Raw genomic sequence first — 115,343 nt, forward strand, 5'->3', positions numbered from 1 at the left:
ACAGTGAGCGAAATTGATAACCTGCACTTCCCGTTCCTGAACGATACCCAGCGCGACCACTACGGCAAGGCGAATGCCCTCACCTTCTGGCTTTGCGATCAGCTGGCGCGTAAGCTGGGCGGTCATCTGAACATCAAGGCGCGCGAATCCCTCGGCACCCGCTACTCTTTACACGTGAAAATGGCGGCGAATCCCCAGGAAGAGGATGAAGAGCGTCTGCTGGACGATGTGGTGGTGATGGTGGATGTGACCTCCAGTGAGATCCGTAATATCGTCGTTCGTCAGCTGGAAAACTGGGGGGCGTCCTGCATTACCCCGGACGAAAGGCTCGCGAGTCAAGAATTTGATCTATTTTTAACTGATAATCCGTCTAATCTTACTGCCTCAGGCTTGCTTTTAAGCGATGATGAGCCAGGCGTGCGGAAAATCGGCCCTGGGCAGCTGCGCGTCAACTTTAATATGAGCAATGCAATGCAGGAAGCTGTATTACAACTGATTGAAGAGAATCTGGCGCAGGAAGAGATCCTGGAGTCACCGTTAGGCGGCGATGAAAATGCCGAACTCCATGCCAGCGGATATTATTCGCTCTTCGTTGATACAGTACCAGATGATGTTAAGCGGTTGTATACTGAGTCCGCTGCGCAGGATTTTGCAGCGCTGGCACAGACAGCACACCGGCTTAAAGGGGTGTTTGCCATGCTTAATCTGGTTCCCGGCAAGCAGTTATGTGAAACGCTGGAACATCTAATTCGTGAGAAAGATGCCTCTGGCATTGAAAAATACATCAGCGACATTGACGCTTACGTCAAGAGCTTGCTGTAGCAAGGTAGCCTTATACATGAACAATATGAACGTAATTATTGCCGATGACCATCCGATTGTACTGTTCGGTATTCGCAAATCACTTGAACAGATCGAGTGGGTGAATGTAGTCGGTGAATTTGAAGATTCCACAGCCCTCATTAACAACCTGCCTAAACTTGATGCGCACGTGCTCATTACCGATCTCTCCATGCCTGGAGATAAGTACGGTGATGGGATCACGCTCATCAAATACATTAAACGCCACTTCCCGGACATTTCGATCATTGTTCTGACCATGAACAATAACCCGGCGATCCTGAGCGCCGTTCTGGATCTCGATATTGAAGGGATTGTGCTGAAACAAGGCGCACCTACCGATCTGCCAAAAGCGTTGGCGGCGCTACAGAAAGGGAAAAAATTCACTCCTGAGAGCGTCTCACGCCTGCTTGAAAAAATCAGTGCGGGTGGCTATGGCGACAAGCGTCTCTCGCCTAAAGAGAGTGAAGTACTGCGTCTGTTCGCTGAAGGTTTCCTGGTCACTGAAATCGCCAAGAAGCTGAACCGCAGTATTAAAACCATCAGTAGCCAGAAAAAATCCGCGATGATGAAGCTGGGTGTGGATAACGATATCGCCCTGCTGAACTATCTCTCTTCCGTGACGCTGAGCGCAACGGACAAAGATTGATCTTCGCTGTCTACGCCGGGTGGCGCTCGCGCTTACCCGGCCTACAGACCCCGTAGGCCCGCGCAAGCGCCGCGCCGCCGGGTACATAAAAAAGGCCCTTTCGGGCCTTTTTTATTGTCTCGCTTTTCGTACCCGCTCCGCATACACGGACAGTGTCTGCTTCAGTACATCCAGCGTGACCGGCTTCGACAGGCAGCTGTCCATTCCCGATTCCAGACAGCGCTGCTTCTCCTCCGCCAGCGCGTTGGCTGTCACCCCCACCACCGGCAGCGTCAGCCCCAGCTGTCGGATACGCTGCGTCAGACGGTAGCCGTCCATGTTAGGCATATTTACATCGCTGAGCACAATATCAATATGGTTCTTACTTAAGACATTCAGGGCATCCACGCCATCATTGGCCGTTTTACACTGATAGCCCAGAGAGCCAAGCTGATCTGCGAGCAGACGACGGTTAATCGGATGATCGTCGACGACCAGAATCATCATATCGTCGTTCACCGACGCCAGCTCATCAGGGGAAGCCAGCACGGTGGCGCCGTCGCTGTCCTCAAGCTGCACGCTGTAAATACGCGCCAGCAAGCCCAGCAGCTCGTGCGGTGTCGCCACGCTGTGCACCCATACCCCAGGCGAACGCTCAAGCGGAATACCGATATGACGGCGGCAGAACATCACTACGCCGCGCCCCGCCCACGCCTGCTCCGGCTCAACGTCGGTGATCAGCATGTCATCCGCGTCCGGCGTCTGGCCTTCGTAGCGTGAAACCCGCACGCCGCTGCTGGTCAGCATCGAGGTCAGGAAATCATGTAAGGAGGCGTTGTGCACCGCCAGCCAGCAGTGCTTATCGCTCAGCCCGTCGACCGTAGTTTTCGCCGGATAGTGTGCCGAATAGAGCGGAATACGAATGGTGAACTGGCTGCCCATACCCGGCTCAGTATCGACGGAGATATCCCCGTCCATCATGCTGATAAGCTTCTCGCAAATCGCCAGACCTAGCCCGGTCCCCTGGAAATTACGCTGGACGCCGGTTCCCACCTGGAAGAACGGATCGAACAGGCGAACGACCTCTTTCGCCGGAATGCCAACACCCGTGTCGCGCACGCGAATGGTCAGGTACTCCCCTGCCCGACAGACGTGCAGCACAATACAGCCGATATCGGTGAATTTGATGGCGTTGCTCAGCAGGTTTGAGATGACCTGTTGCAGACGCATCGGATCGCCATGCAGCGTCAGCGGCACATCCGGCTCGATAAAGCAGTACAGCCCAAGCTGTTTACGCACCACCAGCGGCAGGTAGTTAGCGCAGATATGGTTCATCACTTCGCGCGGGGAGAACTCGCGCGGCTCTATTTTCAACTGCTCGGATTCAATTTTAGAGAAATCGAGAATATCGCTGATGATTTTCAGCAGCAGGCTGGACGAGTTGTTCATGGCCGTCACCAGCCGGTCGACCCCTTTCGGCAGCTCTTTGGTCTGGAGCAGGTCGAGGTTACCGATAATGCCGTACAGCGGCGTTCGCAGCTCATGGCTGACGGTCGCGAGGAACATCGATTTCGACTGACTGGCCTGCTCCGCCGCCTGCGCCATATCCTGCAATGACTCTTCCATTTTCACGCGCGCAGAGACGTCCACCAGCACGCAAATGGCCACGTTTTCATTGCGGTAGCGAGAATGGACGAAGCTGATTTGCAGGTTGGTGTGGGTGCTGGTCAGCACATCCACAAAGTTAACCTGCTGACCGCAAATGATCTGCGTTAACCGCTGGCGGTCTTCATGCGTGAGCATGTTCAGGTAGTTATGGGCAAGCTCATTACTGAGGATATTTGTCCCGTCCTGAGTACGCAGGATGCAGATCCCCACCGGCGCCGAGGCGACAATTTTACGGTTAAACTGCTCATGCTCTTCCAGACGCTGAGCATCCGCTTCCGCCGGAATAAAGATCCGCCGCTCATACATTCTCGCCAGCATAAACAGCGCGACGCCTACCGCGATGTTCAGCAAAATGGCATTAAGGATCAGGATGCGAATGCGCTCCAGGACCTTGTCCACCGGCAGCGAGTAGACAATGCTCAGCGACGATGGCGGTAAACTTTTCTTCAGCACCAGCTCGCGGAACCCGGAGGTATAGCCAAACCATGACCGCTCCTGCATCCAGCTGGGTTCCACCTTCAGGCGGTTTTCAGGGCCGGTAAGGGAGATGAGCGGATGGCCGTTTTCATCCAGAATGGTCACGCCCATCGGCAGACTGCCCGGCGTGAAGAAGTTTTCCATGCGGATGGTTTGTTCAATCCCCAGCAGCGCTTGCAGGCGGTTTCCGAGGTAAACCGGAGTCAGGGCATAGAAATAGCCGACGCCCATGCGCGGCCCCTGGCTTATCCAGAAGATGTTGTTCCCGCGCTCTTCCTGAGGCGCATTGCGGTATTTCACTATACGCTCATGCAGACTTTTCAGCGCGTCTTCGCGTTCGACGGGCATATCCCGCAGGCCGAAATCCGCCATGCAGAGATTTTCGTTGCCAATCAGGTAGACGCGGTTCAGGTCGTAGGCGGCCGAGAAGTTATCGCGCCAGTAGCGCATAAACCATGACAGGGACTCCAGTGAACCACGCCAGGCTTTGCCCATGGCGGAACAATCGGAGTCCGGGAAGAGCGGTTCGAAATCAGGTACTTCGGTTTTTTCATCCCGACCGCGGATAGCAAGAATGCCGTTCTCCGCCGTGAGTCGATTCTCAGCAATATACTTAAGCTCTTTCATCACGTCAGACGTGCGCTGGATATAGCGCTGAGCCTGATCCGAGCTTAAGTTAAACTCCTGGCGGATCTCCGCTTCTTTCTGGTGTAACGCGTTAACAATGTAAAACACCGAGAGCAGTGCCACCAGCAACCATAGCAGTAGCGCAAGCGCCCGAAACAGATAGCGAGAGACTTTTAACGTGGTACGAAAGGAGACGAGGTATTTCAAAGGGGCGAGGCTCCGCCGTCGGGGTCAAAAAGAATGTGGTTAAGGTAGCGGTAAACGCGGCTTGTCGCAACGTTCACTTGTCTGCTTGCGCAAAACAAAAGGGCCGGAAACCGGCCCTTTATGCGTCAGGAGACGTTACTCGTCAGCGTCATCCGCTACTTCATCATCGGTGTCCGCTTCCGGGGCGATTTCATCATCCCCTTCCGCAACGCTGCCGTCGATAGAGTCGAGCTCTTCGTCATCCACCGGCTCAGCAACGCGTTGCAGACCGACGACGTTTTCATCTTCCGCAGTGCGGATGAGGATTACGCCCTGGGTGTTACGACCCACCACGCTGATCTCAGACACGCGGGTACGCACCAGCGTACCGGCATCGGTGATCATCATGATCTGGTCCGCGTCGTCCACCTGCACCGCGCCAACAACGGAACCGTTGCGCTCGGTCACTTTGATGGAGATAACGCCCTGCGTGCCGCGAGACTTGGTCGGGTATTCGCTTTCCGCCGTACGTTTACCGTAGCCGTTCTGGGTGACGGTCAGGATTGCGCCTTCGCCACGAGGAACGATCAGGGAAACCACGCTGTCTTCACCCGCCAGCTTGATACCACGCACGCCGGTCGCCGTACGACCCATTGCGCGCACGGCGTTCTCTTTAAAGCGCACCACTTTACCGGCGGCAGAGAACAGCATGACTTCATCAGAACCGGAGGTCAGATCCACGCCGATCAGCTCATCGCCTTCGTTCAGGTTCACCGCGATGATCCCGGCAGAACGTGGACGGCTGAACTCGGTCAGCGCGGTTTTCTTCACGGTACCGCTCGCGGTCGCCATAAAGACGTTCACGCCCTCTTCGTACTCGCGTACCGGCAGAATAGCGGTGATACGTTCGTTCGCTTCCAGCGGCAGCAGGTTGACGATAGGACGACCCCGCGCGCCACGGCTCGCTTCCGGCAGCTGATAGACTTTCATCCAGTACAGACGGCCCCGGCTGGAGAAGCAGAGGATCGTGTCGTGGGTGTTGGCCACCAGCAGACGGTCAATGAAGTCTTCTTCTTTAATACGCGCCGCAGATTTGCCTTTACCGCCACGACGCTGTGCTTCGTAGTCGGTCAACGGCTGATACTTCACGTAGCCCTGGTGAGACAGCGTCACTACCACGTCTTCGCGGTTGATCAGATCTTCAATGTTGATATCAGAGCTATTGGCTGTGATTTCGGTGCGACGCTCGTCGCCGAACTGATCGCGAACCAGCTCCAGCTCTTCACGGATCACTTCCATCAGGCGCTCTGCGCTACCCAGGATATGCAGCAGCTCGGCAATCTGCTCCAGCAGCTCTTTGTACTCGTCGAGCAGTTTTTCATGCTCAAGGCCGGTCAGTTTCTGCAAACGCAGATCCAGAATCGCCTGGGCCTGCTGTTCAGTCAGGTAGTACTGACCGTCACGCACGCCGAATTCCGGTTCCAGCCACTCAGGACGCGCAGCGTCATCACCGGCACGTTCCAGCATTGCCGCCACGTTGCCCAGATCCCATGGACGCGCAACCAGCGACGCCTTCGCTTCTGCCGGCGTCGGCGCACGGCGGATCAGCTCGATGATCGGGTCGATGTTCGCCAGCGCAACGGCCAGTGCTTCAAGGATATGGGCACGGTCGCGCGCTTTGCGCAGTTCGAAGATGGTACGACGGGTCACCACTTCACGGCGGTGACGCACGAACGCGCTCAGGATCTCTTTCAGGTTCATGATCTTCGGCTGGCCATGGTGCAGCGCAACCATGTTGATACCGAAGGAGACCTGAAGCTGAGTCTGGGAGTAAAGGTTGTTCAACACAACTTCACCCACCGCGTCGCGCTTGATTTCAATCACGATGCGCATACCGTCTTTATCAGACTCGTCACGCAGCGCGCTGATGCCTTCAACGCGTTTTTCTTTTACCAGCTCGGCGATTTTTTCAATCAGTCGCGCTTTGTTCACCTGATACGGGATCTCGTGAACAATAATGGTTTCACGGCCGGTTTTAGCGTCCGCTTCCACTTCGGCGCGGGCACGGATGTAAATCTTGCCGCGACCGGTGCGGTACGCTTCTTCAATACCGCGACGGCCATTGATGATTGCCGCCGTCGGGAAGTCCGGGCCCGGGATGTGTTCCATCAGCCCTTCAATGCTGATGTCTTCATCGTCAATGTAGGCCAGGCAGCCGTTGATCACTTCCGTGATATTGTGCGGTGGAATGTTGGTTGCCATACCGACGGCGATACCGGACGAACCGTTCACCAGCAGGTTTGGGATCTTCGTTGGCATAACGTCAGGAATTTTTTCCGTGCCGTCGTAGTTATCAACGAAATCAACCGTCTCTTTTTCCAGGTCAGCCATCAGCTCATGGGCAATCTTCGCCAGACGGATTTCCGTATAACGCATTGCCGCGGCGGAGTCGCCGTCGATAGAACCAAAGTTACCCTGACCATCTACCAGCATGTAACGCAGCGAGAAGGGCTGCGCCATACGGACAATGGTGTCGTACACCGCGGAATCACCATGAGGATGGTATTTACCGATTACGTCACCAACGACACGGGCAGATTTTTTGTAGGCTTTATTCCAGTCATTGCCCAATACGTTCATGGCGTATAGTACGCGACGGTGTACCGGCTTCAGGCCATCGCGGACGTCCGGCAGCGCACGGCCAACAATGACCGACATCGCATAGTCCAGATAGGAGCTTTTCAGCTCTTCCTCGATGTTAACCGGTGTAATTTCTCTCGCAAGGTCGCTCATCTAACCGCTATCCCTCTACTGTATCCCGGATTCAAAGGTCGCAAATTATAACACAGCCGCGGTGATACAGGTAAACCTATACGCTTTATTCACAGGGATTGCCTGATATACTCATTTGTCTTGCTAAATAAGGAGTAAAAGCGCCCATGAATGCCGAAAAATCCCCGGTGGCTCACAACGTTGACCACGAAGAGATTGCCAAATTTGAAGCGGTGGCGTCCCGCTGGTGGGATCTCGAAGGTGAGTTCAAACCTCTGCATCGTATTAACCCGCTGCGTCTGGGCTATATCGCGGAGCGTTCCGGCGGTCTGTTCGGTAAGAAAGTGCTCGACGTCGGCTGCGGCGGCGGCATCCTGGCGGAAAGTATGGCGCGTGAAGGGGCCACCGTCACCGGTCTGGACATGGGCTTCGAACCTCTACAGGTTGCGCGTCTTCATGCGCTGGAGTCCGGCGTACAGGTAGAATATGTCCAGGAAACCGTGGAAGAGCACGCGGCAAAACATGCGCACCAGTATGACGTGGTGACCTGCATGGAGATGCTGGAGCACGTTCCCGATCCGCAGTCGGTGGTCAGCGCCTGTGCAAAACTGGTGAAACCGGGTGGACAGGTCTTCTTCTCGACCATCAACCGCAACGGCAAAGCCTGGCTGATGGCCGTGGTAGGCGCGGAATACGTGCTGCGCATGGTGCCGAAAGGGACGCACGACGTGAAGAAGTTCATCAAGCCTGCCGAACTGCTGGGCTGGGTTGACCAGACATGGCTTAAGGAGCAGCACATGACGGGTCTGCACTACAATCCGCTGACGGATAAATTCAAACTTGCCCCAGGTGTGGATGTTAACTATATGTTGCACACAACCGCCAAAAACGACTAACGTCATCCGTTATTCTTATAATGATTGCGCGACATCATGTTGCGCAATTCTGACCTCCCGTTGAAGAAATCAGCACTCGATCAAATTTTGAATTTTTTTTCTTAATTATTGACATCTCTTCCAGGCCTTACGGCACGAGGACTTAGCCTTTTTTACCCTTTCACAACCTCAATTTAACGTCAAAATCAACCCTTGTGCTGAAAAGATTCGATACTAGAATACTCACCATATAGCGTTCTTCTTATCGCAAAACCCCTATATGTAGTATTTATCCACAGAGTTAGTCACAAGACGGTTCTGTGGATAAGCGGGGGATATTTTTTTATTTCACGGACAGGTAAAAACCCACATGAATCAGAGTCTGCTGGTGACAAAGCGCGACGGTACCACCGAGCGTATCAATCTGGACAAAATCCATCGAGTTCTCGACTGGGCAGCAGAAGGACTGAACAACGTATCTATCTCCCAGGTTGAACTGCGTTCTCACATTCAGTTCTACGACGGCATCAAAACGTCTGATATCCACGAAACCATTATCAAAGCCGCGGCAGATCTGATCTCCCGCGACGCACCGGATTATCAGTACCTCGCTGCGCGTCTGGCGATTTTCCACCTGCGTAAAAAAGCCTACGGCCAGTTCGAGCCGCCGAAGCTTTACGATCACGTAGTGAAAATGGTCGAGCTGGGCAAATACGACACGCATCTGCTGGAAGACTATACGGAAGAAGAGTTCGAGCAGATGAACGGGTTTATCGATCACTGGCGCGACATGAACTTCTCCTACGCAGCGGTGAAGCAGCTCGAAGGCAAATACCTGGTTCAGAACCGTGTGACGGGCGAAATCTACGAGAGCGCCCAGTTCCTCTATATTCTGGTGGCCGCCTGCCTGTTCTCTAATTACCCGCGTGAAACCCGTCTGGACTACGTGAAGCGTTTCTACGATGCGGTCTCTACGTTCAAGATTTCTCTGCCTACGCCAATCATGTCTGGCGTGCGTACCCCTACCCGTCAGTTCAGCTCCTGCGTACTGATCGAGTGTGGTGACAGCCTGGATTCTATCAACGCGACCTCCAGCGCCATCGTGAAATACGTCTCCCAGCGTGCCGGTATCGGCATCAACGCCGGCCGTATCCGTGCACTGGGCAGCCCGATCCGCGGCGGTGAAGCGTTCCACACCGGCTGTATTCCGTTCTACAAGCACTTCCAGACGGCAGTAAAATCCTGCTCTCAGGGCGGCGTGCGTGGTGGTGCAGCGACCCTGTTCTACCCGATGTGGCACCTGGAAGTGGAAAGTCTGCTGGTTCTGAAGAACAACCGCGGCGTGGAAGGCAACCGCGTGCGTCACATGGACTACGGCGTGCAGATCAACAAGCTGATGTACACCCGTCTGCTGAAAGGGGAAGACATCACCCTCTTCAGCCCGTCCGACGTCCCGGGTCTGTACGACGCGTTCTTCGCTGATCAGGACGAGTTCGAGCGTCTGTACACCAAATATGAAAAAGACGACAGCATCCGCAAGCAGCGCGTGAAAGCGGTCGATCTGTTCTCCCTGATGATGCAGGAACGTGCCTCTACCGGTCGTATCTACATCCAGAACGTTGACCACTGCAACACCCACAGCCCGTTTGACCCGGTGGTTGCGCCAGTGCGCCAGTCTAACCTGTGCCTGGAGATCGCCCTGCCGACTAAACCGCTGGAAGACGTGAACGACGAAAACGGTGAAATCGCGCTCTGTACGCTGTCCGCGTTCAACCTGGGTGCGATTAAGAGCCTGGACGAGCTGGAAGAGCTGGCGGTGCTGGCGGTTCGTGCGCTCGACGCCCTGCTGGATTACCAGGATTACCCAATCCCGGCGGCAAAACGCGGCGCAATGGGCCGTCGCACTTTAGGTATCGGCGTGATCAACTTCGCCTACTGGCTGGCGAAAAACGGCAAGCGTTACTCCGACGGCAGCGCCAACAATCTGACGCACCAGACGTTCGAAGCGATCCAGTACTACCTGATGAAAGCCTCTAACGAGCTGGCGAAAGAGCAAGGCGCGTGCCCGTGGTTCAACGAAACCACCTACGCGAAAGGCATTCTGCCGATCGACACCTACAAAAAAGACCTGGATGCGATCGTCAGCGAGCCGCTGCACCTCGACTGGGAAGGCCTGCGCGAGTCCATTAAAACTCACGGCCTGCGTAACTCCACGCTCTCTGCCCTGATGCCGTCCGAGACCTCTTCGCAGATCTCCAACGCCACCAACGGTATTGAGCCACCGCGCGGCCACGTCAGCATCAAAGCGTCGAAAGACGGCGTGCTGCGTCAGGTGGTGCCGGATTACGAAACGCTGGGTGACAACTACGAGCTGCTGTGGGAAATGCCAAACAACGACGGCTATCTGCAACTGGTGGGTATCATGCAGAAGTTTATCGACCAGTCGATCTCTGCCAATACCAACTACGACCCAACGCGCTTCCCGTCTGGCAAGGTTCCGATGCAGCAACTGCTGAAAGACCTGCTCACTGCCTACAAATTTGGCGTGAAAACGCTGTACTATCACAACACCCGTGATGGTGCGGAAGACGCCCAGGACGACCTGGTGCCGTCAATTCAGGACGATGGCTGCGAAAGCGGCGCATGTAAGATCTAAGCACTTCGCCGGGTGGCGCTACGCTTACCCGGCCTACGGTTTTGTAGGCCCGGCAAACGCAGTGCCGCCGGGCAATAAAATCTCAACAGGACTCACCGCAATGGCATATACCACCTTTTCACAGACGAAAAACGACCAGCTCAAAGAGCCGATGTTCTTCGGCCAGCCGGTCAACGTGGCACGCTACGATCAGCAAAAATATGACATCTTCGAAAAGCTGATTGAAAAGCAACTCTCCTTCTTCTGGCGTCCGGAAGAAGTTGACGTTTCCCGCGACCGTATCGATTTCCAGGCGCTGCCGGAACACGAAAAGCACATCTTCCTCAGCAACCTGAAGTACCAGACGCTACTGGACTCCATCCAGGGCCGTAGTCCGAACGTGGCGCTGCTGCCGCTGATCTCGATTCCTGAGCTGGAAACCTGGGTGGAAACCTGGGCGTTCTCCGAGACGATCCACTCCCGCTCTTACACCCACATCATCCGCAACATCGTGAACGATCCGGCGGTGGTGTTTGACGATATCGTCACCAACGAGCAGATCCAGAAGCGCGCGGAAGGCATTGCGCACTACTACGATGAGCTGATCGAGATGACCAGCTACTGGCATCTGCTGGGCGAAGGCACGCATAACGTGAACGGCAAAACCATTACCGTAAACCTGCGAGCCCTGAAAAAGCAGCTGTACCTGTGCCTGATGAGCGTTAACGCGCTGGAAGCGATCCGCTTCTACGTGAGCTTCGCCTGCTCCTTCGCCTTTGCCGAGCGCAAGCTGATGGAAGGCAACGCCAAAATCATCCGCCTGATCGCCCGTGACGAAGCCCTGCATCTGACCGGGACTCAGCACATGCTGAACCTGCTGCGCAGCGGCGCGGACGACCCGGAAATGGCTGCGATTGCCGAAGAGTGCAAGCAGGAATGCTACGATCTGTTCGTGCTGGCCGCCCAGCAGGAGAAAGAGTGGGCAGACTACCTGTTCCGCGACGGCTCCATGATTGGCCTGAACAAAGACATTCTGTGCCAGTACGTGGAGTACATCACTAACATCCGCATGCAGGCTGTGGGTCTCGATCTGCCATTCCAGACGCGCTCTAACCCGATTCCGTGGATCAACACCTGGCTGGTGTCCGATAACGTGCAGGTTGCGCCGCAGGAAGTGGAAGTGAGTTCTTATCTGGTCGGTCAGATTGATTCTGAAGTCAACACCGACGACCTGAGCGATTTCCAGCTCTGATGAGCCGCGTAACGCTGAGCCTTTCTGGTACAGAGGTGTTGTGCCAGGAAGAGCACCCTTCTCTGCTGGTGGCGCTTGAAGCGCATCAGGTAGAAGTAGAGTACCAGTGTCGTGAAGGCTACTGCGGCTCCTGCCGCTGCCGTCTGGTCGCAGGCCAGGTAGACTGGCTGACCGAACCGCTGGCCTTTATCAGCGAAGGGGAAATTTTGCCCTGCTGCTGCCGGGCAAAAGGCGATATTGAGATCGAGATGTAATTACCCTTGTTCCCTCTCCCTGTGGGAGAGGGTTAGGGTGAGGGCATCAGGCCGCAGAGCCTGATTGTCGGGTGGCGGCTTCGCCTTACCCGACCTACCAAACCTATTTCCGGTGAATGAATTCGACCGCTTTATCCGGGAAATCCGTAAACAACCCGTCCACATCCGCCTGGTTATACAGTACGTCGTAAAGCTGATTCACGTCCGTCGCATACTCCGGCAGCTGGTCTGCGCGTACGGTATACGGATGCACCTGCATCTTGCTCGCATGCGCCTCTTTCACCATCGCCGTCAGCTTCACGTGACCCGGCGTTGAGCCTTCCGCCACCAGCATGTGGTAATCCGGCCCGATGCCGTCGGCGTACTGCGCAATCTGCTTCATCGCGCCCGGCTTAAACATCCAGTCGTAGCTGTAGTTCACCCACTTCCCGTCCGGCTGTTTTTCCTGGGTTTCATTCCAGTCGGTATACGCAATCAGCTGCACCAGATTGAGATCCATCCCCATTTTCGGCTCCAGCTCGGTTTTGATGCGCTTCAGTTCCGCGGCGTCGAAACATTGCAGGAAAACCTTATCCTGCTTGCTGGTGTAGCCGTACTTTTTCAGTACCTCCAGCGTCTTCGCGGCAATGTCCTTCCCTTCCTGATGGTGGAACCACGGCGCTTTGATTTCCGGGTAGATACCGATATTTTTTCCTGTCGAGTGGTTCAGCCCCTGAACAAACTCGATCTCCTCTTCGAAGGTGTGAATACGGAAGTCAGACTTGCCCATCGGGAAACGTCCCGGATAGACCTGTACCTTCTTACCGTTTTCAATCTCGAAGCCCTCGGTAAACTTCAGCGAGCGGATCTCCGCCAGCGTGAAGTCGATGGCGTAGTAGCGACCATCTTTACGGGCGCGATCCGGGAAACGCTCCGCCACGTCCGTCACGCGGTCAAGATAGTGGTCATGCAGAACGACCAGCTGGTCGTCCTTCGTCATCACCAGATCCTGCTCCAGATAATCCGCGCCCTGGGCATAGGCCATCGCTTTTGCCGGCAGCGTATGCTCCGGCAGATAACCGCTGGCGCCACGGTGGGCGATCACGATTTTATCCGCCGCCAGCGCGGAGCCTGTCATCAGGCCCGCCAGCAGCAGGCCTGTCGCTAACTGAGTTAATTTCATCGCAATGCTCCTTATTGACGACGCGCCAGCACTTCGGCGTGGTGACGTTTTTCACCAATCATCACAACAACCAGCAGCAGAACAGCCAGCACGCTGCCGCCAATCATCACCATAAAGCCGCCGTCCCAGCCGAAGAAGTCGACGGTGTAACCGACGATGGCACTTGCCGCCACTGAACCGCCGAGGTAGCCAAACAGACCGGTAAAGCCTGCCGCCGTGCCTGCCGCTTTCTTCGGCGCCAGCTCCAGGGCATGCAGACCAATCAGCATAACCGGACCATAAATCAGGAAGCCGATGACGATCATACAGGCCATATCCACACCCGGATTCCCCGGCGGGTTAAGCCAGTAAACGACCGTCGCGATGGTGACCAGCGTCATAAAGAACACGCCCGTCGCCCCACGGTTGCCCTTAAACACTTTGTCCGACATCCAGCCACAGATCAGCGTGCCGGGAATGCCAGCGTATTCATACAGGAAATAAGCCCAGGAGGATTTATCCAGCGCGAAGTGCTTCACCTCTTTCAGGTAGGTTGGCGACCAGTCGAGAATGCCGTAACGCAGCAGGTAGACAAATACGTTTGCCACCGCGATGTACCACAGCAGCTTGTTCGGCAGCACGTACTTCATGAAGATCTGCTTTGCCGTCAGCTCTTCTTCGTGCTTCTCGCTGTAATCATCCGGGTAGTCGTTTTTGTACTCTTCAATCGGCGGCAGGCCGCAGGACTGTGGGGTGTCGCGCATCAGAGCGAAAGCGATAATCGCCACCAGAATGGCGCCAAAGGCTGGCATATAGAGCGCGGCATGCCAGTCGTTGAACCAGGCCATCCCCAGCAGGAACAGCAGCGGCGGAAGCCCGCCCCCGACGTTATGTGCGCAGTTCCACACAGATACAATTCCACCACGCTCTTTCTGTGACCACCAGTGAACCATGGTGCGTCCGCATGGCGGCCACCCCATCCCCTGGAACCAGCCGCAGAGGAACAGCAGCACGAACATGATGGCAATGCTGGAGGTCGCCCACGGCACAAAGCCCATGAACAGCATCACCGCTGCCGCGAGGATCAGGCCGGCGGGCAGGAACACGCGCGGATTCGAACGATCCGACACCGACCCCATAATGAACTTCGAAAAACCGTACGCGATGGAGATCCCCGACAGCGCAAATCCCAGATCGCCGCGAGAGAAGCCCTGCTCCACCAGGTACGGCATGGCGAGCGCAAAGTTTTTACGTACCAGATAGTACGCCGCATACCCGAAGAAGATCCCGAGGAAGATTTGCCAACGCAGACGGCGGTAGAGAGGATCAATCTCTGCCTCTGGCAGTCGCGCCCGATGTGGCGCAGGTTTAAAGATACTGAGCATAACAGCCTCCGTGGCCTTTCAAAAAATGACCGGGCATCTCGCGCCCGGCTACAGAGGCGGCGATGTTAAGAAATCACGGTGAATGTTACTGTGAATCAACGCACAGATTGTTACAGAAATATGACAGAATGCGCAAAAAAGCGCATGAAATCACGTTTCACTTTCGAATTTCGCGCGTTTATGTTCGAAATCAAACAAACCACACGATCAATGTGGCTAAATGCTAAAAAACGAACATAGAGGAAAGGCAATGACAATTCACGATCCACGCTTCAGCGATGTGATTATCATTGGCGGTGGCGCGACGGGTGCCGGCATCGCACGCGACTGCGCCCTGCGGGGATTGAGCGTCACGCTTCTGGAACGCCACGATATCGCCACCGGCGCGACGGGACGTAATCACGGTCTGTTGCACAGCGGCGCCCGCTATGCGGTCACTGACGCTGAGTCAGCACGCGAGTGTATCGCTGAAAACCAGATCCTCAGGGGCATCGCTCGCCACTGCGTTGAACCGACCAACGGTCTTTTTATCACCCTTCCAGAAGATGACCTCGGCTTTCAGCAAACCTTTATCACCGCCTGCACGGCGGCAGGCATTCAGGCCGAGGCGATCGATCCTGCGCAGGCGCGCCGTCTTGAACCCTCGGTAAACCCGGCGTTACTGGGCGCGGTAAAAGTACCGGACGGAACCGTTGATCCTTTCCGCCTGACCGCCGCCAATATGCTCGACGCGCGGGAACATGGCGCCCGGATCCTGACCGGGCATCACGTCACCGGGCTTATTCGTGAAGGTAATAGCGTGCGCGGGGTGCGCGTGTTTGATGCGCAGTACAATGAACACCGCGAGCTGTATGCCGCCGTCGTGGTCAACGCGGCGGGGATCTGGGGCCAGCGCATCGCGGAATACGCGGACCTGTCGGTGCGCATGTTCCCGGCGAAAGGCTCGCTGCTGATCCTCGACCACCGCATCAATAACCATGTCATCAACCGCTGCCGTAAACCGTCCGACGCCGATATCCTCGTGCCGGGGGACACCATTTCGTTAATCGGCACGACCTCAATGCATGTGGACTACAGCGAAATTGATTACAACCGCGTCACCGCAGAAGAGGTGGATATCCTGCTGCGCGAAGGGGAAAAGCTGGCCCCGGTGATGGCGCAGACGCGTATTCTGCGTGCCTACGCGGGCGTGCGTCCCCTTGTCGCCAGCGATAACGATCCGAGCGGGCGTAACGTCAGCCGCGGCATCGTGCTGCTCGATCACGCCGAACGCGACGGCATGGACGGGTTTATCACCATTACCGGCGGCAAGCTGATGACCTACCGGCTGATGGCCCAGTGGGCCACCGATGCCGTCTGCCGTAAGCTCGGCAACACCGCACCGTGCGTGACGGCGGAACAGGCTCTGCCCGGCTCGCAGCAATCGACAGAAAAAACGCTGCACAAAATCATTTCACTCCCTGCCCCGCTTCGCGGTTCGGCGATTTACCGTCACGGCGACCGCACCCCAACCTGGCTCGGTGAAGGGCGACTCAGCCGCAGCCTGGTGTGCGAATGCGAAGCCGTGACCGCAGGCGAGGTGCAGTATGCCGTGGAAAACCTGACGGTGAACAACCTGCTCGATTTACGCCGCCGCACGCGCGTCGGGATGGGCACCTGTCAGGGGGAACTGTGCGCCTGCCGTGCCGCCGGGCTGCTGCAACGTTTTCACGCCACCACGTCAACCCAGTCGCTTGCCCAGCTCAGCGATTTTTTAAACGAGCGCTGGAAAGGCATTCAGCCCGTCGCCTGGGGCGATGCCCTGCGCGAAAGCGAGTTTACCCGCTGGGTCTATCAGGGGCTTTGCGGTCTGGAGAAGGAGCACAACCATGAAATTTGATACCGTGATTGTGGGTGGGGGACTGGCGGGCCTGCTGTGCGGCCTCAAACTGACGCAGCGGGGTCTGCGCTGCGCCATTGTCACTCGCGGTCAGAGTGCCCTGCACTTCTCTTCCGGCTCGCTGGATTTACTGGGCGCGCTATCTTTCGCCGATCTGCCGCCTGAACATCCCTACCGCCTGACGGGCGCAGAGAATATGGCCCGCTTTGCCTGCGAAACCGAACACCTGCTCACCACCTGCGGCGCACGCATGCAGGGTGACGCCGAGCAAAATCATCAGCGCGTCACGCCGCTCGGCACCCTGCGCGCCGCCTGGCTTAGCCCGGAAGAGGTGCCTGTCGCCCCCATCGCTGCCGAGCGCGTGCGGGTGGTGGGGATCAGCGGCTTCCTCGATTTCCAGCCGCATCTGGCCGCCGCGTCTCTCAGACAGCAGGGTGTTCAGGTGGATACGGCGGAGATTGATCTCCCCGAACTCGACGTGCTGCGCGAAAACCCCAGCGAGTTTCGTGCGGTGAACATTGCCCGCCTGCTGGATAATGAAAGTTACTGGCCGCAGCTGTACGCGGCGCTTCAACCGCTCGGCGAGACCTGCGACGCCCTGTTTATGCCCGCCTGTTTTGGCTTAACGGACAACCGGCTCTGGCGCTGGCTCTCGGCGCGCCTGCCCTGTACGCTCGGTTTACTGCCGACGCTCCCCCCTTCCGTGCCCGGCATTCGTCTGCACACCCAGCTTCAGCGTCAGTTTGTTGCCCAGGGTGGCGTCTGGATGGCAGGCGACGAGGTGAAAAAAATCACCCTGGCTGAGGGCGCGGTAAGCGAAATCTGGACCCGCAACCACGGCGACATCCCGCTTCGCGCACGCTTTACGGTGCTGGCAAGCGGCAGTTTCTTCAGTAACGGTCTGCTGAGCAGCCGGGATGGCGTGCGTGAGGCGATCCTCGGTCTGGACGTCCGGCAAAGCGCTTCCCGCGCGGACTGGTATCAAAGCGATTTCTTCACCCCGCAGCCCTGGCAGCAGTTCGGCGTGATCGTCGACAGCCAACTGCGCCCGCGGCTGGGCGGGGAACCGTTTGAAAATCTTTACGCCATCGGCTCGGTTCTGGGCGGATACGATCCCGTGGCGCAGGGCTGCGGTGGCGGCGTCTGCGCCGTCACTGCGCTGCATGTCGCGGAGCAGATTATCCAGCGCAGGGAGGGAGCACAATGAACGACACCCGATTTGAAAGCTGTATCAAATGCACGGTCTGCACCACGGTTTGCCCGGTCAGCGGCGTCGATCCGCGCTATCCCGGCCCGAAACAGGCCGGTCCCGACGGGGAGCGTCTGCGCCTGAAGGATGGCGCGCTCTACGACGAGGCGCTGAAATACTGTATCAACTGTAAACGCTGCGAAGTTGCCTGCCCGTCGGACGTGAAAATAGGCGATATCATCCAGCGCGCCCGCGCCCGCTACAGTACGCAAAAACCGACGCTGCGTGACGCGATACTGAGCCACACCGATCTGATGGGTAGCCTCTCGACGCCTTTCGCGCCGGTCGTCAATGCCGCCACCGCCCTGAAGCCGGTGCGCAGGCTGCTGGATGCGACGCTCAAAATCGACCATCACCGCAGTCTGCCGAAATATTCTCACGGCACCTTCCGCCGCTGGTTTAAATCCGTGGCGGCAGAACAGGCGCAGTTCGCTGAGCAGGTCGCCTTCTTCCACGGCTGCTACGTGAACTACAACCATCCGCAGCTGGGGAAAGACCTGCTGAAAGTGCTGAACGCCATGGGAACGGGCGTTCAGCTGCTGAGCAAAGAAAAGTGCTGCGGCGTTCCGCTGATTGCCAACGGCTTCATCGACAAAGCGCGCAAGCAGGCGAGCAGCAACGTCACCTCTTTACGTGAGGCGATCGTCGACAAAGGGATACCGGTACTGGCGACGTCGTCAACCTGTACCTTCACGCTGCGCGATGAATATCCGCATCTGCTGGAGGTGGATAACACCGGCCTGCGCGAGCACATTGAGCTGGCGACCCGTTTTCTCTGGCGCAAACTGGACAGCGGGCAGACGTTACCGCTGGGCAAATTGCCGCTGAAGGTGGTGTATCACACGCCATGTCATATGGAGAAGATGGGCTGGTCGATCTATACGCTTGAGCTTCTGCGGCTGATCCCCGGGCTGGAGCTGACGGTGCTGGACTCACGCTGCTGCGGCATCGCAGGCACGTACGGCTTCAAGCGTGAAAACTACCCAACGTCACAGGCCATTGGCGCACCGCTGTTCCGGCAGATTGAAGAGAGCGGCGCAGATATCGTGGTGACGGACTGCGAAACCTGCAAGTGGCAGATCGAGATGTCCACCAGCAAACGCTGTGAACATCCCATTACCTTGCTGGCAAAAGCGCTGGCGTAACCGTTGCCGGGGACACGGCCCCGGCACACTCTCACTCCACGAACAGCGATTCGACGACGTTGATCCAGCCGTGCTCGCTGGCGACCTCTTTCCCGTTCAGCCAGCGGCGCAGCATGTTCAGTGCCATCATCGCGTACACCTCCTGACGCACGGCCAGGCTGTGGCGGGTAATGCTCATCCTGACCCGCAGGGCGTGCGTCCCTTCCGGCGTTGCAAGGGCAAAGTTGAGATGCTCCTCATCCAGCCCGCCCACAAACAGCGCCAGCCCGGCGAAATGCTTCACTCTGCGCTCGGACGCCCAGCGCGCGGTCTGCGCCAGCGTCTCCTGCTGGAACGGCACCACTTCACTGGCCAGCAGCGGCGCACCCGCCCGGGTAAGCTGAAGCGCCAGAAGCCCACCGGTAAACTGCTCGCTTAACGTCACGCTCAGCTGGCGGGACTGCAAATGCGCTGCGATCTGCGCCGGCAGCCCTTCCGTTCCTTCGAAAATCAGGCTTTCCCCGGCGACGCGCTGCACTTCCGGCCACAGCGCCAGCATGGCGGCTTTCTCTGACGCCGGTCCGGTCAGCTTCAGTTCAATAATCGGCATGGAGGAGCGATAGCCCATCGACACGCCAGGAGGCAGTTGCAGGTGATCGAGGCTCTGGGCCAGATCGCTTTCCGAGCGACCAAAGGTGGTCAGACGCAGGCACAGCGGCGGTTCAGGCAGCGTAAAGCGCGCGCGCAGGCGCGGCAGGATCTGCTGCTCGACCATCACTTTAAATTCCGACGGGACGCCCGGGGTGAAGAACATCAGGCAGCGGTTCAGCTGAACGGCAAACCCGCAGGCGGTGCCGACCGGGTTATCAATCAGTTCCGCGCTGGCGGGAATTTCAGCCTGCTTGCGGTTGCTGGGGGCCATCACGCGGCCACGCCCGGAGAAAAAGCGCTCCATCTGTGCCAGCCACGCCTCGTGCAGAACCAGGCCTTCGCCTTTGGCCGTGGCGGCGGCCAGCGCGCTGAGATCGTCGCTGGTGGGTCCCAGCCCGCCGTTCACAATCAGCACGTCGCAGCGTTCGCTGCGCTCGCGCAGAACGTTGACCAGCGACTCAAGATTGTCACCTACGGTGTTGCGGCGCGTTAACGGTAATCCTTGCTCAAAGAAGAGATCGGCGAGCCAGGCGGCATTGGTATCAATGATTTGCCCATGCAGCACTTCGTCGCCAGTGGATAACATTTCCACATTTATCATTGTGTTCTCCCATTTCAATGGTCAAAACACTATAGCGCAATCGAAGACCGGGGGAAGAGAGAAACTGGCGCGACTGAACGCCGCGCCGAGAGGATTAGAAACCGGCGCTCACGCCGACGTACGGACCGTCTGCCAGGGCGTTGTCGCGGTTGCCGTCTTTACCGGCCAGGTTCAGATAGCGATAGCCCGCTTCGATGGTGATCGGACGCATGATGGTCCAGCGCGCGCCGGCATTAGCTTCCTGATAGCTGTCGATACCGCTGGAGAGGGAATCCGGGGAGTAGTAGTACTCACCGAACAGGCCAAAGCTGTCGCCAATTTTCCACTGCAAGCCGCCACCCACTGCCGCCGCGTAGCCTTCGTCGCCGTCGTTCGGGTTGGTGTAAATGCCTTTACCGCCGACGGTCGCCAGGAAGGGACCCAACGGCACGTTGAAGCCGAGGCCCAGGCTTGCCGCATCCCCATCGTCGTCGTTGTGCGTCCAGCCGCCGGTCATTGCCAGGCCTGCGCTATCCGTGCCAAGACCAAAGCCCAGATGGGTATAATCTTGTCCCGCCGAGCCGTTGAAGGAAATTGCGTTTGCCGCTGCTGAAACAAACATCAGGCCGCTTAAGCCCATTAATGCCACTTTTTTCATTGTCGTGATCCCGCACAATTTATTCAGAGATGTCCAAAAACCGCGAGATTTTAACCTGACTGCCTGTGTGATCAATGGACTCCGCGTGCGGCGGGCAATTAGTTTGTAACGATTTGATAATATCGGCATTTATACCAGCATCAGAAAGCGCATTTTCACGCTCAGCCCACCCAGATTTTCACTGGGCATCAGCTGAAGATGGCTGCGGTGCAGGCGGGCAATATCGTTAGCCAGCGCCAGGCCAATGCCGGACCCGGCGGCATCGCCCACGTTATCCAGCCGATGAAACGGCAGCATGGCCTGGGAGATCTGGTCTTCAGCAATGCCCGGTCCGCTGTCCTCCACGCTCAGCTCAACGGCATCGTTAGCCGTGCGCAGGTACACCGTCACGACGCCCTGCTCCGGCGTGTATTTGATCGCGTTCTCCAGCAGGTTGGCGCAAAGTTCGCCCAGCAGCACGTCATCCCCCTCAATCATTACCGGCTGCTGTACGCCGTCATAACCGAGATCGATACCCTTACTTCGCGCCTGCGCCAGCCGGGAAAAGCAGCAGTTTTGCACCACCTGTACCAGATCGACAGGCGCAAACTGTCGCTCCCCCTGCTCTTTTCGCTTCACCGCCGAAAGCTGCAACAGCCTTTCCGTCAGCACGATGGTGTTATCCAGCGTGACGTTCATCGCCCGTAAGCTCTCCTGCCACAGCGCCGGATCGTCACGCGTCAGGGCAACCGATACCTGGGTTTTCAGCACCGCCAGCGGCGTTTTGAGCTGGTGTGAGGCGTCGGCATTAAAGCGCGCCTGCCGCGAAAGCACGCCGCGCAACCTGTCGATATAGCGGTTAAATGCCACAATCAGCAGCCGCGTTTCCGACCAGGGCAGCAGCTCCGGCAGCGGGGCCAGCAGCCCGGGCTCACGGCGCACCATCAGCGAAGAGAGCTGCCGCATCGGGCGCAGCACGCGACGCAGCAGCCAGGCGGTCAGGACCAGCGTCAGCAGCACCAGCAGCCCCTGCGACACGAGCGAGGAAAACAGCAGCTGAGTGGCCAGATAGCGCCGCGACTGCAACGTTTCGGCGACGTAGATCTCCGCCATCCCGAACACACTGTCCTCGTTAACCGGCTGGAGCAGCTTAGCCACGCGGATCGCCTGCCCGCGATACTCGGTATGATAAAACCACGCCAGCGCCGGATAGTGTGTAGTGCGCGACGTGGAGGGAGGCATATTCGGCAGATCGTCGTAGCCGGAGATCGTCCGCCCGTCAGGGTCCACGACCTTGTAATAGAGGCGATCGTTCATGTTCAGCTCGAAGCTGTCGAGCACGACCCAGGGCACGTTCACCTGGAGCTTGCCGTTGTGCACCACCAGCCGCTCTGACACCGTGCGCGCCGAGGATAACAGCGTGCGGTCATAGGCCTGCGTCGCCGCCTGTAACGCGCTAACGTAGCTGTTAAAGGCTGACAGCCCCCATAACAGCAGCAGCGGCAAACCCAGAAAAAGCAAAAGTTGCAGGTAAAGCGACTGCGGCTTAACCCACCTCATCGCCGCACTCCAGCACGTAGCCCAGCCCCCGGAGGGTAATGATCCGCACCCCGCTGCCGGTCAGCTTCTTACGCAGGCGGTGAATATAGAGATCGATGCTCTCGGGGCTGACGTCGTCGTTCAGGCTGAATACCTGGTCGAAAAGCTGTTGCCGGGAGACGGGACGGGTCCGGCGGTGCATCAGCACCTTCAGCAAAGAGAGTTCGCGCGGCGTGAGGGAAAGGGGTTCATCGCGCAGCAGAAAAAAGCCTTCATCATCGTACTCCAGCTCTCCCAGCCGCTGGCGCTCCTGGGTTCGTCCTTCGCTGCGGCGCAGCAGCGCGCGCAGGCGGGCATCAAGCTCCTCCAGCTCGAACGGTTTCGGCAGGTAGTCATCCGCCCCGGCATTCAGCCCCTTCACCCTGTCTGCCACGTTGCTGCGGGCGGTAAGAAACAGCACCGGCAGCGTCTGCCCGCGCTTTCTCAGGCGATGCACCACCTCCAGCCCGTCGAAGCCGGGCATACCGATATCAAGGATCGCGACGGCATAGTTTTCTCCCTGCAAAAGATGATCGGCCGCCCGTCCATCATTGACGCAATCCACGGCAAATCCGTTTTGTACCAGCGCTTTTTCCAGCCAGTGAGCCAGCTCACGATTATCTTCCGCGAGTAAGAGACGCATATCACATCCTGTAAAGTTGGTGTCGCAGTGAAAGGGAAATGAAAGGTTATTGTTTTAACAATCACGCAACGGAACCGCTACAAGGTGGTTCACATAATCAGAAAAAATACACCCGTACCCGTACTCCCGGTTCTCCGGCGTGAGGATAAACGATGAAAAAACAATTACTTTCTACCCTTGCTGCAAGCGTATTGCTGTTGAGTGCCTCTGTCGTCCAGGCGCAGGACGCGCCATCCCGTACCGAATGTATCGCCCCGGCCAAACCCGGCGGCGGCTTCGACCTGACCTGCAAGCTGATTCAGGTCAGCCTGCTGGAGACGAAGGCCATTGAAAAACCGATGCGCGTCACCTACATGCCCGGCGGCGTGGGCGCGGTAGCCTATAACGCCATCGTCGCGCAGCGCCCTGCCGAAGCGGGCACCGTGGTGGCCTTCTCCGGCGGTTCGCTGCTAAACCTGTCGCAGGGGAAATTTGGTCGTTATGACGTGAATGACGTGCGCTGGCTCGCCACCGTAGGCACCGATTACGGCATGATCGCCGTGCGCGCGGACTCCCCGTGGAAATCCCTGAAAGATCTGCTGACCGCCATGGAAAAAGATCCGAACAGCGTGGTCATTGGCGCGGGCGCCTCTATCGGCAGCCAGGACTGGATGAAAGCCGCGCTGCTGGCGCAGCAGGCCAAAGTGGATCCGCACAAGATGCGTTACGTGGCCTTTGAAGGCGGCGGCGAGCCGGTGACGGCGCTGATGGGCAATCACGTCCAGGCGGTATCGGGCGATCTCAGCGAAATGGTGCCCTACCTGAGCGGGGATAAGATCCGCGTGCTGGCGGTCTTCTCGGAAAACCGTCTGCCGGGCCAGCTGGCAGACGTCCCAACCGCTAAAGAGCAGGGTTATAACCTGGTCTGGCCGATCATCCGCGGCTTCTTCGTCGGGCCAAAAGTGACCGACGCCGAGTACCAGTGGTGGGTGGATACCTTCGCAAAACTTCAGCAAACCGAGGAGTTCAAAAAACAGCGCGATCTGCGCGGGCTGTTTGAGTTCAACCTGAACGGCAAGCAGCTGGACGAGTATGTCAAAAAACAGGTGAATGACTACCGAGAACAGGCGAAAGCCTTTGGTCTGGCGAAATAACCGGAGGCGCTATGAGCGATCGCATTTTTGCCGGGATATGGCTGCTGCTCTGCATTGGCGGCATGTTCGTCGCCTGGCAGATCCACAGCGAATACAGCTATGAACCCGTGGGGCCACGCCCCTTCCCCGTCGGCATTGTCGGCCTGATGCTGCTCTGTTCGGTGGCGCTGCTGCTGCGCCATCCGGATACCGTGGAGTGGCCGCCACGCCGTACGCTGCAACGTCTGCTGGTAATGGTAATTGTCCTGCTGATGTATGCGTGGGGCTTTGAGTGGCTCGGCTTCCCGATTGCCACCGCCCTGCTGACGATGGTGATTGGCATACTGTTTAACGCCTCGCTGCCTGCGGCGGGGATCTCCGGGGTCGTACTGGGCATTTTACTCTGGTACGCCTTCGACCGCCTGCTGGACGTGACCCTGCCGCTCGGCGCATGGTTTAACTAACGGAGCACGCTATGGATACCTGGATCTATCTCTCTCAGGGGTTCGCGGTAGCGATGACCCCGGAAAACCTGGTGATCGCCCTGATCGGCTGTTTCGTCGGGACCATCGTCGGCCTGCTGCCGGGCCTTGGCCCTATCAACGGCGTGGCGATTTTACTGCCGCTGGCCTTTGCGCTGCACCTGCCTGCGGAATCGGCGCTGATCCTGCTGGCGACGGTCTATATCGGCTGCGAATACGGGGGGCGTATTTCCTCGATTCTGCTTAACGTGCCCGGTGATGCCGCCGCCATTATGACCGCGCTGGATGGCTACCCGATGGCGCAGCAGGGGCGCGGCGGCGTGGCGCTCTCTATTTCTGCCGTCAGCTCGTTCTTTGGCTCCATGATCGCCATTGGCGGCATCATCCTCTTCGCCCCGGCGCTGGCCCAGTGGTCGCTGGCGTTTGGTCCGGCCGAGTATTTTGCCCTGATGGTGTTCGCCATCGCCTGTCTCGGCAGCATGATGGCGCAGAATCCGCTGAAGTCGTTTTTGTCTGCGTTGATTGGCCTCAGTCTGGCGACCGTCGGCGTGGATGCCAACACCGGGGTTTATCGTTTTACCTTCGACAGCGTTCATCTCTCCGACGGCGTGCAGTTTATCGTCGTGGTGATTGGTCTGTTCTCTGTCTCAGAAATCTTACTGATGCTGGAGCATACCAGCAGCGGGAAGACGCTGGTGCGTAAAACCGGACGTATGCTCTTTAATGCCAAAGAGGGGGCGCAGTGTATTGGCGCCACCCTGCGTTCGTCGGTGATCGGTTTCTTCGTCGGCATTCTGCCCGGCGCGGGGGCTACTATCGCCAGCGCTATCACCTACATGACCGAGAAAAAGCTGAGCGGTAACAGCGACAGCTTCGGCAAAGGCGATATCCGCGGCGTGGCGGCGCCGGAGGCGGCGAATAACGCCTCGGCCTGCGGCTCGTTTATCCCGATGCTGACCCTCGGCGTGCCGGGCTCCGGCACCACGGCGGTAATGATGGGCGCGCTGACGCTCTATAACATCACCCCGGGTCCGGCGATGTTTACCGAGCAGCCCGATATCGTCTGGGGTTTAATTGCCGCCCTGCTGATCGCCAACGTGATGTTGCTGGTAATGAACATCCCGCTGATCGGCCTGTTCACCCGCATGCTGACCATTCCCCTGTGGTTCCTGGTCCCGGCCATCGCCGCCGTCTCTGCGGTTGGGGTGTACGCGGTGCACAGCACCACCTTCGACCTGGTGTTGATGGTGCTGCTCGGCGTGCTGGGCTACATTCTGCGCAAGATGCACTTCCCGATGTCGCCGCTGATTTTAGGGTTTGTGCTGGGGGAAATGCTGGAGCAGAACCTGCGCCGCGCCCTCTCCATCAGCAATGGCAACATGGGGATCCTGTGGGAGAGCAGCGTGACGAAGATCCTGCTGGCAATGGCGATTATGGTGATTGTCGTGCCGCCGGCGCTGCGCTGGATCCGCCGACGCCAGCACAAACCGCAGCCGGATATCGGTTGATTAGCCCCTCAACAGGGCATTGACCCACTGCTTTAACGCCTGGCGGGAGATTTTAATCCCGCCATTTTTCAGTTCTGACGGCAGCGCCAGCCAGTGTACCGGCTGCTCAAAGCGCGCCAGCCTGCCCTGAACCCACTCCGGCAGCAGCGTGATATCCGTGCCCGGCTCGCATTCCACTACCGCCACCGGACGTTGCCCGTACTCGGCATCATCCAGCGGAACGACAAACGCCTGGCTTACCTGCGGATGCGTGGCGATAACGCGCTCCAGCGCTTCGGGCTGGATCCCTTCTCCACCGCTGAAAAAGAGATTGTCCATTCGGCCCAGAATGGTCAGGCGTCCGTCATGCCACTCGCCGCGATCGCGGGTGGCAAACCAGCCCTGCTCATTGACCAGCGGCAATAATGCGCCGTCTCGCCAGTAGCCCGCCGCCATGCTTTCCGCCCGGAGCCAGACTTCACCGTTCACCACCCGAACGTCTCTGCCCGGCAGCGCGCTGCCCACGTCCGGCGCGCCGTCGGCCTCTTTGGCGCAGACGGTGGAGGCGAACTCGGTCAGACCGTAGCCGCAGAACGTACGGATCCCCTGCTCACGCGCATGTTCGGTCAGCGCAACGGGGATTTCCGCCCCGCCGAGCAGCACGGCTTTCAGCGCGACGGGATGGTGTGAATTAAGCAGCCGCCACAGCTGCGTTGGCACCAGCGAGGCGTGGGTACAGCCCTGTAGCGCCTGCTCCAGCGGCTGTTTTTCACGCACGGTGAGACGGCCTCCGCCCTGCAACCAGCGCCACAAAATCCCCTGACCGGAGACGTGAAACAGCGGCAGAGAGAGCAGCCAGTCGTCGCTACCGCCGTAAGGCATCAGCGCCAGCACGCCCTTTGCGCTGGCAAGGTGGGCGGCACAGGTGTGCACCGCCGCTTTCGGCAAGCCGGTGGAGCCAGAGGTGAGCGTCATTGAGGCCAGCCGTTCTGCCCGCCACGTGACGCCGCCCTGCCCCTCGCCCTCTCTTAATACCAGACCGGGCAGACCGTCATACTCACCGTTAAGCACCAGCGCAAAGCGCAGGGTCATCTGCGGCAGGAGGACGTCCAGCAGCGGACGGGGAAGCTGAGGGTTCACCGGCAAAATGCGGGCACCGCACTGAAGCAGCGCCAGCCAGGCCAGCAGGGTCTGCGGGTGGTTGTGGGCGAGCAGCATGACGCCGTCACCGTCCGTAACGCCCTGAGACTGAAAACCGGCTGCGAGACGATCGATACGCTCGCCCAGCTGAGACCAGCTGAGCGTTACATCGTCTAAACGCAGCGCGGGTTTATTGGCACGCCGGGTGCGCCAGTGCCGCCACGGCCAGTCGGTAAAACTCATCGCAATGGCTCCAGCGCCCCGACGTCGAGGCACTGCAAGGTGCTGCCAGGCCACTGACGAATCAACTGGGCCTGCATCAGGTTTAGCGTATCGAGACCGGGAACGGTGTCCGGCGTTAACCATGCAGCGATGCGCGCCAGCTGCGTCAGGCCGAGGCTGGATTCGATGGATGAACTGATCACCGCCGTCAGCCCTGCGGCATGGGCCGCCGCAACCTGCTCGCGCACCTTGTCGAGGCTGCCGGTCAGCGTTGGCTTAATCACCACGGCCCTGACGCCCGGCTCGGCGGCAAACGCGAAATCGGCTTCGCGCAGGCTCTCATCCCAGGCGATGGCAATGCCGGTTTCCCGGGCAAAGGCGCGCGAGTCGTCGCGCGTTTTGCACGGCTCTTCGAGAAACGCGATGCGGCTGCGGTACGCCGGGTTGACGTACTTCGCAAACTGTTGCGCCCTGAGCGGCGTCCAGGCGCGGTTGGCGTCCAGGCGCAGGTGTAGATCGGGAATGGCTTCCAGTAACAGGTTAACCACCATTCCGTCGCGCACTGCTTCGTACAGGCCAACCTTTATTTTCGCCACCTTCTCGCCAGGCATCGCGGAAAGGAGCGCGAAAAGTTCATCCGGATCGCCGGTACAGAGCGGCGCGGCGCGATAGTTCGCCGCGTCCGGCAAACTGCCGTCCAGCTCTGCCAGCGCACAGCTGATGCCGAATGCGGCGGAAGGCATGTCCGGCAGCGCCGGAGCTGCCCCCTCACGCCATTCGTACGTCCAGGCCATCAGCGCAGCCTGCGCCTCGTCCGGCGTTTCCAGGCTAAAACCCGGAAGCGGGGCGATTTCGCCCCACCCTTCCCGCTCGCCCTGCCGGAGATGCACGCAAAAGCCGTCACGGGTTTTTAACCGCCGTTCACGCAGCACCACGCCCGCGTCCATCGGTATCTGCCAGCGGTAAACCTGCGCGCAACGCATTACGGGTTCCGTTTGTATTTGCTGAAGTCCGGCTGGCGTTTTTCGTTGAACGCGTTGCGCCCTTCCTGACCCTCTTCGGTCATATAGAACAGCATGGTGGCGTTACCTGCCAGCTCCTGAAGGCCCGCCTGACCGTCACAGTCGGCGTTGAGGGCCGCTTTCAGGCAGCGCAGCGCCATTGGGCTGTTTTGCAGCATTTCGCGACACCAGCGCACGGTCTCTTTTTCCAGATCGGCGATCGGCACCACGGTGTTAACCAGCCCCATATCCAGCGCTTCCTGGGCGTTGTACTGACGGCACAGGAACCAGATTTCGCGGGCTTTTTTCTGACCGACAATGCGCGCCATATAGGACGCGCCCCAGCCGCCGTCGAAAGAGCCGACTTTCGGACCGGTCTGACCGAAAATGGCATTTTCCGCCGCGATCGTCAGGTCACACATCATGTGCAGCACGTGACCGCCGCCGATGGAATACCCTGCCACCATCGCGACCACCGGTTTTGGACAGGTGCGGATCTGGCGCTGGAAATCCAGCACGTTCAGGTGGTGCGTGCCCGCATCATCCTGGTATCCGCCGTAGTCACCGCGGACTTTCTGATCGCCGCCGGAGCAGAAGGCTTTCTCCCCTTCCCCGGTGAGGATGATGACGCCGATAGTGTCATCGTAGCGGGCATCCGCCAGCGCCTGGATCATCTCTTTTACGGTCAGCGGACGAAACGCGTTGCGCACCTGTGGACGGTTGATAGTGATTTTGGCGATACCATCGGCGGATTTGTGGTAACGAATGTCGGTGTAGCCTTCGGAGCAGTCCTGCCATTCAACCGGCGCGTAAAGCATGTGTTCATCAGGATAGATCATAGCGTGTCCTTTGTTCGATAACGCAGTATCTGAGCCAGACTCGCGGCAACAGCTTCCGGGTTGTCCCGGTGGGCGTTGTGTCCGGCGTGAGGGATAGCATGACGCGTGACGTTAAGTTCAGCGGCGATAGCTGCAAACTTCCCGTCACGTTCGCCATAGAGATAGTCAAAAGAAAAATTACGCGCGATGAGCGCGGGACGTAAATCAGGCTGAACGGCAAGCGAGGTGGCCTCCAGCATCTCTGCCAGCCTCGGGCCGTTGTTCCGGCTGCGCAGCGCGATCAGCGCCCTGCGCTGATCATCCGTAAGTGAGGCAAAGACCGGCTGTTGATACCAGTCGGCAAAGACGGCCTCCAGCGGCTCACTGCGAAACCGTGACGCCCAGCGGCGGTCAGAGATCAGCCGGGCCTGGCGCGCATCGGCGTCTTGCAGGCCCGGGTGTCCACCTTCCACCATCAGCCCGTCTAACCCCGCAGGATGCTGACAGGCATGGAACATCGCAATGCGGCCGCCGAGGGAGTACCCCACGAGCCAGTATCTTAGTATGTTGTAACTAATAAGGGTATGCGAGAGCAATTCACTTACCTCTGCAAACCCCGTCACGTCCGTATCCGCTGAACCACCGTGCCCGGGCAGGTCAATGTAGAGCCGGGGGTAGTCATGCAGCGACGCCCCGACAGCCTGCCACTCGCGACAGTCGCCGGAAAAACCGTGCAGGAAAACCAGCCAGGGGTAGCCTGGTTTTCCTGGCTGGGAGAGGCCTGCGAGGATCACAGGTGACTCACCTGCGCAAGCAGATGTTGCAGCTTCTGCGCGCCGTCAGCATCGTTTACCACCAGCTCAATCAGCGTCGCGCCAGGCTGCCGCCAGGCGGTGTTCAGCGCCGTCTCCAGCGCGTCCCAGTTTTCCGGGCGATGGTACTTCAGGCTGAACATGGCGGCGGCGTGTTCGAACTGCACGTTTTGCGGCATCAGATAGAAGCGCTCACGCTCGCTTTGCGGCGTCGGCAGCAACGAGAAAATCTGCCCGCCGTTATTGTTCACAACAATCAGCACGAACGGGGCCGACACCTGACGCAGGAGCGCCAGCGCGTTGAGATCGTAGAGGGCTGAGAGATCCCCCACAATCGCCAGCGTGGATTTCGCGCTGGCCCGCTGTACGCCAGCGGCGGTGGAGATCAGGCCGTCAATGCCGCTCGCGCCCCGGTTGCTGTACACCGGATAACCCGCCGGCAGCTGCGAAAAGGCGTCAATCAGGCGCACCACCAGGCTGTTACCGACAAAAAGTTGTCCCTGCTCGGGAAGATATTTGCGGATACGGTGCGCAAGCCCGGCTTCACTGAACGCCTCGCACTGCGTTTTGGTGAGTTCCCACGCCTGACGTGACAGCGCCGGGATCTCCACCGCCCAGGGTTTGCGTTTTTCCGCCGGATGCAATTCCAGCCAGCTGTCAATGTTGCTCACCAGGCGGCGGCCGCGATGGTGCGCCGGGTCAAGGCGTCCTTCTAGCGGATCCACCAGCCAGTACTCTTCTGGGGTACAGGTGGCCTGCCACTGGAGCAGACGCTTCCCCGTCAGGCTCGATCCCAGCTGGACGACAATCTGCGCCTGCGCCAGCTCGGTAACCGCTTTCGCGTTACCCAGCCAGAGGTCGGCGCAGGGCAGCGGCTGGCCCGTCTGGGAAAGCACGTCACCAATCAGCGGCCAGCCAAGCGTTTGTGCCCACTCCGCCGCCAGCTTGCCTTCCGCCGCACTCATCCGCCCGGCAATCACCACGCCGCGCTTCTGGCGCCAGAAGAACCAGTCGCGCTGTTTTGCGCTTTCCATATGCGTCTGCTCGCGCAGCCAGGGTTTTTCGCTCTCCCACCAGTCTCCCAGCTGCTGTTGCCAGACGAGGCCAGTATCGTTCATTTCACCGTACAGCGGCTCGGCAAACGGGCAGTTAATGTGCAGCCCGCCGCTGCGCAGTGCGTTCATGGCGTGGTCGAGGGTTGAGACCAGCCAGCTGGCGGGAATATCCTGGGTGGGGCGCGGCAACGAGACCGTCTGTGAAGGATGCGAGGCAAAAATGCCAGGCTGACGAATCGCCTGATTAGCACCGCAGTCAATAAGTTCCGGGGGACGGTCGGCAGTGAGTAAAATCAGCTTTTCGCCGGTTAATCCCGCTTCTATCAGCGCCGGATAGAGGTTCGCCACCGCCGTGCCGGAGGTGACTATCACCGCCACGGGCGCTTTGCTGACTTTCGCCAGCCCGAGCGCCAGATGGCCCAGACCCCGCTCATCAAAATGGGTGTGGTGAATAAAAGCCCGGTTTTCCGCGGCAGCAAGGGTGAGCGGCGTGGAGCGAGAGCCCGGGGCAATACACACATGCCTGACACCATGACGGGTCAGGGCTTCAAGGATCACCGCCGCCCAGCGTCGGTTAAAAGAACTTACTGACATGAGATTGTCCAGTATCAAGAATGCGACACAGTATAAATAATAGAAAAAGTCAGAATTTTGATATGAATCGGGATTGCACGAATCAGTATTAATCCCTTAGGAGAAGGGAACGCAGCCCGGCGGCCTTGTTTTCGATCTCCTGCCACTCCTGCTCCGGATCGGAGCCGCTGACGATGCCCGCCCCCGCATAAAGACGCAGCGCAGCGTCGTGAACGCGGGCGGAGCGTAATGCCACACAGAATTCGCTTTGATCGCGCGATAAATAGCCCGCCGACCCGGCGTACCACTCCCGGTCAAACGGCTCCACTTTCGCAATAAATTCTCGCGCCGCCTGTCGCGGCAGCCCGGCCACCGCCGCCGTCGGTTGCAGAATATGCAGGCACTGCTCGTCGTCAGGCTGTTTAAGTTCGGTCCAGATACAGCGACGTAAATGCTGCACCTTGCGCAGACGCAGCACCTGCGCAGGCAGGATCTCCAGCGTCCGGGTATGGTGCTGAAGACGCTGGCAGATATCTTCCACCACCAGCATATTTTCCCGCTGATTTTTGTCGTCATTCATCAGCCAGTCGCCCAGACGCTGGGCCTGCTTATCGTCAGAATGGCTGGCGACGGTGCCTGCCAGCGCTTCAGTGCGCAGCAGCGTGCCGCGTCGCCGCCACAGGCGTTCAGGCGTCGAGCCGAGGAACGCGTTGCTGGCGTCAAAGACCATACAAAAATGATAGCAGTTGAGGTTTAGCGCGCGGCTGGCAGCCATCAGCGCGATGGCGTTCACGGGCTGCTGGCAATGCACGTCTGTAGCACGTGCGAGGACCACTTTCTCAAAATCGCCGCGAGCAAGGGTATCCGTCGCCTGACGAATCAACGCCAGCCATTCCGGTTTTTCCGGATGATGGGTTTCCTGCACAATCTGCACGGACAACGGGCGGATCGGCGCGGCGTCGCACAGGTTATCGACAAAATTCAGCGCCTCACGGACATCTTCCCGCAGCGACGTTTCGCTCCACAGTTGCAGACGCAGCGTGGCGACCCCGCCAGACCGTCGCCAGAGAAGGCGCGGTAAAAACAGCTTGCCCTGCGCCGGGTTGAAGGCGTTCAGGCCGCAGATACGGGTGTCATTGGCTACGTCGTGGGTGTGCAAAAACCGCGAGGCCGAGGCCAGAGAATCGAAATGGGCGAGGCTTCCGAGCGCGGCAAGTTCTTCATCACCGCTGCGCTGTTGCCAGTAAAACTGAGGATAGCATCGCTGCACACCGAGCCAGGCCAGCGGATCGAAGGCGTCGTTTAACGGGAAAGAGACATCGAAATGGCGTAAACCGGGTGTAGCTGGCAATGCTTGCGCAAGCTGAGTGCGCAGGCTTTGCAGCGCGAGGAAAATCGAGTGCACGCGAACCTCTCCCTGTTAAAGCCTTATATTATACGGGGTACTGACGATAAATAGCAGTACCCACGTGTAGGGAGTGGTTTACCGGCTTAACGACGGGCTAACAGCAGACCCAGCACCAGCCCTACGGCCGCACCGACCCCAATGCCCTGCCACGGTTTTTCATGCACATAATCGTCGGCACGATAAACCGCCTGTTTGGCGCGGTAGTAGTAATTGTCGGAGGCGTTACTGACGCGGTTTTTCACGTCATGCAGCGCCTGCTCGGCGCGGGCTTTGAGCTCAATGTACTTCTGATCAGCAGGATCGCCGGAAGAACGCAGCACTTCTTCCAGCGTTTCGCTTAGCAGCGTCAGGTCGTCGTCGACTCGGGTATCCCAGGATTGAAATGACATATTTTTCTCCATGTTAGTACACCAGTCCGGTAACTATAGACAACGTATTGCTATTGCGCCTGTTTCGCTTCGCGCGCCATGCCGATGTGTGGGATGCCGTCTTCGTCGTAAATGTCCGTGACCGGGGTAAAACCAAAATGGCCATAGAATGATTGCAAATGCGCCTGCGCGCCCAGGTATAACGCCTTGTCCGGCCACTGTTTCTGGCATGCGTCCAGCGTTTTGTCCATCAGCTGATAGCCCAGCTTTTCACCGCGCGCGCGGCCGCTGATAATGACGCGCCCAATGACGACAGGGTCAAAATCCTCTTCGCTTTTCAGAATCCTCGCATACGCCACCAGCTCGTTATCGCGCCAGCCAAGGATGTGCCGGTTCTCGCCGACCAGGTCATCGCCGTCGATATCCTGATACGGGCAGGTTTGTTCAACCACAAAGACTTCGCAGCGCAGCTTGAGCAGGGCGTAGAGTGAATGCACGGTCAGTTCGCTGTGGTGTAGATCTTGCCACTGGATCATGTGTTTCTCCTTCCTGGGGTTCATCACGTTATACTAAACCCCTTCCCATTCGGCAAAGGGCTGATTGCGTTATGGAACTGATTTTTCTGGGTACGTCCGCCGGGGTGCCAACCCGCTCACGAAACGTGACGGCGATTCTGCTGGATCTTAAGCATCCTACCCGCGGTGGGCTGTGGCTGTTTGACTGCGGCGAGGGTACGCAACATCAGCTGCTGCATACCTCATACCACCCGGGGAAAGTGGATAAAATATTTATCACCCATCTGCACGGCGACCATCTGTTTGGCCTGCCGGGCCTGCTGTGCAGCCGTTCGATGGCCGGTAACGCTAACCCGCTGACCATTTATGGCCCCGCGGGTATTCAGGAATTTGTTGAAACCACGCTGCGCCTGAGCGGCTCGTGGACCGATTATCCGCTGGAGGTGTTAGAGATCGGCGAGGGTCTGGTGTTCGATGACGGAGATTACCTGGTGCGCGCTTACCCGCTTAACCATCCGGTGGAATGCTACGGCTATCGCGTTGAGGAGCATGACAAGCCCGGGGCGCTGAACGCCGCCGCGTTGCAGGCTGATGGGGTGAAACCAGGCCCGCTGTTCCAGCGTCTGAAGCACGGCGAGACCGTCACGCTGGAAGACGGGCGCGTCATCAACGGTCAGGATTACCTCGCCCCACCGCAGCCGGGCAAAAAACTGGCTATTTTTGGGGATACCGCCCCCTGCCCTTCGGCGCTCAGGCTTGCCAGAGGTGTAGATGTGATGGTGCATGAGGCGACGCTGGAAGCGGCGATGGAAGAAAAAGCCAACAGCCGGGGGCACAGCTCAACGCGTCAGGCGGCGCAGCTGGCACGTGAGGCTGGCGTCCGGAAACTAATTGTCACTCACGTCAGCTCACGCTATGACGTCCGCGGCGCTGAAAGCCTGCTGGCAGAGTGCCGGGAAGTATTTCCGGCATGCGAGCTGGCGGAAGATTTTGCTCAGGTCAGCGTTTAGTCCTTCATTTTTCCCTCAGCGTGCCGATAACGATTAAAAGGCCAGCATTTCTCTTGAGGGTAGAATGGATAATTTCCAGAAAGATATTGATGACAGGGCGAACCTGACCCTGTCCAACCGTTTTGAACTGTTGCTGTTCCGTCTTGGCACCTCTCTGAACGAAAATAAATCCGAGCTGTTCGGCATCAACGTATTCAAATTGCGCGAAATTGTGCCGATGCCGACCTTCACCAAACCGGCGGGAATGAAGTCTCCGCTAATGGGGATGGTGAACATTCGCGACCAGGTGATCCCGGTGATCGATCTGGCCGCCGTCGCCGGCTGCAAACCAGCCACCGGGCTGAACATCCTGCTGATCACCGAATATGCCCGCAGCGTGCAGGCGTTTGCCGTAGAATCGGTGGAAAACATCATGCGTCTGGACTGGAAGCAGGTGCACGCCGCGGAAACCGCCGTCAGCGGTCGCTACATCACCAGCATTGCCTGTCTGGACGAGAAGACCGATACCAACGATCTGGCGATGGTGCTGGACGTGGAGCAGATCCTGTACGACATCACCCCGGCGAACCACGATCTGCACGCCACCCATCTGGAAACCACCAAATTCAACATCAAGCCTGGCTCTGTCGCGATTGTTGCAGAAGATTCAAAAGTAGCGCGCTCAATGCTGGAGAAGGGATTGCAGGCGATGGAGATCCCGGCCCAGCTGCATATCACCGGCAAAGACGCGTGGGAGAAAATCACTCAGCTGGCTGCGCAGGCACAGGCCGAGGGCGTTCCCGTTACCGATAAGATTGCCCTGGTATTAACCGACCTCGAAATGCCGGAGATGGACGGATTTACGCTGACGCGAAAAATCAAATCCGACCCGGTACTGAAAGATATTCCGGTGGTGATCCACTCGTCTCTTTCCGGCAACGCGAACGAAGATCATATTCGCAAAGTGAAGGCGGACGGCTATGTGGCGAAGTTTGAGCTGAATGAGCTGTCGTCGGTAATTGAAGAGGTGCTGGACCGCTCGATGAAGAAGATTGACGGGCCGTTGATTAGCCGCAAGCAGCTGGCTTAGTCGGGTGGCGCTACGCTTACCCGACCTACAAAACCCGTAGGCCCTGCAAGCGTAGCGCCGCTGGGCATGTTTTACTCTGTGCGGGCTGGTGCCCTCACCCCGGCCCTCTCCCACGGGGAGAGGGAGAAAACAATAAAAAACCCGCCGAGGCGGGTTTTTTGTTTTTACATCAGCGGCATCGCGCGCTGCACGATATCAATCAGCGGCTGCGGATAGATACCGAAGATCAGCACCAGCAGCGCGGAGATGAGCACCACAATGCCCCCCGCGCTGTACTGCCAGTTAGACGGCGCATCGCGGTTGAGCTGCTGAGGCGCGCTCAGGTACAGGCTCACCGCTACGCGCAGGTAATAGTAGAGACCAATCGCGGAGCCGATAACGACACCCGCCGTCAGCCACCACAGACCCGCCTGCACACCGACGGCCAGCACGTAGAACTTACCGATAAAGCCCAGCGTCATCGGGATACCCGCCAGAGAGAGCATCATCACGGTCATTACCGCAGACAGAATCGGACGGTGCCAGAACAGACCACGGTAGGAGAACAGGGAATCCGCATCCGGGCCACGGTACGGGCTGGACATCAGGCTCACCACGCCGAACGCGCCGAGGCTGCTAAACAGGTAACCGGCCAGATAGACGCCCACAGTTTCCATCGACATCTCACCGCTTTGCAGCGCAATCAGCGCCACCAGCAGGTAACCCAGATGGGAGATAGAGGAGTAGCCCAGCAGACGCTTAATGTTGGTCTGGCTCAGCGCCATCAGGTTACCGAAGATGATGGACACGAACGCGATAATGCCCAGCACCACGCGGACCGCTTCGCTGTCGCCCACCGGGGCGTACAGGAACAGACGCATGACCACACCGAAGATAGCGATTTTGCTCGCCGTCGCCAGGAAGGTCGAGACCGGTGCAGGGGCACCCTGGTATACGTCTGGCGTCCACAGGTGGAACGGAACCAGTGAGAGTTTAAAGCCAAGGCCAACAATCATCATGCCCAGACCCGCCAGCAGCAGCGGCTCATGCATCATGCCGTCGCCGAGGCTCTTACCGAGCGCCATGAAGGAGAGATTACCCGTCTGTGCGTACAGCAGCGCGATACCGAACAGCAGGAACGACGACGCGGCAGCAGACAGGATCGTGTACTTGATTGCCGCTTCCAGAGAGCGCTTCTGGCGGAAAGCGTAACCAATCAGGCCGAACAGCGGGAGTGAGATCAGCTCAATACCGAGGAACAGCGCGGCCAGGTGGTTCGCGTTCGCCAGCAGAATGCCACCCAGTGCGGCAATCAGTACCAGCAGGTAAAACTCTTCTTTGTTGTCGTTGTACCCTTCAAGCCACGGGTACGCAAAGGTACAGGTTGCCAGGCTCGCCAGCAGCACAAGACCGGTGTAGAGCATGGCGTAACCGTCAACGCGCATCAGCGGCGTGACGTCCATCGCTCCCGCCTGGCCAACAAACCAGAGGGAAACTAACGCAGCGTTCAGACCCAGAACGGACAGGGTCGCATTCAGGAAGTGATTGCGTCGCCACGCAATGGAGAGCATCACAACCACCACCGTCAATCCGACGATCAGCAGCGGTAGCAGCGCGATCAGTTGTTGTGGAGTTATTGTCATGGCGAATTACGGCCTTGTAGTAGAAGCAGAATTAACAAACCACTGCTGGATGTTACCCATCGCGGAGTGCGAGGTATCCAGAATCGGCTGCGGATAGAAGCCCAACAGCACCAGCAGTACGACCAGCAGCAGGATGATGAACAGCTCACGCAGCGACATCCCCGGCAGTTCTTGTGCAGCAATTTCACTCTTCGCTTTACCGAAGTAAGCGCGGTGCAGCATCGCCAGCGAGTACACGGAGGCAAATACCAGACCAAAGGTGGAGATGATGGTGATCGTCGGTACCACGTTGAAGCTGCCGAACAGGATCATAAACTCGCCGACGAAGTTACCGGTACCCGGCATACCCAGGGTCGCCACCGCGAAGAACATGGAGAGCGCCGGCAGCCATTTCATTTTGCCCCACAGGCCGCCCATCATACGCATGTCGCGGGTATGCAGACGTTCGTACAGCTGACCACACAGGATGAAGAGACCGGCAGCGGACAGGCCGTGCGCAATCATCTGGATCACCGCCCCCTGGTACGCCAGCTGGCTGCCGGTGTAGATGGCAATCAGCACGAAGCCCATGTGGGAAACGGAGGTGTAAGCAATCAGACGTTTGATGTCGTACTGCGTGAAGGCCATCCATGCACCGTAGAAGATACCGATCACGCCAAGCCACATGGCAATCGGCGCGAACTCTGCGGAGGCGTTCGGGAACAGCGGCAGGGAGAAACGCAGCAGACCGTAGGCCGCCGTTTTCAGCAAGATACCCGCCAGGTCAACGGAACCCGCCGTTGGCGCCTGAGAGTGCGCGTCCGGCAGCCAGCCGTGCAGCGGTACGACCGGCATTTTCACCGCGAAGGCGATGAAGAAGCCGAGCATCAGCAGGTATTCCACACCGTGAGACATCGGGGTCTTCAGCAGATCTTCATAGTTGAAGGTCCACACGCCGGTCGCATTGTAATGCACAAATACCAGCGCCAGGATGGCAATCAACATCACCAGACCACTCGCCTGGGTGTAGATGAAGAACTTGGTGGCCGCCGTGATACGCGTTTTACCGTCGGATGCCTTGTGGCCCCACAGCGCGATCAGGAAGTACATCGGCACCAGCATCATCTCCCAGAAGAAGAAGAACAGGAACATGTCGATGGCCAGGAACACGCCGATCACGCCGCCCAGGATCCACATCAGGTTCAGGTGGAAGAAGCCCTGGTATTTTTCGATTTCTCGCCAGGAGCAGAGTACCGCCAGAACGCCGAGCAGACCGGTCAGCACCACCATCAGCAGCGACAGACCGTCAATCGCGAGGTGGATCGTAATACCGAAACGTGGGATCCACGGCAGAATGAACTCAGACTGCCACTGCGGAAGGCCCGCGGACTGGGTCAGTGAGTAGCCACCCTGCAACCAGAGTTGCAGACCAAGCGCGAGCGTCAATCCCATGGTGATCAGCGCGATCCAGCGCGGCATCTTCACGCCAAAGCGTTCAGTCTGCCAGCACAGGAAGCCGCCGATGAAGGGAATTAATATTAGCCAGGGTAGTAACATGGCGATTTTTATTCCTTGTTAAAGTCCCTCAGGGACCGATTTTCAACGAATTCGACAAAATTCACGTTTGAGTGCGGGGCCTTTTGCCCGGTGGCGCTTCGCTTACCGGGCCTACGGTCCGTAGGTCGGGTAAGCGCTAGCGCCACCCGACAATCCCCGCTAACTCAAAATCAACGCAACACCATCAGCAGCGCCAGTATGACAACCGCACCGATGCTCATGGACGCCACATACCAGCGCAGATAACCGTTCTCGCTGAACAGCAGGCCTTTACCTGCAAAGCGAGAGAGGATCGCCGGGATATTCATCAGGCTGTTCAGTGGATCGCGCTTCAGCAGCCATGCAATGCCCAGGAACGGCTTCACGAAGATCATGTCGTACAGCCAGTCGAAGCCCCATGCGTTGTACCACCAGGTGCCCAGCAGACGGCCCGGCGCGCTGTTGGCAACGGCAGTCACCAGCGTGCGTTTGCCCAGCCACAGCCATGCGGCAATCAGGATGCCCGCGATAGCCACTACGCCGGAGGTGATTTCAAGCGTCAGAACGCGACCGTGCTCAAGCTCGGTTGTCGCCGGCAGTACGCCCTGCAACGGTGGCACAATCATCGCGCCAACGAAGGTGGACAGGACCAGCAGCACAATCAGCGGCAGGTGGTGGGTAATCCCCTTCCCTGCGTGAGCGTGAATTTGTTCTTTACCGTGGAAGACGATGAAAATCATACGGAAGGTGTACAGGGAGGTCATAAACGCACCGACCAGACCCGCAACCATCAGATTGATATGACCATTCGCCATGGCGCCCGCCAGGATTTCGTCCTTACTGAAGAAGCCCGCGGTGATCAGCGGCAGTGCCGCCAGCGCCGCGCCGCCTACCAGGAAGCAGACATAAACCAGCGGGATGGACTTACGCAGTCCGCCCATTTTGAAGATGTTCTGCTCGTGATGGCAGGCCAGGATCACCGAACCGGATGAGAGGAACAGCAGCGCTTTAAAGAACGCGTGCGTCATCAGGTGGAAAATGGCGGCGTCCCACGCCTGAACGCCCAGCGCCAGGAACATGTAACCAATCTGGCTCATGGTGGAGTACGCGAGCACGCGCTTGATGTCGGTCTGCACCAGCGCGGCAAAGCCTGCCAGCACCAGCGTAACCGCACCGACAATACCCACCAGATGCAGAATTTCCGAGGTCATCAGGAACAGGCCATGGGTACGCGCAATCAGGTAGACACCGGCGGTAACCATGGTTGCGGCGTGGATCAGCGCGGAGACAGGGGTTGGACCCGCCATCGCGTCGGCCAGCCATGTCTGCAACGGCAGCTGCGCGGATTTACCCACAGCGCCACCCAGCAGCATCAGCGTTGCCCACCACAGCATGTTGTTGCCTGCTTCGAAGTGCGCCGGCGCCAGTTCCACCATTTCGCGGAAGTTCAGCGTGCCCAGTTCGTTGTAAAGAATGAACAGCGCGAAAGCGAGGAACACGTCACCCACACGGGTCACGACGAACGCTTTCATGGCCGCTGCGCCATTCTTCGGATCGGTGTAGTAGAAACCGATCAGCAGGTAAGAGCACAGACCCACGCCTTCCCAGCCCAGATACATCAGCAGCAGGTTATCGGCCAGCACCAGAACCACCATGCTGGCGATAAACAGGTTGGTGTAGGCGAAGAAGCGGGAGTATCCCTCTTCACCGCGCATGTACCAGGAGGCGAACATGTGGATCAGGAAGCCGACGCCGGTAACTACGGAGAGCATGGTCAGAGACAGACCATCCAGCACCAGGTTGAAACCGATGTTGAAGTTACCGACCGACATCCAGTTCCACAGCGGTACGCTGTAGGCCTGACGTCCATTGTTAAAGAAGTCGATACCCGCATACGCTGTGACCAGCGCAGCCAGGCCGATAGAGCCAATGCCCACGGTGGCAGACAGATTCTCAGACCAGCGGCCGCGAGAAAACGCCAGCAGCACGAAGCCAATCAGCGGAAAAATAATGGTTAAGGCAAGCATGTTCATCCACGCAACTCACTTACTGAATCGATGTTCAGGTTCTGGCGGCGACGATGGAGCTGTAGCAACAGCGCCAGGCCAATACTCGCTTCAGCAGCCGCGAGGCTGATGGCGAGAATGTACATCACCTGACCATCGGTCTGGCCCCAGTAGCTACCGGCGACCACAAAGGCCAGCGCGGAAGCGTTGATCATGATTTCCAGACCGATCAGCATAAACAGCAGATTGCGGCGGATAACCAGACCGGTTAAGCCCAGAACGAATAAAATCGCAGCGAGGATCAGTCCATGTGTTAAGGGGATCATGCGCGTTCCTCCGTTTTTCTTTTCGCGCGGTCGTCAGTGCGGTTGCTCAGCACCTCGCCGACACGCTCTTCGCGGCCAACGTGGAAGGCCACAACCAGACCCGCCAGCAGCAGCATTGAGGCCAGCTCAACCGCCAGAACGTACGGACCAAACAGGGTGATACCCACGGCTTTCGCGCTGATTGGCGTCCCGTCGATACCCTGGTCGTTGACGCCCAGAATGGCGTAAACAATCACCGCCAGCATGATGGCCGACAAAATTGCCGGACCAATCCACACCTGCGGTTTTAACCACTGACGTTCCTGCTCAATTTCAGAGCCGCCCAGGTTGAGCATCATCACCACGAACACAAACAGCACCATGATGGCCCCGGCGTAGACGATGATTTCCAGCGCACCGGCGAAGTGCGCGCCCAGCGCAAAGAACACCCCGGAAATAGCCAGCAGCGAGATGATTAAATACAGCAGCGCATGCACCGGATTGGTATGCGTGATCACTCGCAGCGTAGCCAGGATGGCGATAAGGCCACAGATATAAAAAGCGAATTCCATTGCCCTCTCCTTACGGTAACAGGCTCTTGACGTCGATAGGCTTAGCTTCGTTCTCTGCTTCGCCTTTATCTTTGCCGTCGATTGCCATACCCGCCATCCGGTAGAAGTTATATTCCGGGTATTTGCCCGGACCGGAAATCAGCAGATCCTCTTTCTCGTACACCAGATCCTGACGCTTGTACTCACCCAGCTCGAAGTCTGGAGTAAGCTGAATCGCCGTGGTTGGGCACGCTTCTTCACACAGACCGCAGAAGATGCAGCGTGAGAAGTTGATGCGGAAGAACTCAGGGTACCAGCGGCCGTCCACCGTCTCTGCTTTTTGCAGAGAGATACAGCCCACCGGACACGCTACCGCACACAGGTTACAGGCAACGCAACGCTCGGAACCGTCCGGGTCGCGCGTCAGCACGATACGTCCACGGTAGCGCGGCGGCAGATATACCGGCTCTTCCGGGTACATCCGGGTTTCGCGTTTGGCAAACGCATGCAGGCCGATCATCCAGATACTGCGTACCTGAGTGCCGAAACCTACCAATAATTCTTTTAAGGTCATGATCTCAAAGCCCCTTATGGCTGCTGCCAGAGAATGACAGCCGCCGTTACCAACAAGTTGACGAGCGTCAGCGGCAGGCACACTTTCCAGCCGAAGGACATTACCTGGTCATAACGCGGACGCGGTAACGCTGCGCGAATCAAAATGAACATCATCATGAAGAACGCGGTTTTCAGCGCGAACCAGATGAACGGCGGTAAGAACGGGCCATGCCAGCCACCAAAGAACAGCGTTACCATCAACGCGGAAATGGTGACGATACCGATGTACTCGCCCACGAAGAACAGACCGAACTTCATACCGGAATATTCAATGTGGTAACCGTCGGCCAGTTCCTGTTCGGCTTCTGGCTGGTCAAACGGGTGACGGTGACACACCGCCACGCCCGCGATGGCAAAGGTAATAAACCCAAAGAACTGCGGGATAACGTTCCAGATGTCGGCCTGGTTGTTGACGATGTCGGTCATGTTAAATGAACCGGCCTGCGCCACCACGCCCATCAGGGAGAGACCCAGGAACACTTCGTAGCTCAGCGTCTGCGCGGAAGCACGCATCGCACCCAGCAGCGAGTATTTGTTGTTACTGGACCAGCCTGCGAACAGCACCGCGTAAACCGCGAGGCCTGCCATCATCAGGAAGAACAGAATGCCGATGTTCAGGTCAGCCACCACCCAGGTCGGGCTGACCGGAACGATAGCAAACGCCAGCAGCAGCGAGGTGAAGGCAATCATCGGCGCCAGCGTAAAGATCACGCGGTCCGAGAAGCGCGGAACCCAGTCCTCTTTAAAGAACATCTTGATCATGTCCGCGACCAGCTGGAGTGAACCACCCCAGCCCACGCGGTTCGGTCCGTAACGGTTCTGGAACAGACCGAGCAGACGACGTTCACCAAAGCTCATGAACGCGCCGCAGGTGACGACCACCAGCAGAATCACAACCGCTTTCAGAATGCTCAGCAGGATGTCGATAAGATCCGGCGTTAACCAACTCATGCTTTTGCCTCCTGAAGGTTATCAAGATGCGCACCCGCCAGGACCGGCGCGATGCCAGGCATACCCATCGGCAGACCCACCTGCCCTGCTGACAGGCGTTCAGAAATAATCAGCGGCAGGCTGATTGTCTGGCCGTCGTAGCTAAAGGCAATGTTCGCACCCGCGTTAACGCCAAGCTTCGCGGCATCCGCCGGGTTGAGCTTGATGTACGACTGCGGCATACGCTGCTGGAATACCGGAGAACGCTGGGACATTTCGTCGCTACCGAACAGATGGTAGTACGGTGCAATACGCCAGTGACCTTCCTGCGCCTGGAAGCTCGCCGGAACGGTGGTGAAGAAGTCCAGACCGGTTTCGGAGGCTTCAATCAGACGCACGCCCGGATCGCCGTGGCGCAGGTGACCACCCACTTCAGCCTGGAACTTGTTCCATGCCTGCGGGGAGTTCCAGCCCGGTGCCCATGCAAACGGGATTTGCGAACGCGGCGCAGACGGCTGGTTGTTCCCTTCCATCGAGAAGGCAAACATGGTGTCTTTATCCTGCGGCTGACGCGGTTCGTGCACGCTGATGTTGGCGCGCATCGCGGTACGACCGCTGTAGCGGTGCGGCTCACGCGCCAGTTTCTGGCCGCGAATGCGGAAGCTTGCGTCAGGCGCGGCGTCTTTAATGCCCGCCAGCTGAGGCAGTTTCTCAACAACCGCGTCAATAACGTGGTCGAGCTGCGTCCAGTCCACTTCACGGCTCTGCACGGTGCTGTGCAGAGAGTGCAGCCAGCGCCAGCTTTCCAGCATCACGGTGTTGCTGTCGTAGTAGGCCGGGTCATAAACCTGGAAGAAACGCTGGGCGCGGCCTTCGTTGTTGATCACCGTCCCGTCGCTTTCTGCGAAGCTTGCCGCAGAGAGCACGAGGTGCGCTTTGTCCATGATCGCGGTGCGCTGATGGTCGATAACCATCACCAGCGGCGCTCTGGAGAGCGCGGCGTCAACGCGAGCGGCAGAAGCATGGCGATGCAGGTCGTTTTCCAGCACCACAACGGCGTCAGCGGCACCGGATTCCAGTTCGCTTAACGCGTCTTCCAGCGAGCCGCCGCCAATCATACCCAGACCGATGCTGTTCACCGCACGGGCAATCATAGTCACACCGACGTCAGCGCCGCGGCCCTTCAGGGCTTTGGCAACGTTCGCTGCGGCCTGAATGATTTCAGCGCTACCGGCGTTGGTACCGGAAATAATCAGCGGTTTCTTCGCCCCCGCCAGTGCCTGAACAATCACATCGACCTTGTTTTGCAGGTCGCGATCCAGTTCAACGGCCGGCGAGTTGCTGTCCAGCGCGTGGGCAATGGCAAAGCCGAGACGCGCCTGATCTTCAACCGGCGCGCAGTAGGTCCACGCGGCGATATCGTCCAGACGAGTGTTGTCAACGTTAGTCACAAACAGAGGATGCTTCGCGCGCTGACCGATGTTGAGAATGGCCGCAATTTGCCAGTCAGCCACTTTTTGCGCCGCTGCCATTTCACGTGCTTTACCTTTCACCGCCTGACGAACCGCCAGAGCCGCGCGTGCGCCGGTCTGCGTCAGGTCTTCACCCAGCACCAGAACCGCATCATAGGATTCGATTTCGCGCAGCGCAGGCGTATGAATGCCGCCTTCACGCAGCACTTTCAGCACCAGCTGGAGACGTTCCTGCTCGCCCTGGGCGATACCGGTGTAGAAGTTTTCCGCCCCAACCAGCTCGCGCAGCGCGAAGTTGCTTTCGATGCTGGCGCGCGGGGAGCCGATGCCGATCACTTTCTTCGACTGACGCAGAATATCTGCCGCGCCCTGCATCGCCTGCTCGGCGTTGAGGGTAATGAAGTCGTCGCCACGGCGCTGAACCGGCTGACGCGGACGGTCTTTCAGGTTCACATAGCCATAGCCGAAACGACCGCGGTCGCAGAGGAAGTAGTGGTTAACGGTACCGTTGTAACGGTTTTCGATACGACGCAGTTCGCCGTAACGTTCACCCGGGCTGGTGTTACAGCCGAGGGAGCACTGCTGGCAGATGCTTGGCGCAAACTGCATGTCCCATTTACGGTTGTAACGTTCAGAGTGGGTTTTATCCGTGAATACACCGGTCGGACAGATTTCTACCAGGTTACCGGAGAATTCGCTTTCCAGCGTACCGTCTTCCGGACGACCGAAGTAGACGTTGTCATGCGCGCCATATACGCCCAGATCCTGACCGTCTGCATAATCTTTGTAGTAACGCACGCAGCGGTAGCAGGCGATGCAGCGGTTCATTTCGTGAGAGATGAACGGCCCCAGATCCTGGTTACGGTGGGTACGCTTGGTAAAGCGATAGCGACGGAAGCTGTGACCGGTCATGACGGTCATATCCTGAAGGTGGCAGTTACCGCCCTCCTCACACACCGGACAGTCGTGCGGGTGGTTGGTCATCAACCACTCCACCACGCTTTCACGGAACTGTTTGGCTTCTTCGTCATCAATCGAAATAAAGGTGCCTTCGGCGGCTGGCGTCATACAGGACATCACCAGGCGACCACGCGTGTCTTCCGCGTTTTGATATTGCTTCACCGCACACTGGCGGCAAGCACCGACGCTGCCCAGCGCCGGATGCCAGCAAAAGTACGGAATATCGAGGCCAAGAGACAGACAAGCTTCCAGCAGGTTGTCCGCCCCGTTGACTTCGTATTCTTTGCCGTCTACATGAATCGTAGCCATTAGCATGCTTCCAGTTGGCTCGGCCGAAACCGAGCGTTAATCAAAATTCTGTTTTTACCAGCGCGCTTTCAGCAGGTTCGGCTGAATACCATTGATCGAATGGGTATTGCTGAACGGCTGCTTGATGCCTGCTTCGAATTCGTCGCGGAAATATTTAATCGCGCTTTGCAGCGGCTCGACGGCGCCCGGTGCGTGGGCACAGAAGGTTTTACCCGGCCCTAAGAATCGACACAGTTGCTCAAGTGTCTCGATATCGCCAGGCTGGCCTTCGCCACGTTCGATAGCACGCAGGATCTTCACGCTCCACGGCAGACCATCACGGCACGGTGTACACCAGCCGCAGGACTCGCGGGCGAAGAACTCTTCCAGGTTACGCACCAGGGATACCATGCCGATCTCATGGTCGACGGCCATCGCCAGCGCCGTACCCAGACGGCTGCCTGCTTTACCAATGCTTTCGAACTCCATTGGCAGGTCAAGGTGGGCTTCGGTCAGGAAGTCCGTCCCTGCCCCACCCGGCTGCCAGGCTTTGAATTTCAGGCCATCGCGCATGCCGCCGGCGTAGTCTTCAAGAATTTCGCGTGCGGTGGTGCCGAACGGCAGCTCCCAGACGCCAGGGTTCTTCACGCGACCGGAGAAGCCCATCAGCTTGGTACCGGCATCTTTGCTTGAGGAGATGCCCTGATACCACTCCACGCCGTTCGCGAGGATCGCCGGGACGTTGCACAGGGTTTCGACGTTGTTGACGCAGGTCGGTTTACCCCACACGCCGGAGCTTGCCGGGAACGGTGGCTTGGAGCGTGGGTTCGCGCGGCGGCCTTCCAGGGAGTTAATCAGCGCGGTTTCTTCACCGCAGATATAACGCCCGGCACCGGTGTGCACGAACAGCTCGAAGTCAAACCCGGTGCCCAGGATGTTTTTACCCAGCAGACCGGCTTCAGTGGCTTCGGCAATCGCGCGACGCAGGTTTTCAGCCGCTTCGATGTATTCACCGCGCAGGAAGATATAGCCACGGTACGCTTTCAGCGCGAACGCGGAGATCAGCATGCCTTCCACCAGCAGGTGCGGCAGCTGTTCCATCAGCAGGCGGTCTTTATAGGTACCCGGCTCCATTTCATCGGCGTTACACAGCAGGTAACGGATGTTCATGGATTCATCTTTCGGCATCAGGCTCCACTTCAGACCGGTGGAGAAGCCCGCGCCGCCGCGGCCTTTCAGGCCACACTCTTTCACCGCGTTAACGATGTCGTCCGGCGCCATGCCGCCGAGGGCTTTACGCGCGCCGGCATAGCCGTTTTTGCTCTGATATTCGTCGAGCCAGACCGGCTGTTTGTCATCACGCAGACGCCAGGTCAGCGGATGCGTCTCAGCAGTACGAATTACAGTTTTCATTTGTACTGCTCCAGCAGGTCAGGAATTGCTTCCGGCGTCAGATGGCTGTGAGTGTCCTCATCAATCATCATGGTCGGCCCCTTGTCGCAGTTACCCAGGCAGCAGGTTGGCAGCAGAGTAAAGCGTCCGTCGAAGGTGGTCTGGCCCGGCTTGATATTGAGTTTCTTCTCAATCGCAGCCTGAATGCCCTGATAACCGGTGATGTGGCAGACCACGCTGTCACAGTAGCGGATCACATGGCGGCCTACCGGCTGACGGAAGATCTGGCTGTAGAACGTGGCTACGCCTTCTACGTCACTCGCCGGAATACCCAGCACTTTTGCGATCTCGTAGATCGCCCCATCCGGCACCCAACCACGCTGTTTCTGTACGATTTTCAGCGCTTCAATGGACGCCGCACGTGGGTCTTCGTAGTGGTGCATCTCGTGCTCAATGGCGGCACGCTCTGCTTCACTCAGCTCAAAAGCCTCGGTTTGTGGTTGTTGATTCTCGTGCATAATTAGCGGTCCACATCTGACATAACAAAATCGATACTACCCAGATACACAATCAGGTCGGAGACCAGACTGCCGCGAATGGCGGCCGGGATCTGCTGCAAGTGCGCGAAGCTTGGCGTACGCACGCGGGTGCGGTAGCTCATGGTGCTGCCGTCACTGGTGAGGTAGTAGCTGTTGATACCCTTGGTCGCTTCAATCATCTGGAAGGATTCCTGTGCCGGCATGACCGGGCCCCAGGAAACTTGCAGGAAGTGGGTGATCAGGGTTTCGATATGTTGCAGCGTGCGCTCTTTCGGTGGCGGCGTCGTCAGCGGGTGATCCGCCTTGAACGGGCCTTCCGGCATGTTGTTGAGGCACTGCTCAAGGATGCGCAGGCTCTGGCGCAGCTCTTCCACTTTCAGCATCACGCGGGTATAGCAGTCGGATACGCCGCCGCCAACCGGGACTTCAAAGTCGAAGTTCTCGTAACCAGAGTAAGGACGGGCTTTACGCACGTCGAAATCAATCCCGGTCGCACGCAGACCTGCACCTGTGGTTCCCCACTCCAGCGCTTCTTTCGCGCCGTAGGCAGCAACGCCCTGAGAACGGCCTTTCAGGATGGAGTTACGCAGCGCGGCTTTCTCGTAAGACGCCAGACGTTTCGGCATCCAGTCGAGGAATTCACGCAGCAGACGGTTCCAGCCGCGCGGCAGATCGTGCGCCACACCGCCGATGCGGAACCAGGCCGGGTGCATACGGAAACCGGTAATCGCTTCCACCAGATCGTAGATTTTCTGACGGTCGGTAAAGGCGAAGAAGACCGGCGTCATCGCGCCGACGTCCTGAATGAACGTGGAGATGTACAGCAGGTGGCTGTTAATACGGAACAGTTCAGACAGCATCACGCGAATCACGTTAACGCGATCCGGGACGGTGATGCCTGCCAGCTTCTCAACGGCCAGCACGTATGGCATTTCGTTCACGCAGCCGCCGAGGTATTCGATACGGTCGGTGTACGGAATGTAGCTGTGCCAGGACTGACGCTCGCCCATCTTCTCGGCACCACGGTGGTGGTAGCCGATGTCAGGGACGCAGTCGACAATTTCTTCGCCGTCAAGCTGAAGGATAATACGGAATGCACCGTGCGCAGAGGGGTGGTTTGGACCGAGGTTGAGGAACATGAAGTCCTCGTTTTCGGTGCCGCGCTTCATGCCCCAGTCTTCCGGCTTGAAGGTCAGCGCTTCCATCTCCAGATCCTGCTTGGCTTTGGTCAGCTCAAACGGGTCAAATTCAGTGGCGCGTGCCGGGTAGTCTTTACGCAGCGGGTGGCCGGTCCAGGTCTGCGGCATCATGATGCGCGTCAGATGCGGGTGACCGTCAAAGGTCATGCCGAACATTTCCCAGGTTTCGCGCTCGTACCAGTTGGCGTTCGGGAAAAGTTTGGTGATCGTCGGCAGATGCATGTCGTTTTCAGACAATGCCACCTTGAGCATGATATCCGTGTTGCGGTCTATTGAGATCAGGTGGTAGAAAACGGAAAAATCCGCAGCAGGGAGACCCTGGCGGTGCGTTCTCAGACGTTCGTCCATGCCGTGTAAGTCAAACAGCATGACGTAAGGTTTTGGCAATTTCTTGAGGAAATCGACAACTTCCAGTAATTGCTCACGCTTCACCCAAACAACGGGTACCCCGGTGCGGGTGGCCTGAACAGTAAAGGCATCCGGCCCAAAACGGTTGCGCAGTTCGCCAATGACGGGGTCATCGAGATGATCCCGGGTCTGCCAGGCGGCTTCTTGCGCGGTTAAGTCGGTCATATTGTTCACCATTGCAAATGGTCCGTGGTGACTGTTAAGCCTGGCTTCGCGCTATTTGAGTAGTGATATGCGAAGGTGTTCTCCAGGCCCACAGGCGCAAATTAAATTTCGTCAGGCGTACGCAGGTTGGTGACGGCAATACGTTCACCACGTTTACGCTCGCGCTCAGACTGCATGTTCGCGCGATAGACACCCTGATCGCCAACAACCCATGAAAGCGGGCGGCGTTCTTTACCAATTGACTCCTGGAGCAGCATCAGCGCCTGCATATAGGCCTCTGGACGCGGCGGGCAGCCCGGGATGTACACATCCACCGGAATGAACTTATCAACGCCCTGCACAACGGAATAAATGTCGTACATACCGCCGGAGTTTGCACATGCGCCCATGGAGATAACCCATTTTGGCTCCAGCATCTGGTCATAAAGACGCTGAATAACTGGTGCCATCTTGGTAAAGCAGGTCCCGGCCACCACCATCAGGTCAGCCTGACGTGGAGAAGCACGCAGTACCTCGGCCCCAAAACGCGCAACGTCATGCACCGCAGTGAATGACGTCACCATTTCAACGTAGCAGCAAGAAAGGCCAAAGTTGTATGGCCAGATGGAGTTCTTACGACCCCAGTTGACCATGTCGTGCATGGCATGTTCGAGCTTGCCCATGTACACGCTTTTGTTGACTTCTTGCTCCAGGGGGTCGGTTACGATCTCCTGTTTTTGCAGGGGGTAACGGTCATTCTCACCGTTAGGATCTATGCGGGTGAGCGTATAATCCATCTTATTGCCTCGCTGTTACTGCTGACGATTAGAGATACTGTTTTCCGGGTTGATGTGTTCACGGCGTGAACGCACAGGTGTCCAGTCCAGCGCGCCAATACGCACCAGATAAACCAGACCGGCCAGTAACACTAAAATGAAAATTGCGGCCTCGACAAAGCCCACCCAACCACTTTCGCGAATGGAGGTAGACCACGCGAAGAGGTAAAGCGCTTCCACGTCAAAAATGACGAAGAACATGGCTACCAGGTAGAACTTGGCAGACAGGCGTAAGCGAGCGGTACCTACTGAATCAATACCTGATTCGAAAGGTGTGTTTTTGTGCCTTGCGCGGGCGCGACCGCCCAGGAACCAGCCGCCGACTAACATCAGGCAGCACAGGCCAATGGCTACAATAAGAAAGATTGCGAATGCCCAGTGATGAGCGATGACTTCTGTGGATGTTGACATACTCATTGCTTACTCATCAAAAGTGATACCGACGACACTGCTCTTGCTGGCAGATGGGCATCACATCGATTCATGGGGAGGAACAAAATAACCTTACACTAACTGTCAGAAATGAGACATAGACAGCAAAATGATGGGGTTTTTTACTCCTTTCTATAACCTTTTGTCAACTTTAACAAAGGTTTCTTCACATTAAATTACAACGTGCGATTCTCATTAACATTTGGTGCCCTTTAACCCTGGTGGGTACATGACTTTCCGTCAAATGCATCTTGTTGAATCGTGTCCGTTTTGGAAGTAAAAAAAATAACCCTCCTATTTTGACAGGATTTGCCAACGATTCCTCCCCCCAAATGGGAGTATTTTCTTGATCTGAGACACGCTTTTGTTAATTCAATCAAAAAAACAGCAACATATTTCCTGTTTTTTTAACATCGGCGGGGTATGAGGTAAGTTAGAACAGGTATTGTTTACATCTTAACCAAAAACATTTACTGCATTGATAAATAAGCGGTATTTGCTTTATCCCTGCTCCGTTCACGGTTATGAATAGCAAAAAAAACCACTCGCAGGAAAAAATCATGCGAGTGGCTCTTTTTTGCACTTACATTTTGTTACGAGAATTTTGAGGGAATGATCACTCAAAATCCCCTTCCACGATCAGGGAGTCGTCCCCTCCTTCGGGAGTAACAGGCGCGTACTGCCATGGATTGTGGTAGTTTTCCATTGCCTCGAACACCACTTTTGCCAGCTCGTTGTTGCTGGCGGCGTTATGGCACAGCAGGTACTCCGTATCCGGCAACGACGGGAGTCCCTCGGATTGACCCAGCACACGCAGATCGGGGCTCATCATCTCCACCGGACGGGCCGTTACGCCAAGCCCGGCCTTCACCGCCGCTCGCACTGCGGGCAAGGTTGACGCCACGTACGCCAGGCGCCATGGAATACCGGCTTCGTTGAGCGCAGCCAGCACCATATCGCGGAACGGACTGGGATCGTCCAGCAGGACCAGGGGTATCGGCTCACCTTTCTGCAATACATACTCTGCGGCACAGTACCAGTGCGTTGGAGAAGTACGCAGCGTCAGGCTGTCAAACTGGCCAGGTCGATGCGTGGTGACCACCAGGTCAACCTCGTTTTCTTTCAGCATCTCAACCATGAAGGCATTGCGTTTAACGCTAACGTCCAGGGCAAGCTTCGGATAAACCGAGCTAATTCGGTTGAGAAGGAAGGGTAAAATGGTATCTGCTGATTCATCTGACGCCCCTAATGTTAACACTCCCTGAAGGTTGCTAAACATTAATGACATACAGGCTTCATCATTAAAGCGCAGTATCTTTCTGGCATAACCCAGAAGCTGAATACCATGTTCTGTTAAAAGCTTATTACGTCCATGACGCGCAAAAAGCTCTTTACCAACCAGTTGTTCCAGCCGCTGCATTTGCTGACTCACGGCGGACTGGGTACGGCAAACGGCGGCAGCAGCTGCTGCAAAAGTGTTGAGATCGGCGACCGCAACAAACGTTCTCAGCAGATCGAGGTCGAGATTCATTATCGGACGATTTGCATTTATCATATCTTTTCACTTTCAGGTTGCTCGTGCGGAGCTGCCCGGGTTGAAGCTGTGTGTAACAGTTAAGCAATTCCTTCTGAAGAGTTTCCCTCGCATCCCGGCCCGGCAGACTGCCTGACAGATAGTTATTGTACTGCGGTATATCACCAGTCAGAAATCACGTTTCATGACGTTATTTTTATTCTCTTGCGTCCAGGATATTTCGTTGTTTGCAGGTCGATGTTAATACCATAAAGAGTAAGACATGTTTTCTGCCATCTATATCGCAGCGTTGGCAACGTAGCAAGATGTGACTTACCCAATCAGCCAGAGATAATTTTAACAATAACAATCGATTAATACAGGAAAGCAGTATCCGATATACGTAACAGGCCTATCGCTATGCTGCATTCCCGAAACACATCTTAACCCAAATCCACTATATTTATAAGTCTTATTGCAATATTAAGGATTTACCGCCAATGATAAGCAACTACACTCTTTTTATTAAAATTAACGAAAGTTGCATTTTCGTCGTTAATAATAAATAAAGTTTAATTTAGATTCAGGCCATTCATTAATAACCCTTAACATTAATTTCACATGAGTAACTTTTAACCTGGCTTTGCTAATATGGCAATCGGTATCTCAGCATTCAGGTTTTACGAATGGTCACTCAGCGGGACTAATGCATCAGCCCGAATCGTCTTTTTATTTATTCCAGAATAATATTCATCCTTATATGAAATTTTTAGCATAAACCACCCAGCACCCCTCTTTATCACGATAAATTCAGGCACAAAATCACTCCGTCGTTAGAGTAAGCGATCACCGCGGCATTGCCCGGTTGGACGAAATCTTCTTCTGTGCGCCCTTCAAAACGAAGCGCGGTGGGAGTACATTGTTCCGTGCTCACTTCCACGGCAGGAAGTTGCAATAATAGCGAAAAGGTTAAAGGTTCATGTCCCCTATCGAAAAATCCAGCAAGCTCGACAACGTCTGTTACGACATCCGTGGCCCGGTACTCAAAGAGGCAAAACGCCTTGAAGAGGAAGGCAATAAGGTTCTGAAACTCAACATCGGCAACCCCGCGCCATTTGGTTTTGAAGCGCCGGATGAGATCCTGGTGGATGTGATCCGTAACCTGCCCACTGCACAAGGCTACTGCGATTCAAAAGGGCTTTATTCCGCCCGTAAAGCCATCATGCAGCACTATCAGGCTCGCGGTATGCGCGACGTCACCGTTGAAGATATCTACATTGGCAACGGTGTCTCGGAGCTGATCGTTCAGGCGATGCAGGCGCTCCTGAACAGCGGCGATGAAATGCTGGTTCCTGCCCCGGATTATCCGCTGTGGACGGCTGCGGTGTCCCTGTCCAGCGGTAAAGCGGTGCACTACCTGTGCGACGAATCCTCTGACTGGTTCCCGGATCTGGATGATATTCGCGCCAAAATTACCCCGCGCACCCGGGGTATCGTGATCATTAACCCGAATAACCCGACGGGTGCGGTCTATTCAAAAGAGCTGCTGATGGAGATCGTCGAGATCGCCCGCCAGCACAACCTGATCATCTTTGCCGACGAGATTTACGACAAGATCCTGTACGACGCGGCGCAGCACCACTCTATCGCCGCGCTGGCGCCCGATCTGCTGACGGTCACCTTTAACGGACTGTCTAAAACTTACCGCGTTGCCGGTTTCCGTCAGGGCTGGATGGTACTGAACGGTCCGAAAAAACATGCGAAAGGCTACATTGAAGGGCTGGAGATGCTGGCATCCATGCGTCTGTGCGCCAACGTACCGGCGCAACATGCGATCCAGACAGCTCTCGGCGGCTATCAAAGCATCAGCGAGTTTATCGTTCCAGGCGGCCGCCTGTATGAACAGCGCAACCGCGCATGGGAATTGATTAATGATATTCCGGGCGTCTCCTGCGTGAAGCCTAACGGCGCGCTGTACATGTTCCCGAAAATCGACGCGAAGCGCTTCAATATTCACGACGACCAGAAAATGGTGCTCGACTTCCTGTTGCAGGAAAAAGTGCTGCTGGTTCAGGGGACGGCGTTTAACTGGCCGTGGCCGGATCACGTGCGTATCGTCACCTTGCCGCGCGAAGACGATCTCGAGATGGCCATCAGCCGCTTCGGGCGCTTCCTCTCCGGGTACCATCAGTAACGCTGACTTTTCGCCGGGTAGCGCTGCGCTTACCCGGCCTGCAACATCCGCAAATTTGCATCTTCCCTCCCCTCCCCGCACAATGAAGTCTGTCGCAGTGAAGACATAAGGTAACCTATGAGTCAGAGTCATTTCTTTGCCCACCTCTCCCGCCTGAAACTCATCAACCGCTGGCCGCTGATGCGCAATGTGCGTACTGAAAATGTGTCTGAGCACAGTTTGCAGGTTGCCATGGTCGCGCACGCGCTGGCCGTGATTAAAAACCGCAAATTCAACGGGCAGGTGAATGCCGAACGTATCGCCCTGCTGGCGATGTATCACGATGCATCGGAAGTGCTGACCGGGGATCTGCCTACGCCGGTGAAATATTTCAACTCGCAGATTGCCCAGGAATATAAGGCCATTGAGAAGATTGCCCAGCAGAAGCTGATCGACATGGTGCCTGAAGAGCTGCGCGATATCTTCGGGCCGCTGATCGATGAGCATCAGTATACGGAAGAGGATAAATCCCTGGTTAAGCAGGCCGATGCGCTGTGCGCCTACCTGAAGTGTCTGGAAGAGTTATCCGCCGGGAATAACGAATTTTTACTGGCAAAAACGCGTCTGGAAAAAACGCTGGAATCCCGTCGCAGCGAAGAGATGGACTACTTTATGCGCGTGTTTGTGCCGAGCTTCCATTTGTCGCTGGATGAGATTAGCCAGGATTCGCCACTCTGATTTTCGCCCAGCGGCGCGGCGCTGCGCTTGCAGGGCCTACGGGGTTGTAGGCCGGGTAAGGCGTAGCCGCCACCCGGCAAAATGCTCAGAACGGAAACAGGACCGGTATCAATACCACGCACACCACCATCACCAGCACGGTGAACGGCACACCCAGCTTCACGAAATCACTGAACCTATAATTCCCGGGCCCCAGCACCAGCGTATTGACCGGGGAAGAGACCGGCGTCATAAATGCCGCGGACGCCGCCATCGCAACCATCATCGCAAACGGATACGGCGAAACGCCCATCGATTTTGCCATCGCCAGCGCAATGGGCGCCATCAGCACCGCCGTTGCGGTATTGGAGATGAACAAACCGATGGTGGCACACATGACGAACAGGCAAACCATCATCAGGTACGGACCATATCCCCCGCCCGCGTCCATTAAGCCTTTCACGATCAAATCCACCCCGCCGGTTTTCTGTAGCGCCAGGGCGAAGGGCATCATCCCGACGATGAGAATGATGCTCGGCCAGTGAATCGCTTTGTAAGCGCTTTCGGCGTCAATACAGCGGAATTTGCCCATTAACAGACAGGCGATTATCGCCGCCACCGGGTTAGGGATCTCGTCCGTCAGCATCAGCGCGACCATCAATACCAGGCAAAAAATCGCATGGGGCGCCTGGCTGTGCGCCGGTGACGCATCGTTCTCTTCAATCGGCATATTCAGCACCACAAAATCGCGGCCTTTCTGCCCGAGCTGGCTAATCAGTTTCCAGTTGCCGACCACGAGGAAGATATCCCCCAGCAGGATCGGCTCATCCACCACCGCCCCTTCAAGGGCTACGCCATCGCGCTTCAGGCCCACCACGTTGAGGCCATAGCGGGTACGAAAGCCGATTTCACGCACGGTTTTGCCCAATAACTCCGATTCCGGGATCAGCGACACCTCGGCCATTCCCACATCCAGCGCCTGGTCAGAGAAATACTCGCCGCGCAGGACCATCGGCTCCAGCAGTTGCTCGCTACAAAACTCCCGCAGATCCACGTCTGCGGTGGACATATCAATCAGCAGGACGTCACGCGCGCGAAACTCTGACACCCCGTTCACGTTAACGATCACCCGACGAAAACGACGCCAGCGCTCAACCCCGATGACGTTCGCGCCATAGCGTTCGCGTAGCTTAAGGTCATCCAGCCGCTGCCCCACCATAGGCGATCCCGGGCGGATAGCCAGACGTCGGGCACGCCCGGTCAGACGATACTCTTTAATCAGATCGCGGAAAGAGCGCCGCTTCCAGCCCTCTTTGGCTTTATCCTGCTTCTCCCCTTTCAGCGCGAAACGGGTCAATAGCATATAGATAATGCCCATCACCAGTACCACCAGCCCGATCGGCGTAACGCTGAAAAAGCTAAACCCCTCAAGCCCCTCACGGATCAGTTCGCTGTTCACGACGAGGTTCGGCGGCGTCGCGACCAGCGTCATCATGCCGCTGATGAGCCCGGCGAAGCTCAACGGCATCATCAGCCGCGACGGGGAGATCTGCATCCTCATGCAGACGCTCAGCACGACCGGAATAAAGATGGCCACGACGCCCGTAGAGCTCATAAACGCGCCCAGCCCGGCGACCGTCAGCATCAGGTAAATCAGCATTTTGGTTTCGCTGCTGCCCGCCACCTTAACCAACCACGACCCCATCATCGTCGCCACGCCGGTGCGTACCAGCCCGTCGCCAATAATAAACAGGGCGGCAATCAAAATAACGTTGGGATCGCTAAACCCGGAAAAGGCTTCCGGCAGGGAAAGGGTACCGCTCAGAACGAATGCGACAATCACAAACAGGGCGACGGCATCCATGCGCACCTTGCCCGTGGCAAAAAGAATGATGGCGATTAACAGCAGGCTCAGGACCCAAATCAGTTCACCGTTCACAACATGTCCTTGTCAGTGGAGGAGAAGCAATTCTGCCATAAAAAAGCCCCGGTAATGCGGGGCTATATCATGGGATTACATTTTTAGCGAGACGGTTACAACTCCGTCTGACGCCTTCGAGACGTCGATGGCGGTCAGGGTGTTAAGCACGAAATCCGCCTCTTCCAGCCGGGGGGAACCCGCCGGGACGTTAACGGCAATGACGTGGCTTCCGGCGTTCAGCCCGGCCAGCACGCCTGCCGCCGCGTCTTCCACCACCACGCACTCCGCTGGCGCAAGGCCAAGCAGTTCTGCGCCGAGCAGAAACGCATCCGGTTCAGGCTTGCCGCGCTTCACGCGCTCAGCGGTAATGAAGACGTCCGGCGTCGGTAAACCTGCCGCCTTATGACGGGCATGCGCGACGGGAACCGAGCCGGAGGTGACGATAGCCCACGGGATCTGCGCTTCATTCAGGTGCTCAAGCAGTTCACGCGCACCGGGCAGCGCGGTGATGCCTTCGGTATCGGTAGCTTCAATCTGCTCAAGATAGCGGAACTCCGCCTGAATCTCTTCCTCAGAACGTCCCGCAAGGAAGTGCCGCAATGAGGTAATGGCCTGTTTGCCATGGATGAAATTCAGTACGTCCTGATGGTCGATGCCGTGCCGGTCGGCCCAGTGGCACCACGAGCGCTCCACCACCGGTAGCGAATCCACCAGCGTACCGTCCAGATCAAACAGAAAACCTTTACACTGCACACACACCTCCGTCAGGCATTAATGATTTGTTGAATTTCGTTGCTGCTTAAATGGTACTGACGCGGACAGGCGTGCCACGCGCTCAGCATACGTTGATACTTATCCCACATCGGGGTCTGGGCGTTGAAGCCGTGCGTACCCGCATCAAAATGGGTGTAACGCCCTTCGGTATTCACCATAAAGCGTACATAGCTCAGATAGCGCGCTTCCGTCGCAGCATCAAAGCCCAGGAACGTCACGCGGCGCTCGTCAATGGTCTGCTGGTCCTTCAGATTGGTCCAGGACACATGCAGCGCATGGTACATCTCCATGATGTCGATAACGATACGGCAGGTTTCCTCTTTCAGTTCGCCAAATTCGCGATCCAGTTCGCGCATCTGCAAGCCAAAACCACGTTCAACAATGGTTTGCAGGCGGCTGTAGCGCGCAGCGTTATCGGGATCAAGCATAGTCATCATCTTGTACTGGTTAGACAAAATCAGACGTTGAGCATGGGTCATTTCCATCTTTCGACTCCTGTAGCGCATTGCACTGTAAAAAAAAGACACGGTAACTGATTGTTACTGTGCCTTCTTTTGGTCGTCGTTTCGATGATCAATCACAAGTCATCGAGGAATGTTTTATCAAGCTGTTTAAACGCACGCTTGAGGGTATCCGCCAGCGCCTGATAGTCTGGCTTGCCTTCAACCGGTGCCAGCGCCTGGCCCGCCTCCTCCAGTTTTCCACGCACTTCATAAAACCAGTGTAAAACAGAAGGCGGAAGTGGCGTGACGGAACGTTTGCCTAACCACCATAGCCCCTGCATCGGCAGGCTTAACGCAAAAAGCGCCGTCGCGACGGCAGGGCCAAGCTGTCCACCTAACGCTATCTGCCAGCACAGGGTAAAAACGGCAATCGGGGGCATAAAGCGAATCGCATAGCGCGTGGCGCGAATAGTGCGATTTTCAATAAACATGGGCGCGAGGCGCTTTTCCATCGGCCATGTCTTTGCGTAATGCTGTCCCCGACGAAACAGACTAAAAAAGTTCACAGACGGGATTTCGGGTGTCGACATGGCTGTACCTCAACTTCACATATAAAAATTAAAATTTTCGTGCAAAACCACAACAGGCTATGACAACGTTCAAAATATTTTGTCATCGCTACCCCGTATCGGGTATCCTGTGCCAGCCTGATAGGGCCGTAGACGATAAGCGTTAACTCGTCAAATTATCGCATATTATGCCATTGTCTGAAAAATGTTCAAAATGGCTTAAAATCATAGGTATTTCTTCCATCCTGCCAGAATGTTTGTTTGGCATGATGTTAATCATAAATGTCTGGGTCAGCATGCGTTACGCTTTTAGACTCACTGACGTTTTTTTAGCCACGTATCAATAATAGGTACTTCCATGTCGAGTAAGTTAGTACTGGTTCTGAACTGCGGTAGCTCCTCACTGAAATTCGCCATCATCGATGCGCTCAACGGTGACGAGTACCTCTCTGGTTTGGCCGAATGTTTCCATCTGCCTGAAGCACGTATCAAGTGGAAGATGGACGGCAGCAAACAAGAAGCGGCTTTAGGTGCAGGCGCCGCTCACAGTGAAGCGCTGAACTTTATCGTTAACACTATTCTGGCACAAAAACCAGAACTGTCTGCTCAGCTGACCGCAATTGGTCACCGTATCGTCCACGGCGGCGAAAAATACACCAGTTCCGTGGTAATCGACGACTCCGTGATCCAGGGTATCAAAGACTCTGCGTCTTTCGCACCGCTGCATAACCCGGCTCACCTGATCGGTATCGCTGAAGCACTGAAATCCTTCCCGAGTCTGAAAGACAAAAACGTGGCCGTGTTCGATACCGCGTTCCATCAGACCATGCCGGAAGAGTCTTACCTCTATGCCCTGCCATACAGCCTGTACAAAGAGCACGGCGTCCGTCGTTACGGCGCACACGGCACCAGCCACTTCTATGTGACTCAGGAAGCCGCAAAAGTGCTGAACAAGCCGGTTGAAGAAGTCAACATTATCACCTGCCACCTGGGCAACGGTGGTTCTGTTTCCGCTATCCGCAACGGTAAGTGTGTTGACACCTCTATGGGTCTGACCCCGCTGGAAGGTCTGGTGATGGGTACCCGTTCCGGTGATATCGACCCGGCGATCATCTTCCACCTGCACGACACTCTGGGCATGAGCGTTGACGACATCAACAAAATGCTGACCAAAGAGTCTGGCCTGCTGGGCCTGACCGAGGTCACCAGCGACTGCCGTTACGTTGAAGACAACTACGCAGAAAAAGCTGACGCTAAACGTGCAATGGACGTTTATTGCCACCGTCTGGCGAAGTACATCGGTTCTTACACCGCGCTGATGGAAGGCCGTCTGGATGCTGTTATCTTCACCGGCGGTATCGGTGAGAACGCGGCAATGGTACGTGAACTGTCCCTGGGCAAACTGGGCGTTCTGGGCTTCGAAGTTGATCATGAGCGTAACCTGGCTGCCCGCTTCGGCAAGTCTGGCTTCATCAACAAAGAAGGCACCCGCCCTGCTATCGTTATCCCAACTAACGAAGAGCTGGTCATCGCGCAAGACGCGCACCGCCTGACTGCCTGATTCCACACCGCCAGCAATGCTGGCGGTGCTGTTTTGTAACCCGCCCAACGCGGCGGTAACGAAAGAGGATAAACCGTGTCCCGTACTATTATGCTGATCCCTACCGGAACCAGCGTCGGCCTGACCAGCGTCAGCCTCGGCGTGATCCGCGCTATGGAACGCAAAGGCGTTCGTCTGAGCGTCTTTAAGCCTATCGCCCAGCCACGTGCCGGTGGCGATGCGCCAGACCAGACCACCACCATCGTTCGCAAGAACTCCAATCTGCCAGCGGCTGAACCGCTGAAGATGAGCCACGTTGAATCTCTGCTCTCCAGCAACCAGAAAGACGTGCTGATGGAAGAGATCATTGCCAACTACCACGCAAACGCGCAGGACGCGGAAGTGGTGCTGGTTGAAGGCCTGGTCCCAACCCGTAAACACCAGTTTGCCCAGTCTCTGAACTTTGAAATCGCGAAAACCCTGAACGCAGAGATCGTTTTCGTGATGTCTCAGGGCACGGATACCCCAGAGCAGCTGAAAGAGCGTATCGAACTGACGCGCAGCAGCTTCGGCGGTGCGAAAAACACCAGCATCACCGGCGTGATTGTTAACAAGCTGAACGCGCCAGTAGATGAGCAGGGCCGTACGCGTCCTGACCTGTCCGAAATTTTTGACGACTCTTCCAAAGCGAAAGTCATCAAAGTTGACCCGGCTAAGTTGCAGGATTCCAGCCCGCTGCCTGTTCTGGGCGCGGTGCCATGGAGCTTCGATCTGATTGCCACCCGTGCAATCGATATGGCGCGTCACCTGAACGCCACCGTGATCAACGAAGGCGATATCAACACCCGCCGCGTGAAGTCCGTAACTTTCTGCGCACGTAGCATTCCACACATGCTGGAGCACTTCCGTGCAGGTTCCCTGCTGGTAACCTCCGCAGACCGTCCGGACGTGCTGGTTGCAGCCTGTCTGGCCGCGATGAACGGCGTGGAGATCGGCGCGATCCTGCTGACCGGCGCCTACGAGATGGACCCACGCGTAAGCAAGCTGTGCGAACGTGCGTTCGCCACTGGCCTGCCAGTCTTCATGGTGAACACCAACACCTGGCAGACCTCCCTGAGCCTGCAAAGCTTCAACCTCGAAGTGCCGGTTGATGACCACGAGCGTATCGAGAAAGTTCAGGAATACGTTGCAGGCTACATCAACGCAGACTGGATCGAATCCCTGACCGCGACCTCCGAGCGCAGCCGTCGTCTGTCTCCTCCAGCCTTCCGTTACCAGCTGACCGAGCTGGCGCGTAAAGCGGGCAAACGCGTGGTTCTGCCAGAAGGCGACGAACCACGTACCGTTAAAGCGGCAGCCATCTGTGCAGAGCGCGGTATCGCGACCTGTGTGCTGCTGGGTAACCCGGATGAGATCAACCGCGTTGCGGCGTCTCAGGGCGTTGAGCTCGGCGCGGGCATCGAAATCGTTGATCCTGACGTGGTCCGCGAAAGCTACGTTGCCCGTCTGGTTGAGCTGCGTAAGAACAAAGGCATGACCGAAGCCGTTGCGCGCGAGCAGCTGGAAGACAACGTGGTGCTGGGTACGCTGATGCTGGAGCAGGACGAAGTTGACGGTCTGGTTTCCGGTGCGGTTCACACCACCGCAAATACCATCCGTCCACCGTTGCAGCTGATCAAAACTGCACCGGGCAGCTCTCTGGTCTCCTCCGTGTTCTTCATGCTGCTGCCTGAACAGGTTTACGTTTACGGCGACTGCGCGATCAACCCGGACCCAACCGCAGAGCAGCTGGCAGAAATCGCTATCCAGTCTGCGGACTCCGCGATTGCCTTCGGTATCGAACCACGCGTCGCGATGCTCTCCTACTCCACCGGCACCTCTGGTGCAGGTAGTGACGTAGAGAAAGTCCGTGAAGCGACCCGCATTGCACAGGAAAAACGTCCGGATCTGATGATCGACGGCCCGCTCCAGTACGATGCCGCGGTAATGGCTGACGTGGCGAAATCCAAAGCGCCGAACTCGCCGGTTGCAGGTCGCGCTACCGTGTTCATCTTCCCGGATCTGAACACCGGTAACACCACCTATAAAGCGGTACAGCGTTCAGCAGACCTGATCTCCATCGGGCCAATGCTGCAAGGCATGCGCAAACCTGTGAACGACCTGTCCCGTGGTGCGCTGGTTGACGATATCGTCTACACCATCGCGCTGACGGCGATCCAGTCTTCGCAGCAGCAGTAATTGTAAGGTCTTGCCGGATGGCGCTTCGCTTATCCGGCCTACAGGACCGTAGGCCCGGTAAGCGCGAGCGCCACCGGGCAACAAAAAGGCGACCACAAATGGTCGCCTTTTTTATTACAGCAGCTCCCGCGCCGCCGACACAATGTCATGTGCCGTCAGGCCATACTCCTTCTGCAAGAAGTCCTGCGTACCCACCTGACCATACCGTTCCTTCACCCCCACCCGCCGCATAGGCACCGGACAGGTTTCCACCAGCACTTCCGCCACCGCCGACCCCAGCCCGTTGTGAATGCTGTGATTTTCGCAGGTCACAATACGCCCGGTTTTCTCGGCATAGTTTTTCACCAGCATCCGATCGATGGGCTTCAGGGTAAACATGTCGATGACCGCTGCGCTTACCCCCTCCTGCTCCAGCTGGCGCGCCGCCTCCAGCGCTTCCGCCACCATAATGCCGTTAGCAATCAGGGTAATATCGGTTCCCTCGCGCAGCACGTTGCCCTTGCCGATGGTGAAGGTTGACCCCGGGGCATACACGCTCGGCGCCTGTTTACGGATGGTCCTTACCCAGTAAAAGCCTTCCAGGTCGATAAGCTGACGCAGCACATCTTCGAACATCACCGCATCGGTCACCTCCAGCACCACTGAATGCGCCAGACCGCGCACGATGCCCATATCCTCAAAAGACATATGCGTCCCGCCGTTGTGGCAGGCCGTCACGCCCGCATCCGAGGCAATCACCTTCACGTTATTGCGCTGGTAGTCCAGGGACATAAACAGCTGGTCGAAGCAGCGACGGCTGGCAAAGGCGGTAAAGGTATGGACGAACGGCTTACGTCCGGTGAGCGACAGCCCGGCGGCCGTCCCAATCACGTTGGCCTCCATAATGCCGCAGTTGATAACGTGCTGTGGATAATCACGCGCTACGCCGTCCATCGCCATCGAACTCATCAGATCCGCTTCGAGCGCAATGATCTCGCTCCCGGCCTCAATCTGTTTTGCCACAAAACCCGCGTAGACCTTACGCATCTCAACGGCATCTTTCTGTCCTGTCGGTGCAACCTTAATCATGTGAAGCCTCCAGTTGGCGAATCGTCTCGTTAAGCACCGCTTTGCTCTCCTCGGTTAATCGCAGGTGATGCGAGTTGCTGAGCTGTTCCAGGTATGGCACCCCCTGCCCTTTGATGCTGTCGAGGATCACCACCCGCGGACGCGCATCAGCCTCAGGGATCGGCGCGGTCACCTCCAGCAGCGCCGGAATGTCATCCCCTTTCACCGTCACGACGTCAAAACCAAAGGCGCGGAATTTGCCTTCCAGGTCGAAGGCGCTGATGATTTCGTCCAGCTCGCCGTCGAGCTGCTGTTTGTTCCAGTCCACGAATACCGTCAGGTTGTTCAGTCGATGGTGAGCGATAAACTGGAAGGCTTCCCAGCACTGCCCTTCATTCAGTTCTCCGTCGCCAACGATGCAAAACACCCGGTTTGGCCTTCCTGCCAGCTTGTGCGACAGCGCCATGCCGCCAGCGATGGAGATCCCCTGCCCCAGTGAACCGGTGGTGGCATCCACGCCGCGTGTTTTCAGGCGATCCGGGTGACTTGGCAGACGCGTCCCGTTCTGGTTCAGCGTGCTCAGCTCTTCAATCGGGAAGTAGCCCTTAATCGCCAGCGTGCTGTACAGCGCCGGCCCCGCATGGCCTTTCGACAGCACAAAGTAATCGCGCTCTGGCCAGTCCGGATCGGCCGGGTCGATCTTCATCACCGCGCCGTACAGAACGGCCAGCGTTTCAACGACTGACATGCTGCCGCCGTAGTGCCCAAAACCCAGCTGCGTAAGGGATTTCAGCGTCTCAAGGCGGATCTGACGCGCCAGGTCGGTTATTTCATTCTCATTCATGATTTGGCTCCGGGGTTTTCCTGCGCGTTACCGCTGGCAGGTTTGTTTTTAGCGAAGACGTTGTAGGCCACCAGCAGCGCGAACAACACAACAACCAGTCCGGTGATGGCAAGCGGCGACAGGAAGCGTGCCAGGTTGCCCAGCACAATCCCGACCGCACCAAAATCAGCGTCCGAGAAGGTCGTATTCGCAAAGCCAATTGCGCCCAGAACAGGCAGCAGCAGGACCGGGAGGAAGGTGATCAGCAGGCCGTTAGCAAAGGCGCCAATCATTGCCCCGCGGCGTCCACCGGTGGCGTTACCGAACACGCCCGCCGTTGCGCCGGTGAAGAAGTGCGGCACGACGCCCGGGAGGATCAGCACCCAGCTAAACTGACCGCAGATGAACAAGCCCACAATCCCGCCGAGGAAGCTAAACAGGAAGCCAATCAGCACCGCGTTTGGCGCATACGGATAGACCACCGGGCAGTCCAGCGCAGGCCGCGCATTGGGCACCAGTTTTTCCGAGAAGCCAGTAAAGGCCGGGACGATTTCCGCCAGAATCAGGCGCACGCCCTGCAAGATGATGAACACGCCTGCCGCGAAGGTGATGGCCATAATGATGGCGTATACCAGGTAGTTTTGGCCGCCGCTGAAGGTGGCCTCCACGAACTCACGTCCGGCGCTCACCGCCATGATCAGGTAGATAATCATCATGGTCAGGGAGATGGAGATTGAACTGTCACGCAGGAAGCTAAGGTTCTTCGGCAGGTTCATCTCTTCGGTGGAGCGCGAGCCTTTCCCGACCTTGCTGCCAATCCAGCCGGACAGCACGTAGCCCAGCGTGCCGAAATGACCGAAGGCGATCTCATCGTTGCCGGTAATACGCTTCATATAGCGCTGCGCAATCGCCGGGAAGAAGGCCATAATCAGGCCGAGGATCAACGAACCGGTAAAGACCAGCCCGACCCCCTCGAAGCCTGCAACCGTCAGGATCACGCCGATCATGCATGCCATGTAGAAGGTGTGATGCCCGGTGAGGAAGATGTATTTCAGGCGGGTAAAGCGCGCAACAATAATATTCGCCACCATCCCGAAGGCCATAATGAGCGCGGTGGAAGCGCCATATTTCTCCAGGGCAATCGATACAATAGCTTCATTGTTTGGAATAATGCCCTGAATATTAAAGGCGTGCTCAAACATACCGCCGAGCGGATTTAAAGAGCCCACCAGCACAGTTGCGCCGCCGCCCAGTACAATAAAACCGAGAATGGTTTTAATTGTGCCTTTTACCACATCCGAAAAGGCTTTTTTCTGCGCCACAAGACCAATCAGAGCAATTAACCCGACCAGCACTGAAGGGACTTTTAAAATATCAACAACGAAATTCAGCGTTTCAAGGATAAACATATCCACCTCGCCTTATCAGGATTATTGTCTTTCGAACCAGGCGCGCAGCTGCGCTTCGAGTTCGTTGATATCGATGATATTGTTGATTACCACCAGCTGGCTTTCCGGCACGCTGGCGCTGGCGGCAATGTCTTTCGCCATTACAAACAGGTCCGCCGCGCCCGGCGTGGCCGAGGAGAGATCGGAGTGTTCAACCTCGGCCTCAATTTCCAGTTTTTTGAGCACCTTTTTAATATTCATTTCGACCATAAAACTGCTGCCCAGGCCGGAGCCGCAAATAGCCATGATTTTCATTGTTATCCCCTTTTTTAAGTAGAGTACGTCCCATCACGCTGACGCGTAATGTTGAGATGAATCGGATTAAATAATTAAATCAGAAGCGATCGATAACGGTTTTTATCTCCTCCAGCGTATTCGCCCGATGTAATTCAGCCATATCTTCGTCGCTGGAAAATAATTCCGCTAAGGCTGAGAGCATTTCGATATGGCTATGCTTGTCCGGTGCCGCCAGCATCACAATCACATCGACGGGGTCAAACTCACCGGCACCAAAAGAGACGCCCTGTTTTAGTTTTAATAATGACAGGCCAAGTCCTTTCGCCCCTTCTTCCGGTCGCGCATGTGGCATTGCCAGCCCTGGAGCCAGCACATAGTAGGGACCTAACGCCTGGTGCTGCTCGATGATAGCCGTGACATATTCCGGCGCAATGACCTGCAAATCCAGCAGCGGTTTCGCGCACAGTTCCAGCGCCTGGGGCCAGCTTTCAACGCTATCCTGTAGGATGATGGTTGTATCATATATCCACTTTTTGAGCATTTTTCACTCCCGCTAAAGACCAGACATGGGCAAACTCTATTCAACCCATCAATCAATGACTGCGATCGCGATCACAAAGATAGCGCTACCAACGACTAACATGCAGAACTGTGATAGCGCTATCAAATTGCTATCATGGTGCGAAATCACAGCAAAAAAAGGGATTTAAGGCGTATACTGCCTGTCACGTAAAATGAAGGATGAAACTGAATCGCGTCCTGTCAGCAGGAAGATGTATGTCTTTAACCCGAAAACGGCGCAGTACCGGAAAAGTAACGCTCGCGGATGTCGCACAGCTTGCCGGCGTAGGCACGATGACTGTTTCCCGTGCCCTCCGCACGCCCGAACAGGTTTCCGATAAACTGCGTGAAAAAATTGAAGCCGCGGTGCAGGAGCTGGGTTATATGCCCAATCTTGCCGCCAGCGCACTGGCATCGGCGTCGTCATGGACGATTGCGATGGTTGTTCCCAACCTTTCCGAAGCTGGCTGTTCCGAGATGTTCGCCGGACTACAGCAGGTGCTCCAGCCAGCCGGATATCAGATCATGCTGGCGGAATCTCAGCATCGTCTTGAACAGGAAGAGAAACTGCTTGAAACGCTGCTGGCCTCGAATATCGCCGCGGCGATACTGCTCAGCGTCGAGCACTCCGATACCGTACGCCACTGGCTGAAAAACGCCTCTATCCCGGTGATGGAAATGGGTGCAATGCGTGCCGATCCGATTGATATGAATATCGGGATTGATAACGTCGCCGCCATGTATGAGCTTACCGAAATGGTGATTCAGCGCGGTTACCAGAATATCGGCCTGCTGTGCGCTAACCAGGAGCAGTGGATTTTTCAGCAGCATTTGCAGGGCTGGTACAAGGCGATGCTGCGCCACCACCTGTCGCCGAACAGAGTGATTAATGCCGCCATGCCGCCGAACTTCTCCACCGGTGCGGCACAATTGCCAGAGTTCCTGCTGGCGTGGCCGGAACTGGATGCGCTGGTGTGCGTATCAGATGAACTGGCCTGCGGCGCGCTGTATGAGTGCCAGCGTCGACGCATCAAAGTGCCGGACGATTTAGCGGTCGTGGGCTTTGGTGACAGCGACGTCAGCCGCGTCTGTCAGCCGCCGCTGACAACGATGGCAGTACCGCATCGCAAGATTGGGATTGAAGCCGGGAAAGCGTTACTGGAACGTCTGAATGACGGAGACTGGCGCGATCATAAACCCATCGCGTCCAGCCTGTGTATGCGGGAAAGCTGTTAAGGCTTACTCAGCCTCTTCCTCTTTTTCCGCCTTATTTTCCGGTTTAGCGGATTCGTTTTTGGCGTTGCGGGTCATCCACAGCGCCAGTGCTTTAAGGGAATCCGGCGTGAACTCGTCGCAACGCGCGGTGATCTCTTCCGGCGTCATCCAGCACACTTCGCTCACTTCCTCTTCCTGCAAGGCGAAAGGTCCGTGGGAAACGCAGCTGAACAGCCCGCCCCAGACGCGACAATGTTCATCTTCGAAATAAAATTGCCCGTGCTCGGCAAACGGCACGCCAGCGATACCTAACTCTTCTTCCGCTTCACGACGCGCGGAATCCAGCAATACTTCATCGGCCTGCACAACGCCACCTGCTGTGGCATCCAGCATACCAGGAAGAAAATCTTTGGTGTCGGTGCGACGCTGGACCAGAATCTTGCCCATGCCGTCATGAACAACGATGTACGTCGCGCGGTGACGCAGACGCTCCGCACGCATTTGTTCGCGGCTGGCCTGCGCGATCACTTCATTCTCTTCGCTGACAATGTCAACCCACTCAGTACTTGCCAAATGATTCTGCTCCACCATCGGGAAACCTTCTCGTCTAAGCGCTCTTTTGGCGCGTTTGCAGTTGTGGTGTAACTTACGGATTAATCGCTATCTGCGCAATAACTTGCTGATCATTAAGTGCGATAACGCTTAATGTCCCGTCTTCATACATGCCGTAGCTTGCCGGATTGCCGCCTTTAGGAATGCTGACAGACCCGGGATTAAAGTGATAAAACGCCCCGCGTTTTTCCGCCACCGGAATATGAGTATGACCATAAACCAGGACATCGCCAGCGGCGAGTGACGGCAGGTTATCCGGGCCGAACAGGTGCCCGTGGGTCAGGAACAAACGGCTGTTTTCCATCAACACCTGTTGCCAGGGAGCGGTGATGGGAAAATGCAGCAGCATCTGGTCAACTTCGCTGTCGCAGTTGCCGCGAACGGCGATAATGCGCGAGGCAAAATGATTAAGTTTTTCCGCCACCTGCGCGGGAGCATAGCCTTCCGGCAACGCATTGCGTGGGCCGTGGTTTAACACATCGCCCAGGATCACCAGCCATTGCGCCCCGCTTTGGGCGAACAGAGAAAGCACGCGTTCGGTCGCGGGCAGCGATCCATGAATATCCGACGCAAACATCAGTTTCATCAGTTACTCCTCGGGAATTCAGACTGCCCCTATCATACCTCAAGCGCCCCGCCTTATCAGCCCGCGCGCTTAGCAGAGAGTGCCAGATAGCGCTGTACCGATGCGCGTTGCCACTGGAATGTGGCGTAATCCACCAGCCGCTGTGGGACGTCATCGCCGTTGAGGATCAGGCGATTGAGCATCAGCGCCAGATCGGTGTCGGCAATACACCACTCGCCAAACAGGTTGGGGTTACCCTGCGCCAGCAGCGATGACGCAGTTTCGATCAGCTTCCGGGCGCTGGATAAGCCCTCCTCGCTGAGGGCAGGCTTTTTAACGCCAGCGAACACCACATCCGTGGAGCGTTCTGTGCGAATCGGCACCAGGTCGCTACGCAGCCACGCCTGGATCTGGCGGGCGCGGGCGCGCTTTTGCAGATCGTGAGGATAGATGCGTTCCCACTCAGGCGGGGCAAAGCGGTCCTCAAGGTACTCGTCAATCGCCGAGGATTCACTCAACTCAAAACCGTCAATCTCCAGCACAGGGACACGGCGGGTGAGCGCGTAGCCCTGCCACTGGGGCTTCAGATGTTCGCCGCTGTCCAGGTCGACGGTTTTCAGACTAAAAGTAAGCCCCTTTTCTGCCAGCGCCACATAAACGCTCATGACATAAGGAGAAAAAAAGTTCGCATCGGACCACAACGTTATTACAGGCTGGCTCATAACATCCTCATCGGCTGATCGGTTTTCACTCAACATATAATCTCTTTGCCTCGCTGTCACTTGATGAAAACTCACGATTTACAACAAGCACCTATACTGATTTTTTATGGCAACACTATTCGCACTGACAGGAGTTGAGAATGATAGATCTCTATTATGCCCCCACCCCTAATGGCCATAAGATCGCCCTCTTTCTCGAAGAAGCCGAAGTGGACTACCGGATCATTCGCGTGGATATCAGTAAAGGCGACCAGTTCCGCCCCGTTTTTCTGGCCATATCGCCCAACAATAAAATTCCGGCCATCATTGATAACCTGCCTTCTGACGGCGGCAAACCGTTAAGCCTGTTTGAGTCTGGAGAGATTTTGCTCTATCTGGCAGAGAAAACCGGCAAGCTCCTGAGCGGTGAATTGCGCGAGCGTCATCACACGCTGCAATGGTTATTCTGGCAGTCGAGCGGCCTGGGGCCAATGCTGGGGCAGAATCACCACTTTACCGCCTATGCGCCGCAGACGATCCCTTACGCCATTGAGCGATATCAGGTCGAAACCCAGCGCCTGTACGGGGTCCTGAACCGTCGGCTGGAAAAATCACCGTGGCTGGGAGGTGAGCATTACAGCATTGCAGATATCGCCTGCTGGCCGTGGATTAACACCCATGAACGCCACCGGATCGATCTGGCCACTTATCCGGCAGTGAACAACTGGTTTGAGCGCATCCGGACGCGCCCGGCCACCGAACGCGCCATGCAAAAAATCCATCAGATTTGAGCCTGCGCCCCGTTGGGTGCAGGTGTTTTCCTCATGTATGATGAGGTGAAAATACTGACACGGAGAAGACCTGCAATGTCCCAGCATGACGCTATTATTCGTATAAAAAACTTACGCTTACGCACGTTCATTGGTATCAAAGAGGAGGAGATCGCGAATCGCCAGGATATCGTGGTGAATGTAGTGATCCACTACCCGGCAGACAAGGCGCGTGCCAGCGAGGACATCAATGACGCGCTGAACTATCGCACGATCACCAAAAGCATCATCCAGTACGTTGAGAACAACCGTTTTGCGCTACTGGAAAAATTAACTCAGGATGTGCTCGACATCGCACGCGAACACCACTGGGTCACTTATGCTGAAGTGGAGATCGATAAACTTCACGCCCTGCGCTACGCCGACTCCGTCTCCATGACGTTAAGCTGGCAGCGCCAGGCGTAAACCTGGAGGTTGTATGAAGATCCTGCTCACCGGCGGTACGGGCCTGATTGGTCGCCATCTCATTCCACGTTTGCAGGCGTTGCATCACGACATTACCGTGGTCACGCGCAGCCCGGAGAAAGCGCGCCAGGTGCTGGGAGTCGGCGTTGAGATCTGGAAAGGCCTGGCGGAAAGGCAGGATCTGAACGGCTTTGACGCCGTCATCAACCTTGCTGGCGAACCTATCGCCGATAAACGCTGGACCGAAGAGCAAAAACAGCGTTTATGCAGCAGCCGCTGGAACATGACCGAAAGGCTGGTTGAGCTGATTCGCAACAGTGAGACGCCGCCTTCGGTGCTGATTTCCGGCTCTGCTACAGGCTACTATGGCGATCTCGGTGAAGTGGTGGTGACCGAAGAGGAGCCGCCGCACAACGAGTTTACCCATAAACTCTGCGCCCAGTGGGAGCGCATCGCCTGCGCGGCGCAAAGCGATCGTACCCGCGTCTGCCTGCTGCGCACCGGCGTGGTACTTGCGCCGAAGGGCGGTATTCTCGGTAAAATGCTGCCGCCGTTTAAAATGGGGCTTGGCGGGCCCATCGGCAATGGTCGTCAGTATCTGGCGTGGATCCATATCGAGGATATGGTCAACGGCATTCTCTGGCTGCTGGATAACGATCTGCGCGGGCCATTTAACATGGTATCCCCTTACCCCGTACGTAATGAACAGTTTGCTCACGCCCTGGGCCATGCCCTGCATCGCCCGGCGGTGCTGCGCGTGCCTGCGACGGCGATTCGTCTGTTGATGGGTGAGTCTTCGGTGCTGGTGCTGGGCGGGCAGCGCGCGCTGCCAAAACGGCTGGAAGCGGCCGGGTTTACGTTCCGCTGGTATGACCTGGAAGAAGCGCTGGGGGATGTGGTAAGATAAAATAAATAATGAGACATCTGACAGCATTTTAACTAGTGACTTATAGTAATTTTGTTAGGCTATAAAACAAATAAATCTATAAGGAAATTTAAATGCGTTTGGATAATTTAAGTATAAAAAATTTTAGAAAATTAAAAGACTGCACAATAAACTTTAGAGATGCAACGTTCTTAATTGGTTCCAATAATGCTGGAAAGTCTAGTGTTTTTAGGGCATTGCAATTACTCCATCAAAACATCAACCCTTCATCAGATGATTATTCTAAATGCTTTAATCAAGAACGTGATGATTACATAAAACAAGAAACGATAGAAATAATAGGAGAATACCATAATATTCCTGACGAAGCGGAAGCATGGATAGGTTTTAAGGGTAGAATCATTAGGAATGAACACCCTTTACCAGGAGAAACAACTAATAAAATTGTTTACAGGAAAGTGTGGAGTATTACAAGCACAAAACCTGAAATTTTCATAATGGAGAAAAATAAAAACAGAAGTGACAAGTATGTTGCAGCGCAAACCCCTTCAGAACTTGAAGGCGAGGATTTTACCATTGAATTTCTAATAGAGCATTTCGGGGTTGATAATTTAACGTCATCGTTGAATACAAAAGCAAATAAAGAAAAAGCAAACGAACTACCGCAACTATGGGATGTTGTTGCAGATTCTGAAGCAACTTGGGTAAAAAACCCAGGAGGCATTCCAGGAAATATAATATCTAAACTGCCGAAGGTAATTATCATCCCAGCCGAATCTTGCATGTCTGAATTAACCAACCAAAATGGTGCTCTATTAAATCTCCTAGGCGACCTATTCAAAAGTGTTAGAAACAAATCTGATAACTACACCCAAGCTCAGCAACATCTTTCCTTACTAGCCAGAGAAATGAATCCACAGGACAGGGAAACAGATTTCGGACGCTTAATACAAGATCTCAATAAGATGGCACATTCTTTATTCCCTAATGCATCTATACATGTTACCGCAAATTTAGATGATGCAGATAAAGTAATTAAACCATTATTTAATGTTGAGATGGAAAGTAATGTCAGAACTTCAGTAAGTTATCAAGGCCATGGGATTATTAGATGCACTGCTTTTCAGTTGATTAGATTTATACAAGATTATTTGAATGCGCATGAGGAATCCCAAAGATCAACAATTTTATGCTTTGAAGAACCAGAAATATATTTGCATCCTGCTGCTACAAGCCAGATGAGAGATACGATTTATCAATTCGCATCGGGCATAAGTCAAATTGTAGCGACAACACATTCTCCTTATATGATAAATTTAGGATCTGATACTAGTTTAAGCCTCACTAAATTCTCTGTAAGCGAAAATGATTTCACTTCCACACATTCTTTTAATCTTGAAAAAGCATTCACAAGTTTAACAGGGAATGAAAAATTAAATCTTAAAATGCTTCTGAAGATAGATGATTATATTGCTAGAATATTTTTTACAAATAAATGTATATTTGTCGAAGGTGATACAGAAGAAGTTGTGGTAAGAGAAACTATTAAAAGATTATCTCCGGAGCAAAAATCTATTGCTATAGGTAATTGCGAGGTTTTGCGCGTCAGAGGAAAGTCAGTTATGATTTCCATGGCTAAATATCTTAATGCATTAGGAATTGACTACATCTTTTTACACGATTCTGATATAGGCACACCTAAAGCGGAATTAATTAATCCATTGATTTTAGCCGAAACAGGTGAGGCACGTAGAATAATGATTAATAATTGTATAGAAGATCTTCTCGGCTATGATGCGCCTTCAAAGGATAAACCATATAAAGCATATAATTTTATACAGGACGAATGGGGAGCTGATTTTAGTACCCTTCCCCAAAACTGGCGAGATATATTTTTAAATCTACACTCACCTTATCTCGATCATCTCCGTTAAATAATTATCAAAGCCAACTATTTACGAGTTGGCTTTTTTATAATTTTCAATATATTCAGCCAAGTCATCCTCAACCGTATAAAAATAACAAGCCGGGATATTCAGCACATCCGCCAACTTGCATGCCAGTGCAAAGTCAGGCGTGTGGATCCCCTTCTCATACTGGTTCATACGTGCGCTAGCCGTCGCTTCATCAATCCCCGCAAGGATCCCAAGTTTTTGCTGCGATAGTCCGGCTTTCAGTCGCGCCGCTTTAAGTCGATGGGGAAGCATGATGACTCTTCAAAATCTGGAAATAGAGTCATGATTCTGGTATCCCGTTATTGAAATTGTACTAAGTATTACTTAGTATTTGTATCTGCAATTTTAACAAAATCATATATAAAGGAAAATGTATGAATAGAAATCAGGACATGCACCCAGCAGATATCATCGCCATGCTCCACAAGCGTAAGCTGTCACTTGCAGCTCTTTCACGCCAGGCGGGTTTAAGTTCTTCTACGCTTGCAAACGCGCTCTCCAGGCCGTGGCCCAAGGGGGAAAAGATCATCGCGGATGCTCTTGAAAGAGATGCGGCATCGATCTGGCCCAGTCGCTATTACGATCAATATGGCAACTATGTCGATCGTTCGAAGCTCATGAGAACCAAACGCTAGTCCCTCATCACAAAAATCCATTCTGTTTGCCAGTTCCATTCCGGTGTTAAGGTAATAAGCCTGATCCATCGGAATGGCGTAACTATGGCAACCATCACTACAACCCGGCTTCACCTCACCCCTTTCGAACCTTCTGACTGGGCGTTCTTCCGCTCTCTGCGTGAAGACCCCGCCATCATGCGCTATATGGCCGCTATCACGCCGGAAAAAGAGACGCGCCGCGTATTTGCCGCGCGCCTGATGGCGGAGCATGTCTTTGTGATCCGCCTGCATAACGACGTTACGCCGCTCGGGGATATCGGCCTGCAAATCAGTGCGGCGAACCGTGAAGAGGCGGATATTGGCTACACGGTTGTGCCTGCCGCGCAGGGAAAAGGCATTGCCAGCGAGGCGCTGCACGCGGTGTGCGAGTATGCATTTAACCAGACGGGCGTGAAGGCGATAAACGCGTACGTGCTGGCAGATAACGTTGGGTCGGTGCGGGTCCTTGAGAAAGCGGGTTTTGTGCGCACGCAGGTGCTGGAGAAGGCGTACGAGATTAACGGCGTACGGTATGACGACTGGGTGTATCGGCTGGAGTGTTGAATGCCGGGCGGCACTGCGTTTGCCCGGCCTACGGGTTTTGTAGGCCCGGTAAGCGAAGCGCCACCGGGCAATTGGGCGGCTCTGCGGCCTGATGCCCTCACCCCGGCCCTCTCCCACAGGGAGAGGGAGAAAGGCCAAACCTACTTCAACGAGCCTTTCAGGAACTGCTGCAACCGCGGGCTTTGCGGGTTCGCCAGCACCTCATCCGGATGACCCTGCTCTTCAATTTTCCCCTGATGCAGGAAGATAACGTGGTTAGAAACGTTACGGGCGAAGCCCATCTCGTGCGTCACCACCACCATCGTTTTGCCCTCTTCCGCCAGCTTTTGCATGATGCGCAGCACTTCGCCAACGAGTTCAGGATCCAGCGCGGAAGTCGGTTCGTCAAACAGCAACACTTCCGGCTCCATCGCCAGCGCACGGGCGATGGAAACACGCTGCTGCTGCCCCCCTGACAGGTGCACCGGATATTTGATCTGCTGCCGCTCGTCGATACCCACTTTCGCCAGGTATTTGACCGCACGCTCGCGGGCTTCCTGCTTGCTTAAGCCGAGCACCTGAACCGGCGCTTCCATCACGTTCTCCAGCACCGTCATGTGGCTCCAGAGGTTGAAGTGCTGGAACACCATCGTCAGGCGTGTACGCAGCAGGCGCAGCTGGTTTTTATCCGCCACTTTAAGCTGGCCGTCTTTATCACGGACCATATTAATGTTCTGTCCGCTCACCACAATCGATCCTTCGCTCGGCTTTTCGAGGAAGTTGATGCAGCGCAGGAAGGTACTTTTACCCGAACCTGATGAGCCGATAATACTGATCACGTCGCCCGCGTTAGCCTCCAGCGACACCCCTTTCAGCACTTCATGTTCGCCGTAGCGCTTGTGCAAATCAATTACGTTTAATTTGTTCTCAGCCATCATAAATTCTCAGTGCGTCGACGGTTTTATATGCTGCAACCAGCGTTTTTCAGCCTTACGAAACAGACTGATCAGGACGTAAGAAATGATCAAATAGAGCACTGCCGCAATGCCAAACGCCGTAAACGGCTGGTAGGTGGCAGAGTTAATATCGCGGGCAATCTTTAACAGATCCGGTACCGTGGCGGTAAACGCCAGTGCCGTCGAATGCAGCATTAAAATCACTTCGTTGCTGTAGGCCGGCAGCGCAATACGCAGCGCCGAAGGCAGAATAATACAGCGGTAGAGCTTCACGGACGAGAAGCCGTACGCGCGCGCCGCCTCGATCTCACCGTGCGGCACAGAACGGATGGCCCCGGCGAAGATCTCGGTGGTATAGGCGCAGGTATTGAGGGTCAGCGCCAGCACCGTACAGTTCAGACCGCTGCGGAAGAACGCGTTCAGCATCTCGGTGCCTTTCACGATCTCCAGCGTGTACATCCCGGAATAGAACACCAGCAGTTGCACGTACAGCGGAGTACCGCGAAACACGTAGGTGAATAGCCAGATAGGGAACTGGATAAATTTATTGTTCGACACGCGGCCAATGGCAAGAAACACCGCCAGAATGCCGCCCATTACCACCGAGGAGATCAGCAGCCACAGCGTGATGGCCACGCCAGTAAAGCGGTAGCCATCCGTCCACAGCAGGGATTTCCAGTACTCCTGAATAATCTCAATCACAGGTCAGCCCTCTTCACACCCACGGAGTAGCGACGTTCGAGCAGAAGCAGCACACCATTGGAGACGGTCGTAAAGACCAGATAAATTACGCCGCAGACCACCGCAAAATAGAACGGTTCCCAGGTGCTTTTACCCGCCAGCTGCGTGGCCTTCACCACATCTTCCAGACCCAGCAGGGAGACCAGCGCCGTAGCCTTGAGAATAACCTGCCAGTTGTTACCGATGCCCGGCAGCGCGTAGCGCATCATGGCCGGGAACATGATCCGGCGAAACGTTTGTGAGGAGGTAAAACCGTAGGCGGTCGCCGCTTCAATATGCCCTTTCGGCACGGCCATGTAAGCGCCGCGGAAAGTCTCAGTGAAATAGGCACCGTAGATAAAACCAAGGGTAATAATACCGGCCACCATCGGGTCGATATCGATCTGCTCCATGCCGATGGCATCCGTCACGCCGTTAAGTGCGATTTGCAGGCCGTAAAAGATCAGCAGCATCAGCACCAGGTCAGGCACGCCGCGAATCAGCGTGGTATAGCCTTCAAATATCAGCGCCAGCGGTCTGTTGGCGGATAATTTTGCCCCCGCGCCCGCCAGGCCTATCAGCACCGCCAGCACCACGGAGCTGATAGCCAGCTCAAGGGTGACAAGCGCGCCCTGTAAAATAACGCCAGAAAATCCGTACAGCATACCGCGTGCCCTGTCGTCTCGTGAGTGGTGGAACCGTGTCTTTTCCCCTCCCGCAACGGGAGGGGCCGCACGTTATCAGACGGGGCGATTAGCCGCCGTAAACGTTAAAATCGAAGTACTTTTTAGCCAGCTTGTCATAGGTGCCGTCCGCGCGCATCTCGGCGAACGCTTTGTTCAGGGCTTCACGCAGTTCGTTGTCTTCTTTACGCAGGCCCATACCGGTACCGACGCCAAAGAGTTTTTCGTCCTTAATGGACGGACCGCCGAACTTGTAATCTTTACCCACAGGCTGTTTCAGGAAGCCTTCGCTTGCCGCCACTTCATCCTGGAATGCCGCGTCAATACGGCCTGCCGTGAGGTCTGCGTAGATGTTTTCCTGGCCCTGGTAAGAGACAATTTCAATCCCCTTTGGCGCCCAGTGCTCGTTGCCGTAGGTTTCCTGCGTCGTACCCTGCAACACGCCCACGCGTTTGCCTTTCAGAGATTCAAGGGTTGGCTGAATGTCAGAGGATTTCGCCACCACCAGACGTGAGTCCGCCGCATAGAGTTTGTCCGTGAAGGCAATCTCCTGCTGACGTTTTTCTGTGATGGACAGGGAGGACATGATCACGTCAATTTTCTTCGCTTTCAGGGACGGGATCAGCGCATCCAGCGGGTTTTCAACGTAGGTACATTGCACTTTAATGCGTTTGCACAGCTCGTTAGCCAGATCAATGTCAAAACCGACCAGTTCCCCCTTCGCATTCTTCGATTCGAAAGGCGCATAGGTTGGGTCAGTTCCAATACGAATTTTCTGCGGAATTGCTGCGAATGCCGCGGTGGCGCTGGAAAAAGCCAGTACCAGAGAAAGTGACAACACCAGTTTTTTCATATCTGTCCTCAACAAACTGTCTTAATACGAGATTTTTACGACGACGGGGTGTTGTTAATGTGCCATTAATCCCCTCATTCAGGCAAAGATTAATGCCTTTGAACGGGAATTTTTGCATTTTAAATGCTTAACTATGCACACAGCGATCCAGTATGGTGCATGTGTTGCACCATACTGGAACATAACCCCGTTAAGATGCACCACTTCAGTGCATCTTATTCAGGCATTAATCACCGTAGACGTTGAAATCGAAGTATTTCTTCGCCAGTTTGTCGTAGGTACCGTCTTTACGCAGCTCATTAAACGCTTTGTCGAAGGCGGCTTTCAGCTCGGTATCATCCTTACGCAGGCCAATACCGGTACCGTCGCCAAAGTATTTTTTGTCTTTTACCGACGGGCCGGCAAAGGCGTACTCTTTACCCGCAGGCTGTTTCAGGAAGCCTTCGCTCGCGGCGACTTCATCCTGAAACGCGGCATCCAGACGGCCTGCCGCCAGGTCAGAGTAGATTAGATCCTGGTTCTGGTAAGCCACAACATCGACGCCCTTCTCGCGCCAGTTAGCATTGGCGTAACCTTCCTGGGTCGAGCCCTGAAGCACGCCAACATGTTTGCCTTTCAGCGAGTCGATGGTCGGCTGGATTGGCGAGCCTTTCGCGGCAATCAGACGTGAGTCGGCAGCGTAGAGCTTCTCAGAGAAGGCGATCTCCTGCTGACGTTTTTCCGTGATGGAGAGAGAAGAGATAATGGCATCAATTTTCTTGGCTTTCAGCGACGGGATCAGCGCGTCAAAGTCACTGCCCACCCATGTGCATTTCACTTCCATGCGTTTGCACATCTCATTTCCCAGATCGATATCAAACCCCACGAAGTCGCCTTTCGCATCCTTGGAGGAGAATGGCGCGTAGGTTGCGTCTGTACCGATACGAACTGTCTGTGGAAGCGCTGCATAGCTACTTGCTGCTGCACTCAAGCCCACGAGCAAAGACAGAGCCAGAACCGTCTTCTTCATACATTTACCCTCAAGAACCGTGATTTTATTATGGTTTATGTTGTGTGTTGTGTTGCAGGCTGTTCTTGCAGGTCTTATGCCACATTGTCGTCGGGTTAAAATTTCGACGTTAAATATGTTAATAAAACGTTGCGATACTGCCTTAATGGTGAAAGATAGCAGGTCTGCCGAACGAACCGGAAAGAGAAAAAGGGAAAAAGCGAATTAAATGTCGAGGATATGATCGCGGTTGCAGTTTTGCCCTGAAACAGGGCAAATTGTCTTTTCATGCACCTTGTTTGTGCACAGCTTCACGCCCCCTGCCAGCGGGTAAAGAGATCTTCCGGCAGGTCGATATCGAACTGATCCAGTACGCGGTTAACGGTCTGGTTGATGACATCGTCCAGCGTTTGCGGACGATGATAGAACGCGGGGACCGGCGGCATAATCACGGCCCCCAGTTCGGCTGCCTGCGTCATTAAACGCAGATGTCCCAGGTGCAGCGGCGTTTCCCGCACGCAAAGCACCAGAGGACGACGCTCTTTCAGCACCACATCCGCTGCACGCGTCACCAGCGTGTCGGTATAGCTGTTTACAATGCCGGAAAGAGTTTTAATCGAACAGGGCAAAATAACCATGCCGGCCGTTTTAAACGAGCCCGAAGAGATGCTGGCGGCGATATCGCGGGCATCGTGGACAACGTCAGCCAGGGCCTGAACGTCGCGCAGTGAGAGATCGGTTTCAAGAGAGAGGGTCTGACGCGCCGCCTGGCTCATCACCAGATGGGTTTCTACGCCTGCAACGTCACGCAGCACCTGTAAAAGCCGGACGCCATAAATCGCGCCGCTGGCACCGCTGATCCCTACAATGAGTCGTTTCATGATTTTCGCCCTTGCTGATTTCAGGGCAGACTGTGCAGGATTTTACGGGGAGTTGCAAGTGAGGGCGAGCGCCCTCACCTGCATACGCATCAACCTTCGTTGTGCATCTCTAAGCTTTCGAGATCGTTTTGCAGCTGGACGGCTTTCGCATCGTCGTTACGCAGCGAATCCAGATAGTCGAGATACTGCTGGTCAACGTCTTTCGTTACGTAGATCCCATTGAATACCGAGCATTCGAACTGCTGAATATCCGGGTTCTCGGCGCGCACCGCGTCGATCAGATCGTTCAGATCCTGGAAAATCAGGCCGTCGGCACCGATGATCTGCCGAATTTCGTCTACTTCACGACCGTGAGCAATCAGCTCGTTAGCGGTTGGCATATCAATGCCATACACGTTCGGGAAGCGAATTTCCGGCGCTGCGGAGGCGAGATACACTTTCTTCGCCCCGGCCTCACGCGCCATCTCGATGATCTGCTCAGACGTCGTGCCGCGCACAATGGAGTCGTCCACCAGCAGCACGTTCTTGTCGCGGAACTCGGCACGGTTAGCGTTCAGCTTACGACGTACGGACTTACGACGCAGCTGCTGGCCCGGCATGATAAAAGTGCGGCCCACGTAGCGGTTTTTTACGAAGCCCTGACGGTACGGCTTGTCCAGAATACGGGCAATTTCCAGCGCGATATCACAGGAGGTTTCAGGGATTGGGATCACGACATCAATGTCGAGATCGTCCCACTCGCGGGCAATCTTCTCGCCCAGCTTCGTCCCCATGTTGACGCGCGCGCTGTAAACGGAAATCTTGTCGATGAACGAGTCCGGACGCGCGAAGTAAACGTATTCGAACAGGCACGGGTTGCTCACCGGGTTGTCGGCGCACTGACGGGTAAACAGCTGGCCCTTCTCAGTGATGTAGACCGCTTCGCCTGGCGCGACATCACGCAGGAATTCGAAGCCCAGAGTGTCCAGCGCCACGCTTTCGGAGGCAACCATGTACTCGGAACGGCCATCGCCGAGGTCACGTTTGCCGAGCACCAGCGGGCGAATGCCATTTGGATCGCGGAAGGCCACCATGCCGTGACCGATGATCATCGCCACGCAAGCATACGCGCCACGGATCAGGCGGTTAGTCGCGGCAACGGCGGCAAAAATGTTGTCTGCTTCCAGCGGATAATGGCGGAAGTTATCCAGTTCGCTGGCAAAGATATTGAGCAGGATTTCAGAATCAGAGGTGGTGTTAATGTGGCGACGTTTCTCTTCGAACAGCTTTTTACGCAGCTCGTGGGCATTGGTCAGATTGCCATTGTGGGCAAGCGTGATGCCATACGGGGAGTTAACGTAAAAAGGCTGAGCCTCAGAGGCGCTGGAACTGCCAGCAGTAGGATAACGAACGTGACCGATCCCCATATTACCTTGCAGACGCTGCATATGGCGGGCTTCAAACACATCGTTTACCAGGCCATTCGCCTTGCGTAAACGGAAGCAGTTGTTTGCGTCAATGGTGATGATACCCGCAGCATCCTGCCCACGGTGCTGAAGCACCGTTAACGCGTCATAAATCGACTGGTTTACCGGCATGAAACCGGCGATACCGACAATACCGCACATTCGTCTTTTCCTCGTTAAGCCACATCTCAGGGTTTATGCCCTGGGCAAGAAACTCGACGAGCTTTGCAGATAGTCAAAGAACCATCTGATGATGAAGCTGAACTCCGGAATGAGCTGCGATTTTTGCCAGTCTTCACTTTTGGAGAACCCGGTAAAGGTATCCAGGAAGAACAGGATCGCGGCCACAATGAGCACGCCTCGCAACGCGCCGAAACAGATGCCGAGTACCCTGTCCGTTCCTGACAGACCGGTTTTCTCGACCAGCTGACCTATCACGTAATTGACGATAGCGCCGACAATCAGCGTCGCGATAAACAGCACCGCGATGGCGATTCCATTTCGGACCAGTTCATCTTCAAAGCCCGTGAACCAGACAGACAGGTAAGTGTAGTAATGACTGGCAACAAAGAAAGCACAACCCCAGGTTACCAGCGATAACGCTTCACGAACAAAGCCACGGATCAGGCTAACCAGACAGGAAAAACCAATCACCGCAATGATGGCGTAATCAATCCAGACCATATGTGTCCCACGATTAAACGCCCTGTCATCCAGTTCGGGGCGAATTCTAACAGAAAAAGAAAACGTTTGCGTAGGGATTTCCTTCCCACGCGTAAATAAAAAAGGCGCTGAAAAAATGCTCAACGCCACCGCACCTTTGACGTTTCTGTGAACGTCTGTCTCCCCCTCACCCCGGCCCTCGCCCCTTTGGGGAGAGGTTTAGGGTGAGGGGGTAATTTCTATCAGTTTGCGGTGTAGTTCATCACCACACCGCTCAGGCCGGAGATTTGCTTCAGCTCGCCAAGCGAACCTTTGAGCTTATCTTTAGACGCATCCGGCCCCACGAGGATACGGGTAATTTTACCCTGTACTGGCGTGGTGGGTGAAGTATAAACACGGTATCCCGCGCCGCGCAGTTTACTCACGATCTCATTGACCTTATCTGCATTTTTCAACGCACCGAGCTGAACGACATAGGCTTTACCCGTAGGGGCGGCCTCCTGCTGGGTCTGTTTGGCCGGTGGCGGCGTTTCCGTTGCCGCAGCCAGCTGCTCGTCGGCTTTGTCACGCTGCGGTTTAGGCTGCGTTTTCTCTACCGGCTTCGGTTTTTCAACCGGTTTGGGTTGCTCTACCGGTACAGGATCGATTTCAACGTTGTTATTCGCGGCCAGACGCGACGGATCAAGAGACGGCGCGGCTGCATCACCTGCGCGCACCTCTTCCGCTGCACCTTCTGGCGGCTGGGCAGGCAGCGCCTGCGTTGCCGCTGGCAGCATATCGGGCTCGTCGCGATCGCCCGGTTTGGGTACCAGCGGAATGGCCGCAAATTCATCCTGGTAATGCTTTTTTTGCCCGTCGAGCAGTCCCGGGAGAATAATCACCCCGAGCGCGACCAGCACAATGGTTCCTGTTAAACGGTTCTGAAACTTACTCGCCACCGGTTCTCCCCGCGTCCATCACTTCCATGACATGTGCCACCGTGTGGAATGACCCACACACCAGCACGGTATCTTCTGGTTTAGCCTCCGCCATCGCGGCACGCCAGGCCGAAACCACACTGCTGTAGATTTCGCCTTTGCCGAGATGTTCCATCAACTGCTCAGCAGTCGCGCCGCGCGGCCCTTCCAGAGGAGCACAATACCAGCTATCGACCACACTCTCCATGCAGGCCAGCGTGCCGCCGATATCTTTATCATGAAGCATACCGATAACCGCCAGCACGCGCCCGGTTTTTGGTAACGATTTGAGACGTCCTGCGAGGTACGCCGCCGCATGCGGGTTATGTGCAACATCCAGAATCAGACGCGGTGACTCACTCACAATCTGAAAACGTCCCGGTAACAGTGCGTTCTGAATGCCGTCGCGGATTGCCTGCTCGCTTACCGCTAATCCGCTGGCGCGCAGGGCTGCCAGCGCAGTCGCCGCGTTAGGCTGTGGCACCTGCGGCAGGGGCAGATTCTCCAGCACGCCCTGCGCATCGCTGAAGCGCCAGCCTTTGTCCTGCACCTCATACTGCCAGTCCACGCCGCGACGCAGCAGACGAGCGCCCTTCTCTTTCGCTACCTCAGCAATGGTATGCGGCATGTCCGGTTCGCCTACCACGGCAGGCTTATTGGCCCGGAAAATACCGGCCTTCTCACGGCCAATGCTCTCGCGGTCCGGGCCCAGCCAGTCGGTGTGATCCAGCGCGATGCTGGTGACGACGGCGACATCCGCATCCACCATATTGGTGGCATCCAGACGCCCGCCCAACCCCACTTCCAGGATCACCACGTCCAGCTGCGCCTGCTTAAACAGCCACAGCGCCGACAGGGTGCCGTATTCGAAATAGGTTAATGAGGTTTCGCCGCGCGCAGCTTCGATAGCGGCAAACGACGCCGTATGGGCGGATTCCGCCAGCTCGGTGTTTTGCACGCGCACGCGCTCGGTATAGCGCACCAGATGCGGCGAGCTGTAAACGCCAACCTTGTACCCCGCCGCCATCAGGACAGATTCCAGCGTGCGGCAGGTGGTGCCTTTACCGTTAGTGCCGGCCACGGTAAATACGAAAGGCGCGGGTTTCAACACGTCAAGACGCGCGGCAACCTGGCTTACGCGCTCAAGGCCCATGTCGATAGTTTTACTGTGCAGGTTTTCCAGATAAGAAAGCCACGCGGCCAGGGGCGACGTGGCTTGAGGAATGCTTTTATTTTCCATGATGCCCGGTTGTCATTAACGGTTTAGAAAGCAAAAGGGCAGCGCCATTCGGCCCTGCCCTTTTCAGTTATCAGGCCTCGGGTTCCTGATCCGGTACCACCACGCCTTCGCGCGGCTCGTCCGGGTTCGGCGCCGGCAGATTCATCAGCTTCGCCAGGACGCTTGCCAGTTTCAGGCGCATTTCCGGACGGCGGACGATCATGTCGATGGCGCCCTTCTCAATGAGGAACTCACTGCGCTGGAAGCCCGGCGGCAGTTTCTCACGTACGGTCTGCTCGATAACGCGAGGACCCGCAAAGCCGATCAGCGCTTTTGGCTCAGCGATGTTCAGGTCGCCCAGCATCGCGAAGCTTGCAGAAACGCCGCCCATGGTTGGATCGGTCAGTACCGAGATGTACGGCAGACCGCGCTCCTGCATTTTCGCCAGCGCCGCAGAGGTTTTCGCCATCTGCATCAGGGACATCAGCGCTTCCTGCATACGTGCGCCACCGGAGGCGGAGAAGCAGATCAGCGGGCAGTTGTCTTCCAGCGCCTGCTCAACGGCACGCACGAAGCGCGCGCCAACCACAGAGCCCATTGAGCCGCCCATAAAGGAGAACTCAAACGCGGCGGCAACCACCGGCATCTCGTGCAGGGTGCCTTTCATGACGATCAGCGCGTCTTTCTCGCCGGTCTCTTTCTGCGCAGAGGCCAGACGATCTTTGTATTTTTTGGAGTCGCGGAACTTAAGCACATCTTTTGGCTCCAGTTCGCTGCCCAGTTCTACCAGAGAACCTTCGTCCAGCAGGCTATGCAGGCGGTTGCGCGCCGACATACGCATATGGTGGTCACACTTCGGACACACCTCAAGATTGCGTTCCAGCTCTGCGCGATACAGAACCTGGCCGCAGCTATCACACTTCGTCCATACCCCTTCAGGAATGCTCGCTTTACGCGTTGGGGTAATGTTGCTTTTAATTCGTTCAATCCAGCTCATTGATAACCTTTCTGCCTGAACCTGGTCGTATGCCAGTTTTGCTGTAAGAGGCGAATAATGCCATTTTTGCCTCCAACAGACCATGAATGTTGCACATTAAAACATAACAGCCCGAAACTTTGGATAAAAAAGTGGTCGAACCGCCAGCATGCATTTACTTCGCTTGCTTTGCCGCCGCGCGTTTGTGACGGATAATTTCGATGACGCCAGGCAGTACGGAAAGCACAATAATCGCTACAATCAGTAACTTAAGGTTTTCCTGAACCACCGGCAGATCGCCAAACAGGTAGCCTGCATAGGTGAACAGCAGCACCCACAGCAGCGCGCCCACCACGTTGTACATGGCAAAATGACGATAGGACATGTGACCCATTCCCGCCACAAACGGTGCAAATGTACGCACAATAGGCACAAAACGGGCAAGGATAATGGTCTTACCGCCATGGCGCTCATAGAACGCATGGGTCTTATCTAAATAACTGCGGCGGAAAATCTTCGAGTCCGGATTACTGAACAACCGCTCGCCAAACACCCGCCCGATGGTGTAGTTGACCGCATCACCAACAATCGCGGCGATGATCATCAGGACCACCATCAGATGGACATTCAGGTCATTCGTTGGCAGTGCGGATAACGCGCCCGCCACGAACAGCAGTGAATCTCCCGGCAGGAACGGCGTAACCACAAGGCCGGTTTCACAGAACAGAATGAGGAACAGAATGGCGTACACCCAGACGCCGTACTGCGCGACCAGCTCCGCCAGGTGAACATCAATATGCAGGATGAAATCAATCAGAAAACGTATTACGTCCATATTGTCTAAGCCCTAATTGCACCTTTGTTTAGTCCGCTAAAAACAGCGGGCCCATTGGCGGTTTTGGCAGGTCGAACCGGTCCGGATAATCCACCGAAACCAGATACAGACCTTCCGCTTTCGCCGTTGCTGCCGCAAGCGTTCTGTCCTTCGCTGCCAGCAGTTCTGCAATCCAGCTCTCCGGCTGGTGTCCGGCGCCCACATCCATCAGGCTGCCTACAATATTCCGCACCATATGATGTACAAAGGCATTGGCTTTGATATCCACCACCACATACGCGCCATAACGACTGACGTTAATGTGCATGACGTTACGCCACGGCGTACGGGACTGACACTGCACCGCACGAAACGACGTAAAATCATTCTCTCCAATCAGACACTGCGCCGCACGCTGCATACGTTCTGCATCCAGCGGTTCATAAAAATGCGTCACGCCCTGGCTTAACACCGCCGGGCGCAGGCGCTGGTTATAGATGACATAACGGTAGCGCCGCGCCGTCGCGCTGAAACGCGCGTGAAAATCATCCGGCACAGCTTTCACCCAACGCACGGCAATGTCACCAGGCAAATTCGCATTTACACCCAGCGTCCAGGCCGCGTCTTTGCGCACGGCGGTGGTGTCAAAATGCACCACCTGCCCCGTGCCGTGAACGCCGGCATCGGTGCGGCCCGCACAGAAGACGCTTATCGGTTCGTTCGCCACCTGAGAGAGCGCTTTCTCCAGCTTCTCCTGGACGCTGCGCACCTCATTCTGCCGCTGCCAGCCATAGTATTTACTGCCATCGTATTCAATGCCGAGGGCAATTCTGTGGACCGGCTTTTGTTCCACATCTGACATCAGTACAGATACTCCTGCACCAGTTTTTCCGCGATTTTGACCGCCATCAGCGCGCCGCCAAAACGCACGTTGTCGGCAACGGACCAGAACTGCACCTGCTCCGGCATACCGTAATCGTTACGCACGCAGCCCACAGAGAGATGCGCGCTGCCGGTGGCGTCGCCCACCTGCGTCGGGAATTCGCTCTCTTCGGACAGGACAATGTCCTCACCGCGGCCAAACGCGTCGCGGGCTTCTTCAGCCGCCAGCGGACGCAGGGCTTCAAACCCGACCATCTGCGCGTGGCCGTAAAAGACCGGAGACTGCACGACATTCGCGGAGATCATCAGCCCGTCATCCTGCAAAATTTTGCGTGCTTCATCGACGATACGACGCTCTTCCCGCACCGAACCTTCACGATCCGGCAGCAGCGGCAGCATGTTGAACGCCAGCTGGCGGCCAAAGAAATCATCTTCGTCGATCGGGATACCGTTCAGCAGCTTCGCGCTCTGCCCTGCCAGTGCGTCTACGGCTTTTTTACCGTTAGCGGAGGCTGAAAGCAGGCTGGTCACGGAAATACGCGACAGGCCACCGTCGTCGATCAGCGGCTTCAGCGCGGTCAGCAACTGGCTGGTGAGACTGTTCGGTACTGCAATGATGTTGCGGTTGCGGTAGTCAGCCAGCACAAACGGGTTGACGTCCGGCACCACCAGCGGCACATCCGGCTCCAGGGAGAACAGGCCGCTCAGGTCGATCACCAGACAGCCTGAATTTGTCGCTTCTTCAATGTAAGACGCCGTGGCTTCCGCACCTGCGGCAAAAAACGCCAGCTGAGCCTGCGTCCAGTCAAACGCGGCGGCGTCCTGCACCATCACGGATTTGCCGCCGAAACGCAGATGTTCTCCTGCGCTGTCGGTACGCGCCAGTGCGTAAATCTCACCCACCGGGAACTGACGCTCAGCAAGGGTTTCAAGCAGGGCTTCGCCCACGGCGCCAGTGGCACCCAAAATGGCAATGTTCCAGCCTTCAGACATGGTGGTTTACTCCAGAAATAAAAAGCGTCCCTGCCGGAATATCCGACAGGGAGCATTAAGAAGACATTAACGTGCCGGGTGGTGAACGGCGTTAAATCCCAGTTTATGCAGCAGCCCCGCCGCTGACGCGTCATCGCACATGACATACAGGGAAGACCACTCGCGGCGCTCAAGGTAATTTTTGCGCAGCTTGTCAAACTCACCCGGAATACCCGCCACTTTACGCAGCAGCGCGTCATCGCGGCGCACATCATACACCAAATGCACCAGTCTTTTCAGCGTTGCCTCATCCAGCGGGCCATGAAGGGTAATGCGGCCAAATTCCGGGGCGGGCAGCAGCGTATCCAGCGCCACCTGCTGCGGATGGCCGATAAAGGCGCTGTAAGCCTCAAACACCTGGGTTGTGCCACGCGCTTTGCCTTCAAGGGTATAACCCGCGATATGCGCGGTACCCACGTCCACCTTATTCAGCAAGGCGACGTTGAGATCCGGCTCTGGTTCCCAGACGTCCAGCACGACGCTAAGCTCTTGTCCTTCGTCGAGACATGCCAGCAGCGCCGCGTTATCCACCACCGGTCCCCGGCAGGCATTTATCAGAATAGTGCCAGCCTTCAGACGGCGGATCAGCTTTTCGTCGGCCAGGTGCAGAGTCTTGTACGGCCCCTCTTTAAAGAGCGGCGTATGGAAGGTGATGACGTCGCACTCGTCGACCAGCTCATCCAGCGTGCGGAAGTCGCCTTCATCGCCGTTATCCTTACGCGGCGGATCGCACAGCAGGGTGCGGATACCCCAGGCTTCCAGACGCTTTTGCAGACGTCCGCCCACGTTGCCCACACCCACAATCCCGACGGTGCGGTCTTTCAGCGCAAAACCATCGCGCTCGGCCAGCATCAATAGCGAGGAGAAAACATATTCCACGACGGCAATGGCGTTACAGCCTGGCGCCGCGGAAAAACCAATCCCCGCCTGCTTAAGCCACTGGTCATCCACATGATCGGTCCCGGCCGTTGCCGTCCCGACAAATTTAACCCCTTTGCCGGTGAGCAGTGCCTCATTTACTTTGGTCACCGAGCGCACCATCAGGGCGTCTGCATCGTCCAGTTCGCTGACCGGAATCGGGCGACCAGGGACAGCCTTAACCTCACCCAGGCGGCTGAACAGCTCACGGGCGTAAGGCATATTTTCATCAACGAGGATTTTCACGTCTGAGTACCTGTTTGAGAGGAAGTAAACCTGCCAAGTGTGCCATAATCTCGCCGCCGGGCATATATCTCCGCCCGGTTACGCAGAGTTTGACTTTAAGGATTTTTGACGATGCAGCCCATTTCAGGTACGCCTCCGCGCCCTCCGGGTGAAGGCCCCGTAACGCCCAACACGCCAGGCGAACAACCGCTCTCCACGCAGCAACGCACCGTACTGGAGCGTCTGATCACGCGTCTTATTGCGTTAACCTCACAGCAAAACGCAGAGGTATGGGCCGGCGTTAAGCACGATTTGGGCGTAAGAAACGATGCGCCGCTACAGTCGCGCCATTTCCCTGCCGCCGAACAAAACCTGAACCAGCGTCTTACAAGCGCACAGCAGCAACATACTACCCGCCAGATTATCTCGCAGCTGACCGAGCTATTGGGCCAGGGGAATAATCGCCAGGCGGTGAGTGATTTTATCCGTCAACAGTACGGTCATACCGCCCTGAGCCAGCTTTCGCAAGAACAGCTGAAAACCGTGTTGACCCTGCTGCAAAGCAATCAGCTTTCTATCCCGCAGCCGCAACAGCGCCCGTCTACAGAGCGGCCATTGCAGCCTGCGGAGCATAATACGCTCAAGCAGATGGTCACTAAGCTGGCTGCCGCTACCGGCGAACCCACAAAGCTTATCTGGCAATCCATGCTGGAACTTTCCGGTGTGAAAGCGGGCGAGATGATCCCGGCAAAACAGTTTACCCATCTGGTCACCTGGCTCCAGGCGCGTCAGACGCTCAGCACCCAGAGCGCCCCGACCCTGCACAGCGTACAGGCGGCGCTGAAACAACCGCTGGAACCGCACGAGTTCGATATGATTCGGGATTACGCTCAGCAGAGCTGGCAGGCTACGCCGCAAACGGTGCTGACCACCGCGCAGGTGCAGGATGTGCTCAATCAGATCTTCGTTCGCCGCGCCGAGCGGGAAGGCGGCGTGCTGGAGGTAAGAAACATTCAGCCGATCTACAACCCGCTGTTTGCCCCCGTAGTTGATACGTTCAAAACGCTTTCTGCCCGTCCGGGATTGATGTTGATCGCGTTGGTGATTGCGCTGGCGATTTTCTGGCTGGTTGCTTGAGGATTTGCCCGGTGGCGCTTCGCTTACCGGGCCTACAACGGCTCGAACAGTAGGCCGGGTAAGGCGAAGCCGCCACCCGGCAACATACTACCGCTTGCGAAACGCCACCAGCGTCACCACAATTCCCACCACCGCTGACACCGCACCGGCCAGGAAGACGGAAGGATAGCCAAACGACGTTGCAAGCAGCCCCGCCAGCGGCCCGGTGACCCCATATGAGATATCCTGAAACGCCGCATAGCCGCCCAGCGCCGTGCCGCGCACCTGCGGAGCCACGCGCTTCACCACTTCAACGCCCAGCGCCGGGAAGATCAGCGAGCAGCCGCAGCCGGTTAACGCCGCACCCAGCAGCGCAACGGATGCAGAGGGAGCCTGCCAGAGCAGTACCAGACCCACGGTCTCAATGACAAGTGACGCCACGGCCACCTTCACGCCGCCAAAGCGATCCGGCATCCAGCCAAACAGCACGCGCATCAATACAAACGCGCCGCCAAAGGCCGTCAGCGTAAAGCCCGCCATCGCCCAGCCGCGGCTCATGAAATAGAGGGAGACAAAGGTACCAATAACCGCGAAGCCCACCCCCTGAAGCGCCAGCCCAAGCCCCGGCAGCCAGATTTGCCCCACCACGCTCCACAGCGAAGGACGCTCGCCTTTATGGGCGGGCACCTTACGCACCGAACCGTTAAACGCCCACGCCAGCAGCGGCAATACCATGGTGGTGCCTGCCAGCGCCGCAAAACCAAACTGGCTGTGGATCAGCAGCCCCAGCGGTGCGCCTGCCGCCAGCGCGCCGTAAATCGCCATCCCGTTCCAGGACATCACTTTTCCGGAACGCGCAGACCCCACCAGCCCCATTCCCCAGGTAAGGGTGCCGGTCAGCAGCTGGCTTTCGCCAAAGCCGAGGATCAGGCGCCCTGCCACCAGCAGCGCGAATTTATACGCTGCATCTATTGGCAACAGCGCCGCCAGCAGCCAGGCTCCCCCCGCCAGCCCGCAGGCAAACATGCCCTGCAACGCCGAGCGTTTTGCGCCGTGCTGATCCGCCAGGCGACCGGCGTAGCCCCGGGTTAATACCGTCGCTAAAAACTGAATGCCCACCGCAATGCCGACCATGGTGTTGCCATAGCCCAGCTCCTGGTGAACGAACAAGGGGATCACCGGCAGCGGCAGGCCAACGGTCATATAGGTCAGAAACACCGCAAAGGCGATGCGGAAAAGGGAAAGGTTCCCGGAAGGAGCGCTCTTCTCAGGGGTAACAGCCTTCATGCATAACTCCGTGTTCAGGCATAAAAAAAGGGAGCCGCGCGGCTCCCTTCTACTATACCTTCAAACGCTTACGCTTTCAGCTTACGCATCACCAGCGTGGCGTTGGTGCCGCCGAAACCGAAGCTGTTGGACATAACGGTCGTCAGCTCACGTTCGGTGGTTTCGGTCACGATGTTCAGGCCAGCCGCCTGCCCGTCCATCTCTTCGATGTTGATGCTTGGCGCGATAAAGCCGTTTTCCAGCATCAGCAGAGAGTAGATCGCTTCCTGCACGCCCGCCGCTCCCAGAGAGTGACCGGTCATGGCTTTGGTTGCAGAGATAGCCGGGCTATTGTCGCCGAACACTTCACGGATCGCACCCAGCTCTTTCACGTCGCCTACCGGCGTTGAGGTGCCATGGGAGTTCAGGTAGTCGATTGGAGTATCAACACCGTGCATCGCCATCTTCATGCAGCGCACCGCGCCTTCACCAGATGGAGCAACCATGTCAGCGCCGTCAGACGTTGCGCCGTAGCCCACGATCTCAGCATAGATGTGCGCGCCACGCGCCAGCGCGTGTTCCAGCTCTTCAACCACAACCATACCGCCGCCGCCAGCGATAACAAAACCGTCGCGGTGTGCGTCATAAGTACGGGACGCTTTGTCTGGCGTTTCGTTGTATTTGGTGGACAGTGCGCCCATCGCGTCGAACTCACAGGCCATTTCCCAGCCCAGCTCTTCGCCGCCGCCAGCAAATACGATGTCCTGTTTGCCCAGCTGGATCTGCTCAACCGCATTACCGATACAGTGTGCGGAGGTCGCACATGCAGAGCTGATGGAGTAGTTCACACCGTGGATTTTGAACGGCGTTGCCAGGCACGCGGAAACCGCTGACCCCATGGCTTTGGTCACAACATATGGACCGACCGCTTTCAGGCCGCGCGGGCTGCGCATGGCGTCAGCACCGAACACCTGAGCTTTAGAGGAACCGCCGGAGCCTGCAATCAGGCCCACGCGTGGGTTGTTCTGGTAAGCGTCTTCGCTCAGACCAGAATCCTTGATCGCTTCCTGCATGGAAAGATAGGCGTAGATAGAGGCATCGTTCATGAAACGAACCACTTTACGGTCAATTAAACCGGTGGTGTCCAGTTTAACGTTACCCCATACGTGGCTACGCATTCCAGAATCTTTAAACTCTTCAGAGAAAGTGATCCCGGAGCGTCCTTCACGCAGAGATGCCAGGACTTCCTGCTGGTTATTACCGATGCTGGAAACGATGCCCAGGCCAGTAATCACTGCACGTTTCATTCAATACCTCTGTAAGTCGCACTATAAAAAGTTTCGAGTCGCACAATAGCGTACACTTGTACGCCGAACAAGTCCGATCAGCCATTTTCTGTGGAAATTTGCACCGATGGGCTCACATCGCTAAGATCGTGCCACTGCCTGTCGGACGAGTAACTTACGTGAAACAAAACGCCATACAACCTGCCAACCTCGAATTCAACGCTGAGGGTACACCTGTTTCCCGAGATTTTGATGACGTCTACTTTTCTAATGATAACGGACTGGAAGAGACGCGCTATGTCTTCCTCGAAGGAAATCATCTCAGCACCCGCTTCCCTGAGCATCCGCGCAGCCTGTTTGTCGTAGCGGAGAGCGGTTTCGGCACCGGGCTGAATTTTCTGACCCTCTGGCAGGCGTTCGACCAGTTTCGCGCTGCACACCCCGAGGCTACCTTACAAAGATTACATTTCATCAGTTTCGAAAAATTTCCGCTTACCGCGCACGATCTGCGGCTTGCCCATCAGCGCTGGCCGGAGCTTACCCACTGGGCGGAACAGCTTCAGGCCCAGTGGCCTCCGGCTATCGGTGGCTGTCATCGTCTGATTCTGGACGACGGACACGTCACGCTCGACCTGTGGCTTGGCGACATTAACGACCTGACCGATAAGCTCGATGACTCAATGAATCAGAAGGTGGACGCCTGGTTCCTGGATGGTTTTGCGCCCGCCAAAAACCCGGACATGTGGAGCCCGCACCTGTTCAGCGCCATGGCACGTCTGGCGCGCCCGGGCGCGACGCTTGCTACCTTCACCTCGGCGGGATTTGTTCGCCGTGGGTTGCAGGAGGCGGGGTTTACCATGCGGAAAACCAAAGGCTTTGGCCGCAAACGCGACATGCTGGTCGGGGTGATGGAACAGGATCTGGCGATCCCGGCGCAGGCCCCCTGGTTTGCCCGTCGCGCCAGCACCTCGCGTGAGGTCGCCATTTTGGGCGGGGGTATCGCCAGCGCCCTGCTCTCGCTGGCGCTGCTGCACCGTGGCTGGCAGGTGACGCTCTACTGCGCTGACGAGGCGCCGGCGACGGGCGCATCAGGCAACCGTCAGGGCGCGCTTTATCCCTTATTAAGTTCACACGATCCGGCACTGTTCCAGTTCTTCCCGGCGGCGTTTACGTTTGCTCGCCGCCTTTACGATAGCCTGCCGGTTGCGTTCGACCACAACTGGTGCGGCGTGACGCAGCTCGGCTGGGACGAGAAGAGCCAGCAGAAAATCACACAAATGCTGTCGCTGGGCCTGCCGGAAACCATCGCCCATGCCGTGACGGCACAGCAGGTTGCTGAGACCGCTGGCGTCGACACCGGCTGCGGGGGCATTCAGTATCCACTCGGCGGCTGGCTGTGTCCGGCTGAACTGACTTCTGCGGCGGTAGCCCTCGGGCAGTCGCGTGGGTTGACAGTGCATTATGCCCATAAGGTTCAATCGCTACGCCGCACTGCGCACTGGAAACTGCGTTTCGCTGACGGCAAAGAGGCGCAGCATGCCAGCGTTGTGCTGGCCAACGGGCATCATATCAGCCAGTTTACCCAGACAGCGTCATTGCCGGTTTATCCGGTCGGCGGCCAGGTGAGCCATATCCCGACCGCGCCCGAGCTGAACAAGCTACGCCAGGTGCTGTGTTACGACGGCTACCTGACGCCGCAAAATCCGTCCAACGGCCATCACTGCATCGGCGCCAGCTACCATCGCGGTGAAACAGATATGCAGTACAGCGAAGCGGATCAGCAGCAAAACCGCCAGCGCCTGCTCGACTGTTTCCCGGATGCGTCGTGGGCAAAAGAGGTGAATGTCGGTGAGGGTCAGGCTCGCTGCGGCGTACGCTGCGCGACCCGCGATCACCTGCCGATGGCGGGAAACGTGCCGGACTATGACGCCACGCTTGAAGTCTATCAGGATCTTGCTGACAACAAAGAAACGGCGGTAAGCGCGCCCGTTCACCCCGAGCTGTTTATGCTGGGTGGCTTAGGCTCGCGGGGATTATGCTCCGCGCCGCTGCTGGCTGAAGCGTTAGCCGCGCAAATGAGCGACGAGCCGGTTCCGCTGGACAGGGTTACGCTCGCGGGGCTGAATCCAAACCGACTGTGGGTGCGGAAATTGCTGAAGGGGAAAATGGTCAAGTAGGGTGCGGTCTGGTGCCCTCACCCCGGCCCTCTCCCTGTGGGAGAGGGCGGTGATACACTTACTTCGCTTTCGCCTGCTGGAACAAATTGTCCCACATGCCCAGCACTAAAGACTGGTCGCGCGGAGAGAGTTCCCCGGCCAGAATGGCTTTTTCCAGGCTGCGAGTGACTTCCGCGTGAACGGCGTCGGCAGAGTGATCGTCCCCGGCTTCCAGCGCGGCTACCGCCAGCGTCAGGTGACCACGCAGATAACCGCTGGCGAACAGCTCATCATCACTGGCGTGTTCCACCATGTCATCAATTAACGCCAGAATGCGTGATTCAAATTCTGCGATCATCTTCTTTCCTCTGTTAAAGATCTTCCGGCCAAGGGAAGCATTCCGCCGTGATCTCCGGCGTGTGGTAATAATTCTGTAAAGCCTCGATCAAGCGTGCCGGACGTGCCGGGATGCCTTTCTCAAGATATTCCATCACCTGCGCATGAACGCGGCGCTGGAAGACGATACGGTCTGGCTCGAAGTCGCCTTCGAGGTTGTCACAACTTACGTTGAACGGGAAACCCGCCGCTACGCAGAACAGCCATTCGAGCGCCTGAGGTTTCACCTCCACATCTTCGAACTGCCCTTGGGTGGCGGCGTCGCGCCCGTCCGGGCAGTACCAGTAACCAAAGTCCACCAGCTCGCGACGCGCTTTCCCGGCGATACACCAGTGCGAAATTTCGTGCAAACCGCTGGCGTAAAAGCCGTGGGCAAAGGTGATGCGGTTATACGGAACCTCGTCATCAGCAGGAAGATAGATCGGTTCGTCGTCGCCTTTAATCAGACGGGTATTAAAATCATCAGCAAAACAGCTATCGAAGATCTCAATCAGCTGTTCGTAGTTATGCGTACTGTTCATTAGTTCATCCCCAACCAGGTGAGGATCTCCTGTCCATGGCTGTCATAAAGAAGTTTGGCGCTCATCACCGCCGAGACGACAACAATCATCGGGCGGATCAGCTTTTGTCCTTTGCTTAATACCAGACGCGAGCCTGCGCGCGCGCCCAAAAACTGCCCTGCCATCATCACAAACCCGGTTGCCCAGATAACCTTGCCGCCAATGATAAACAGCAGCAGACCGCCAACGTTGGAGGTCGCGTTGAGGACTTTGGCGTGGGCGGTGGATTTGGCGAGGTTGAATCCGGCCAGCGTCACGAATGCCAGCGCATAAAACGAACCTGCCCCCGGGCCAAAGAAGCCATCGTAAAAACCGACGCAGCCACCGGCAATCAGCGCAAACGGCAGGCCGTGAAGACGACGCTGTCGATCTTCTTCCCCGAGCTTTGGCATCAGCAGGAAATAGAGGCCGATAAAGATAACCAGCAGCGGCAGGATCTGGCGCAGAATGTCGGACTGTACGTGCTGGACCAGCAGCGCACCCGCCGTTGAGCCAATAAACGTCATCAGGATATTGAGCTTCTGATCGGCGAGATTCACCACTTTGCGCCGGATGAAATAGAGCGACGAGGAGAGCGAACCGCCGCATGCCTGGAGTTTGTTGGTGGCAAGCGCCTGGGCAGGGCTCATGCCTGCCGCCAGCAGCGCCGGAACGGTGAGCAACCCGCCGCCGCCCGCCAGGGCATCGATAAATCCGGCTAACATCGCAACAAAAAAGAGCACCGCCAGCAGCAGCGGTGACACCATGAACAGATCGACGAAATTATCCATTAAAGTACATGCTCATCCAGTAGCGCCTGGCAGGAAGGCGGCAACGGAGGCGGTGTCTTCTTCTCAGGCTTAGAGGTTCCAGGCTTGGCCGGTTCAAACCAGCTTTGCAGTTCGTAACCACAACCATCGCCAGGCGGTGGCAGCGGCTGATCTTCACATTCCAGGCTGTTCGCCGGACAGCGCAGGCGAACATGCATATGCGCCCGGTGCTGGAACCACGGGCGCACTTTACGCAACCAGTCGCGATCCGTTCCCGCATCCAGGCAAAGCTGCTGCTTGATGGCCGGATTAACAAAGATCCGCGTGACGTCGTTATCCTCTGCCGCCAGCTTAATCATGCTGGAAATTTCCGGCGACCATCGCGAGGCGACGACCCGTTTACCGTCGGCCGAGACCAGATCCAGCGCCTGCGGTTTCAGCAGCTGCGCTGAGCTCCAGCGCGTTTTCGGCAATTGCAGGAAGATATCCACATCCAGTCCGGTCTGGTGGCTGGCGTGACCGCCGTTGAAGCGACCACCGGCAGGCATCCCCATATCGCCAATCAGCATCGTCCCCAGCCCCAGGTTATGCACCTGGTTGCCAAGACGCTGAATAAACAGCAGCAGGTCAGGATGGCCGAAATAACGGCGCTGGTCGGTGCGCATCACCTGATAGGTATCCGATTGCAGCGGAAGTTCCTGCGCGCCGACGATACACCCGTTGGAGAAAGCGCCAATGGACTGCGCGCTCCCCGCTACCGGGTGGGTGATTTTCTGCCACGGCGTAGCGGCCAGGCTTGCTCCACTGGCCAGCAGCGCCAGCAGAGCGATTGCGGTTTTTTTCATAGTTACCAGCGTGGAATGGTGGTCGTCACATCCGCATTCTGCGCGCGCTGGCGCAGGAAGTGATCCATCAGCACGATCGCCAGCATCGCTTCTGCGATCGGCACCGCGCGGATCCCCACGCACGGATCGTGACGCCCTTTGGTGATCATCTCAACTTCATCGCCAGCGCGGTTAATCGTGTGGCCCGGGACGGTAATGCTGGACGTTGGCTTCAGCGCAATATTGGCAATAATTTGCTGCCCGCTGCTGATGCCACCCAGAATGCCGCCCGCATGGTTGCTCTGGAAGCCCGCTTTCGTGATTTCGTCGCGGTTCTGGCTACCGCGAAGCTTGACCACGTCAAAACCGTCGCCAATCTCGACGCCCTTCACCGCGTTGATGCTCATCAGCGCGTGGGCGATGTCAGCGTCGAGACGGTCAAATACCGGCTCGCCCCAGCCAGCCGGAACGCCGTCAGCCACCACGGTGACTTTCGCACCGATGGAGTCGCCCTCTTTTTTCAGGCCGCGCATCAGTTCGTCGAGCGCCTCCAGCTTGTCGGCATCGGCGCAAAAGAACGGGTTTTGCTCGACCTGATCCCAGTCTTTGATCGCCAGTGGAATGTCGCCCATCTGGGTCAGACAGCCGCGGATAACGATGCCAAATTTCTGCTGGAGATATTTTTTGGCAATTGCCCCTGCCGCCACGCGCATCGCGGTTTCACGCGCGGAAGAACGCCCGCCGCCGCGATAGTCGCGAAAGCCATATTTTTGTTCGTAGGTATAGTCGGCGTGACCAGGACGGAAAACGTCCTTAATCGCGCCGTAGTCCTGAGAACGCTGATCGGTGTTTTCAATCAGCAGGCCAATGCTGGTTCCTGTGGTACGGCCTTCAAATACGCCGGAGAGAATTTTGACCTGGTCCGGCTCGCGACGCTGCGTGGTGTAGCGAGAGGTACCCGGACGACGACGGTCAAGGTCATGCTGTAAATCGGCTTCGGTCAGTTCGATGCCTGGCGGGACGCCATCAACGATACAACCCAGTGCCAGACCGTGCGACTCGCCAAAGGTGGTCACACGGAATACCTGTCCAATACTGTTTCCTGCCATCACGGCTCCGATGTTGTTGTTTGTGTTTGAGCGTTGTGAAACGGGCCGAAGCCCGCTGGATTAATCTTTGTAAATGCTGAAGTATTCGCGTGCATCAAGCAGTTGCGCCTTGGTCAGCATAAAGACGCCGTCACCGCCGTTGTCGAACTCAAGCCAGGTGAACGGCACATCCGGGTACTGCTCTATCAGATGTACCATGCTGTTGCCTACTTCACAAATCAGAACGCCGTCGTCGGTCAGATAATCCGGCGCGCAGGCCAGGATGCGGCGGGTCAGCTTCAGCCCGTCAGAGCCTGACGCCAGGCCCAGCTCCGGCTCGTGACGGTACTCGTTCGGCAGGTCGGACATATCTTCTGCATCCACGTACGGCGGATTGGTGACGATCAGGTCGTATTGCAGCGTCGGCAGGTCGCGGAACAGGTCAGAGCGGATAGGCGTGACGTGATGAATCAGCCCGTGCTCTTCAATGTTGTGTTCGGTGACGGCCAGCGCGTCGGTGGAGATATCGACGGCGTCCACTTCCGCTTCCGGGAAGGCGTACGCGCAGGCAATGGCGATGCAGCCGCTGCCGGTGCACATATCAAGAATGTGCTGCGGCTGATGGTTAATCAGGCCGTCAAAATGGTTGTTGATCAGCTCGCCAATCGGCGAACGCGGCACCAGCACGCGCTCATCAACATAGAATTCGTGGCCGCAGAACCAGGCTTTGTTGGTCAGGTAAGCCACCGGAATGCGCTCGTTTACGCGACGGATCACGCGCTCAACGATGCGGTGTTTTTCACTGGAGGTCAGGCGCGCGGTGCGCATGTCTTCCGGAATATCCAGCGGCAGGTAGAGAGACGGCAGCACCAGCTGCACGGCCTCATCCCACGGGTTGTCGGTACCGTGACCGTACCAGATATTGGCGGCGCTGAAGCGGCTAACCGACCAGCGCAACATGTCCTGTATGGTATGCAGCTCGTTTACTGCTTCATCGACAAAAATTTTATCCACTCTTTCCTCCAGGGCATGCTCGCATAATTTTCGGCGGCTAGTTTGCCATGAAGACGGCGATAAATCAGCAATGACGCGTACCGCTTGAGGTTAAAAAATGCGTTTAGTCGGGTACACTATCGGAAATACGAGATGAGAATGACGAATGAAAAAGAAAACATCGCTCAGCGAGGAGGATCAGGCTCTATTCCGCCAGCTGATGACCGGGACGCGTCAAATCACGCACGACACCATTGTCCATCGCCCGCAGCGTAAAAAAGTCAGCGAGGTACCGGTCAAACGGTTGCTCCAGGAGCAGGCCGATAACAGCCACTATTTTTCAGATGAGTTTCAGCCGCTGCTAAATACCCAGGGTGCGGTGAAATACGTGCGCGAAGACGTCAGCCATTTTGAACTGAAAAAATTACGCCGGGGAGATTACTCGCCGGAGCTGTTCCTCGATCTGCATGGGTTGACCCAGATGCAGGCGAAACAGGAGCTGGGGGCGTTGATCGCGGCATGTCGTCGCGAGCATGTTTTTTGCGCCTGCGTGATGCACGGCCACGGCAAACATATTCTTAAGCAACAGACACCGCTGTGGCTGGCTCAGCATCCACACGTGATGGCTTTTCATCAGGCGCCAAAAGAGTACGGCGGAGATGCCGCATTGCTGGTATTGATTGAGGTGGAGGAGTGGCAGCCGCCAGAATTGCCCTGACAGGAAGGCGGGAGGCACGCTGCACCCCGCCATATCGCACGTCACGTCAGATGGCTTTTGCCATCTTCAGGTTGCACGGACTCATTTGCCAGTTAAAGACCCCTTTGCCGGTTTCGTCGAGGGTGACGTTGGCAATGGCGGACGTTGTGAACATCGGTGGCGTTTCGCCCGGGCACAGCTCAGATACCAGATAGCCGACCAGCGGCAGGTGGGAAATGACCAGTGCGGAAGCGACACCTTCATTGCACAGCGCCTGAAGGTAAGCACTGACAAGGCCAACATCGCCACACGGCGTGAGTTCAGGGAGAACATCCACACTGGATGGCAGGTTCATACACTCCCCTACCACATCCAGCGTCTGTTCTGCCCGCAGGAACGGACTCACCAGAACGCGTTCAATGTCCACTTTTTGACCTTTAAGCCATGTCGCCATCTGACGGGATTCGTCGCAGCCACAGACGGTTAAAGGACGTACTGAGTCACTGGCGGCATCGAGTGCCGCGTCGCCGTGACGCATGATAAAAACTTGCATATTGCACCGCTTTTGTTAACCAGAATCACCGGCGTTAACTACCCGCGATTAATGCTCTGAGGTAGAAAACCCGATGGCCGGGCATTGTGCCTGATCCATTCGGTGAATGAAACGCTGTTTTTTACCTCAATGGCGTAAGTATAGTCAATCTCTGTTTACAATTTCGCCAGAACAGGTTCCATCACCTCAGGATTTACCCTTCTTTGACTTCAGTTTACGCAATCAGTTTCCCTTGCGGGCCAGAATGTCTGACCCCGTTCCGCCATCTGCAATAATTCGTCACAAGGTGTAAACCGTGGACCGTATTGCGAGGCCAGACGTTGCAGGATCGCAACCACTTCACCCGCCCCGAGGGTATCCATATACCGGAACGGGCCGCCAAGGAATGGCGGAAAACCGATACCAAACACGGCGCCGATGTCGCCGTCGCGCGCGCTTTTGATCACCTGCTCACCAAAGCAGCGCGCCGCTTCATTGAGCATCATCATCACGCAGCGCTCAGCACACTGAACCGCCGACAGTTTTCCCTGACCCGTGACAGGAATAAGCGCATAAACTGAAGGGTCGACCTGTTTCTTGCTTTTACGCCCTTTCGCGGCGTAAAGATAGAAACCGCGTTCATTTTTTCTGCCTTTGCGATCGTCCTTCAAAATTGCAGAAACAACGTTTGCAGGCGGCGAAAAACGATCGCCATAAGCCGCTTCCAGCACAGGGATAATTTTAGTCCCCGTATCAATTCCTACCTCATCCAAAAGTTGGATTGGGCCGACGGGGAAACCAAACTTCACGAGGGCGTCATCGACGTGCTCAATTTTCTCCCCTTCCGTCAGCAACCGCATCGCTTCGTTAATGTACGGCGCCAGAATGCGGTTAACGTAGAAGCCGGCTTTGTCCGCGACCACAATGGGGGTTTTGCCCTGTTTTTTCGCCAGCTTCACCACGGTGGCAATAGTCTGCGGGCTGGTTGTGGCATGCGGGATAACCTCCACCAGCGGCATTTTTTCGACAGGGCTGAAATAGTGCAGCCCTATCACCTGCTCCGGGCGCACGGCTTTCGCCGCGATGTCGCCGATCGGCAAAGACGAGGTGTTTGACGCGAAAATGGTGTGCGGCGCGCAATGCTGTTCAACGTCCGCCACCATCTGCTGCTTAAGGGCGAGATCTTCGAACACGGCTTCAATCACCAGATCGCGGTGTGCAAACCCACTGTAGTCGGTGGCGCCAGTGATCATCGCGAGGGTTTTATCACGCTCACTGGCCTTGATATGGCGGCGTTTCACTTTGCGATCAAGGTTCTGCCAGCTGTACTGCAACGCGTGGTTGATACCCTTAGGGTTGATATCTTTGATACGTACGGGCAATTTGCCTTTGCTGGCGGTGACAAATGCGATGCCGCCGCCCATCAGCCCACCACCCAGAACGCCAACGGCGCGCAGCGGAGCCGGTTCAGCTTCACTGCCCGGATCTTTTTTAACCTCCGTGCTGGCAAAGAAAATGCCGCGCAGCGCCTGCGACTGCGGCGTCATCGCCAGCTCGCCAAAGGCTTTCGCTTCCGCAGCATAACCGCTGCTGCTGCCCTGCGATAAACCGGTTTCAATCACCTTCAGAATGCGCGTCGCTGCCGGATAGTTCCCTTTGGTTTTTTGCTCGGTTTTTTTACCCACCATATTGAACAGCAGCGTGCGCCCCAGCGGCCCGGCGAGGATACGCTCGCGCACCGGCAGAGGGCGTTTCGCCTGACGACCTTTCAGCGCCCGCTCAACAGCGGCTTCAAGCAAGATGGCGTGCGGAACGACCTCATCAACCAGACCCGCCTTTAACGCCTGACGGGCGCGCAGCTGTTTACCGGTTAAAATCATCTCCAGCGCCGTACTGACGCCCACCAGACGCGGCAGGCGCTGCGTGCCCCCTGAACCGGGCAGCAATCCAAGCTGAACCTCCGGCAGTCCGAGTACCGTTTTCGCATCGTCGGTACAAATGCGGCTGTGACAGGCCAGCGCCAGCTCAAGCCCACCGCCCAGGCAGGCCCCGTGGATCGCAGCGACAACGGGTATCGACAGCGCATGGATCTCCGCCATTACCTGCTGCCCCTGACGCGCCAGGTCTTCTGCTTCCTGAGCGCTTTTCGCCCGGGCAATCATGTTGATATCGGCCCCGGCAATAAAGTTATCCGGCTTTGCCGAGATAAATACCAGGCCACGTATCGCTTTGTTTTCGCGGATCTGTCTGAGCATCGCACGCACCTGAACGCCGAACTCGGCCTTCAGGGTGTTCATCTTTTCGTCGGGTACATCAATGGTGATAACAGCCACGTTATCAAGGCGAACAGCCAGATTAAATGCAGATGTCGTTTCCATTATTCAGCCTCCAGAACCATTGCTGCACCCAGGCCGCCCGCCGCACAGGCGGTAACGAGACCAAAACCGCCGCCGCGGCGACGCAGTTCATGCAAAGTCTGAGTTATCATTCTCGCGCCGGTCGCCGCAAATGGATGGCCGTAGGCGATGGATCCGCCAAGCACGTTAAACTTACTCTGATCCACTTCGCCGGTCGCGTGGGCGCGGCCCAGTACATCGCGCGCGAAGCGCTCGCTTGCCAGCAGCTGAATGTTTGCCAGGGTTTGTGCGGCAAAGGCTTCGTGCATATCAATCAGCGTGAGATCGGAGAGCGTCAGCCCCGCACGCTCCAGCGCCAGCGGCGTGGACCAGGCCGGGCCGAGCAGCATGTCCTGCCAGACATCAATGGCGGTAAAGGCGTAGCTACGCAAATAGCCCAGCGGTGTGATGCCAAGCTCTTTCGCCCGGGATTCCGTCATCAGGATCACGGCGGCGGCACCGTCCGTCAGTGGCGTACTGTTGGCCGCCGTAACGGTGCCATGTTTACGATCAAACGCCGGGCGCAGTTTTGCGTAATCCTCCAGCGTCGAGGTGCCACGGATATTGTTATCTTCCACCAGCGGTTCGCGGAAAGGCGGGATGTAAGCCGTCATCACCTCGTCGGCAAGTTTGCCTTCCGACCACGCCTTCGCAGCGAGCTGATGCGAGCGATGCGCCAGTGCATCCTGCTGTTCGCGGGTAATACCGTAGGTTTTTGCCATCTGCTCGGCAGTGTCGCCCATACGCAGGCCGGTGGAGTATTCAGCAACGGCAGGTGGCACGGGCATGAGGTCGCGCAGACGTAAACGCGAGAAGAGTTTGAGCTTCGCACCGGTGGTCCGGGCTTTGTTGGCGTCCACGAGGATGCGGGCCAGCTGTTTGCTAACACCGATGGGCAGCACGGAGGAGGAATCCGCGCCGCCGGCGATCCCCGCGCGAATGGTCCCCGCCATCAGGCTTTCCGCCACGTTCGCCACCGCCTGGAAACTGGTGGCGCAGGCGCGGCTGACGCTGTATGCGTCGGTGTGAACATTCATGCCGGTGCCCAGCACGATTTCACGTGCGATATTGGGCGCTTCCGGCATTTGCACCACCTGGCCGAAAACCAGTTGCTCAATAACCTCTGGCGGGATCTCGCTGCGAGCCAGCATCTCCCCCACCACCATTTTTCCCAGATCGACAGCCGGTATACCGTGAAACGCGGTTGCCTGACGCGCAAACGGCGTACGTAACCCGCTGACAATGGCAATGCGGTCACCGTGTCGGGTGATAAGCGGTAATGCCTGACTCATAACACTCCCCTGTAAAAAAATTTTGCGCACACATTAAGTGGTCTGACCTGATAATAGTCTTAACTATTTTTTTACATTGAGCCAATCGGGGAAGCGAAAAATTGCGAGCTAAGGCACAGAGAAGAAAAAGAAAATGCCCCTGCATGGCAGAGGCATTTGTGCGGTTTGTTGCCGGGTTGCGGCGTTGCCTTACCCGGCCTACACGATCATAGGCCCGTGCAAAAAGTATTAACGCAGGCCCAGCTGGAAGATCAGCGTTTCTGCTTCGCAGGCGAACACAAAGTCGATATCCAGCCGCACGCCGCCTTCCACTTCCGTGAAGGTGGATTTGATTTCACACGGATCGGATTCGACTTCACGCGCGCGCTGGCTCAGCGCGGCCAGCGTCTCTTCCGCTTCAGCGCGGTTAGGGAATACGCGGCTGTAAGAGGCGGTGCAATCGGTGTTGTCCATAATGGTGCCAACATCCATACAGCAGCAAACCGGGGTTTCATCAGCACTGCATTTACTCATAGCTCAATTTCCTCTGTATTCGCGCAGGGCGCGAGATAAACACGATGCGTCTATTTTACGCCCCCGGACGAGCCCCCTCCAGCCGTTAATGGCGCAAAATCGGATAAGTGAGCAATATCACACTAAAAAATGATCTAAAACAAAATTCCCCTTTTCAGAGGAATCGCACTGGTCACAATTTTGCCAACCAGATCTCGTTTCAAGAAACATATCTGAAAATATTAATAAACAAACTTGCAACATCCCAGCTGGTCAGACCTATACTCTCGCCACTGGTCTGATTTGTAAGTCATACCTCAGACCCTACACTTCGCGCTCCTGTTACGGTATGTAACAATTATTGAATAAAAATAACTCAATGAGGTTATGGTCATGAGCCAGAAAACCCTGTTCAAACAAACTGCTTTAGCAGTTGCAGTGGCAATCGTCTCAACGTCCGCCTGGTCAGCGGGCTTCCAGTTAAACGAATTTTCTTCCTCTGGCCTTGGCCGTGCGTATTCCGGGGAAGGTGCGATTGCCGATGACGCAGGCAACGCGAGTCGTAACCCGGCACTGATCATGATGTTTGATCGCCCTACCTTCTCTGCCGGTGCGGTTTACATCGATCCTGATGTCAATATTTCTGGCAAATCTCAGTTCACCGGCGCAGATCTGAAGGCGGATAACATTGCGCCGACCGCGTGGGTGCCTAACCTGCACTTTGTTGCGCCAATCAATGAACAGTTTGGTTGGGGTGCCTCTGTCACCTCTAACTATGGCCTGGCAACGGAGTTCAATAACAACTATCCGGCCGGGGAATACGGCGGTAAAACCGACCTGACGACCCTGAACCTCAACCTGAGCGGCGCATATCGTCTGAACGATAACTGGAGCTTTGGTCTGGGCTTTGATGCTGTCTACGCCGATGCAAAAATCGAGCGTTACTCCGGGGAGCAAACTGCTGCACTGCCGAAAAACAGCAATAAAATTGCCAGCCTGAAAGGTGATGAATGGGGTTACGGCTGGAACGCCGGTATCCTGTATGAACTGGATAAAAACAACCGCTGGGGTCTGACCTATCGCTCAGAAGTGAAAATTGATTTCGATGGCGATTACAAAAGCGGCATCCTGAGCCCAGTCAACGGTATGGTCCCAGGCGCGGGCACCACCATTCCATGGGGTACCTCGAATCAAACCGTACCGGGTTCACTGTCGCTGCATCTGCCAGAAATGTGGGAAGTGTCAGGTTATAACCGCGTTGCGCCGCAGTGGGCAATTCACTACAGCCTCGCGTATACCAGCTGGAGCCAGTTCGAGGAGCTTAAAGCCACCGGCAGCAACGGCCAGACGCTGTTCTATAAAGACGAAAGCTTCCACGATGCATACCGTATCGCGCTTGGTACGACCTATTATATGGATGACAACTGGACGTTCCGTACCGGCGTGGCATTTGATGACAGCCCGGTACCGGCCGATAAACGTTCTATCTCCATTCCGGATCAGGACCGTTTCTGGGTGAGTGCGGGGGCAACCTACGCGTTCAACGAGAATGCCTCTATCGACGCGGGCGTGTCGTACATGCATGGCCAGAAGGTGACCTTCCAGGAAGGCCCGTACGAGTTTTCCTCTGAAGGTAAAGCCTGGCTGTTTGGTACCAACTTCAACTACGCGTTCTAATCCCAACACGATTAAAAAAGGTGAGCATTGCTCACCTTTTTTATTTATTCCGAATCGATATCTTTTAATTCGTTCTCGATGGCTTTCGCGTTCGGATTATCTTCCGGCTTCAGCTTACCGCCGTTGGCAATAAAGTCATGGTTCTGGAAGTAGGCCTCGCGGACCATGATGTACGGATCGGAAGACTGACGCAGCAGACCATCAGAATCCAGCAGTTGCGCACGCGTTTCAATTCCTTCCACGGTCCATTTACCAATCGACAGCGGCCAGGTGAGCCATGACAGTACAGGATACAGCGTATCCACCATGTCGCCGCCATCATCACGCACGGTAAAGCTGCCGTAGAATGGCAGGTGCACATACGGACCATAACCTACGCCATAGTGACCCAGCGTGCTGCCGAAACGGTGCGGCTGTTCACGCTGTAATTTCGGGTTCGCCATGCCCGCGACATCAATTAAGCCGCCCATACCCAGCAGGGAGTTCAGGAAGAAGCGGGTGAAATGCACCATCCCCTGATACGGGTCGCCCTGGAGGAAGTAGTTCACCATAACCGCTGGCTCTTCCAGGTTACTGGTAAAGTTGCTCAGCCCGTTACGCGCCGGCTGCGGAACATAGTCACGCCATGCCACGGCAACCGGACGAACCAGATATGGATCCAGCACATTATAGTTAAAGCTGTACATTGAACGGTTAAATCCTTCGAGAGGATCGGAGCGTCCCGTTTGCTCGCCAGAGCTGGCGCAGCCCACAAGCATTGTTACGCCCAGCGCAAGCGCCGACAGCCGAAGCTTCATAAATTTCTCCCTGTTCAATATGGCTATCGTTGAATGCCATCTGTGACGGAGCCTGAGATGCTCCGCCTGAAACGTGCAAGTGATTGTAACAGCACGCTTACCGATGTCTACGAGGACAATGACGACCCGCTCGCGTCATCACGCTAATTTCAGCATAGCCTGTCTTTCGGAATTCGTTTCGCTGGCAATTTTATATTGGCTTTGAAAGAGATGTCTCACCTTTATTGCCATTTTCAGCAATTTAAGAGCATCCCCACGGGGAAAGCGCTAAAAGCCGCTACGCTTAAATGAGCAATTACCCCGAAGGAGCTGTTATGAAAGACATTAGCGAAGAGAAAATTGGTGAAAGCAAAGAGGAACATGAGATTGAAAGCGAGGAGAAAGACCGGGGAGAAGAGATAGAAGTCGATGAAGATCGCCTGCCGTCGCGCGCCATGGCTATTCATGAGCATATTCGCCAGGACGGGGAAAAAGAGATGGAGCGCGACGCGATGGCCCTGCTGTGGTCAGCCATTGCAGCCGGTCTGTCGATGGGTGCCTCTCTGCTCGCCAAAGGGATATTTCACGTTCAGCTGGAAGGCGTACCGGGCGGGTTTTTGCTGGAAAATTTAGGCTACACGTTCGGCTTTATTATCGTCATTATGGCGCGACAGCAGCTTTTTACGGAGAATACCGTCACTGCCGTACTGCCCGTCATGCAAAATCCGACCCTCGGTAATTTCGGTTTACTGATGCGCCTGTGGAGCGTCGTGCTGCTGGGGAACCTGATCGGTACGGGCATAGCCGCCTGGGCATTCGAGTATATGCCAATATTTGATGAACCGACCCGCGACGCATTTGTGAAAATTGGCATGGATGTGATGAAAAACACGCCGGTTGAAATGTTCTCTAATGCCATAATTTCCGGCTGGATCATCGCCACTATGGTCTGGATGTTCCCGTCAGCGGGTAGCGCGAAAATCGTGGTAATTATCCTGATGACCTGGCTTATCGCACTCGCCGATACCACACACATTGTTGTCGGAACTGTTGAAATCCTTTATCTGGTATTTAACGGCACACTCCACTGGAGCGACTTTTTCTGGCCGTTCGCCCTGCCTACCCTCGCAGGCAACATTTGTGGCGGGACCTTTATCTTTGCGCTGCTGAGCCATGCGCAAATCCGTAACGACATGTCCAACAAGCGTAAGGCCGAGCTTAAGGCTCAGGAAAAAAAGGATAAAACTGCCGAAAAATCGGCGTGAACGGTGACTCTTTGACCAGTCAGGCGGCAATGCGCTTAACGAAAAGTGTAAATAACGCTATACTCTTGCCGCTTCGTCCCCTTAGTTAAATGGATATAACGAGCCCCTCCTAAGGGCTAGTTGCAGGTTCGATTCCTGCAGGGGACACTTCTGTCTTTCCTTACGCCCCCTTCCAAAGCTCCACGCAGTTTCGGCCACGCCGTTTCGCGCCGTATAAGGCTTCATCCGCCGCCTGAATCAATCGCTCGTAATCGGGATGCCCGTTGAACATCGCAACGCCTATCGAGAGGGAGAGCGGGATAATATCGCCGGTTGGGGAGTTAACCTTGATTTTTTCCACCCGCCTGCGGATACGCTCGGCAATTCGCAGCGCGTCCACCTCTGAGATTTCCGTTAGCACAATCAGAAATTCATCGCCGCCGTAGCGAAAAACGTAATCACAGGTTCGCACGTTGTCGTAGAACGCGCCGGAGACTTTTCGCAGGATCTCGTCCCCGGTATTGTGCCCCCAGGTATCGTTGATTTGTTTAAATTTGTCGACGTCAATCAGCAGCGTCGAGAGCTTTGTTCCCGCCCGGGTGGCGTGCAGGATTTCGCGTTTGAAGATGGTTGGCAGGAAACGGCGATTCAACAGGCGGGTCAGGACATCAACCCCCACCTCGTGTCGCGACACTTCGTCAAACAGTTCGCGCAAAAGCGTGATGATTTGCGAGAGCGTATTACGCATTCGCTGCAAGAATTTATCCCGCTGCGCTTTATCACTCAGACCCTGCCCTGCAAGACGGACCTCGTTAAAAAGGTCATCGAATTCCTGAATCAGACGAGAGATATGACCGGCCTCAGCGATGCCGCTGAAGTAGTGCCGACCTTTATGGCTAAACCACAGTCCAAATTCAGACTGCCCCAGCGGCAGACTGTTGCCGATACTGGAATTAAGCGTGATCTTATACAGAAGCACCATTTCCCATGACAGCAGCGCCGCGGTCTGTCTCTCCTTCTCCTCTTCTGCATTCTCCATTAAGGAAAAGATGCGATAATTTTCGTCCTCTTTCGCCGCATTGTTCTCGCTAAATACATAGGCCCGCGACATCACTTCCATGGCCAGATCGATACTGTTTATCGCGTAGTGATAAATATGCAGCTTCACCTCAGGCGAATGGGCGCTGGTAGTAATGACAGGCAACAGCAGCTTTTTCAGAACGCGGAAGCCCATTTCGACTAAATCAACCGAAATACCAATACGGGCATGAACATCCGCCGCGCGCTGCTGCGCCCGCATCTGCTCTTCAACCTGCTCCACACGGCATGAGAGCACATCAATAAGCCAGCGACGAAGCGCCTCCTGAAGCTGCCTCTCCACCTGTTCGGTGGTCAGGAATTCAGCTGCCGATGGATCTGCCAGCACAACACGATAGAATTCAGCGACCAGTGGCATTGCATTATCCCTGGCAAGCTCAGTCGCAAGCCGATGCACATCGGGATCGGTTTCATTAATCAGCTTCACCCACTCTTCTTTCACCGTTTGCAGGTAGGTTTCCATGGTCTGCACCTTCAGGAGACATGCGGGAACGCAGATTTAACAATAGCAAAATCAAACCACTCCGCAATTGCCGCTTTTTTAAACAAAAACGAGTGATAGCTCATAATGTATAACGGTGCTACATTATGCCGCCCACCCAAGTCAGCAATGGCCAGGCAACGTCGTAAAGAACGGTAAAGCCTGCAACCATGACCTCGTCCTACGGTCTCAATGGCACGTGGTATCGCGAAGTCTGCGCTACCTTCACAGGCTTCACATAGGTTCCACTATTTTGTCTCAATCCAAATTTCAGCGGGCGTTTCTGCACCCGCGCTACTGGTTTACATGGTTCGGCCTTGGCGTGCTTTGGCTGCTGGTTCAACTTCCATATCCCGTGATCCGTTTCCTGGGTTCTAAGCTCGGCAGCGCATCGCGTTACTTTCTTAAGCGTCGTGAATCCATTGCCCGAAAAAATCTCGAACTGTGCTTTCCGCATTACAATGCCCAGCAGCGCGAAACGCTGATTGCGGAAAACTTTAAATCTATCGGTATGGCGCTGCTTGAAACCGGTATGGCCTGGTTCTGGCCAGACGAGCGTGTCCGTAAATGGTTTGACGTGGAAGGCCTGGATAACCTGAAACGTGCCCAGATGCAAAACCGCGGCGTGATGGTTGTGGGTGTGCATTTTATGTCGCTTGAGCTGGGCGGCCGCGTTATGGGTCTTTGTCAGCCGATGATGGCAACCTATCGCCCGCATAACAGCGCGCTGATGGAATGGGTACAAACGCGGGGCCGCATGCGTTCAAATAAGGCGATGATCAGCCGTAACAATCTGCGCGGTATGGTTGGCGCCCTGAAAAAAGGGGAAGCCGTCTGGTTTGCCCCGGACCAGGACTACGGTCCTAAAGGCAGCAGCTTTGCCCCTTTCTTTGCGGTTAAAGATGTCGCTACGACGAACGGTACCTTTGTGATTTCACGTCTCTCAGGCGCCGCGATGTTGACGGTGACCATGGTCAGAAAAGCGGATAAGTCAGGCTATCGTCTGCATATCTCCCCAGAGATGGCGAACTATCCAGAAGATGAGAGTGAAGCCGCGACCTTTATCAATAAGGTGATTGAGTTTGAGATTATGCGTGCGCCTGAGCAGTATCTGTGGATGCACCGCCGCTTTAAAACCCGCCCCCTGGGCGAAGCCTCGCTCTATATCTGACCCCTGTCGAAGGTTAGTTTCGCTAAGAAACTAGCCTTTTCAAACACCTGTAATCGCAGTGCGTAACGGCTTTTTCGACCGTCGCTCAACAGGTATTTATTGCGTACCGAAATCAAACTGTCGCCGTTCCACGACACTCGTAAGTGTCGGAAATTATTTAAAAAAATGCCTCTTGTCACTCCTGAAATTTAGGCGTACATTAGCGCCGTCTGGCGACAGGAAAGCACAGAATTCAGAGCTGAAGTTAGCGACGTCACGGGATAATTCCGATTTCCCCTTTCGCATGATTTCAACTCTCTATACTCAGTTGGACTCTGTTTTTTTAATGCGTACCGGAAGATACGCGGAGCGATGAAACGTGAAATATTTCTTTATGGGCATTTCGGTTATTGTTTTAGTTTGGGCCGGAACGTTTGCTCTGATGATCTAGTTAAGAAAATGCAGTCAAAAAAACAGGCGCCGTTGGCGCCTGTTTTTTTTGTTGTCCGTTACGACTCGGGTTGTTCCGCAACGCTCTTCGCTGCAAGCAGGCCATCCGCGCGGAACATGCTTTTAATGCCCCGCACTGCCTGACGGATACGGTCGCTGTTTTCAATCAGCGCGAAACGCACGTGCGTGTCACCGTAGTCACCAAAGCCAATGCCTGGAGAGACGCAAACCTTCGCGTCCTGAAGCAGTTTTTTGGCAAATTCCAGAGAACCCATCGCCGCATACGGCTCAGGAATTTTCGCCCAGACGTACATAGAGGCTTTAGGCATTTCCACCATCCAGCCTGCTTCATGAAGCCCTTTTACCAGCACATCACGGCGGCGTTTATACTGAGCGGCAATATCGAGCACGCATTGCTGATCCCCTTCCAGCGCCGCGATGGCCGCGACCTGTAACGGCGTAAAGGTGCCATAGTCATGGTAGCTTTTAATACGCGCCAGGGCGCTCACCAGCGTTTTGTTTCCCACCATAAAACCAATTCGCCAGCCCGCCATGTTGTAGCTTTTCGACAGGGTGAAAAACTCAACCGCCACATCACGGGCACCCGGTACCTGCATAATTGACGGCGCTTTCCAGCCATCATAAACGATATCGGCGTAGGCGAGATCGTGTACCACCAGCACGTCGTAACGCTTAGCCAGCGCGACCACTTTCTCGAAGAATTCAAGTTCAACGCATTGTGCTGTTGGGTTTGACGGGAAACCGAGGATCATCATTTTCGGCTTCGGATAGCTTTCACGAATCGCCCGTTCCAGCTCGTTAAAGAAGTCGACGCCTTCCACCAGCGGGACAGAACGCACCTGCGCGCCGGCAATCACCGCCCCATAGATGTGAATCGGGTAGCTCGGATTCGGCACCAGTACGGTATCGCCGTGATCCAGCGTCGCCAGCATCAGGTGGGCCAGCCCCTCTTTGGAGCCAATGGTCACAATCGCTTCACTTTCAGGATCGATATCGACCTGATAACGATCCTGATACCAGCGGGAGATCGCCCGACGTAAGCGTGGAATGCCGCGTGAGGTGGAATACCCATGGGTATCAGGACGCTGCGCAACCGTGCAGAGTTTCTCAACGATATGCGGCGGCGTTGGGCCGTCAGGGTTACCCATACTGAAATCGATAATGTCTTCGCCGCGCCGACGCGCAGCCATTTTCAGTTCAGCAGTGATATTAAAAACATAAGGGGGGAGACGATCGATACGCGTAAAACGGCGTTCAGGACTGAATTCAGCCATAGATTCCTCAGAGTCACGTTAGCGCCCGGACCGTCCGAGCGACGCTGCCACCCGTGTGGCGTGCTTAGAAAATAACCTGAAGAAAAAGACGCTGTCGAGAGGATAACGGCAAAACAATATTTTGCGCTAAAACGGGAATGTGATTGCAGTGAAAAGCGGAACTCTTATCGCGAACAGGCAGTTTTAAGCGCTACGATTTAACACAATATTTTCAGTATCGTTACCTGACGTTTCTCCCCAAACGGAAAAGCACCGGCTTTCAGTCAAAAGCCAGCAATCCCCTTTGAGAATTATGGTTTTTCCCCATTTGATAAATCTGATGGATAGCTGGTCATCAGGCCCTATGTTTTCTATCATAGATTTTTCCCGTTTTCCCAGGCCTGACCGTGCACGAAATCTTCAATATGCTCCTGGCGGTGTTCGACCGCGCGGCATTAATGCTGATCTGTCTCTTTTTCCTTATCCGCATCCGCTTGTTCCGCGAACTGTTGCATAAATCTGCCCATTCGCCAAAAGAGCTGCTGGCCGTCACGTTTATCTTTTCGATGTTTGCCCTGTTCAGCACCTGGTCCGGGGTGCCGGTAGAAGGCTCGCTGGTGAACGTGCGCATCATCGCCGTCATGTCGGGCGGGATCCTCTTTGGTCCCTGGGTAGGGATTATCACAGGCATCATCGCCGGCACCCATCGATACCTGATTGATATTGGCGGCGTGACGGCAGTCCCCTGCTTTATCACCAGCATTATTGCCGGGCTGCTCTCGGGCTGGATTAACCGCAAAATCCCGAAAAAGCAGCACTGGCGTGCAGGGATTATCGCGGGGATGGTCTGCGAAACGCTGACCATGATCCTGGTCATCGTCTGGGCGCCAACCGTTGCGCTGGGGCTGGATATCGTCTCGAAGATCGGTATTCCGATGATCCTCGGGAGCGTCTGTATCGGTTTTATCGTGCTGCTGGTGCAAAGCGTGGAGGGCGAAAAAGAGGCCAGCGCCGCGCGTCAGGCCAAACTGGCGCTGGACATCGCCAACAAGACGCTGCCCCTTTTCCGGCACGTTAACGCCGAATCTTTACGTCAGGTTTGCGACATCATCCGCCGTGATATTCACGCCGATGCGGTCGCCATCACCAATATTGACCACGTGCTGGCTTACGTTGGCGTCGGTGAGCACAATTATCGCGACAGCGACGATACCATCAGTCCGACCACCAGACAGGCGATTAACTACGGAAAAATCATCATTAAAAACAATGATGAAGCCCACCGGACGCCAGAGATCCACTCAATGCTGGTGATCCCGCTGTGGGAAAAAGGCGTGGTCACGGGGACGCTGAAAATTTACTACTGCCATGCGCACCAAATCACCTCCTCGCTCCAGGAG

General features: G+C 56.1%; 106 protein-coding genes and 1 tRNA gene (2 of these 107 cut by a window edge). 34 read left to right on the forward strand and 73 right to left on the reverse strand.

Features of this window, described 5'->3' with window-relative positions:
* Positions 1–822, forward strand: the end of a protein-coding gene (gene rcsD, locus LOC22_RS03270; RefSeq protein ID WP_017383411.1) for a phosphotransferase RcsD. The gene continues 1,851 nt to the left of window position 1, outside the view; the window shows 822 of its 2,673 coding nt (coding positions 1,852–2,673); the start codon falls outside the window, past its left edge; its stop codon occupies positions 820–822.
* A 16-nt stretch (positions 823–838) separates the two neighbouring features.
* Positions 839–1,489, forward strand: a complete 651-nt coding sequence (gene rcsB / locus LOC22_RS03275) for a response regulator transcription factor RcsB (RefSeq protein WP_003859405.1) — start codon at positions 839–841, stop codon at positions 1,487–1,489.
* A gap of 111 nt (positions 1,490–1,600) precedes the next feature.
* Here the strand turns inward: rcsB and rcsC are convergent, their stop codons facing one another.
* A complete protein-coding gene (gene rcsC / locus LOC22_RS03280; RefSeq protein ID WP_017383412.1) occupies positions 1,601–4,447 on the reverse strand; it encodes a two-component system sensor histidine kinase RcsC in 2,847 nt (948 codons plus the stop codon).
* Between the two features lie 135 nt (positions 4,448–4,582).
* Positions 4,583–7,219, reverse strand: a complete 2,637-nt coding sequence (gene gyrA / locus LOC22_RS03285; RefSeq protein WP_017693022.1) for a DNA topoisomerase (ATP-hydrolyzing) subunit A — start codon at positions 7,217–7,219, stop codon at positions 4,583–4,585.
* 146 nt (positions 7,220–7,365) lie between these two features.
* Between gyrA and ubiG the strand changes: the two genes are divergently transcribed.
* The 4 genes from ubiG (at position 7,366) to yfaE (ending at position 12,214) form a co-directional block, all read left to right on the forward strand.
* Positions 7,366–8,094 carry a bifunctional 2-polyprenyl-6-hydroxyphenol methylase/3-demethylubiquinol 3-O-methyltransferase UbiG gene (ubiG, locus tag LOC22_RS03290; protein ID WP_006811346.1) on the forward strand — a complete coding sequence of 243 codons (729 nt, stop codon included), beginning with the start codon at positions 7,366–7,368 and terminating at the stop codon, positions 8,092–8,094.
* A 349-nt stretch (positions 8,095–8,443) separates the two neighbouring features.
* Positions 8,444–10,729, forward strand: coding sequence for a class 1a ribonucleoside-diphosphate reductase subunit alpha (gene nrdA / locus LOC22_RS03295; RefSeq protein ID WP_023295072.1), 2,286 nt, complete (start codon positions 8,444–8,446; stop codon positions 10,727–10,729).
* A 100-nt stretch (positions 10,730–10,829) separates the two neighbouring features.
* On the forward strand, positions 10,830–11,960 hold the full coding sequence (gene nrdB / locus LOC22_RS03300; protein WP_026080618.1) for a class Ia ribonucleoside-diphosphate reductase subunit beta: 1,131 nt from the start codon (positions 10,830–10,832) through the stop codon (positions 11,958–11,960).
* Positions 11,960–12,214: a class I ribonucleotide reductase maintenance protein YfaE gene (yfaE, locus tag LOC22_RS03305; RefSeq protein ID WP_003859419.1), complete on the forward strand. Its 255-nt coding sequence runs from the start codon at positions 11,960–11,962 to the stop codon at positions 12,212–12,214. The genes nrdB and yfaE overlap by 1 nt, the downstream gene beginning before the upstream one ends.
* Positions 12,215–12,317: 103 nt before the next feature.
* Here the strand turns inward: yfaE and glpQ are convergent, their stop codons facing one another.
* Both glpQ and glpT read right to left on the reverse strand, forming a co-directional pair.
* Positions 12,318–13,376, reverse strand: coding sequence for a glycerophosphodiester phosphodiesterase (gene glpQ, locus LOC22_RS03310; protein WP_032654313.1), 1,059 nt, complete (start codon positions 13,374–13,376; stop codon positions 12,318–12,320).
* 11 nt (positions 13,377–13,387) lie between these two features.
* Positions 13,388–14,740 (reverse strand): glycerol-3-phosphate transporter, encoded by a 1,353-nt coding sequence (glpT, locus tag LOC22_RS03315; RefSeq protein WP_003859423.1) that lies wholly within the window; start codon positions 14,738–14,740, stop codon positions 13,388–13,390.
* A 250-nt stretch (positions 14,741–14,990) separates the two neighbouring features.
* On the opposite strand from glpT, the gene glpA reads away from it, so the two are divergent.
* The 3 genes from glpA to glpC are packed head-to-tail and all read left to right on the forward strand — an operon-like array spanning position 14,991 to position 19,013.
* Entirely contained in the window at positions 14,991–16,619 is a 1,629-nt protein-coding gene (gene glpA / locus LOC22_RS03320; RefSeq protein ID WP_230239354.1) for an anaerobic glycerol-3-phosphate dehydrogenase subunit A, read from the forward strand.
* Positions 16,609–17,826, forward strand: a complete 1,218-nt coding sequence (gene glpB, locus LOC22_RS03325) for a glycerol-3-phosphate dehydrogenase subunit GlpB (protein WP_193547886.1) — start codon at positions 16,609–16,611, stop codon at positions 17,824–17,826. The genes glpA and glpB overlap by 11 nt, the downstream gene beginning before the upstream one ends.
* Positions 17,823–19,013 (forward strand): anaerobic glycerol-3-phosphate dehydrogenase subunit GlpC, encoded by a 1,191-nt coding sequence (gene glpC, locus LOC22_RS03330; RefSeq protein WP_063404177.1) that lies wholly within the window; start codon positions 17,823–17,825, stop codon positions 19,011–19,013. The genes glpB and glpC overlap by 4 nt, the downstream gene beginning before the upstream one ends.
* A 31-nt stretch (positions 19,014–19,044) precedes the next feature.
* Here the strand turns inward: glpC and LOC22_RS03335 are convergent, their stop codons facing one another.
* The 4 genes from LOC22_RS03335 to tctD all read right to left on the reverse strand — a co-directional run bounded on the left by LOC22_RS03335 (position 19,045) and on the right by tctD (position 23,081).
* Positions 19,045–20,244, reverse strand: coding sequence for a nicotinamide mononucleotide deamidase-related protein YfaY (locus LOC22_RS03335; RefSeq protein WP_047737441.1), 1,200 nt, complete (start codon positions 20,242–20,244; stop codon positions 19,045–19,047).
* Positions 20,245–20,338: 94 nt separating this feature from the next.
* Positions 20,339–20,881, reverse strand: coding sequence for a YfaZ family outer membrane protein (locus LOC22_RS03340; protein ID WP_003859436.1), 543 nt, complete (start codon positions 20,879–20,881; stop codon positions 20,339–20,341).
* Between the two features lie 129 nt (positions 20,882–21,010).
* Positions 21,011–22,420: a sensor histidine kinase gene (locus tag LOC22_RS03345; protein ID WP_047737444.1), complete on the reverse strand. Its 1,410-nt coding sequence runs from the start codon at positions 22,418–22,420 to the stop codon at positions 21,011–21,013.
* On the reverse strand, positions 22,407–23,081 hold the full coding sequence (gene tctD, locus LOC22_RS03350) for a transcriptional regulator TctD (protein WP_006811361.1): 675 nt from the start codon (positions 23,079–23,081) through the stop codon (positions 22,407–22,409). Before tctD ends, LOC22_RS03345 begins: the two co-directional genes overlap by 14 nt.
* A 152-nt stretch (positions 23,082–23,233) precedes the next feature.
* Between tctD and LOC22_RS03355 the strand changes: the two genes are divergently transcribed.
* Genes LOC22_RS03355 through LOC22_RS03365 form a run of 3 tightly spaced genes read left to right on the forward strand, consistent with a single transcriptional unit; the run spans position 23,234 to position 26,183 of the window.
* Positions 23,234–24,214: a Bug family tripartite tricarboxylate transporter substrate binding protein gene (locus LOC22_RS03355; protein WP_006811363.1), complete on the forward strand. Its 981-nt coding sequence runs from the start codon at positions 23,234–23,236 to the stop codon at positions 24,212–24,214.
* Positions 24,215–24,225: 11 nt separating this feature from the next.
* On the forward strand, positions 24,226–24,657 hold the full coding sequence (locus LOC22_RS03360) for a tripartite tricarboxylate transporter TctB family protein (protein ID WP_003859443.1): 432 nt from the start codon (positions 24,226–24,228) through the stop codon (positions 24,655–24,657).
* Between the two features lie 11 nt (positions 24,658–24,668).
* On the forward strand, positions 24,669–26,183 hold the full coding sequence (locus LOC22_RS03365; RefSeq protein WP_230239355.1) for a tripartite tricarboxylate transporter permease: 1,515 nt from the start codon (positions 24,669–24,671) through the stop codon (positions 26,181–26,183).
* On the opposite strand, the gene menE is transcribed toward LOC22_RS03365, so the two are convergent.
* The 8 genes from menE to LOC22_RS03405 form a co-directional block, all read right to left on the reverse strand.
* Complete coding sequence (gene menE, locus LOC22_RS03370) at positions 26,184–27,545, reverse strand: o-succinylbenzoate--CoA ligase (protein ID WP_047737450.1); 1,362 nt, start codon at positions 27,543–27,545, stop codon at positions 26,184–26,186.
* Positions 27,542–28,507: an o-succinylbenzoate synthase gene (menC, locus tag LOC22_RS03375; protein ID WP_230239356.1), complete on the reverse strand. Its 966-nt coding sequence runs from the start codon at positions 28,505–28,507 to the stop codon at positions 27,542–27,544. The genes menE and menC overlap by 4 nt, the downstream gene beginning before the upstream one ends.
* Positions 28,507–29,364, reverse strand: coding sequence for a 1,4-dihydroxy-2-naphthoyl-CoA synthase (menB, locus tag LOC22_RS03380; RefSeq protein ID WP_003859452.1), 858 nt, complete (start codon positions 29,362–29,364; stop codon positions 28,507–28,509). The genes menC and menB overlap by 1 nt, the downstream gene beginning before the upstream one ends.
* On the reverse strand, positions 29,361–30,137 hold the full coding sequence (gene menH, locus LOC22_RS03385) for a 2-succinyl-6-hydroxy-2,4-cyclohexadiene-1-carboxylate synthase (RefSeq protein WP_064489643.1): 777 nt from the start codon (positions 30,135–30,137) through the stop codon (positions 29,361–29,363). Before menH ends, menB begins: the two co-directional genes overlap by 4 nt.
* The gene (gene menD / locus LOC22_RS03390) at positions 30,134–31,804 is read right to left on the reverse strand and encodes a 2-succinyl-5-enolpyruvyl-6-hydroxy-3-cyclohexene-1-carboxylic-acid synthase (protein ID WP_040117897.1); all 1,671 of its coding nucleotides are present in this window, start codon (positions 31,802–31,804) and stop codon (positions 30,134–30,136) included. The genes menH and menD overlap by 4 nt, the downstream gene beginning before the upstream one ends.
* A gap of 88 nt (positions 31,805–31,892) precedes the next feature.
* Complete coding sequence (menF, locus tag LOC22_RS03395) at positions 31,893–33,188, reverse strand: isochorismate synthase MenF (protein WP_032102729.1); 1,296 nt, start codon at positions 33,186–33,188, stop codon at positions 31,893–31,895.
* 86 nt (positions 33,189–33,274) lie between these two features.
* Positions 33,275–33,580 carry a stress response protein ElaB gene (gene elaB, locus LOC22_RS03400; RefSeq protein ID WP_017693006.1) on the reverse strand — a complete coding sequence of 102 codons (306 nt, stop codon included), beginning with the start codon at positions 33,578–33,580 and terminating at the stop codon, positions 33,275–33,277.
* Positions 33,581–33,630: 50 nt separating this feature from the next.
* The gene (locus tag LOC22_RS03405) at positions 33,631–34,095 is read right to left on the reverse strand and encodes a GNAT family N-acetyltransferase (RefSeq protein ID WP_063136618.1); all 465 of its coding nucleotides are present in this window, start codon (positions 34,093–34,095) and stop codon (positions 33,631–33,633) included.
* 71 nt (positions 34,096–34,166) lie between these two features.
* Between LOC22_RS03405 and rbn the strand changes: the two genes are divergently transcribed.
* Both rbn and LOC22_RS03415 read left to right on the forward strand, forming a co-directional pair.
* The gene (rbn, locus tag LOC22_RS03410) at positions 34,167–35,084 is read left to right on the forward strand and encodes a ribonuclease BN (RefSeq protein WP_015572275.1); all 918 of its coding nucleotides are present in this window, start codon (positions 34,167–34,169) and stop codon (positions 35,082–35,084) included.
* 64 nt (positions 35,085–35,148) lie between these two features.
* On the forward strand, positions 35,149–36,153 hold the full coding sequence (locus LOC22_RS03415) for a chemotaxis protein (RefSeq protein WP_023304150.1): 1,005 nt from the start codon (positions 35,149–35,151) through the stop codon (positions 36,151–36,153).
* Between the two features lie 164 nt (positions 36,154–36,317).
* On the opposite strand, the gene nuoN is transcribed toward LOC22_RS03415, so the two are convergent.
* The 14 genes from nuoN to lrhA all read right to left on the reverse strand — a co-directional run bounded on the left by nuoN (position 36,318) and on the right by lrhA (position 52,922).
* Positions 36,318–37,775, reverse strand: coding sequence for an NADH-quinone oxidoreductase subunit NuoN (gene nuoN / locus LOC22_RS03420; RefSeq protein WP_015572273.1), 1,458 nt, complete (start codon positions 37,773–37,775; stop codon positions 36,318–36,320).
* Positions 37,776–37,781: 6 nt separating this feature from the next.
* Entirely contained in the window at positions 37,782–39,311 is a 1,530-nt protein-coding gene (gene nuoM, locus LOC22_RS03425; RefSeq protein ID WP_017383429.1) for an NADH-quinone oxidoreductase subunit M, read from the reverse strand.
* 170 nt (positions 39,312–39,481) lie between these two features.
* A complete protein-coding gene (gene nuoL, locus LOC22_RS03430; protein WP_203435887.1) occupies positions 39,482–41,323 on the reverse strand; it encodes an NADH-quinone oxidoreductase subunit L in 1,842 nt (613 codons plus the stop codon).
* Positions 41,320–41,622, reverse strand: coding sequence for an NADH-quinone oxidoreductase subunit NuoK (gene nuoK / locus LOC22_RS03435; RefSeq protein ID WP_003861496.1), 303 nt, complete (start codon positions 41,620–41,622; stop codon positions 41,320–41,322). The genes nuoL and nuoK overlap by 4 nt, the downstream gene beginning before the upstream one ends.
* Positions 41,619–42,173 carry an NADH-quinone oxidoreductase subunit J gene (gene nuoJ, locus LOC22_RS03440; RefSeq protein ID WP_003861493.1) on the reverse strand — a complete coding sequence of 185 codons (555 nt, stop codon included), beginning with the start codon at positions 42,171–42,173 and terminating at the stop codon, positions 41,619–41,621. Before nuoJ ends, nuoK begins: the two co-directional genes overlap by 4 nt.
* 10 nt (positions 42,174–42,183) lie before the next feature.
* Positions 42,184–42,726 carry an NADH-quinone oxidoreductase subunit NuoI gene (nuoI, locus tag LOC22_RS03445; RefSeq protein ID WP_003861491.1) on the reverse strand — a complete coding sequence of 181 codons (543 nt, stop codon included), beginning with the start codon at positions 42,724–42,726 and terminating at the stop codon, positions 42,184–42,186.
* A 14-nt stretch (positions 42,727–42,740) separates the two neighbouring features.
* Positions 42,741–43,718, reverse strand: coding sequence for an NADH-quinone oxidoreductase subunit NuoH (gene nuoH, locus LOC22_RS03450; RefSeq protein WP_003861490.1), 978 nt, complete (start codon positions 43,716–43,718; stop codon positions 42,741–42,743).
* Positions 43,715–46,438 carry an NADH-quinone oxidoreductase subunit NuoG gene (gene nuoG, locus LOC22_RS03455; protein WP_230239357.1) on the reverse strand — a complete coding sequence of 908 codons (2,724 nt, stop codon included), beginning with the start codon at positions 46,436–46,438 and terminating at the stop codon, positions 43,715–43,717. The genes nuoH and nuoG overlap by 4 nt, the downstream gene beginning before the upstream one ends.
* 54 nt (positions 46,439–46,492) lie before the next feature.
* Positions 46,493–47,830, reverse strand: coding sequence for an NADH-quinone oxidoreductase subunit NuoF (gene nuoF, locus LOC22_RS03460; protein ID WP_230239358.1), 1,338 nt, complete (start codon positions 47,828–47,830; stop codon positions 46,493–46,495).
* The gene (gene nuoE / locus LOC22_RS03465) at positions 47,827–48,327 is read right to left on the reverse strand and encodes an NADH-quinone oxidoreductase subunit NuoE (RefSeq protein WP_006176513.1); all 501 of its coding nucleotides are present in this window, start codon (positions 48,325–48,327) and stop codon (positions 47,827–47,829) included. The genes nuoF and nuoE overlap by 4 nt, the downstream gene beginning before the upstream one ends.
* Positions 48,328–48,329: 2 nt before the next feature.
* Positions 48,330–50,132 carry an NADH-quinone oxidoreductase subunit C/D gene (gene nuoC, locus LOC22_RS03470; protein WP_230239359.1) on the reverse strand — a complete coding sequence of 601 codons (1,803 nt, stop codon included), beginning with the start codon at positions 50,130–50,132 and terminating at the stop codon, positions 48,330–48,332.
* A gap of 89 nt (positions 50,133–50,221) precedes the next feature.
* The gene (gene nuoB / locus LOC22_RS03475) at positions 50,222–50,896 is read right to left on the reverse strand and encodes an NADH-quinone oxidoreductase subunit NuoB (protein WP_003861482.1); all 675 of its coding nucleotides are present in this window, start codon (positions 50,894–50,896) and stop codon (positions 50,222–50,224) included.
* A 15-nt stretch (positions 50,897–50,911) separates the two neighbouring features.
* Entirely contained in the window at positions 50,912–51,352 is a 441-nt protein-coding gene (gene nuoA, locus LOC22_RS03480) for an NADH-quinone oxidoreductase subunit NuoA (RefSeq protein ID WP_003861475.1), read from the reverse strand.
* 631 nt (positions 51,353–51,983) lie between these two features.
* Positions 51,984–52,922 (reverse strand): transcriptional regulator LrhA, encoded by a 939-nt coding sequence (lrhA, locus tag LOC22_RS03485; protein WP_017693002.1) that lies wholly within the window; start codon positions 52,920–52,922, stop codon positions 51,984–51,986.
* 937 nt (positions 52,923–53,859) lie between these two features.
* On the opposite strand from lrhA, the gene alaA reads away from it, so the two are divergent.
* Both alaA and yfbR read left to right on the forward strand, forming a co-directional pair.
* Complete coding sequence (gene alaA / locus LOC22_RS03490) at positions 53,860–55,074, forward strand: alanine transaminase AlaA (RefSeq protein WP_003861471.1); 1,215 nt, start codon at positions 53,860–53,862, stop codon at positions 55,072–55,074.
* 117 nt (positions 55,075–55,191) lie between these two features.
* The gene (gene yfbR, locus LOC22_RS03495) at positions 55,192–55,791 is read left to right on the forward strand and encodes a 5'-deoxynucleotidase (protein ID WP_230239360.1); all 600 of its coding nucleotides are present in this window, start codon (positions 55,192–55,194) and stop codon (positions 55,789–55,791) included.
* Positions 55,792–55,876: 85 nt separating this feature from the next.
* Here yfbR and LOC22_RS03500 read toward each other — a convergent pair whose 3' ends face one another.
* From LOC22_RS03500 to yfbV, 4 genes are all read right to left on the reverse strand, one after another.
* Positions 55,877–57,709 carry an SLC13 family permease gene (locus LOC22_RS03500; RefSeq protein ID WP_017693001.1) on the reverse strand — a complete coding sequence of 611 codons (1,833 nt, stop codon included), beginning with the start codon at positions 57,707–57,709 and terminating at the stop codon, positions 55,877–55,879.
* A gap of 75 nt (positions 57,710–57,784) precedes the next feature.
* Entirely contained in the window at positions 57,785–58,444 is a 660-nt protein-coding gene (locus tag LOC22_RS03505; protein WP_003861463.1) for a sugar phosphatase, read from the reverse strand.
* Positions 58,445–58,455: 11 nt separating this feature from the next.
* Entirely contained in the window at positions 58,456–58,950 is a 495-nt protein-coding gene (locus LOC22_RS03510) for a YfbU family protein (RefSeq protein WP_003861461.1), read from the reverse strand.
* Positions 58,951–59,042: 92 nt separating this feature from the next.
* Positions 59,043–59,498 (reverse strand): terminus macrodomain insulation protein YfbV, encoded by a 456-nt coding sequence (gene yfbV, locus LOC22_RS03515; protein WP_017383434.1) that lies wholly within the window; start codon positions 59,496–59,498, stop codon positions 59,043–59,045.
* Between the two features lie 337 nt (positions 59,499–59,835).
* Between yfbV and ackA the strand changes: the two genes are divergently transcribed.
* Positions 59,836–61,038, forward strand: a complete 1,203-nt coding sequence (gene ackA, locus LOC22_RS03520) for an acetate kinase (RefSeq protein WP_015572267.1) — start codon at positions 59,836–59,838, stop codon at positions 61,036–61,038.
* Between the two features lie 75 nt (positions 61,039–61,113).
* On the forward strand, positions 61,114–63,255 hold the full coding sequence (gene pta, locus LOC22_RS03525; RefSeq protein WP_017383435.1) for a phosphate acetyltransferase: 2,142 nt from the start codon (positions 61,114–61,116) through the stop codon (positions 63,253–63,255).
* A 114-nt stretch (positions 63,256–63,369) separates the two neighbouring features.
* Here the strand turns inward: pta and LOC22_RS03530 are convergent, their stop codons facing one another.
* The 5 genes from LOC22_RS03530 to LOC22_RS03550 all read right to left on the reverse strand — a co-directional run bounded on the left by LOC22_RS03530 (position 63,370) and on the right by LOC22_RS03550 (position 67,351).
* A complete protein-coding gene (locus tag LOC22_RS03530; RefSeq protein ID WP_015572265.1) occupies positions 63,370–64,323 on the reverse strand; it encodes a transketolase family protein in 954 nt (317 codons plus the stop codon).
* Positions 64,316–65,146, reverse strand: coding sequence for a transketolase (locus LOC22_RS03535; protein ID WP_230239361.1), 831 nt, complete (start codon positions 65,144–65,146; stop codon positions 64,316–64,318). The genes LOC22_RS03530 and LOC22_RS03535 overlap by 8 nt, the downstream gene beginning before the upstream one ends.
* Positions 65,143–66,534 (reverse strand): PTS ascorbate transporter subunit IIC, encoded by a 1,392-nt coding sequence (locus LOC22_RS03540; RefSeq protein WP_230239362.1) that lies wholly within the window; start codon positions 66,532–66,534, stop codon positions 65,143–65,145. The genes LOC22_RS03535 and LOC22_RS03540 overlap by 4 nt, the downstream gene beginning before the upstream one ends.
* Positions 66,535–66,555: 21 nt before the next feature.
* Positions 66,556–66,828 carry a PTS sugar transporter subunit IIB gene (locus tag LOC22_RS03545; protein WP_003861447.1) on the reverse strand — a complete coding sequence of 91 codons (273 nt, stop codon included), beginning with the start codon at positions 66,826–66,828 and terminating at the stop codon, positions 66,556–66,558.
* 79 nt (positions 66,829–66,907) lie between these two features.
* Positions 66,908–67,351, reverse strand: a complete 444-nt coding sequence (locus tag LOC22_RS03550; RefSeq protein WP_230239363.1) for a PTS sugar transporter subunit IIA — start codon at positions 67,349–67,351, stop codon at positions 66,908–66,910.
* Positions 67,352–67,587: 236 nt separating this feature from the next.
* Between LOC22_RS03550 and LOC22_RS03555 the strand changes: the two genes are divergently transcribed.
* Positions 67,588–68,607, forward strand: coding sequence for a LacI family DNA-binding transcriptional regulator (locus tag LOC22_RS03555; RefSeq protein WP_017692998.1), 1,020 nt, complete (start codon positions 67,588–67,590; stop codon positions 68,605–68,607).
* A gap of 3 nt (positions 68,608–68,610) precedes the next feature.
* Here LOC22_RS03555 and yfcD read toward each other — a convergent pair whose 3' ends face one another.
* The 3 genes from yfcD to yfcF are packed head-to-tail and all read right to left on the reverse strand — an operon-like array spanning position 68,611 to position 70,485.
* On the reverse strand, positions 68,611–69,177 hold the full coding sequence (yfcD, locus tag LOC22_RS03560; protein ID WP_006811396.1) for an NUDIX hydrolase YfcD: 567 nt from the start codon (positions 69,175–69,177) through the stop codon (positions 68,611–68,613).
* Between the two features lie 55 nt (positions 69,178–69,232).
* Complete coding sequence (gene yfcE, locus LOC22_RS03565) at positions 69,233–69,784, reverse strand: phosphodiesterase (protein WP_017692997.1); 552 nt, start codon at positions 69,782–69,784, stop codon at positions 69,233–69,235.
* A gap of 56 nt (positions 69,785–69,840) precedes the next feature.
* Complete coding sequence (gene yfcF, locus LOC22_RS03570) at positions 69,841–70,485, reverse strand: glutathione transferase (protein WP_047053276.1); 645 nt, start codon at positions 70,483–70,485, stop codon at positions 69,841–69,843.
* A gap of 140 nt (positions 70,486–70,625) precedes the next feature.
* On the opposite strand from yfcF, the gene yfcG reads away from it, so the two are divergent.
* From yfcG to LOC22_RS03590, 4 genes are all read left to right on the forward strand, one after another.
* Positions 70,626–71,255, forward strand: coding sequence for a GSH-dependent disulfide bond oxidoreductase (gene yfcG, locus LOC22_RS03575; RefSeq protein ID WP_230239364.1), 630 nt, complete (start codon positions 70,626–70,628; stop codon positions 71,253–71,255).
* 75 nt (positions 71,256–71,330) lie between these two features.
* Positions 71,331–71,699, forward strand: a complete 369-nt coding sequence (gene folX, locus LOC22_RS03580; RefSeq protein ID WP_003861432.1) for a dihydroneopterin triphosphate 2'-epimerase — start codon at positions 71,331–71,333, stop codon at positions 71,697–71,699.
* 13 nt (positions 71,700–71,712) lie between these two features.
* On the forward strand, positions 71,713–72,606 hold the full coding sequence (locus LOC22_RS03585; protein ID WP_045343816.1) for a TIGR01777 family oxidoreductase: 894 nt from the start codon (positions 71,713–71,715) through the stop codon (positions 72,604–72,606).
* Positions 72,607–72,698: 92 nt separating this feature from the next.
* Entirely contained in the window at positions 72,699–74,519 is a 1,821-nt protein-coding gene (locus LOC22_RS03590; protein WP_230239365.1) for an ATP-dependent nuclease, read from the forward strand.
* 21 nt (positions 74,520–74,540) lie between these two features.
* Here the strand turns inward: LOC22_RS03590 and LOC22_RS03595 are convergent, their stop codons facing one another.
* A complete protein-coding gene (locus tag LOC22_RS03595) occupies positions 74,541–74,792 on the reverse strand; it encodes a helix-turn-helix transcriptional regulator (RefSeq protein WP_045343822.1) in 252 nt (83 codons plus the stop codon).
* A gap of 122 nt (positions 74,793–74,914) precedes the next feature.
* Here LOC22_RS03595 and LOC22_RS03600 point away from each other — a divergent pair, with 122 nt between their 5' ends.
* Entirely contained in the window at positions 74,915–75,175 is a 261-nt protein-coding gene (locus tag LOC22_RS03600; RefSeq protein WP_045343824.1) for a helix-turn-helix domain-containing protein, read from the forward strand.
* Between the two features lie 84 nt (positions 75,176–75,259).
* Complete coding sequence (locus LOC22_RS03605) at positions 75,260–75,760, forward strand: GNAT family N-acetyltransferase (RefSeq protein ID WP_045343827.1); 501 nt, start codon at positions 75,260–75,262, stop codon at positions 75,758–75,760.
* A 140-nt stretch (positions 75,761–75,900) separates the two neighbouring features.
* Here the strand turns inward: LOC22_RS03605 and hisP are convergent, their stop codons facing one another.
* The 15 genes from hisP to pdxB all read right to left on the reverse strand — a co-directional run bounded on the left by hisP (position 75,901) and on the right by pdxB (position 89,971).
* Positions 75,901–76,674, reverse strand: a complete 774-nt coding sequence (gene hisP, locus LOC22_RS03610) for a histidine ABC transporter ATP-binding protein HisP (RefSeq protein WP_003861426.1) — start codon at positions 76,672–76,674, stop codon at positions 75,901–75,903.
* 9 nt (positions 76,675–76,683) lie between these two features.
* Positions 76,684–77,397 carry an ABC transporter permease gene (locus tag LOC22_RS03615; protein ID WP_003861424.1) on the reverse strand — a complete coding sequence of 238 codons (714 nt, stop codon included), beginning with the start codon at positions 77,395–77,397 and terminating at the stop codon, positions 76,684–76,686.
* Positions 77,394–78,080, reverse strand: a complete 687-nt coding sequence (locus tag LOC22_RS03620) for a histidine ABC transporter permease HisQ (RefSeq protein ID WP_015572256.1) — start codon at positions 78,078–78,080, stop codon at positions 77,394–77,396. The genes LOC22_RS03615 and LOC22_RS03620 overlap by 4 nt, the downstream gene beginning before the upstream one ends.
* An 88-nt stretch (positions 78,081–78,168) precedes the next feature.
* Entirely contained in the window at positions 78,169–78,951 is a 783-nt protein-coding gene (gene hisJ / locus LOC22_RS03625) for a histidine ABC transporter substrate-binding protein HisJ (RefSeq protein WP_023295090.1), read from the reverse strand.
* A 226-nt stretch (positions 78,952–79,177) separates the two neighbouring features.
* A complete protein-coding gene (argT, locus tag LOC22_RS03630; RefSeq protein WP_015572255.1) occupies positions 79,178–79,960 on the reverse strand; it encodes a lysine/arginine/ornithine ABC transporter substrate-binding protein ArgT in 783 nt (260 codons plus the stop codon).
* A 290-nt stretch (positions 79,961–80,250) separates the two neighbouring features.
* Positions 80,251–80,820: a UbiX family flavin prenyltransferase gene (locus LOC22_RS03635; protein ID WP_015572254.1), complete on the reverse strand. Its 570-nt coding sequence runs from the start codon at positions 80,818–80,820 to the stop codon at positions 80,251–80,253.
* An 89-nt stretch (positions 80,821–80,909) separates the two neighbouring features.
* A complete protein-coding gene (purF, locus tag LOC22_RS03640) occupies positions 80,910–82,427 on the reverse strand; it encodes an amidophosphoribosyltransferase (RefSeq protein ID WP_006811407.1) in 1,518 nt (505 codons plus the stop codon).
* Positions 82,428–82,460: 33 nt separating this feature from the next.
* Complete coding sequence (gene cvpA / locus LOC22_RS03645) at positions 82,461–82,949, reverse strand: colicin V production protein (RefSeq protein ID WP_000262116.1); 489 nt, start codon at positions 82,947–82,949, stop codon at positions 82,461–82,463.
* Positions 82,950–83,170: 221 nt separating this feature from the next.
* Entirely contained in the window at positions 83,171–83,866 is a 696-nt protein-coding gene (gene dedD, locus LOC22_RS03650; RefSeq protein WP_230239366.1) for a cell division protein DedD, read from the reverse strand.
* Complete coding sequence (folC, locus tag LOC22_RS03655) at positions 83,856–85,124, reverse strand: bifunctional tetrahydrofolate synthase/dihydrofolate synthase (protein ID WP_023295092.1); 1,269 nt, start codon at positions 85,122–85,124, stop codon at positions 83,856–83,858. The genes dedD and folC overlap by 11 nt, the downstream gene beginning before the upstream one ends.
* A 70-nt stretch (positions 85,125–85,194) precedes the next feature.
* Positions 85,195–86,100 (reverse strand): acetyl-CoA carboxylase, carboxyltransferase subunit beta, encoded by a 906-nt coding sequence (gene accD, locus LOC22_RS03660; protein ID WP_014884667.1) that lies wholly within the window; start codon positions 86,098–86,100, stop codon positions 85,195–85,197.
* Between the two features lie 154 nt (positions 86,101–86,254).
* Positions 86,255–86,914 (reverse strand): DedA family protein, encoded by a 660-nt coding sequence (locus LOC22_RS03665; protein WP_003861406.1) that lies wholly within the window; start codon positions 86,912–86,914, stop codon positions 86,255–86,257.
* A 28-nt stretch (positions 86,915–86,942) separates the two neighbouring features.
* Positions 86,943–87,755 (reverse strand): tRNA pseudouridine(38-40) synthase TruA, encoded by an 813-nt coding sequence (gene truA, locus LOC22_RS03670; protein ID WP_048219725.1) that lies wholly within the window; start codon positions 87,753–87,755, stop codon positions 86,943–86,945.
* Positions 87,755–88,768, reverse strand: coding sequence for an aspartate-semialdehyde dehydrogenase (locus tag LOC22_RS03675; RefSeq protein WP_015572252.1), 1,014 nt, complete (start codon positions 88,766–88,768; stop codon positions 87,755–87,757). The genes truA and LOC22_RS03675 overlap by 1 nt, the downstream gene beginning before the upstream one ends.
* Positions 88,769–88,834: 66 nt before the next feature.
* Positions 88,835–89,971, reverse strand: coding sequence for a 4-phosphoerythronate dehydrogenase PdxB (gene pdxB / locus LOC22_RS03680; RefSeq protein WP_017692991.1), 1,137 nt, complete (start codon positions 89,969–89,971; stop codon positions 88,835–88,837).
* A 111-nt stretch (positions 89,972–90,082) separates the two neighbouring features.
* Here pdxB and flk point away from each other — a divergent pair, with 111 nt between their 5' ends.
* Positions 90,083–91,087 (forward strand): flagella biosynthesis regulator Flk, encoded by a 1,005-nt coding sequence (flk, locus tag LOC22_RS03685; protein WP_230239367.1) that lies wholly within the window; start codon positions 90,083–90,085, stop codon positions 91,085–91,087.
* 87 nt (positions 91,088–91,174) lie between these two features.
* Here the strand turns inward: flk and LOC22_RS03690 are convergent, their stop codons facing one another.
* Together LOC22_RS03690 and fabB are read right to left on the reverse strand one after the other, a co-directional pair.
* Entirely contained in the window at positions 91,175–92,353 is a 1,179-nt protein-coding gene (locus LOC22_RS03690; protein WP_230239368.1) for an MFS transporter, read from the reverse strand.
* Positions 92,354–92,421: 68 nt separating this feature from the next.
* The gene (gene fabB, locus LOC22_RS03695) at positions 92,422–93,639 is read right to left on the reverse strand and encodes a beta-ketoacyl-ACP synthase I (protein WP_230239369.1); all 1,218 of its coding nucleotides are present in this window, start codon (positions 93,637–93,639) and stop codon (positions 92,422–92,424) included.
* A gap of 158 nt (positions 93,640–93,797) precedes the next feature.
* Here fabB and mnmC point away from each other — a divergent pair, with 158 nt between their 5' ends.
* A complete protein-coding gene (gene mnmC / locus LOC22_RS03700) occupies positions 93,798–95,795 on the forward strand; it encodes a bifunctional tRNA (5-methylaminomethyl-2-thiouridine)(34)-methyltransferase MnmD/FAD-dependent 5-carboxymethylaminomethyl-2-thiouridine(34) oxidoreductase MnmC (protein ID WP_230239370.1) in 1,998 nt (665 codons plus the stop codon).
* Between the two features lie 58 nt (positions 95,796–95,853).
* On the opposite strand, the gene LOC22_RS03705 is transcribed toward mnmC, so the two are convergent.
* Genes LOC22_RS03705 through prmB form a run of 6 tightly spaced genes read right to left on the reverse strand, consistent with a single transcriptional unit; the run spans position 95,854 to position 100,405 of the window.
* Complete coding sequence (locus tag LOC22_RS03705; protein WP_017383451.1) at positions 95,854–96,132, reverse strand: YfcL family protein; 279 nt, start codon at positions 96,130–96,132, stop codon at positions 95,854–95,856.
* A 13-nt stretch (positions 96,133–96,145) separates the two neighbouring features.
* Positions 96,146–96,691 carry an elongation factor P hydroxylase gene (locus LOC22_RS03710; protein WP_040117913.1) on the reverse strand — a complete coding sequence of 182 codons (546 nt, stop codon included), beginning with the start codon at positions 96,689–96,691 and terminating at the stop codon, positions 96,146–96,148.
* Complete coding sequence (locus LOC22_RS03715) at positions 96,691–97,500, reverse strand: sulfite exporter TauE/SafE family protein (RefSeq protein ID WP_230239371.1); 810 nt, start codon at positions 97,498–97,500, stop codon at positions 96,691–96,693. The genes LOC22_RS03710 and LOC22_RS03715 overlap by 1 nt, the downstream gene beginning before the upstream one ends.
* The gene (mepA, locus tag LOC22_RS03720; RefSeq protein ID WP_110292328.1) at positions 97,500–98,324 is read right to left on the reverse strand and encodes a penicillin-insensitive murein endopeptidase; all 825 of its coding nucleotides are present in this window, start codon (positions 98,322–98,324) and stop codon (positions 97,500–97,502) included. Before mepA ends, LOC22_RS03715 begins: the two co-directional genes overlap by 1 nt.
* 2 nt (positions 98,325–98,326) lie before the next feature.
* Positions 98,327–99,412: a chorismate synthase gene (aroC, locus tag LOC22_RS03725; RefSeq protein ID WP_230239372.1), complete on the reverse strand. Its 1,086-nt coding sequence runs from the start codon at positions 99,410–99,412 to the stop codon at positions 98,327–98,329.
* Between the two features lie 60 nt (positions 99,413–99,472).
* A complete protein-coding gene (gene prmB, locus LOC22_RS03730; RefSeq protein WP_003861381.1) occupies positions 99,473–100,405 on the reverse strand; it encodes a 50S ribosomal protein L3 N(5)-glutamine methyltransferase in 933 nt (310 codons plus the stop codon).
* A 145-nt stretch (positions 100,406–100,550) separates the two neighbouring features.
* Here prmB and smrB point away from each other — a divergent pair, with 145 nt between their 5' ends.
* Positions 100,551–101,102 carry an endonuclease SmrB gene (smrB, locus tag LOC22_RS03735; protein ID WP_015572246.1) on the forward strand — a complete coding sequence of 184 codons (552 nt, stop codon included), beginning with the start codon at positions 100,551–100,553 and terminating at the stop codon, positions 101,100–101,102.
* Positions 101,103–101,148: 46 nt separating this feature from the next.
* Here the strand turns inward: smrB and sixA are convergent, their stop codons facing one another.
* The 4 genes from sixA to LOC22_RS03755 all read right to left on the reverse strand — a co-directional run bounded on the left by sixA (position 101,149) and on the right by LOC22_RS03755 (position 105,814).
* Positions 101,149–101,634 (reverse strand): phosphohistidine phosphatase SixA, encoded by a 486-nt coding sequence (sixA, locus tag LOC22_RS03740; RefSeq protein ID WP_003861375.1) that lies wholly within the window; start codon positions 101,632–101,634, stop codon positions 101,149–101,151.
* Between the two features lie 209 nt (positions 101,635–101,843).
* Positions 101,844–103,991 carry a fatty acid oxidation complex subunit alpha FadJ gene (gene fadJ / locus LOC22_RS03745; protein WP_230239373.1) on the reverse strand — a complete coding sequence of 716 codons (2,148 nt, stop codon included), beginning with the start codon at positions 103,989–103,991 and terminating at the stop codon, positions 101,844–101,846.
* Positions 103,991–105,301: an acetyl-CoA C-acyltransferase FadI gene (gene fadI, locus LOC22_RS03750; protein ID WP_230239374.1), complete on the reverse strand. Its 1,311-nt coding sequence runs from the start codon at positions 105,299–105,301 to the stop codon at positions 103,991–103,993. The genes fadJ and fadI overlap by 1 nt, the downstream gene beginning before the upstream one ends.
* Positions 105,302–105,529: 228 nt before the next feature.
* Positions 105,530–105,814, reverse strand: coding sequence for a YfcZ/YiiS family protein (locus tag LOC22_RS03755; protein ID WP_017383455.1), 285 nt, complete (start codon positions 105,812–105,814; stop codon positions 105,530–105,532).
* Positions 105,815–106,186: 372 nt separating this feature from the next.
* Here LOC22_RS03755 and fadL point away from each other — a divergent pair, with 372 nt between their 5' ends.
* On the forward strand, positions 106,187–107,470 hold the full coding sequence (gene fadL, locus LOC22_RS03760; protein ID WP_017383456.1) for a long-chain fatty acid transporter FadL: 1,284 nt from the start codon (positions 106,187–106,189) through the stop codon (positions 107,468–107,470).
* Between the two features lie 44 nt (positions 107,471–107,514).
* Here fadL and mlaA read toward each other — a convergent pair whose 3' ends face one another.
* A complete protein-coding gene (mlaA, locus tag LOC22_RS03765) occupies positions 107,515–108,267 on the reverse strand; it encodes a phospholipid-binding lipoprotein MlaA (protein ID WP_003861365.1) in 753 nt (250 codons plus the stop codon).
* Positions 108,268–108,581: 314 nt separating this feature from the next.
* On the opposite strand from mlaA, the gene LOC22_RS03770 reads away from it, so the two are divergent.
* Together LOC22_RS03770 and LOC22_RS03775 are read left to right on the forward strand one after the other, a co-directional pair.
* Entirely contained in the window at positions 108,582–109,511 is a 930-nt protein-coding gene (locus LOC22_RS03770) for a formate/nitrite transporter family protein (RefSeq protein WP_017383457.1), read from the forward strand.
* Between the two features lie 75 nt (positions 109,512–109,586).
* A tRNA-Arg gene (locus LOC22_RS03775) sits at positions 109,587–109,658 on the forward strand.
* 13 nt (positions 109,659–109,671) lie between these two features.
* On the opposite strand, the gene LOC22_RS03780 is transcribed toward LOC22_RS03775, so the two are convergent.
* Complete coding sequence (locus LOC22_RS03780) at positions 109,672–111,051, reverse strand: diguanylate cyclase (protein WP_023304167.1); 1,380 nt, start codon at positions 111,049–111,051, stop codon at positions 109,672–109,674.
* A gap of 268 nt (positions 111,052–111,319) precedes the next feature.
* Here LOC22_RS03780 and lpxP point away from each other — a divergent pair, with 268 nt between their 5' ends.
* Positions 111,320–112,240 (forward strand): kdo(2)-lipid IV(A) palmitoleoyltransferase, encoded by a 921-nt coding sequence (gene lpxP / locus LOC22_RS03785; RefSeq protein WP_026080619.1) that lies wholly within the window; start codon positions 111,320–111,322, stop codon positions 112,238–112,240.
* Positions 112,241–112,598: 358 nt separating this feature from the next.
* Positions 112,599–112,670 (forward strand): membrane protein YpdK, encoded by a 72-nt coding sequence (gene ypdK, locus LOC22_RS03790; RefSeq protein WP_099458937.1) that lies wholly within the window; start codon positions 112,599–112,601, stop codon positions 112,668–112,670.
* A gap of 58 nt (positions 112,671–112,728) precedes the next feature.
* Here the strand turns inward: ypdK and alaC are convergent, their stop codons facing one another.
* A complete protein-coding gene (alaC, locus tag LOC22_RS03795; RefSeq protein WP_017383460.1) occupies positions 112,729–113,964 on the reverse strand; it encodes an alanine transaminase in 1,236 nt (411 codons plus the stop codon).
* 386 nt (positions 113,965–114,350) lie between these two features.
* Between alaC and LOC22_RS03800 the strand changes: the two genes are divergently transcribed.
* A protein-coding gene (locus LOC22_RS03800; RefSeq protein ID WP_032619300.1) for a sensor histidine kinase crosses the window boundary here: on the forward strand, positions 114,351–115,343 show its 5' portion. Its footprint extends 705 nt past the window's final position; the window shows 993 of its 1,698 coding nt (coding positions 1–993); the start codon lies at positions 114,351–114,353; its stop codon lies off the right edge, out of view.

The sequence above is a fragment of the Enterobacter sp. AN-K1 genome (assembly GCF_020971765.1).
In the GTDB taxonomy this organism is placed as follows: Bacteria; Pseudomonadota; Gammaproteobacteria; order Enterobacterales; family Enterobacteriaceae; genus Enterobacter; species Enterobacter hormaechei_C.

What these genes read in the sequence shown, in the direction of transcription:
- nuoL (WP_203435887.1), bottom strand. Translation starts at nt 41,323, where the DNA reads ATGAACATGCTTGCCTTAACCATTATTTTTCCGCTGATTGGCTTCGTG.
- glpA (WP_230239354.1), top strand. Translation starts at nt 14,991, where the DNA reads ATGACAATTCACGATCCACGCTTCAGCGATGTGATTATCATTGGCGGT.
- LOC22_RS03550 (WP_230239363.1), bottom strand. Translation starts at nt 67,351, where the DNA reads ATGCTCAAAAAGTGGATATATGATACAACCATCATCCTACAGGATAGC.
- mlaA (WP_003861365.1), bottom strand. Translation starts at nt 108,267, where the DNA reads ATGAAGCTTCGGCTGTCGGCGCTTGCGCTGGGCGTAACAATGCTTGTG.
- fadL (WP_017383456.1), top strand. Translation starts at nt 106,187, where the DNA reads ATGAGCCAGAAAACCCTGTTCAAACAAACTGCTTTAGCAGTTGCAGTG.
- LOC22_RS03530 (WP_015572265.1), bottom strand. Translation starts at nt 64,323, where the DNA reads ATGATTAAGGTTGCACCGACAGGACAGAAAGATGCCGTTGAGATGCGT.
- LOC22_RS03365 (WP_230239355.1), top strand. Translation starts at nt 24,669, where the DNA reads ATGGATACCTGGATCTATCTCTCTCAGGGGTTCGCGGTAGCGATGACC.
- LOC22_RS03705 (WP_017383451.1), bottom strand. Translation starts at nt 96,132, where the DNA reads ATGATCGCAGAATTTGAATCACGCATTCTGGCGTTAATTGATGACATG.
- LOC22_RS03590 (WP_230239365.1), top strand. Translation starts at nt 72,699, where the DNA reads ATGCGTTTGGATAATTTAAGTATAAAAAATTTTAGAAAATTAAAAGAC.
- LOC22_RS03510 (WP_003861461.1), bottom strand. Translation starts at nt 58,950, where the DNA reads ATGGAAATGACCCATGCTCAACGTCTGATTTTGTCTAACCAGTACAAG.
- LOC22_RS03665 (WP_003861406.1), bottom strand. Translation starts at nt 86,914, where the DNA reads ATGGACGTAATACGTTTTCTGATTGATTTCATCCTGCATATTGATGTT.
- LOC22_RS03535 (WP_230239361.1), bottom strand. Translation starts at nt 65,146, where the DNA reads ATGAATGAGAATGAAATAACCGACCTGGCGCGTCAGATCCGCCTTGAG.
- fabB (WP_230239369.1), bottom strand. Translation starts at nt 93,639, where the DNA reads ATGAAACGTGCAGTGATTACTGGCCTGGGCATCGTTTCCAGCATCGGT.
- LOC22_RS03635 (WP_015572254.1), bottom strand. Translation starts at nt 80,820, where the DNA reads ATGAAACGACTCATTGTAGGGATCAGCGGTGCCAGCGGCGCGATTTAT.
- alaA (WP_003861471.1), top strand. Translation starts at nt 53,860, where the DNA reads ATGTCCCCTATCGAAAAATCCAGCAAGCTCGACAACGTCTGTTACGAC.
- LOC22_RS03540 (WP_230239362.1), bottom strand. Translation starts at nt 66,534, where the DNA reads ATGTTTATCCTTGAAACGCTGAATTTCGTTGTTGATATTTTAAAAGTC.
- ubiG (WP_006811346.1), top strand. Translation starts at nt 7,366, where the DNA reads ATGAATGCCGAAAAATCCCCGGTGGCTCACAACGTTGACCACGAAGAG.
- LOC22_RS03755 (WP_017383455.1), bottom strand. Translation starts at nt 105,814, where the DNA reads ATGAGTAAATGCAGTGCTGATGAAACCCCGGTTTGCTGCTGTATGGAT.
- LOC22_RS03690 (WP_230239368.1), bottom strand. Translation starts at nt 92,353, where the DNA reads ATGAAGGCTGTTACCCCTGAGAAGAGCGCTCCTTCCGGGAACCTTTCC.
- LOC22_RS03335 (WP_047737441.1), bottom strand. Translation starts at nt 20,244, where the DNA reads ATGATAAATGTGGAAATGTTATCCACTGGCGACGAAGTGCTGCATGGG.
- mepA (WP_110292328.1), bottom strand. Translation starts at nt 98,324, where the DNA reads ATGAAAAAAACCGCAATCGCTCTGCTGGCGCTGCTGGCCAGTGGAGCA.
- menE (WP_047737450.1), bottom strand. Translation starts at nt 27,545, where the DNA reads ATGAGTTTTACCGACTGGCCGTGGCGGCACTGGCGCACCCGGCGTGCC.
- hisP (WP_003861426.1), bottom strand. Translation starts at nt 76,674, where the DNA reads ATGGCTGAGAACAAATTAAACGTAATTGATTTGCACAAGCGCTACGGC.
- gyrA (WP_017693022.1), bottom strand. Translation starts at nt 7,219, where the DNA reads ATGAGCGACCTTGCGAGAGAAATTACACCGGTTAACATCGAGGAAGAG.
- LOC22_RS03715 (WP_230239371.1), bottom strand. Translation starts at nt 97,500, where the DNA reads ATGGATAATTTCGTCGATCTGTTCATGGTGTCACCGCTGCTGCTGGCG.
- nuoN (WP_015572273.1), bottom strand. Translation starts at nt 37,775, where the DNA reads ATGACAATAACTCCACAACAACTGATCGCGCTGCTACCGCTGCTGATC.
- LOC22_RS03605 (WP_045343827.1), top strand. Translation starts at nt 75,260, where the DNA reads ATGGCAACCATCACTACAACCCGGCTTCACCTCACCCCTTTCGAACCT.
- nuoK (WP_003861496.1), bottom strand. Translation starts at nt 41,622, where the DNA reads ATGATCCCCTTAACACATGGACTGATCCTCGCTGCGATTTTATTCGTT.
- hisJ (WP_023295090.1), bottom strand. Translation starts at nt 78,951, where the DNA reads ATGAAAAAACTGGTGTTGTCACTTTCTCTGGTACTGGCTTTTTCCAGC.
- lrhA (WP_017693002.1), bottom strand. Translation starts at nt 52,922, where the DNA reads ATGATAAATGCAAATCGTCCGATAATGAATCTCGACCTCGATCTGCTG.
- purF (WP_006811407.1), bottom strand. Translation starts at nt 82,427, where the DNA reads ATGTGCGGTATTGTCGGTATCGCCGGTTTCATGCCGGTAAACCAGTCG.
- argT (WP_015572255.1), bottom strand. Translation starts at nt 79,960, where the DNA reads ATGAAGAAGACGGTTCTGGCTCTGTCTTTGCTCGTGGGCTTGAGTGCA.
- flk (WP_230239367.1), top strand. Translation starts at nt 90,083, where the DNA reads ATGCAGCCCATTTCAGGTACGCCTCCGCGCCCTCCGGGTGAAGGCCCC.
- fadJ (WP_230239373.1), bottom strand. Translation starts at nt 103,991, where the DNA reads ATGGAAACGACATCTGCATTTAATCTGGCTGTTCGCCTTGATAACGTG.
- folC (WP_023295092.1), bottom strand. Translation starts at nt 85,124, where the DNA reads ATGGAAAATAAAAGCATTCCTCAAGCCACGTCGCCCCTGGCCGCGTGG.
- LOC22_RS03340 (WP_003859436.1), bottom strand. Translation starts at nt 20,881, where the DNA reads ATGAAAAAAGTGGCATTAATGGGCTTAAGCGGCCTGATGTTTGTTTCA.
- menB (WP_003859452.1), bottom strand. Translation starts at nt 29,364, where the DNA reads ATGATCTATCCTGATGAACACATGCTTTACGCGCCGGTTGAATGGCAG.
- glpC (WP_063404177.1), top strand. Translation starts at nt 17,823, where the DNA reads ATGAACGACACCCGATTTGAAAGCTGTATCAAATGCACGGTCTGCACC.
- nuoE (WP_006176513.1), bottom strand. Translation starts at nt 48,327, where the DNA reads ATGCACGAGAATCAACAACCACAAACCGAGGCTTTTGAGCTGAGTGAA.
- glpT (WP_003859423.1), bottom strand. Translation starts at nt 14,740, where the DNA reads ATGCTCAGTATCTTTAAACCTGCGCCACATCGGGCGCGACTGCCAGAG.
- LOC22_RS03555 (WP_017692998.1), top strand. Translation starts at nt 67,588, where the DNA reads ATGTCTTTAACCCGAAAACGGCGCAGTACCGGAAAAGTAACGCTCGCG.
- menD (WP_040117897.1), bottom strand. Translation starts at nt 31,804, where the DNA reads ATGTCAGTAAGTTCTTTTAACCGACGCTGGGCGGCGGTGATCCTTGAA.
- LOC22_RS03545 (WP_003861447.1), bottom strand. Translation starts at nt 66,828, where the DNA reads ATGAAAATCATGGCTATTTGCGGCTCCGGCCTGGGCAGCAGTTTTATG.
- aroC (WP_230239372.1), bottom strand. Translation starts at nt 99,412, where the DNA reads ATGGCAGGAAACAGTATTGGACAGGTATTCCGTGTGACCACCTTTGGC.
- LOC22_RS03585 (WP_045343816.1), top strand. Translation starts at nt 71,713, where the DNA reads ATGAAGATCCTGCTCACCGGCGGTACGGGCCTGATTGGTCGCCATCTC.
- nrdA (WP_023295072.1), top strand. Translation starts at nt 8,444, where the DNA reads ATGAATCAGAGTCTGCTGGTGACAAAGCGCGACGGTACCACCGAGCGT.
- accD (WP_014884667.1), bottom strand. Translation starts at nt 86,100, where the DNA reads ATGAGCTGGATTGAACGAATTAAAAGCAACATTACCCCAACGCGTAAA.
- fadI (WP_230239374.1), bottom strand. Translation starts at nt 105,301, where the DNA reads ATGAGTCAGGCATTACCGCTTATCACCCGACACGGTGACCGCATTGCC.
- LOC22_RS03710 (WP_040117913.1), bottom strand. Translation starts at nt 96,691, where the DNA reads ATGAACAGTACGCATAACTACGAACAGCTGATTGAGATCTTCGATAGC.
- LOC22_RS03345 (WP_047737444.1), bottom strand. Translation starts at nt 22,420, where the DNA reads ATGAGGTGGGTTAAGCCGCAGTCGCTTTACCTGCAACTTTTGCTTTTT.
- ackA (WP_015572267.1), top strand. Translation starts at nt 59,836, where the DNA reads ATGTCGAGTAAGTTAGTACTGGTTCTGAACTGCGGTAGCTCCTCACTG.
- nuoM (WP_017383429.1), bottom strand. Translation starts at nt 39,311, where the DNA reads ATGTTACTACCCTGGCTAATATTAATTCCCTTCATCGGCGGCTTCCTG.
- sixA (WP_003861375.1), bottom strand. Translation starts at nt 101,634, where the DNA reads ATGCAAGTTTTTATCATGCGTCACGGCGACGCGGCACTCGATGCCGCC.
- yfbV (WP_017383434.1), bottom strand. Translation starts at nt 59,498, where the DNA reads ATGTCGACACCCGAAATCCCGTCTGTGAACTTTTTTAGTCTGTTTCGT.
- nrdB (WP_026080618.1), top strand. Translation starts at nt 10,830, where the DNA reads ATGGCATATACCACCTTTTCACAGACGAAAAACGACCAGCTCAAAGAG.
- LOC22_RS03620 (WP_015572256.1), bottom strand. Translation starts at nt 78,080, where the DNA reads ATGCTGTACGGATTTTCTGGCGTTATTTTACAGGGCGCGCTTGTCACC.
- cvpA (WP_000262116.1), bottom strand. Translation starts at nt 82,949, where the DNA reads ATGGTCTGGATTGATTACGCCATCATTGCGGTGATTGGTTTTTCCTGT.
- nuoB (WP_003861482.1), bottom strand. Translation starts at nt 50,896, where the DNA reads ATGGATTATACGCTCACCCGCATAGATCCTAACGGTGAGAATGACCGT.
- LOC22_RS03600 (WP_045343824.1), top strand. Translation starts at nt 74,915, where the DNA reads ATGAATAGAAATCAGGACATGCACCCAGCAGATATCATCGCCATGCTC.
- glpQ (WP_032654313.1), bottom strand. Translation starts at nt 13,376, where the DNA reads ATGAAATTAACTCAGTTAGCGACAGGCCTGCTGCTGGCGGGCCTGATG.
- yfcD (WP_006811396.1), bottom strand. Translation starts at nt 69,177, where the DNA reads ATGGTGGAGCAGAATCATTTGGCAAGTACTGAGTGGGTTGACATTGTC.
- smrB (WP_015572246.1), top strand. Translation starts at nt 100,551, where the DNA reads ATGAAAAAGAAAACATCGCTCAGCGAGGAGGATCAGGCTCTATTCCGC.
- yfbR (WP_230239360.1), top strand. Translation starts at nt 55,192, where the DNA reads ATGAGTCAGAGTCATTTCTTTGCCCACCTCTCCCGCCTGAAACTCATC.
- nuoA (WP_003861475.1), bottom strand. Translation starts at nt 51,352, where the DNA reads ATGAGTATGTCAACATCCACAGAAGTCATCGCTCATCACTGGGCATTC.
- truA (WP_048219725.1), bottom strand. Translation starts at nt 87,755, where the DNA reads ATGTCAGATGTGGAACAAAAGCCGGTCCACAGAATTGCCCTCGGCATT.
- menC (WP_230239356.1), bottom strand. Translation starts at nt 28,507, where the DNA reads ATGCGTTGCGCGCAGGTTTACCGCTGGCAGATACCGATGGACGCGGGC.
- alaC (WP_017383460.1), bottom strand. Translation starts at nt 113,964, where the DNA reads ATGGCTGAATTCAGTCCTGAACGCCGTTTTACGCGTATCGATCGTCTC.
- glpB (WP_193547886.1), top strand. Translation starts at nt 16,609, where the DNA reads ATGAAATTTGATACCGTGATTGTGGGTGGGGGACTGGCGGGCCTGCTG.
- nuoH (WP_003861490.1), bottom strand. Translation starts at nt 43,718, where the DNA reads ATGAGTTGGTTAACGCCGGATCTTATCGACATCCTGCTGAGCATTCTG.
- nuoG (WP_230239357.1), bottom strand. Translation starts at nt 46,438, where the DNA reads ATGGCTACGATTCATGTAGACGGCAAAGAATACGAAGTCAACGGGGCG.
- LOC22_RS03780 (WP_023304167.1), bottom strand. Translation starts at nt 111,051, where the DNA reads ATGGAAACCTACCTGCAAACGGTGAAAGAAGAGTGGGTGAAGCTGATT.
- yfaE (WP_003859419.1), top strand. Translation starts at nt 11,960, where the DNA reads ATGAGCCGCGTAACGCTGAGCCTTTCTGGTACAGAGGTGTTGTGCCAG.
- rbn (WP_015572275.1), top strand. Translation starts at nt 34,167, where the DNA reads ATGGAACTGATTTTTCTGGGTACGTCCGCCGGGGTGCCAACCCGCTCA.
- nuoI (WP_003861491.1), bottom strand. Translation starts at nt 42,726, where the DNA reads ATGACCTTAAAAGAATTATTGGTAGGTTTCGGCACTCAGGTACGCAGT.
- elaB (WP_017693006.1), bottom strand. Translation starts at nt 33,580, where the DNA reads ATGTCATTTCAATCCTGGGATACCCGAGTCGACGACGACCTGACGCTG.
- LOC22_RS03360 (WP_003859443.1), top strand. Translation starts at nt 24,226, where the DNA reads ATGAGCGATCGCATTTTTGCCGGGATATGGCTGCTGCTCTGCATTGGC.
- LOC22_RS03355 (WP_006811363.1), top strand. Translation starts at nt 23,234, where the DNA reads ATGAAAAAACAATTACTTTCTACCCTTGCTGCAAGCGTATTGCTGTTG.
- yfcF (WP_047053276.1), bottom strand. Translation starts at nt 70,485, where the DNA reads ATGAGCCAGCCTGTAATAACGTTGTGGTCCGATGCGAACTTTTTTTCT.
- nuoC (WP_230239359.1), bottom strand. Translation starts at nt 50,132, where the DNA reads ATGGTGAACAATATGACCGACTTAACCGCGCAAGAAGCCGCCTGGCAG.
- nuoJ (WP_003861493.1), bottom strand. Translation starts at nt 42,173, where the DNA reads ATGGAATTCGCTTTTTATATCTGTGGCCTTATCGCCATCCTGGCTACG.
- LOC22_RS03415 (WP_023304150.1), top strand. Translation starts at nt 35,149, where the DNA reads ATGGATAATTTCCAGAAAGATATTGATGACAGGGCGAACCTGACCCTG.
- tctD (WP_006811361.1), bottom strand. Translation starts at nt 23,081, where the DNA reads ATGCGTCTCTTACTCGCGGAAGATAATCGTGAGCTGGCTCACTGGCTG.
- yfcG (WP_230239364.1), top strand. Translation starts at nt 70,626, where the DNA reads ATGATAGATCTCTATTATGCCCCCACCCCTAATGGCCATAAGATCGCC.
- yfcE (WP_017692997.1), bottom strand. Translation starts at nt 69,784, where the DNA reads ATGAAACTGATGTTTGCGTCGGATATTCATGGATCGCTGCCCGCGACC.
- LOC22_RS03675 (WP_015572252.1), bottom strand. Translation starts at nt 88,768, where the DNA reads ATGTCTGAAGGCTGGAACATTGCCATTTTGGGTGCCACTGGCGCCGTG.
- folX (WP_003861432.1), top strand. Translation starts at nt 71,331, where the DNA reads ATGTCCCAGCATGACGCTATTATTCGTATAAAAAACTTACGCTTACGC.
- LOC22_RS03595 (WP_045343822.1), bottom strand. Translation starts at nt 74,792, where the DNA reads ATGCTTCCCCATCGACTTAAAGCGGCGCGACTGAAAGCCGGACTATCG.
- LOC22_RS03405 (WP_063136618.1), bottom strand. Translation starts at nt 34,095, where the DNA reads ATGATCCAGTGGCAAGATCTACACCACAGCGAACTGACCGTGCATTCA.
- LOC22_RS03770 (WP_017383457.1), top strand. Translation starts at nt 108,582, where the DNA reads ATGAAAGACATTAGCGAAGAGAAAATTGGTGAAAGCAAAGAGGAACAT.
- nuoF (WP_230239358.1), bottom strand. Translation starts at nt 47,830, where the DNA reads ATGAAAACTGTAATTCGTACTGCTGAGACGCATCCGCTGACCTGGCGT.
- rcsB (WP_003859405.1), top strand. Translation starts at nt 839, where the DNA reads ATGAACAATATGAACGTAATTATTGCCGATGACCATCCGATTGTACTG.